Source organism: Rhodoferax sp. GW821-FHT07G04, assembly GCF_059418585.1.
On sequence record NZ_JBWKQD010000001.1, the window covers coordinates 1,428,558 to 1,538,063 of the forward strand.

General features: G+C 62.3%; 117 protein-coding genes (2 of these 117 running past the window's edge). 69 read left to right on the forward strand and 48 right to left on the reverse strand.

What is annotated here, in order from left to right:
* Positions 1–248, forward strand: partial view of an SDR family oxidoreductase gene (locus AC07OO_RS06555; protein ID WP_495081240.1) — the 3' end only. It extends 457 nt beyond the left edge of the window; only the last 248 of its 705 coding nucleotides appear in the window; its start codon lies off the left edge, out of view; it ends in the stop codon at positions 246–248.
* A gap of 109 nt (positions 249–357) precedes the next feature.
* Positions 358–873: an outer membrane beta-barrel protein gene (locus AC07OO_RS06560; RefSeq protein WP_495081241.1), complete on the forward strand. Its 516-nt coding sequence runs from the start codon at positions 358–360 to the stop codon at positions 871–873.
* Positions 874–949: 76 nt separating this feature from the next.
* Here the strand turns inward: AC07OO_RS06560 and AC07OO_RS06565 are convergent, their stop codons facing one another.
* Positions 950–1,603, reverse strand: a complete 654-nt coding sequence (locus AC07OO_RS06565) for a pyridoxamine 5'-phosphate oxidase family protein (protein WP_495081242.1) — start codon at positions 1,601–1,603, stop codon at positions 950–952.
* A gap of 105 nt (positions 1,604–1,708) precedes the next feature.
* On the opposite strand from AC07OO_RS06565, the gene pdxR reads away from it, so the two are divergent.
* The 3 genes from pdxR to AC07OO_RS06580 all read left to right on the forward strand — a co-directional run bounded on the left by pdxR (position 1,709) and on the right by AC07OO_RS06580 (position 6,237).
* A complete protein-coding gene (pdxR, locus tag AC07OO_RS06570; RefSeq protein WP_495081243.1) occupies positions 1,709–3,181 on the forward strand; it encodes a MocR-like pyridoxine biosynthesis transcription factor PdxR in 1,473 nt (490 codons plus the stop codon).
* A 111-nt stretch (positions 3,182–3,292) separates the two neighbouring features.
* Positions 3,293–5,140, forward strand: coding sequence for a DUF3857 domain-containing transglutaminase family protein (locus AC07OO_RS06575; RefSeq protein ID WP_495081244.1), 1,848 nt, complete (start codon positions 3,293–3,295; stop codon positions 5,138–5,140).
* Between the two features lie 176 nt (positions 5,141–5,316).
* On the forward strand, positions 5,317–6,237 hold the full coding sequence (locus tag AC07OO_RS06580; RefSeq protein ID WP_495081245.1) for a TraB/GumN family protein: 921 nt from the start codon (positions 5,317–5,319) through the stop codon (positions 6,235–6,237).
* Between the two features lie 60 nt (positions 6,238–6,297).
* Here AC07OO_RS06580 and AC07OO_RS06585 read toward each other — a convergent pair whose 3' ends face one another.
* Entirely contained in the window at positions 6,298–6,942 is a 645-nt protein-coding gene (locus AC07OO_RS06585; protein ID WP_495081246.1) for a TetR/AcrR family transcriptional regulator, read from the reverse strand.
* A gap of 134 nt (positions 6,943–7,076) precedes the next feature.
* Here AC07OO_RS06585 and AC07OO_RS06590 point away from each other — a divergent pair, with 134 nt between their 5' ends.
* From AC07OO_RS06590 to AC07OO_RS06615, 6 genes are all read left to right on the forward strand, one after another.
* The gene (locus AC07OO_RS06590; protein WP_495081247.1) at positions 7,077–7,526 is read left to right on the forward strand and encodes an SRPBCC family protein; all 450 of its coding nucleotides are present in this window, start codon (positions 7,077–7,079) and stop codon (positions 7,524–7,526) included.
* Positions 7,527–7,561: 35 nt separating this feature from the next.
* A complete protein-coding gene (locus AC07OO_RS06595) occupies positions 7,562–7,993 on the forward strand; it encodes a VOC family protein (protein ID WP_495081248.1) in 432 nt (143 codons plus the stop codon).
* Positions 7,990–8,367: a GFA family protein gene (locus AC07OO_RS06600; protein WP_495081249.1), complete on the forward strand. Its 378-nt coding sequence runs from the start codon at positions 7,990–7,992 to the stop codon at positions 8,365–8,367. Before AC07OO_RS06595 ends, AC07OO_RS06600 begins: the two co-directional genes overlap by 4 nt.
* Positions 8,368–8,673: 306 nt before the next feature.
* Positions 8,674–10,128: a PIN-like domain-containing protein gene (locus AC07OO_RS06605; RefSeq protein WP_495081250.1), complete on the forward strand. Its 1,455-nt coding sequence runs from the start codon at positions 8,674–8,676 to the stop codon at positions 10,126–10,128.
* A gap of 379 nt (positions 10,129–10,507) precedes the next feature.
* Complete coding sequence (locus AC07OO_RS06610) at positions 10,508–11,254, forward strand: sulfite exporter TauE/SafE family protein (RefSeq protein ID WP_495081251.1); 747 nt, start codon at positions 10,508–10,510, stop codon at positions 11,252–11,254.
* A 65-nt stretch (positions 11,255–11,319) separates the two neighbouring features.
* Positions 11,320–11,976 (forward strand): CDGSH iron-sulfur domain-containing protein, encoded by a 657-nt coding sequence (locus tag AC07OO_RS06615; protein WP_495081252.1) that lies wholly within the window; start codon positions 11,320–11,322, stop codon positions 11,974–11,976.
* On the opposite strand, the gene AC07OO_RS06620 is transcribed toward AC07OO_RS06615, so the two are convergent.
* Together AC07OO_RS06620 and AC07OO_RS06625 are read right to left on the reverse strand one after the other, a co-directional pair.
* Positions 11,977–12,921, reverse strand: a complete 945-nt coding sequence (locus tag AC07OO_RS06620; protein ID WP_495081253.1) for a response regulator — start codon at positions 12,919–12,921, stop codon at positions 11,977–11,979. It abuts the gene before it with no gap.
* Between the two features lie 114 nt (positions 12,922–13,035).
* Complete coding sequence (locus AC07OO_RS06625; protein ID WP_495081254.1) at positions 13,036–13,953, reverse strand: LysR family transcriptional regulator; 918 nt, start codon at positions 13,951–13,953, stop codon at positions 13,036–13,038.
* 97 nt (positions 13,954–14,050) lie between these two features.
* On the opposite strand from AC07OO_RS06625, the gene AC07OO_RS06630 reads away from it, so the two are divergent.
* Positions 14,051–15,034: a zinc-binding dehydrogenase gene (locus AC07OO_RS06630; protein WP_495081255.1), complete on the forward strand. Its 984-nt coding sequence runs from the start codon at positions 14,051–14,053 to the stop codon at positions 15,032–15,034.
* Positions 15,035–15,112: 78 nt separating this feature from the next.
* Here AC07OO_RS06630 and AC07OO_RS06635 read toward each other — a convergent pair whose 3' ends face one another.
* On the reverse strand, positions 15,113–16,918 hold the full coding sequence (locus AC07OO_RS06635) for an alkaline phosphatase D family protein (protein WP_495081256.1): 1,806 nt from the start codon (positions 16,916–16,918) through the stop codon (positions 15,113–15,115).
* A gap of 255 nt (positions 16,919–17,173) precedes the next feature.
* Between AC07OO_RS06635 and AC07OO_RS06640 the strand changes: the two genes are divergently transcribed.
* A complete protein-coding gene (locus AC07OO_RS06640) occupies positions 17,174–18,418 on the forward strand; it encodes a glycerophosphodiester phosphodiesterase family protein (protein ID WP_495081257.1) in 1,245 nt (414 codons plus the stop codon).
* Here AC07OO_RS06640 and AC07OO_RS06645 read toward each other — a convergent pair.
* Positions 18,415–19,194 carry a hypothetical protein gene (locus tag AC07OO_RS06645; RefSeq protein WP_495081258.1) on the reverse strand — a complete coding sequence of 260 codons (780 nt, stop codon included), beginning with the start codon at positions 19,192–19,194 and terminating at the stop codon, positions 18,415–18,417. The two genes, AC07OO_RS06640 and AC07OO_RS06645, sit on opposite strands and share 4 nt — an antisense overlap.
* 94 nt (positions 19,195–19,288) lie before the next feature.
* Between AC07OO_RS06645 and AC07OO_RS06650 the strand changes: the two genes are divergently transcribed.
* The 3 genes from AC07OO_RS06650 (at position 19,289) to AC07OO_RS06660 (ending at position 21,921) form a co-directional block, all read left to right on the forward strand.
* Positions 19,289–19,861 (forward strand): class I SAM-dependent methyltransferase, encoded by a 573-nt coding sequence (locus tag AC07OO_RS06650; RefSeq protein WP_495081259.1) that lies wholly within the window; start codon positions 19,289–19,291, stop codon positions 19,859–19,861.
* Positions 19,862–19,904: 43 nt separating this feature from the next.
* Positions 19,905–20,639, forward strand: a complete 735-nt coding sequence (locus AC07OO_RS06655) for a tRNA-uridine aminocarboxypropyltransferase (protein WP_495081260.1) — start codon at positions 19,905–19,907, stop codon at positions 20,637–20,639.
* A gap of 193 nt (positions 20,640–20,832) precedes the next feature.
* On the forward strand, positions 20,833–21,921 hold the full coding sequence (locus AC07OO_RS06660) for a hypothetical protein (protein ID WP_495081261.1): 1,089 nt from the start codon (positions 20,833–20,835) through the stop codon (positions 21,919–21,921).
* A 33-nt stretch (positions 21,922–21,954) separates the two neighbouring features.
* Here the strand turns inward: AC07OO_RS06660 and AC07OO_RS06665 are convergent, their stop codons facing one another.
* Entirely contained in the window at positions 21,955–22,188 is a 234-nt protein-coding gene (locus AC07OO_RS06665) for a hypothetical protein (protein WP_495081262.1), read from the reverse strand.
* Between the two features lie 229 nt (positions 22,189–22,417).
* Here AC07OO_RS06665 and AC07OO_RS06670 point away from each other — a divergent pair, with 229 nt between their 5' ends.
* Genes AC07OO_RS06670 through AC07OO_RS06680 form a run of 3 tightly spaced genes read left to right on the forward strand, consistent with a single transcriptional unit; the run spans position 22,418 to position 24,364 of the window.
* Complete coding sequence (locus tag AC07OO_RS06670; protein WP_495081263.1) at positions 22,418–22,828, forward strand: OsmC family protein; 411 nt, start codon at positions 22,418–22,420, stop codon at positions 22,826–22,828.
* Positions 22,825–23,721, forward strand: coding sequence for a pirin family protein (locus tag AC07OO_RS06675; protein WP_495081264.1), 897 nt, complete (start codon positions 22,825–22,827; stop codon positions 23,719–23,721). Before AC07OO_RS06670 ends, AC07OO_RS06675 begins: the two co-directional genes overlap by 4 nt.
* 34 nt (positions 23,722–23,755) lie before the next feature.
* Complete coding sequence (locus tag AC07OO_RS06680) at positions 23,756–24,364, forward strand: methyltransferase (RefSeq protein WP_495081265.1); 609 nt, start codon at positions 23,756–23,758, stop codon at positions 24,362–24,364.
* On the opposite strand, the gene AC07OO_RS06685 is transcribed toward AC07OO_RS06680, so the two are convergent.
* Entirely contained in the window at positions 24,282–25,538 is a 1,257-nt protein-coding gene (locus AC07OO_RS06685) for a hypothetical protein (RefSeq protein WP_495081266.1), read from the reverse strand. The genes AC07OO_RS06680 and AC07OO_RS06685 overlap by 83 nt on opposite strands.
* A 117-nt stretch (positions 25,539–25,655) precedes the next feature.
* Positions 25,656–26,330: a DNA oxidative demethylase AlkB gene (gene alkB / locus AC07OO_RS06690; protein WP_495081786.1), complete on the reverse strand. Its 675-nt coding sequence runs from the start codon at positions 26,328–26,330 to the stop codon at positions 25,656–25,658.
* Positions 26,331–26,592: 262 nt separating this feature from the next.
* On the opposite strand from alkB (AC07OO_RS06690), the gene AC07OO_RS06695 reads away from it, so the two are divergent.
* The 3 genes from AC07OO_RS06695 to AC07OO_RS06705 all read left to right on the forward strand — a co-directional run bounded on the left by AC07OO_RS06695 (position 26,593) and on the right by AC07OO_RS06705 (position 32,714).
* Entirely contained in the window at positions 26,593–28,614 is a 2,022-nt protein-coding gene (locus AC07OO_RS06695) for a hypothetical protein (protein WP_495081267.1), read from the forward strand.
* A 47-nt stretch (positions 28,615–28,661) separates the two neighbouring features.
* Entirely contained in the window at positions 28,662–30,662 is a 2,001-nt protein-coding gene (locus AC07OO_RS06700; RefSeq protein WP_495081268.1) for a hypothetical protein, read from the forward strand.
* Positions 30,663–30,854: 192 nt separating this feature from the next.
* Positions 30,855–32,714: a hypothetical protein gene (locus AC07OO_RS06705; protein ID WP_495081269.1), complete on the forward strand. Its 1,860-nt coding sequence runs from the start codon at positions 30,855–30,857 to the stop codon at positions 32,712–32,714.
* Between the two features lie 12 nt (positions 32,715–32,726).
* Here the strand turns inward: AC07OO_RS06705 and AC07OO_RS06710 are convergent, their stop codons facing one another.
* The 5 genes from AC07OO_RS06710 to AC07OO_RS06730 form a co-directional block, all read right to left on the reverse strand.
* On the reverse strand, positions 32,727–33,410 hold the full coding sequence (locus AC07OO_RS06710; RefSeq protein ID WP_495081270.1) for a response regulator: 684 nt from the start codon (positions 33,408–33,410) through the stop codon (positions 32,727–32,729).
* Positions 33,407–35,560 (reverse strand): 7TM diverse intracellular signaling domain-containing protein, encoded by a 2,154-nt coding sequence (locus AC07OO_RS06715; RefSeq protein WP_495081271.1) that lies wholly within the window; start codon positions 35,558–35,560, stop codon positions 33,407–33,409. Before AC07OO_RS06715 ends, AC07OO_RS06710 begins: the two co-directional genes overlap by 4 nt.
* A gap of 133 nt (positions 35,561–35,693) precedes the next feature.
* Complete coding sequence (locus AC07OO_RS06720) at positions 35,694–36,785, reverse strand: alkene reductase (protein WP_495081272.1); 1,092 nt, start codon at positions 36,783–36,785, stop codon at positions 35,694–35,696.
* Positions 36,786–36,905: 120 nt separating this feature from the next.
* Complete coding sequence (locus AC07OO_RS06725) at positions 36,906–37,748, reverse strand: pirin family protein (RefSeq protein ID WP_495081273.1); 843 nt, start codon at positions 37,746–37,748, stop codon at positions 36,906–36,908.
* Positions 37,745–38,125 (reverse strand): DoxX family protein, encoded by a 381-nt coding sequence (locus tag AC07OO_RS06730; protein ID WP_495081274.1) that lies wholly within the window; start codon positions 38,123–38,125, stop codon positions 37,745–37,747. The genes AC07OO_RS06725 and AC07OO_RS06730 overlap by 4 nt, the downstream gene beginning before the upstream one ends.
* A 99-nt stretch (positions 38,126–38,224) precedes the next feature.
* Between AC07OO_RS06730 and AC07OO_RS06735 the strand changes: the two genes are divergently transcribed.
* The 5 genes from AC07OO_RS06735 (at position 38,225) to AC07OO_RS06755 (ending at position 40,843) form a co-directional block, all read left to right on the forward strand.
* On the forward strand, positions 38,225–39,163 hold the full coding sequence (locus AC07OO_RS06735) for a LysR family transcriptional regulator (protein ID WP_495081275.1): 939 nt from the start codon (positions 38,225–38,227) through the stop codon (positions 39,161–39,163).
* Positions 39,164–39,311: 148 nt separating this feature from the next.
* Entirely contained in the window at positions 39,312–39,671 is a 360-nt protein-coding gene (locus tag AC07OO_RS06740; RefSeq protein WP_495081276.1) for an ArsR/SmtB family transcription factor, read from the forward strand.
* A gap of 1 nt (position 39,672) precedes the next feature.
* Positions 39,673–40,116: an SRPBCC family protein gene (locus tag AC07OO_RS06745; RefSeq protein ID WP_495081277.1), complete on the forward strand. Its 444-nt coding sequence runs from the start codon at positions 39,673–39,675 to the stop codon at positions 40,114–40,116.
* Complete coding sequence (locus tag AC07OO_RS06750; RefSeq protein ID WP_495081278.1) at positions 40,116–40,484, forward strand: nuclear transport factor 2 family protein; 369 nt, start codon at positions 40,116–40,118, stop codon at positions 40,482–40,484. Before AC07OO_RS06745 ends, AC07OO_RS06750 begins: the two co-directional genes overlap by 1 nt.
* Positions 40,481–40,843: a hypothetical protein gene (locus AC07OO_RS06755; protein ID WP_495081279.1), complete on the forward strand. Its 363-nt coding sequence runs from the start codon at positions 40,481–40,483 to the stop codon at positions 40,841–40,843. The genes AC07OO_RS06750 and AC07OO_RS06755 overlap by 4 nt, the downstream gene beginning before the upstream one ends.
* On the opposite strand, the gene AC07OO_RS06760 is transcribed toward AC07OO_RS06755, so the two are convergent.
* Positions 40,836–42,152, reverse strand: a complete 1,317-nt coding sequence (locus AC07OO_RS06760) for a homoserine dehydrogenase (RefSeq protein ID WP_495081787.1) — start codon at positions 42,150–42,152, stop codon at positions 40,836–40,838. The genes AC07OO_RS06755 and AC07OO_RS06760 overlap by 8 nt on opposite strands.
* Positions 42,153–42,501: 349 nt before the next feature.
* Between AC07OO_RS06760 and AC07OO_RS06765 the strand changes: the two genes are divergently transcribed.
* On the forward strand, positions 42,502–43,494 hold the full coding sequence (locus AC07OO_RS06765) for a PfkB family carbohydrate kinase (RefSeq protein ID WP_495081280.1): 993 nt from the start codon (positions 42,502–42,504) through the stop codon (positions 43,492–43,494).
* Positions 43,491–44,456 carry a pseudouridine-5'-phosphate glycosidase gene (locus AC07OO_RS06770; RefSeq protein WP_495081281.1) on the forward strand — a complete coding sequence of 322 codons (966 nt, stop codon included), beginning with the start codon at positions 43,491–43,493 and terminating at the stop codon, positions 44,454–44,456. Before AC07OO_RS06765 ends, AC07OO_RS06770 begins: the two co-directional genes overlap by 4 nt.
* A gap of 55 nt (positions 44,457–44,511) precedes the next feature.
* Here AC07OO_RS06770 and pepF read toward each other — a convergent pair whose 3' ends face one another.
* The 4 genes from pepF to AC07OO_RS06790 all read right to left on the reverse strand — a co-directional run bounded on the left by pepF (position 44,512) and on the right by AC07OO_RS06790 (position 49,114).
* Complete coding sequence (gene pepF / locus AC07OO_RS06775) at positions 44,512–46,317, reverse strand: oligoendopeptidase F (RefSeq protein ID WP_495081282.1); 1,806 nt, start codon at positions 46,315–46,317, stop codon at positions 44,512–44,514.
* A 72-nt stretch (positions 46,318–46,389) separates the two neighbouring features.
* Positions 46,390–47,061, reverse strand: coding sequence for a DNA oxidative demethylase AlkB (gene alkB, locus AC07OO_RS06780; RefSeq protein ID WP_495081283.1), 672 nt, complete (start codon positions 47,059–47,061; stop codon positions 46,390–46,392).
* A 9-nt stretch (positions 47,062–47,070) separates the two neighbouring features.
* Positions 47,071–48,669, reverse strand: coding sequence for a PAS domain-containing sensor histidine kinase (locus AC07OO_RS06785; protein ID WP_495081284.1), 1,599 nt, complete (start codon positions 48,667–48,669; stop codon positions 47,071–47,073).
* A 118-nt stretch (positions 48,670–48,787) separates the two neighbouring features.
* The gene (locus tag AC07OO_RS06790) at positions 48,788–49,114 is read right to left on the reverse strand and encodes a plasmid stabilization protein (protein WP_495081285.1); all 327 of its coding nucleotides are present in this window, start codon (positions 49,112–49,114) and stop codon (positions 48,788–48,790) included.
* A gap of 122 nt (positions 49,115–49,236) precedes the next feature.
* Here AC07OO_RS06790 and AC07OO_RS06795 point away from each other — a divergent pair, with 122 nt between their 5' ends.
* The 4 genes from AC07OO_RS06795 to AC07OO_RS06810 all read left to right on the forward strand — a co-directional run bounded on the left by AC07OO_RS06795 (position 49,237) and on the right by AC07OO_RS06810 (position 54,581).
* Positions 49,237–50,670, forward strand: coding sequence for an MFS transporter (locus AC07OO_RS06795; RefSeq protein WP_495081286.1), 1,434 nt, complete (start codon positions 49,237–49,239; stop codon positions 50,668–50,670).
* Entirely contained in the window at positions 50,667–51,263 is a 597-nt protein-coding gene (locus tag AC07OO_RS06800) for a DUF1439 domain-containing protein (RefSeq protein WP_495081287.1), read from the forward strand. The genes AC07OO_RS06795 and AC07OO_RS06800 overlap by 4 nt, the downstream gene beginning before the upstream one ends.
* Before the next feature lie 121 nt (positions 51,264–51,384).
* On the forward strand, positions 51,385–51,768 hold the full coding sequence (locus tag AC07OO_RS06805; RefSeq protein ID WP_495081288.1) for a VOC family protein: 384 nt from the start codon (positions 51,385–51,387) through the stop codon (positions 51,766–51,768).
* Between the two features lie 101 nt (positions 51,769–51,869).
* Positions 51,870–54,581 carry a tetratricopeptide repeat protein gene (locus tag AC07OO_RS06810; RefSeq protein WP_495081289.1) on the forward strand — a complete coding sequence of 904 codons (2,712 nt, stop codon included), beginning with the start codon at positions 51,870–51,872 and terminating at the stop codon, positions 54,579–54,581.
* Here the strand turns inward: AC07OO_RS06810 and AC07OO_RS06815 are convergent.
* A complete protein-coding gene (locus AC07OO_RS06815) occupies positions 54,578–55,240 on the reverse strand; it encodes an AraC family transcriptional regulator (protein WP_495081290.1) in 663 nt (220 codons plus the stop codon). The genes AC07OO_RS06810 and AC07OO_RS06815 overlap by 4 nt on opposite strands.
* A gap of 429 nt (positions 55,241–55,669) precedes the next feature.
* On the opposite strand from AC07OO_RS06815, the gene fusA reads away from it, so the two are divergent.
* Positions 55,670–57,673, forward strand: coding sequence for an elongation factor G (gene fusA, locus AC07OO_RS06820; protein ID WP_495081291.1), 2,004 nt, complete (start codon positions 55,670–55,672; stop codon positions 57,671–57,673).
* A 116-nt stretch (positions 57,674–57,789) separates the two neighbouring features.
* Here fusA and AC07OO_RS06825 read toward each other — a convergent pair whose 3' ends face one another.
* Positions 57,790–57,963 (reverse strand): hypothetical protein, encoded by a 174-nt coding sequence (locus tag AC07OO_RS06825; RefSeq protein WP_495081292.1) that lies wholly within the window; start codon positions 57,961–57,963, stop codon positions 57,790–57,792.
* A 209-nt stretch (positions 57,964–58,172) separates the two neighbouring features.
* Here AC07OO_RS06825 and AC07OO_RS06830 point away from each other — a divergent pair, with 209 nt between their 5' ends.
* Genes AC07OO_RS06830 through AC07OO_RS06845 form a run of 4 tightly spaced genes read left to right on the forward strand, consistent with a single transcriptional unit; the run spans position 58,173 to position 61,441 of the window.
* Positions 58,173–58,559 carry a nuclear transport factor 2 family protein gene (locus AC07OO_RS06830; protein WP_495081293.1) on the forward strand — a complete coding sequence of 129 codons (387 nt, stop codon included), beginning with the start codon at positions 58,173–58,175 and terminating at the stop codon, positions 58,557–58,559.
* 9 nt (positions 58,560–58,568) lie between these two features.
* Positions 58,569–58,844, forward strand: coding sequence for a hypothetical protein (locus AC07OO_RS06835; RefSeq protein ID WP_495081294.1), 276 nt, complete (start codon positions 58,569–58,571; stop codon positions 58,842–58,844).
* A gap of 20 nt (positions 58,845–58,864) precedes the next feature.
* Positions 58,865–60,625, forward strand: coding sequence for a hypothetical protein (locus AC07OO_RS06840; protein ID WP_495081295.1), 1,761 nt, complete (start codon positions 58,865–58,867; stop codon positions 60,623–60,625).
* Positions 60,626–60,637: 12 nt separating this feature from the next.
* Positions 60,638–61,441: a lipid II flippase Amj family protein gene (locus tag AC07OO_RS06845; RefSeq protein ID WP_495081296.1), complete on the forward strand. Its 804-nt coding sequence runs from the start codon at positions 60,638–60,640 to the stop codon at positions 61,439–61,441.
* Between the two features lie 18 nt (positions 61,442–61,459).
* Here the strand turns inward: AC07OO_RS06845 and AC07OO_RS06850 are convergent, their stop codons facing one another.
* A complete protein-coding gene (locus AC07OO_RS06850; RefSeq protein WP_495081297.1) occupies positions 61,460–61,969 on the reverse strand; it encodes a Crp/Fnr family transcriptional regulator in 510 nt (169 codons plus the stop codon).
* 11 nt (positions 61,970–61,980) lie between these two features.
* Positions 61,981–62,517 carry a DUF1993 domain-containing protein gene (locus tag AC07OO_RS06855; RefSeq protein WP_495081298.1) on the reverse strand — a complete coding sequence of 179 codons (537 nt, stop codon included), beginning with the start codon at positions 62,515–62,517 and terminating at the stop codon, positions 61,981–61,983.
* 78 nt (positions 62,518–62,595) lie between these two features.
* On the opposite strand from AC07OO_RS06855, the gene AC07OO_RS06860 reads away from it, so the two are divergent.
* Complete coding sequence (locus AC07OO_RS06860; RefSeq protein WP_495081299.1) at positions 62,596–63,072, forward strand: cell division protein; 477 nt, start codon at positions 62,596–62,598, stop codon at positions 63,070–63,072.
* 155 nt (positions 63,073–63,227) lie between these two features.
* Positions 63,228–63,938: a glutathione S-transferase N-terminal domain-containing protein gene (locus tag AC07OO_RS06865; protein ID WP_495081300.1), complete on the forward strand. Its 711-nt coding sequence runs from the start codon at positions 63,228–63,230 to the stop codon at positions 63,936–63,938.
* Between the two features lie 6 nt (positions 63,939–63,944).
* Here AC07OO_RS06865 and AC07OO_RS06870 read toward each other — a convergent pair whose 3' ends face one another.
* On the reverse strand, positions 63,945–64,394 hold the full coding sequence (locus tag AC07OO_RS06870) for an acyl-CoA thioesterase (protein WP_495081301.1): 450 nt from the start codon (positions 64,392–64,394) through the stop codon (positions 63,945–63,947).
* Between the two features lie 25 nt (positions 64,395–64,419).
* Positions 64,420–64,737, reverse strand: coding sequence for a putative quinol monooxygenase (locus AC07OO_RS06875; RefSeq protein ID WP_495081302.1), 318 nt, complete (start codon positions 64,735–64,737; stop codon positions 64,420–64,422).
* 124 nt (positions 64,738–64,861) lie between these two features.
* Here AC07OO_RS06875 and AC07OO_RS06880 point away from each other — a divergent pair, with 124 nt between their 5' ends.
* The 6 genes from AC07OO_RS06880 (at position 64,862) to AC07OO_RS06905 (ending at position 71,245) form a co-directional block, all read left to right on the forward strand.
* Positions 64,862–65,821 (forward strand): GlxA family transcriptional regulator, encoded by a 960-nt coding sequence (locus AC07OO_RS06880; protein ID WP_495081303.1) that lies wholly within the window; start codon positions 64,862–64,864, stop codon positions 65,819–65,821.
* Between the two features lie 94 nt (positions 65,822–65,915).
* Complete coding sequence (locus tag AC07OO_RS06885) at positions 65,916–66,839, forward strand: sensor domain-containing diguanylate cyclase (RefSeq protein WP_495081304.1); 924 nt, start codon at positions 65,916–65,918, stop codon at positions 66,837–66,839.
* A gap of 5 nt (positions 66,840–66,844) precedes the next feature.
* Positions 66,845–69,253, forward strand: coding sequence for a patatin-like phospholipase family protein (locus AC07OO_RS06890; protein WP_495081305.1), 2,409 nt, complete (start codon positions 66,845–66,847; stop codon positions 69,251–69,253).
* A gap of 10 nt (positions 69,254–69,263) precedes the next feature.
* On the forward strand, positions 69,264–70,091 hold the full coding sequence (locus tag AC07OO_RS06895; RefSeq protein WP_495081306.1) for an AraC family transcriptional regulator: 828 nt from the start codon (positions 69,264–69,266) through the stop codon (positions 70,089–70,091).
* A gap of 108 nt (positions 70,092–70,199) precedes the next feature.
* On the forward strand, positions 70,200–70,925 hold the full coding sequence (locus tag AC07OO_RS06900) for an AzlC family ABC transporter permease (RefSeq protein ID WP_495081307.1): 726 nt from the start codon (positions 70,200–70,202) through the stop codon (positions 70,923–70,925).
* Positions 70,922–71,245 carry an AzlD domain-containing protein gene (locus AC07OO_RS06905; protein WP_495081308.1) on the forward strand — a complete coding sequence of 108 codons (324 nt, stop codon included), beginning with the start codon at positions 70,922–70,924 and terminating at the stop codon, positions 71,243–71,245. The genes AC07OO_RS06900 and AC07OO_RS06905 overlap by 4 nt, the downstream gene beginning before the upstream one ends.
* On the opposite strand, the gene AC07OO_RS06910 is transcribed toward AC07OO_RS06905, so the two are convergent.
* Positions 71,193–71,933 carry an ArsR/SmtB family transcription factor gene (locus AC07OO_RS06910; protein WP_495081788.1) on the reverse strand — a complete coding sequence of 247 codons (741 nt, stop codon included), beginning with the start codon at positions 71,931–71,933 and terminating at the stop codon, positions 71,193–71,195. The genes AC07OO_RS06905 and AC07OO_RS06910 overlap by 53 nt on opposite strands.
* A 145-nt stretch (positions 71,934–72,078) precedes the next feature.
* On the opposite strand from AC07OO_RS06910, the gene AC07OO_RS06915 reads away from it, so the two are divergent.
* The 8 genes from AC07OO_RS06915 (at position 72,079) to AC07OO_RS06950 (ending at position 78,325) form a co-directional block, all read left to right on the forward strand.
* Positions 72,079–73,041: an alpha/beta fold hydrolase gene (locus AC07OO_RS06915; protein ID WP_495081309.1), complete on the forward strand. Its 963-nt coding sequence runs from the start codon at positions 72,079–72,081 to the stop codon at positions 73,039–73,041.
* On the forward strand, positions 73,038–73,388 hold the full coding sequence (locus AC07OO_RS06920) for an NIPSNAP family protein (RefSeq protein WP_495081310.1): 351 nt from the start codon (positions 73,038–73,040) through the stop codon (positions 73,386–73,388). The genes AC07OO_RS06915 and AC07OO_RS06920 overlap by 4 nt, the downstream gene beginning before the upstream one ends.
* Positions 73,385–73,741 (forward strand): antibiotic biosynthesis monooxygenase family protein, encoded by a 357-nt coding sequence (locus AC07OO_RS06925; RefSeq protein ID WP_495081311.1) that lies wholly within the window; start codon positions 73,385–73,387, stop codon positions 73,739–73,741. The genes AC07OO_RS06920 and AC07OO_RS06925 overlap by 4 nt, the downstream gene beginning before the upstream one ends.
* Before the next feature lie 124 nt (positions 73,742–73,865).
* Positions 73,866–75,020 carry an ABC transporter substrate-binding protein gene (locus AC07OO_RS06930; protein ID WP_495081312.1) on the forward strand — a complete coding sequence of 385 codons (1,155 nt, stop codon included), beginning with the start codon at positions 73,866–73,868 and terminating at the stop codon, positions 75,018–75,020.
* 56 nt (positions 75,021–75,076) lie between these two features.
* Positions 75,077–75,937, forward strand: a complete 861-nt coding sequence (locus AC07OO_RS06935; RefSeq protein WP_495081313.1) for a branched-chain amino acid ABC transporter permease — start codon at positions 75,077–75,079, stop codon at positions 75,935–75,937.
* A 12-nt stretch (positions 75,938–75,949) separates the two neighbouring features.
* Positions 75,950–76,801 carry a branched-chain amino acid ABC transporter permease gene (locus AC07OO_RS06940; protein WP_495081314.1) on the forward strand — a complete coding sequence of 284 codons (852 nt, stop codon included), beginning with the start codon at positions 75,950–75,952 and terminating at the stop codon, positions 76,799–76,801.
* Complete coding sequence (locus AC07OO_RS06945; RefSeq protein WP_495081315.1) at positions 76,798–77,628, forward strand: ABC transporter ATP-binding protein; 831 nt, start codon at positions 76,798–76,800, stop codon at positions 77,626–77,628. The genes AC07OO_RS06940 and AC07OO_RS06945 overlap by 4 nt, the downstream gene beginning before the upstream one ends.
* A complete protein-coding gene (locus AC07OO_RS06950; protein WP_495081316.1) occupies positions 77,621–78,325 on the forward strand; it encodes an ABC transporter ATP-binding protein in 705 nt (234 codons plus the stop codon). The genes AC07OO_RS06945 and AC07OO_RS06950 overlap by 8 nt, the downstream gene beginning before the upstream one ends.
* A gap of 255 nt (positions 78,326–78,580) precedes the next feature.
* Here AC07OO_RS06950 and AC07OO_RS06955 read toward each other — a convergent pair whose 3' ends face one another.
* The 6 genes from AC07OO_RS06955 to AC07OO_RS06980 all read right to left on the reverse strand — a co-directional run bounded on the left by AC07OO_RS06955 (position 78,581) and on the right by AC07OO_RS06980 (position 82,596).
* Positions 78,581–79,438, reverse strand: a complete 858-nt coding sequence (locus AC07OO_RS06955; RefSeq protein WP_495081317.1) for an alpha/beta hydrolase — start codon at positions 79,436–79,438, stop codon at positions 78,581–78,583.
* Positions 79,439–79,646: 208 nt separating this feature from the next.
* Positions 79,647–79,973, reverse strand: a complete 327-nt coding sequence (locus AC07OO_RS06960) for an EthD family reductase (RefSeq protein ID WP_495081318.1) — start codon at positions 79,971–79,973, stop codon at positions 79,647–79,649.
* Positions 79,974–80,471: 498 nt separating this feature from the next.
* Complete coding sequence (locus tag AC07OO_RS06965; RefSeq protein ID WP_495081319.1) at positions 80,472–81,011, reverse strand: hypothetical protein; 540 nt, start codon at positions 81,009–81,011, stop codon at positions 80,472–80,474.
* The gene (locus AC07OO_RS06970; protein WP_495081320.1) at positions 81,008–81,379 is read right to left on the reverse strand and encodes a hypothetical protein; all 372 of its coding nucleotides are present in this window, start codon (positions 81,377–81,379) and stop codon (positions 81,008–81,010) included. Before AC07OO_RS06970 ends, AC07OO_RS06965 begins: the two co-directional genes overlap by 4 nt.
* Positions 81,380–81,396: 17 nt before the next feature.
* Positions 81,397–81,975, reverse strand: a complete 579-nt coding sequence (locus tag AC07OO_RS06975) for a hypothetical protein (RefSeq protein ID WP_495081321.1) — start codon at positions 81,973–81,975, stop codon at positions 81,397–81,399.
* A gap of 144 nt (positions 81,976–82,119) precedes the next feature.
* On the reverse strand, positions 82,120–82,596 hold the full coding sequence (locus AC07OO_RS06980; RefSeq protein WP_495081322.1) for a YcxB family protein: 477 nt from the start codon (positions 82,594–82,596) through the stop codon (positions 82,120–82,122).
* A 535-nt stretch (positions 82,597–83,131) separates the two neighbouring features.
* On the opposite strand from AC07OO_RS06980, the gene AC07OO_RS06985 reads away from it, so the two are divergent.
* Positions 83,132–83,533 (forward strand): VOC family protein, encoded by a 402-nt coding sequence (locus tag AC07OO_RS06985; RefSeq protein ID WP_495081323.1) that lies wholly within the window; start codon positions 83,132–83,134, stop codon positions 83,531–83,533.
* 21 nt (positions 83,534–83,554) lie between these two features.
* Here the strand turns inward: AC07OO_RS06985 and AC07OO_RS06990 are convergent, their stop codons facing one another.
* Complete coding sequence (locus tag AC07OO_RS06990) at positions 83,555–84,484, reverse strand: AraC family transcriptional regulator (protein WP_495081324.1); 930 nt, start codon at positions 84,482–84,484, stop codon at positions 83,555–83,557.
* A gap of 96 nt (positions 84,485–84,580) precedes the next feature.
* Here AC07OO_RS06990 and AC07OO_RS06995 point away from each other — a divergent pair, with 96 nt between their 5' ends.
* Positions 84,581–85,327, forward strand: coding sequence for an SDR family oxidoreductase (locus AC07OO_RS06995; RefSeq protein WP_495081325.1), 747 nt, complete (start codon positions 84,581–84,583; stop codon positions 85,325–85,327).
* A gap of 102 nt (positions 85,328–85,429) precedes the next feature.
* Here AC07OO_RS06995 and AC07OO_RS07000 read toward each other — a convergent pair whose 3' ends face one another.
* The 5 genes from AC07OO_RS07000 to AC07OO_RS07020 form a co-directional block, all read right to left on the reverse strand.
* Complete coding sequence (locus AC07OO_RS07000) at positions 85,430–85,993, reverse strand: dihydrofolate reductase family protein (RefSeq protein ID WP_495081326.1); 564 nt, start codon at positions 85,991–85,993, stop codon at positions 85,430–85,432.
* Complete coding sequence (locus AC07OO_RS07005) at positions 85,981–86,862, reverse strand: AraC family transcriptional regulator (RefSeq protein ID WP_495081327.1); 882 nt, start codon at positions 86,860–86,862, stop codon at positions 85,981–85,983. The genes AC07OO_RS07000 and AC07OO_RS07005 overlap by 13 nt, the downstream gene beginning before the upstream one ends.
* Positions 86,863–86,880: 18 nt before the next feature.
* The gene (locus tag AC07OO_RS07010) at positions 86,881–87,411 is read right to left on the reverse strand and encodes a GyrI-like domain-containing protein (protein ID WP_495081328.1); all 531 of its coding nucleotides are present in this window, start codon (positions 87,409–87,411) and stop codon (positions 86,881–86,883) included.
* Positions 87,412–87,494: 83 nt separating this feature from the next.
* The gene (locus AC07OO_RS07015; RefSeq protein ID WP_495081329.1) at positions 87,495–88,421 is read right to left on the reverse strand and encodes a DMT family transporter; all 927 of its coding nucleotides are present in this window, start codon (positions 88,419–88,421) and stop codon (positions 87,495–87,497) included.
* 84 nt (positions 88,422–88,505) lie between these two features.
* Positions 88,506–89,345, reverse strand: a complete 840-nt coding sequence (locus AC07OO_RS07020) for an AraC family transcriptional regulator (RefSeq protein WP_495081789.1) — start codon at positions 89,343–89,345, stop codon at positions 88,506–88,508.
* A gap of 63 nt (positions 89,346–89,408) precedes the next feature.
* Between AC07OO_RS07020 and AC07OO_RS07025 the strand changes: the two genes are divergently transcribed.
* Genes AC07OO_RS07025 through AC07OO_RS07050 form a run of 6 tightly spaced genes read left to right on the forward strand, consistent with a single transcriptional unit; the run spans position 89,409 to position 93,136 of the window.
* The gene (locus tag AC07OO_RS07025; protein WP_495081330.1) at positions 89,409–89,825 is read left to right on the forward strand and encodes a VOC family protein; all 417 of its coding nucleotides are present in this window, start codon (positions 89,409–89,411) and stop codon (positions 89,823–89,825) included.
* Between the two features lie 53 nt (positions 89,826–89,878).
* Positions 89,879–90,286 (forward strand): hypothetical protein, encoded by a 408-nt coding sequence (locus tag AC07OO_RS07030; protein WP_495081331.1) that lies wholly within the window; start codon positions 89,879–89,881, stop codon positions 90,284–90,286.
* Positions 90,283–90,561: a hypothetical protein gene (locus AC07OO_RS07035; RefSeq protein WP_495081332.1), complete on the forward strand. Its 279-nt coding sequence runs from the start codon at positions 90,283–90,285 to the stop codon at positions 90,559–90,561. The genes AC07OO_RS07030 and AC07OO_RS07035 overlap by 4 nt, the downstream gene beginning before the upstream one ends.
* Positions 90,562–90,592: 31 nt before the next feature.
* Positions 90,593–91,132, forward strand: coding sequence for a DUF1697 domain-containing protein (locus AC07OO_RS07040; RefSeq protein ID WP_495081333.1), 540 nt, complete (start codon positions 90,593–90,595; stop codon positions 91,130–91,132).
* Positions 91,125–92,273: an aminopeptidase gene (locus AC07OO_RS07045; protein ID WP_495081334.1), complete on the forward strand. Its 1,149-nt coding sequence runs from the start codon at positions 91,125–91,127 to the stop codon at positions 92,271–92,273. Before AC07OO_RS07040 ends, AC07OO_RS07045 begins: the two co-directional genes overlap by 8 nt.
* A complete protein-coding gene (locus AC07OO_RS07050) occupies positions 92,270–93,136 on the forward strand; it encodes a methylglyoxal synthase (RefSeq protein WP_495081335.1) in 867 nt (288 codons plus the stop codon). The genes AC07OO_RS07045 and AC07OO_RS07050 overlap by 4 nt, the downstream gene beginning before the upstream one ends.
* A 17-nt stretch (positions 93,137–93,153) precedes the next feature.
* On the opposite strand, the gene AC07OO_RS07055 is transcribed toward AC07OO_RS07050, so the two are convergent.
* On the reverse strand, positions 93,154–93,567 hold the full coding sequence (locus tag AC07OO_RS07055) for a tautomerase family protein (protein WP_495081336.1): 414 nt from the start codon (positions 93,565–93,567) through the stop codon (positions 93,154–93,156).
* 105 nt (positions 93,568–93,672) lie between these two features.
* Here AC07OO_RS07055 and AC07OO_RS07060 point away from each other — a divergent pair, with 105 nt between their 5' ends.
* A complete protein-coding gene (locus AC07OO_RS07060; RefSeq protein WP_495081337.1) occupies positions 93,673–94,605 on the forward strand; it encodes a LysR substrate-binding domain-containing protein in 933 nt (310 codons plus the stop codon).
* A 63-nt stretch (positions 94,606–94,668) separates the two neighbouring features.
* Here AC07OO_RS07060 and AC07OO_RS07065 read toward each other — a convergent pair whose 3' ends face one another.
* Positions 94,669–95,253 (reverse strand): hypothetical protein, encoded by a 585-nt coding sequence (locus tag AC07OO_RS07065; RefSeq protein ID WP_495081338.1) that lies wholly within the window; start codon positions 95,251–95,253, stop codon positions 94,669–94,671.
* A gap of 234 nt (positions 95,254–95,487) precedes the next feature.
* On the opposite strand from AC07OO_RS07065, the gene AC07OO_RS07070 reads away from it, so the two are divergent.
* Complete coding sequence (locus tag AC07OO_RS07070; RefSeq protein WP_495081339.1) at positions 95,488–96,417, forward strand: NADP-dependent oxidoreductase; 930 nt, start codon at positions 95,488–95,490, stop codon at positions 96,415–96,417.
* On the opposite strand, the gene AC07OO_RS07075 is transcribed toward AC07OO_RS07070, so the two are convergent.
* Both AC07OO_RS07075 and AC07OO_RS07080 read right to left on the reverse strand, forming a co-directional pair.
* Positions 96,401–97,066 (reverse strand): histidine phosphatase family protein, encoded by a 666-nt coding sequence (locus AC07OO_RS07075; protein WP_495081340.1) that lies wholly within the window; start codon positions 97,064–97,066, stop codon positions 96,401–96,403. The genes AC07OO_RS07070 and AC07OO_RS07075 overlap by 17 nt on opposite strands.
* Before the next feature lie 6 nt (positions 97,067–97,072).
* Positions 97,073–97,726, reverse strand: coding sequence for an adenosylcobinamide amidohydrolase (locus tag AC07OO_RS07080; RefSeq protein WP_495081341.1), 654 nt, complete (start codon positions 97,724–97,726; stop codon positions 97,073–97,075).
* 184 nt (positions 97,727–97,910) lie between these two features.
* Here AC07OO_RS07080 and AC07OO_RS07085 point away from each other — a divergent pair, with 184 nt between their 5' ends.
* Genes AC07OO_RS07085 through AC07OO_RS07095 form a run of 3 tightly spaced genes read left to right on the forward strand, consistent with a single transcriptional unit; the run spans position 97,911 to position 101,645 of the window.
* Entirely contained in the window at positions 97,911–99,272 is a 1,362-nt protein-coding gene (locus AC07OO_RS07085; RefSeq protein ID WP_495081342.1) for a vWA domain-containing protein, read from the forward strand.
* A gap of 25 nt (positions 99,273–99,297) precedes the next feature.
* Positions 99,298–100,962, forward strand: a complete 1,665-nt coding sequence (locus AC07OO_RS07090) for a sensor histidine kinase (protein WP_495081343.1) — start codon at positions 99,298–99,300, stop codon at positions 100,960–100,962.
* Entirely contained in the window at positions 100,959–101,645 is a 687-nt protein-coding gene (locus AC07OO_RS07095) for a response regulator transcription factor (RefSeq protein WP_495081344.1), read from the forward strand. The genes AC07OO_RS07090 and AC07OO_RS07095 overlap by 4 nt, the downstream gene beginning before the upstream one ends.
* A gap of 118 nt (positions 101,646–101,763) precedes the next feature.
* Here the strand turns inward: AC07OO_RS07095 and AC07OO_RS07100 are convergent, their stop codons facing one another.
* The 6 genes from AC07OO_RS07100 to AC07OO_RS07125 form a co-directional block, all read right to left on the reverse strand.
* Positions 101,764–103,770, reverse strand: a complete 2,007-nt coding sequence (locus AC07OO_RS07100; RefSeq protein ID WP_495081345.1) for a sensor histidine kinase — start codon at positions 103,768–103,770, stop codon at positions 101,764–101,766.
* Between the two features lie 128 nt (positions 103,771–103,898).
* On the reverse strand, positions 103,899–104,402 hold the full coding sequence (locus AC07OO_RS07105) for a hypothetical protein (protein WP_495081346.1): 504 nt from the start codon (positions 104,400–104,402) through the stop codon (positions 103,899–103,901).
* A 156-nt stretch (positions 104,403–104,558) separates the two neighbouring features.
* Entirely contained in the window at positions 104,559–105,077 is a 519-nt protein-coding gene (locus AC07OO_RS07110; RefSeq protein WP_495081347.1) for an RNA polymerase sigma factor, read from the reverse strand.
* 5 nt (positions 105,078–105,082) lie between these two features.
* On the reverse strand, positions 105,083–105,301 hold the full coding sequence (locus AC07OO_RS07115) for a YgaP family membrane protein (RefSeq protein ID WP_495081348.1): 219 nt from the start codon (positions 105,299–105,301) through the stop codon (positions 105,083–105,085).
* 120 nt (positions 105,302–105,421) lie between these two features.
* Positions 105,422–105,826, reverse strand: a complete 405-nt coding sequence (locus AC07OO_RS07120) for a VOC family protein (protein ID WP_495081349.1) — start codon at positions 105,824–105,826, stop codon at positions 105,422–105,424.
* A gap of 6 nt (positions 105,827–105,832) precedes the next feature.
* A complete protein-coding gene (locus AC07OO_RS07125) occupies positions 105,833–107,524 on the reverse strand; it encodes a hypothetical protein (RefSeq protein ID WP_495081350.1) in 1,692 nt (563 codons plus the stop codon).
* Between the two features lie 117 nt (positions 107,525–107,641).
* On the opposite strand from AC07OO_RS07125, the gene AC07OO_RS07130 reads away from it, so the two are divergent.
* Together AC07OO_RS07130 and AC07OO_RS07135 are read left to right on the forward strand one after the other, a co-directional pair.
* A complete protein-coding gene (locus AC07OO_RS07130; protein ID WP_495081351.1) occupies positions 107,642–109,153 on the forward strand; it encodes a DUF4118 domain-containing protein in 1,512 nt (503 codons plus the stop codon).
* A protein-coding gene (locus AC07OO_RS07135) for a response regulator (protein WP_495081352.1) crosses the window boundary here: on the forward strand, positions 109,150–109,506 show its 5' portion. 330 nt of this gene lie beyond the right edge of the window; only the first 357 of its 687 coding nucleotides appear in the window; its start codon is at positions 109,150–109,152; its stop codon lies off the right edge, out of view. The genes AC07OO_RS07130 and AC07OO_RS07135 overlap by 4 nt, the downstream gene beginning before the upstream one ends.

Below are 109,506 nucleotides of genomic sequence, written 5' to 3' on the forward strand. Positions count from 1 at the left end.
TGACCAATGGCCTGCGCAATGAGCTGCGCGCACAGGGCACCCAGGTGGTGGGTGTGCATGTGGGCTTCATGGACACCGACATGGCCCGCAAAGTGCCCGGCCCCAAGGTTGACCCGCTGGACGTGGCGCGCCAAACACTGGCCGCGCTGGAGGCCGGACAAGACGAAGTACTGGCCGATGACTTGAGCCGCAATGTGAAGCGCGGGCTGTCCGCCCAGCCTGGGGCGTATCTGGGGCAGGTGGGCTAGAGCCAAGGGTTTACCCGCATGGCGGGGTACAATGTCGGCCGCCCCGTTGGTAAGCGTCAACTATAGACACGGCCTGCGGGGCTCATTTCTATACATCACAAGGGAAAACATGTTTCTGAAAAAATTGGTAGCAGTTGCCGCCGTTGCACTGGTCTCTACCGTCGCCTCCGCCCAGGCCACAAACGATGGTTACTTCGGAGAAATCGCCTACACAGCCACTACCTTCAAGGTTGACGGCCTGTCCGGCGACTGGAAGCCCTCCGCATTGCGCGGCACTTTCGGCAAGGGTCTGAACGACAACTTCGCCGTTGAAGCCATGTTCCTGCTCGGCACCAACGACGCTAGCAACCTGGGCCTGAACATCAAGCTGTCCAGCGGCGCTGGCATCTACATCAAGCCCCGCGTTCAAATCGGTGACCTCGAGCTGTTCGCCCGTCTGGGCTGGGCCAACATCAACTCCAAAGTTGGCAACACAGACGCACGTGACAACGGCGGTTCTTACGGTATCGGTGCAGGCTACAGCTTCACCAAGTCCGTCAGCCTGAACGTGGACTACATGTCGTTCAACAACAGCAACGGTTCCAAGATCGACGGCACTTCCGTTGGTATCGGCTTCAAGTTCTAAGCTGCGACATCGGTTTTTTCTCAAAAAAGAAAAAGGGGCCTTGTGCCCCTTTTTTCATGCCTGTTCGAAAGCGCTGTCAGGTCGCAGTGGCCCACTGGCGCACATAGGCCGGCGCGGGCTGCGTGCACTGCGGGTCCACCACGGGAACACCGTGTTGTTGGACCAGTGGCAGCACACCTGTCCAGGCAGCAACTTCCATGTCTTCTACGTCGTCTGTCGGGCCGCCGGTGCGCATCTTGCAGGCGGCTTCATCCAACGCGATGCGCATGACCGTGGTGGCGGCCAGTTCCTTGGCATTGCCGGGACGGGCCTCGTGTTCACGGCCCGGGGCAATGTGGCGCATGAATGCGTCCATCGCTGCGGCCTTGGCCTCCACCTTTTCAAACTGGCCATAGACCATGGCCGATCGGTAGTTCATGGAATGGCTGAACGCCGAGCGTGCCAGCACCAGTCCATCTATGTGTGTGACTGTCACACAGGCCTGTGTGCCCTTGGCCAACAGCTTGATCAGGCGTCCGCCGTTGGAGCCGTGGATATACAAATGTTCGCCCTCGCGCCAGCAAGCGGTGGGTATGCAGTGCGTGCCCTTGTCGTCGGCAAAAGCCACATGGCACACATAGGCGGCGTCCAATATGGCGTGCAGCGTGGCGCGGTCGTAGTGCGCGTTCTCGGCAATGCGGCGTATGCGCGTGCGGTCGGTGGGGGCGGTAGCGGGGTCAGTCTGGTTCATGGGATTCCGTTCAAATCAAGGAGGCAGAATGTAGGACTTTTATGGACCCTTAAAAAGGTCCACGAATGCACTATTTTTTAGGGCCACGAAAGAAGCCGAACCGCCATGGACTACCAACTGTTGTTCTCTCGCTTTGTAGCCAACGCCCCACACGCACATTGGCCACGCCAGCGCCAGTTGCACGAATGCCTGCGCCACAGCATCCGCAGCGGCCTGCTTGCTGCCGGCACGCGCCTACCTGCCACCCGCACGCTGGCACAAGAGCTGGGCGTGTCGCGCAACACCGTGCTCTATGCCTATGACCAGTTGTCCACCGAAGGCTTTGTGCTGCCCGACCGGCGCGGCACCCTGGTCGCCCCTCTGGCCGCACTGGCCACGCCCACAGGACGCACGGCACCGACGCTGCGCAGCCGCCTGTCGCGCCGCGCGCAAGGCGTGCCCCTGATGCTGCCGGACGCCGAGCTGTCTGCCGCCTTTGCGCCCGGCGTGCCGGCGCTGGGCAGCTTCCCCACCACGCTGTGGCGGCGCCTGCTGGACCGGGCCTGGGCCGGCATGCGCCCCGCGCAGTTGAACTATGCCGACCCGGCCGGCGACGCCACGCTGCGCAGTGCCATCGCCGAACACTTGCGCGTGGCCCGCGGCGCGCTGGTGGACGCCAGCCAGGTCTTCATCACCGACGGCACGCAGAGCAGCCTGGACCTCTGCGCCCGCGCCTTTGCCGACCCTGGCGACACCGTGTGGATGGAGAACCCAGGCTACCAGGGCGCGAAGGTTGCGTTCCAGGGCGCGCAACTGCGCCCCATCGGCATCGTGGTGGATGCCGACGGCATGGCACCCACTGCCAGGGACTGGCAACAGCACCCGCCCAAGCTGGTCTACGTAACCCCCTCACACCAATACCCCACCGGCAGCGTGCTGAGCCTGGAGCGGCGCCTGGCACTCATTGCACAGGCGCGCAAGGCCGGGGCATTGATCATTGAGGACGATTACGACAGCGAGTTCCGCCACGACGGCCCGCCGCTGGCTTGCCTGCAAGGCCTGGCTGTGGACGCGCCCGTGCTGTACCTGGGCACCTTCAGCAAGACCATGTTTCCGGGGCTGCGCACCGGCTTTGTCGTGGTGCCCGCCAGCCTGGCGCCGCCCATGGCCGCATTGCTGGCACGCAGTGCACCGCGTGGACGCACGGCCGACCAATTGGCCCTGGCCGACTTCATGCGCAGCGGCCAGTTCAGTCTGCACCTGCGCCGCATGCGCCGGCTCTACCGCCAGCGGCGCGACGCGCTGGTCGCCGCGCTGCGAGAGCAATTGGGCGATGTGGCCGACGTACACGGTGGCACCGCCGGTATGCACCTGGCCCTGCGTCTGCACGACCCGCTGGCCAACGATGCCGCCATGAGCCGCCAGCTGCTGGCCCAAGGCATCGTTGCACCGGCACTGAGCCTGCACACCGTGGGCATGCGCACCCAGCCCTGGCGCGGCTTCCTGCTGGGCTATGCGCAAGTGCCGGTGGAGCAGATGCCGGGCCTGGTGAAGAAGCTTGCAACGGTGGTGTTGCACAACGCTCGCCAAGCGGCTTAGGGCCTCGGCTATCATCCCCGCCCACCCCTCGGCGGGCCGTCCAATCAGAAAAATGGGAGCGAGAGTTTGACAACTATTCGGCACGCCATACTGGCATGTGCTCTGTGCACTTTGGCATTGCAAGGCGCGTGGGCAAGCGAGGCATCTACCGACAACGACGCGGTCCTCGTCAAGAAGTGGTACCTGTTGTACGACGTCGCCTCGGATGGGCGCGCCACGCAGACCTTCGAGTCACTGCATGAGGTTCGGCAAGCCAGCGCACTGGAGAACGTGAAGACCTACGCATTCTCTTTCAGCACCAGCATCCAGACAGGTGAAATCCTGGAGGCCTATACCTTGAAGAAGGACGGCCGCAAGATTGCGGTCCCCGCCACCAACTTCCAGACCACCACCAACCAAGGCCGCGGCGACGCAGCGCCCATGTTTTCTGACCGCACCAGCCTGTCGGTGGTTTTTCCTGACTTGGCCGTGGGTGATTCCGTGGGTATTCGCTACACCATCGCAGACAAAGAGCCCATCTTCCCGGGACATTTCTCCATGACGCAAACCTGGTCTGCCTATCGGGGCTACCAGGACGCGCGCATCACCGTGCGCGCACCCAAGACCTTAAAGCTGGCCGTTGAGTCCCATCAGGTCCAGGAAATGCCGGTTGCAGAAGATGGTGACATGCGCACACTGCAATGGCGCTACCAAAACACCGCGCCCCTGCACTGGGATGAGAGCGACGCAGGCATCTGGCGCCTGGAGGAGAGCCCATCCGTCGCCGCATCTACCTTTGACAGCTATGAGGCCATCGCCAAGGCTTATGGTGAGCGCGCAATGCCCAAGGCCGAGCCCACTGCCCGCGTACGCGAACTGATGCAGTCGATTGTGGGTGATGAGAAGAAGCCCGCCGAGCGTGCCCGCCTGCTCTACGAGTGGGTCTCTCGCCATATCACCTACGCGGGCAACGACATCGGCGTGGGCGCCGTGGTACCCCGCAACCTGGATGTGGTGCTGGACAACAAGCTGGGCGACTGCAAGGACCATGCAACCTTGCTGCAAGCCCTGCTGACGGCTGCCGGCATTCGCAGCGAGCAGGCATTGACCCAACTCGGCAGTATCTATGACCTGCCTCAAACCCCTGTGATGACTGCATTCAACCACGTCATCAACTACCTGCCCGACCTCAAACTCTACGCAGACGCCACGGCCAAAGACGTGCCGTTTGGATACCTGGCGGCCAATAGCTATGGCAAGCCTGTCGCGCACATCGGCGTGGCAACCAACGCCGTAGCCACCACGCCGAACCAGCCCTACGACAAAACCGAACAGCGCCTCAGCATGAAGCTGAAGATTGCCAAAGACGGCAGTGCCTCGGGTGAATTGCAAGTGGCCCTGCGCGGCCTGGATGCGGCCAACGCACGCGCCCGCATGCGCGACATGGACAAAGATGCCGAGCGGGACTTTGTGAAGCGCGCACTCAATGCCTACGGCTACAAGGGCCAAGGCGTGCTCACCAAGGGCAACACCGAGGGCCTGTCGGACCAATATGGCTACCGCATGCGCTTTGAGATTGCCAACTTCCTGGAAGGCGGCGCGACCGGCGGGCTGGTGTTTTGGCCGGTCGTGGAGACCGCGCTGCCCGTGTCCTTGTTTGCGGACATCAAAACCAAAGTGGAACCGAACCGGCGCCACGCCTGCAACGGCTTCTCCAGCTACGAGACCTACGACATCACGCTGACGGCCGGCATCAAGCTCCTCGCATTACCTCCTGACAGCAAGGTTCACTCCCCCATACTGGATTACTCGGCCAAGTACCACCGCACCAAGTCGGGCGTGCAAATTGAGCGCGCGCTGCAAGACAGAACGCCCGTCAGCGTGTGCACTGCGGAAATGGCCGCCGAACTGCACCGCCGCGCATTGCCGGTCGCTGAAAACCTGCGCACCCAAGCCCTGTACCAACGTCAGTTGCATTGAGTGCGCCCCAAGCGCTGCGCTTCGTCGCAGGTGTCCGCGCTTGGTGCCACCGTCTCTGCAAATCGTCACCGTGCTGTTCTCGTGGTGATCGGCCGTCTCTAGCATCCCCTTCACAACGCGCAATCGCCCGTTGCGAAAGCGGCCCTGCAAAGCCGCGCATTCCTCAGAGACACGCTATGACCCACAACAACTACGACAGCAAGCAATCCCTTCAACTATCGCGTCGGCAACTCCTGCTTGCCGGCATGGCAGCCGGCAGCCTGACAACCCACGCGGCATGGGCCGACACATCCTCCTCCACGCCCCACTGGCCCCTGTGGTCCGTGGAAGGCCATGGCGGCAAGGCCTATGTGCTGGGCGGCACGCCGGCACGCGCCCAGCCCTGGCAAGACAAGCGTATCGCGCAGTTGCTACCCACCTGCTCCACACTGTGGGTGGAGACCAACCGCGTCGTGCGCGGCAATATGCGCGAGCTGGTGATGCGCCATGGCATGGACGGACAGCAGACGCCGCTGCCCCAACGCATAGGCACCAAAGAGGCTGAGCGCCTGACCCAGGCCGCGCAAGCGGCGCAGATGAAGCCTGAAGAGCTGGCGCCCTTTCGCCCCTGGCTGGCTGCGCTGACGCTGGAGAACGCCTACCACGCACACATTGGCCACGCAGAGTCTGGCACCGCCGAGAAGGTGCTGACCGCCATGGCGCAGAAGGCGGGCCTGGCGCTGCAAAGCGAGTTCCCCGCGCAAGACGATGTGATGACTTACATGGGCGCCCTGGCCGCAGACGAAGACCAGCAGTTCCTCAGCTATACGCTGGACCAGATCTTGGCCGGCCCCGCTGCCAACGAACGCATCTACGCCGACTGGGCGCGGGGCGACAGTGCCCGCGCGGCGCAAGAGGTGCTGCGGCTCAAGGCCCAGTACCCGGCGATGTATGCCCGCATGGTGCTGGGCCGCAACCGCAATTGGGTGCCCCGCTTTGACGCCATGCTGCGTGCCGACAAACCGGCCCTGGCCGTGCTGGGCCTGTACCACATGGCCGGGCCCGATAGCGTCTTGGTGCAGTTGCAAGCGCAGGGGTGGGCGGTGCGGGCTGTGTGAAGAAGGATCACCCTAGTATCACTACTATTTTTGTAGCGCTATGGTCAATTGTGACGAGGGCTACAACCCCTTTTCAACCATGTCGAGTAGCCGCTGACCGAACACTTCATAGTACGGCCCCACCGGCGCGGCCAGGGGACCGTCCACCACCAGCATGGCCAGGCCGTGCACGGCGGACCAGGCCAGCATCTCGGAACCCGGCCGCTTGGCCGCGGGCATGACACCGGCCTGCACCAGCAGGTCTACCGCATCGCATAGCAGCTCGTACGGGTTGCGCCCGCCGGGGCCGGCAGTGGGCCATTCGGGCGTAGCCTGTATCAACTTGTCAGAAAGTGCAAACGCGGTACGAAACAAGCCCGGCTCGGCCTTGGCGTAGCGCAAGTAGCCCGTGCCCACAGCGCGTACGCTGGCGCGGGCGTGGTCAGCGGGCGACAGGCCGGCTGGCAACGCGGCCAATTGTTCTTCCATGGATTGGGCCACCCCCGACAGCGCGTGGGCCCGCACCGCCACCAGCAACACCTGCTGGCTGGCGAAGTGGCGGTAGGCCGCATTGGGCGCCACGCCCGCGCGGCGCGTGGCTTCGCGCAGCGTGACGGCGGGCACCCCTCCTTCGCGGGCCAGCGCAATGGCGGCCTCTAGCAAGGCACGGCGCAGGTCGCCATGGCGGTAGGTTTTGCGGGCGGCGGGGGCAGTTGTAACAGGCATAGCTAGCAATGTGGACACTGTCCATTATCTATGCTATTGTTCTTGTGTACGCTGTCCACAATCAAATGCGTGCCTTGTCGCAAGGCGTACACAACAAGGCATCACGATTCCGCAAACCAGGAGGAAAACACACCATGCCAAAACCCCACGCCGTCGAGCTGCACCGCGTCATCCGCGCCCAGCCTGACCGCATTTACAAGGCATTCTTGAATGCCGACGCCATGGCCAAGTGGCTGCCGCCCTATGGCTTTACCTGCACCGTGCACCACATGGAGGCCGTGGTTGGCGGCACGTTCAAGATGTCGTTCACCAACTTCGGCACCGGCAACGGCCACAGCTTTGGTGGCGAGTATCTGGAGCTGGTGCCCGCCAGCAAGATTTGCTACACCGACAAGTTTGACGACCCCAACATGCCCGGCACCATGAAGACCACCATCACCCTCACGCCCGTGCTCTGCGGCACCGAGCTAAGCGTGGTGCAAGAAGGCATTCCCCCAGCCATACCCGTGGAGATGTGCTACCTGGGCTGGCAAGAATCTTTGCTCCAACTGGCCACGCTGGTCGAGCCCAATATCCCCGGCTAACCCCACCCCCTCTCAACCCTCAAGGAGAAACCACCATGACACTAGAACCGTACCTGTTTTTCAACGGCCGCTGCGAAGAAGCCATGGCCTTCTACCAACAAGCCATTGGCGCGGAAGTGACTTTTCAAATGCGCATGAACGAAGCGCCCGAACCCCCACCACCCGGCGCCATACCCGCCGGCTTTGACAACAAGATCATGCACGCCAGCATGCGCGTGGGCGAGATGAATCTGATGGTGTCCGACGGCAACAGCAACATGCAGCCCAGCTTCAAAGGCTTCACGCTGAGCCTGGGCGTGGCCAATGCGGCCGAGGCCGACCGCAAGTTCACCGGGCTGCTGCAAGGCGGCGGCAAGGTGGTGATGCCACTGGGCAAGACATTCTGGTCGCCCTGCTTTGGCATGCTGGAAGACAAGTTTGGCGTGGGCTGGATGGTCATCGTGCCCGCACCGGAGGCCCCGCAATGAGCGCAACGAAAGACACAGCAACCATAACCACCTACAGCGGCAGCTGCCACTGCGGCCAGATCCAATTTGAAGTGGATGGCGAGCTGACCAGCGCCACCGACTGCAACTGCTCCATCTGCCAGCGCAAGGGCACGCTGATGTGGTTTGTGTCCCGCCCCCAGTTGCGCCTGTTGACCCCGCCCGACGCCATGCGCAGCTACACCTTCAACAAACACGCCATCCAGCACAACTTCTGCCCCACCTGTGGCATGCACCCCTTTGGCGTAGGCACAGACCCCAAAGGCAACGCCATGGCCGCGGTGAATATTCGCTGCCTGGAGGGGGTGGATGTGTATGCGATACCGGTGCACCACTATGACGGGCGGGCGTTGTAGATTGAAGGCGGCTGCACCGCTGCCACTTTCGTTCTAAAAGCCACTACGGTTTTGATAGCTGCTTCCACTCGCTGCATGCGGGCTGGCGGCTGATTCGTATCAAAGACCCCATACTGGGGCAAACACCACCTAGCCGCATGCCTACAAAGTAGGCATTATGGAATCAAGAGATTGCGTTCGCCGGACGGACAGACAACCCGTCATCCTTGTTTAGTTAGACCTCAATTAGAGAATCTCCATTTATACGCGGTTAGCGATGCTCTGAGTTTGCGTGGCAATGTCGCTCTCCCTTAGGGTGTAGTAAAAATGAAATCACTATTTCCCGGCTATTACCCGCCTACAGACGGGGAGTACCAACGCCTGTGGCAGGAGGCCACCGTTGTATTGGATACAAACGTCCTACTCAATCTCTATAGGCTTCCGACAACTACCCGAGACGAGTTGCTTACTGTTCTTGAAACAATGAAAGAGCGATTGTGGATACCTCACCAGGTTGCATTGGAGTTCCACAGGCGAAGACTAAACGTGATCGCTTCTGAGCGAAAGTCTATTGAAGAAGCTCTTCGTGCTGCCAGCGGCTTTGTTGTCGAGCTAAAACAAAAAGTGGATGCGTTGCAAATCGACAAACGAGGTATAGGTGTTGATCCACAACCGCTGCTAGAAGACATCGACAAAGCCAATCTAAAGCTGATTGATGCCATTCAAGCCGCTCATCAAGCCCAGCTTGACATCAGTGCTTCTGACCCTATCCGCGAAAGACTTGATCTACTTTTTTTGAATCGCGTGGGCAATGGCCCCACTTCCCAGAACGAGCTAAACGCCCTAATTGAAGGTGGAGACGCTCGATTTGCGGAACGCATCCCTCCAGGCTTTGCAGATTTGGAGAAGGACAAGAACCCAAACGAGGCTAGTTTTGTTCACGACCATCTCAAGTTTCCGCGGAAATTTGGAGATCTAATTCTTTGGCGCCAACTGATCCGTCACGCAGCCAATCATGGCGTGAAGGCCGTGCTTTTTATCACCGAAGATAAGAAAGAAGACTGGTGGTGGAAGGAACAAGGAAAAACAGTAGGACCGCATCCAGAACTCGTTCGTGAAATTATGAGGGATGGGAAAGTCGAACTCTACTGGATGTATTCGTCAGTGCAATTCGTTGAACATGCAAACAAATACGCTGCTGCGTCCGTCTCATCTGAAGCAGTTGACGAATTGAAGCAAGTTGCGCTTACCCCTGATAGTCGTTTCGGATTTGGTCGCAACCACACCGCACTCGAACTGGAGGACTCCGAAACGCCGTCTCACTCACTCTCGGAATACTTTCACTTCGAACACTCGTATCATCTAGAAGCCCAAAGGGCTGTTTTTGTCTGGCTTTCACAGCGGCATGAAACCATTCATCAAGGCAGGGGAGAGTTCCCGGACTTCATCTCAATGGAAATGGGTGGAATTCACGGCTTCTCCGTAAAAGCTACTGGCAACTTGGGAGACGGGTTATCGGTGTCCTCTCCCATCCACGGCGCTCTTCTTCGTGGGTACATGGAGATGCGAGACGGCCACATCTCACAATTCACATTGGTTATCGTCATCACTCTAGACGATTGGAAAAAGAGTCGTCCCACCGAACGAGCATTTGATATTGACACCCGTTTAGCTCGGCTGGTCAATAAGTATCCTCACACAAGCGTACTGGTCGGGGCTCTAGTTGACGGTCGGTTCGAAAAGCTCACCCACCAACAACACCACTCATTTGGAATCGGATAGAAACCTGTAGCCGGCAACCGAACCGCTGTAGTGAGGACCCAGCAGTTGCTGCAAAGAAGTCACTACGCATTGCGATATGCGTCTACTCACAAAACACCCGCCTATTACTCAATGACTGGAGCAGGCGCCGTTCGACGCGAATGCTGACACCCGCACTAAGCACCGGCCTTAGTCTTTTCGCAACACGACTGCTTCCGAGTGGCGCGACATCCTCTCGACGACCTTCAGCTTTTCATGAGACACTGCCACCGCGATAAGCACCGATGTTGCCGTCAGTGCCTCGGGCCGTCCTGACTATGATGAACCCCGAGGTACCTCATCTCAGCTCCCCACTCGCGGAACTTTCAATGTTCAACCACATGACGGCTGCTACACCCCCTTGATCACCGACCCCTACTTCTACGCAGTAACCATCCCCGCCGTCCTGCTGCTGGGCATCAGCAAAAGCGGCTTCGGCGCAGGCTTTGGCTCCTTGGCCGTGCCCATGATGGCGCTGGCCGTCACCGTGCCGCAGGCGGCGGCCATTCTGATGCCGGTGCTGCTGTTGATGGACATCCTGGGCATGGCCGCTTTTCGCAAGGACTTTGACCGCGCGCTGTTGCGCTTCATTCTGCCCTTCGGGGTGCTGGGCATCGTCGTGGGGGCGTTGCTGTTCAAGCTGCTGAATGCGCACACGGTGGCGGCTATCGTGGGGGTGTTCACGCTGCTGTTCCTGGCGCAGCGCCTGTTGTTTCCGCCCAAGCCCAACAGCCCGCTACCGCCCAAGTGGCTGGGTGCGGTGCTGACCACGCTGTCGGGCTTCACCAGTTTCGTGGCGCATGCGGGCGGCCCGCCCATCAATGCGTATGTGATCCCGCTCAAGCTGTCGCCGGTCAAGTTCACCGCCACGATGGCGTTTTTCTTCTTTGTGGTGAATCTGTGCAAGTGGATTCCCTATGCCTGGCTGGGCCTGCTGGACACGCGCAACATGACCACATCACTGGTGCTGCTGCCCCTTGCGCCCATTGGGGTGTGGATTGGCGTGCACTGGGCGCGCCGCATCAGCCAGGTGGTGTTCTACCGTTTCCTCTATGCGGGCATGCTGCTGACGGGGTTGAAGCTGGTGTGGGATGGCTTGCTGGCTTAGCGGCTGGGCGTCCATAATCTTCGTTACATCCGTTTCAGCACGACAGAAACAAAGGAGCACGCACCATGGCCCTGGAAGTTGTCACCGGCACTGAAGCCACCATCCACTTCGATGCGCAAAAGTGCATCCACTCGCGTGGCTGCGTGCTGTCGCACCCCGATGTGTTTGTGCCCAATGTGCAGGGTGCATGGATACACCCCGACGCGCAGTCGGTGGAGGAATTGATGCACGTGGCCAAGAACTGCCCCTCGGGCGCCATCCGCGTGGTGCGCAATGCGCCGCCGGCCGCAGGCCAGGCGGCCAATGCTGAGGGCGCGCCCATCGTCAACACGGTGCGGGTGCGAGAAAACGGCCCACTGGCCATTGAGGCCGAGTTGCTGATTGGCGGCGTGGCACAGGCATCGCCCCGCGCCACACTGTGCCGTTGTGGCCAGTCGCAGAACAAGCCGTTTTGCGACGGCAGCCATGGCGCGGCAGGCTTTATGGCCAGTGGTGAACCTGCGGCACAGGCGTTTGAGGCGCTGGCGGTGCGCAATGGCCCGGTGGATGTGCAGCCCCGACCCAACGGCCCGCTGCGTATCGTGGGCAACTTGGAAGTAGTAAGCGGCACCGGCCACACCTGCAACAAGGTGACCGAGACCTACCTGTGCCGCTGCGGCCAATCCAAAAACAAGCCCTATTGCGACGGCAGCCACAAGGCAGCGGGCTTTGTGGCCGCTTGATCACAGCAGGTCGGCGGGCCGCGACATGCGGTAGTCGTTTTTCCCAGAATGCTTGGCCTGGTACAGGGCAATATCAGCACTCTTCATCAGCGCCTCCGCATCTTCGCCATGGACGGGATAAACACTGAGACCAACGCTGGCAGTAAGGCCTACGTCGCGGTCTTGGATGCGGTAGGGTTGCGAGACGGCCTGTATCACCTTGGCCCCCAGCTCAGCAGCATCGTCGGCATGGCTCAATTCCGGTAACGCGATCATGAATTCATCGCCACCCAAACGCGCCACCGTGTCTACTTGGCGTACGGTAGCCACCAGACGACCAGCCACCTGGCGCAACAGATCGTCCCCCCCATCATGACCCAGGGTGTCGTTGATCTGTTTAAAACCGTCCAAATCGATAAACATCACTGCCATGGTGCCCTGGTTCCTGCGCGCATGGGCAATGGCCAAGGCGAGCCGGTCCATCAACAACCGTCTATTGGGTAGCCTGGTCAACTCGTCATGGAGCGCCAGGGATTTCAGTGCATGGTTTTGTTGATCGAGTCGTTTGTAAAGCAACCGCACCTCCAGCATGTTGCGGATGCGCATAGTGAGCTCGACCAAATCAAACGGTTTGGCGATAAAGTCCTTTGCACCGGCGGCAAGCGCCCGCAGCTTTTCGTTCGTATGCCCTGTGATCACCAGGATAGGAACGTAGCCAACGGTTTCAATCTCCCGCATGGACTCCATCACTTTATATCCGTCCATGCCTGGCATCTGCAGATCCAGCAGTATCAGGTCATATTGATTACCCTGGTGCAGTGCGCAGACGGCTTGGGGATCCGTCGTCGTGGCAATGCATTGAAAGCCGGCGCCACGCAAGAGCTCCTCCAGCAAGTCAACATTCGCTTTCTGATCGTCAACGATCAGAATACTGGCGCTCAAAATATCGGCAGTTGTGATGACCATGGATCTCTTGGCAACGCTATGCCTGTTTGTGTGCGCTTGGGGTGCCGTACTGAACATAGCGGCATCCACAGTGGGGTGTTTACAGGCATGTCCAGCAAACTGCACTATTGGCATCTAGCCGCCGGTCTTCTGTGCGCCTGCAGACATACGCCCTTCAGCAATGTATTGCCACAACTTGCTGGCAATAGGTCCATGACTCACATCGCGGCGGCGCGCGGCCACCACATCGACCGTGCCGCCGCGGAAGTGTTTGCCGGCAATGGACACCAGTTTGCCCAGCCGCAGGTCTTCTTCCACCAGGAAATGCGGCATGTGGCCCCAGCCCATGCCTTGCAGGATCAGCTCGCGCTTCATCAACTGGTCTGCCACGGTCCAGCGGCGGGCGCCTTCGATGAGGTAGTAGTCGCGGTCGCGCGGTTGCTTGGCCGTGTCGCGGATCACGCATTGCACGTAGTCGCGCATCTGCTCGGGGGTGATGGCATCGGTGATGCCGAATTGCAAAAACCCGGGCGCCACCACGGGCACCAGTTGCACGCCAAACAGGTCGACATAGTCCAGGCGCACATCGGCCTTGTCGATGTAGTGCAGGATCAAATCGGCATCGCCTTCAAACAGGCGCTCCCAGGGGCCAGAGATGGCGTCAAAGTGCAGGTGCAGGCGTGTGCTCGGGTAGCTGTCGAAGAAGCCGCGCAGCAGGCCCAGCGTGGATGCCAGCGGGCACAGGTCACCAATGACCACGCGCAGTTCGCTTTCTTCTCCGGCCGCCAGTTTGGCGGCGTGCGCCTTCAGGCCGCGCAGTTCGCCCAGGAACAACTGCGCCCGCGCGTGAAAGGCACGCCCTTCGTCGCTCAGCACCACGCGGTAGCCACTGCGGTTGAGCAGCTTCAGGCCCAGTTGGTTCTCCAGGTTTTTGACGGCCGAGAACACGGTGGGCTGTGCGCGCAGCAGTTGGTCCGCCGCCGCCTGAAAGCTGCCGGCGGTGACCACTGCGTCAAAGCACTGCAGCTGGTGCAGGGTGATGCCGTCAATCATTCAAAAACCTGATTGTCTTTATAGAAACTTAATTCTATTAATAAATCAACAGCCTACCTAGACTCGCCTTCCTCAACCAACTGAAAGCGAGCAAAACATGCAGGCAATAGTGATCAAGCAATACGGCGGCCCTGAGGTGCTGGTGGTAGAAGACCGCCCGACGCCCGCCGCCGCACCGGGCCAGGTGTTGATCGATGTGAAGGCCTTTGGGCTGAACCAGGCGGAGGTGTATTTCCGCTCCGGTGCCTGGGGCGATGTGGCCGAGGTCACGGGCATCGAGTGCGTGGGCACCGTGCGGGCCGACCCCAGCCAGCGCTTCGCGCCGGGCCAGAAGGTGCTGGCGGTGGTGGGCGGCATGGGGCGCAGCATCAACGGCAGCTATGCTGAGGTGGTGTCGGTGCCGCTGAGCAATGTGGTGGCGATTGATAGCGACTTGCCATGGGCCGAGCTGGCCGCCATTCCGGAAACCTATGCCACGGCCTGGTCCTGCCTGCACGGTGTGCTGGCCCTGCAAGAAGGGCAGACGGTGGTGGTACGCGGCGCCAGCTCTGCACTGGGCCAAGCGGCTATCAACATCGCCAAGCTGGCGGGTGCGCGCGTGGTGGCCACCACGCGCACGCTAGACCGCGCGCCCATGCTGCAGGCGCTGGGCGCGGGCGATGTGCTGGTGCACGAACTGGCGCTGGCCACGGCCGTGCGCGCATTGGTGCCCGGCGGCGTGGACGCGGTGCTGGACCTGATTGGCAACACCACGGTTCTGGATTCACTGGCCATGCTCAAGCGCGGCGGCACGGCGTGCCTGGCGGGCTTCTTGGGCGGCGGCGGGCCTTTGACGCTGGAGCCGGTGTTTCAGATTCCCAGCGGTGTGCGGCTCTGCGTGTTTGGCAGTGCCTTGGTGCTGGGGGGTGCTGAGTTTCCGCTGTCAGAGATTCCGTTTCAGACCATCGTGGACCACTGCGCGGCTGGCACTTTCAAAGCCAAGCCAGCCAAGGTCTTCGGCTTCATGCAGATCCAAGAGGCGCACCGCCTGCTGGAGTCGGGGCAGGCGGGCGGCAAGATCGTGGTGACGCTGCAAGGGTGAGTCAAGTGGCAAATGCTCTGCAATTAATAGCAATACAACCATATTTCACGGGGGCTATCGGCAGGCTCAGGCGTATGTTCACGCGTACGTGACAGCGCCCGTGGTGGCCACGGTGATGGTTTTATCCGTGGTAGCCACATATTTTTTGGACTTGACGGTGTCCACGAACACATACTCGCCCTGAACGGATGCCGCGGTGGCCGTCATCAGCAGGTAGCCGCGGCGCGTGGTTTCGGCATAGTTGAGGTTACTCATCAGCCCCATGCCGTTGCCATGCACTCCAGGGACGGCTGCAGTGCCGTCCATCGCACTGGACAGGGTGCCCAACCCCGCGACCTCCCACCCGGCGGAGGTGACCGACGCGCAAGCGAACTCAAAGCCCACCCTCTCACCGGCCAGCGTCGTGAGATTGGAGAACCACGCGTTGTGGGAGTCGCCCGACAACGTGATCAGTTTTTTGCCCTGTGCCTTGAAGGCTTGCAGAATGGTTTCTCGCTGGGTGGGATAGCCGTCCCATGCGTCCAGGTTGTAGGGAATGTACGGGTTAGTGGTGGCGCTGACCAGTGCCGCCTGCGCTGCCGTACGGGCTGTGGCGGGCATTACCTTGGCCGCCAGGTAGTCGGCGGCAGATTTCAGCGCGGCGTGCTGACTGGCCGCTGTGCGATCTATGGCGGCGGCAAAGCCGGCTTGGATCACTTTGGCGGGAAGCCACATGCGCGCCATGACGTCCTGGTTGCCCAGGATCTGCCAAGTCGCAGTAGAGGCGGCCATACCGCTGGTGAGCCAGTCTTGTTGGGTGGTGCTCATCATGTGGTGGCCGGCGTCGGCGCCGCTGCTCTGGGCGCTGGTGTAGCGCGCCAGCCCGCCGTCGGCATCACCATGGCCTTCGTACTGCTGATCGCGCCCTTCGATGCGGGTGTCCAGCATATGCAGCGTGAAGATGTTGCCAAAGTCGAAACGGCGGTAGATCTTCAGCAGGTTGTTCGCATCGGGCGTGCGGATAGGCATCCACTCGTGGTACACGCGGGCGGCTACGGCCTTGCGTGTGCTCCAGTTGCCCTGGGTCGTGGTGTTGTGGTTCCCGGCACCGCCCACCCACGCGTTGTTGGCGAATTCATGGTCGTCCCACACGGTGATCCATGGCATGGCGGCGTGCAGGGCCTGCAGGTCAGGGTCGGAGCGGTACAAAGCGTAGCGGGCGCGGTAGTCTTCCAGGCTGACGATGTCGTTGGCGGGAGCCATCACACGGATCGCTGCCGCCGCTTCGAGGTTGCCGGACGTGGCAGGGTCCGAGCCGTATTCGTAGATGTAGTCGCCCAGGTGGATAGCGTATTGCGCGCCCGATTGGGCGGCTGCTTCATACACGTTGAAGTAGCCCGCCGAATACATCGCGCATGAGAAGACGGCAAATTTCACGCTGGCCGCGTTGCTGGCAGGCAGCGTGCGTGTGGTGCCCACCGCCGACGCATTGCGCCCGGCGTCCATGAAGCGGTAGTAGTAGGTATTGCCCGCAGAGAGGCCGGTAGCGTCTACCTTGCTGGTGAACGCGGTGCTAGCGGTAGCGGTCACGCTGCCGGAAGCTACGATGGTGTCAAACGTGCTGCTGGTGCTGACCTGCCAGATCAGGGGCACGTTGGCATTCGAGTTGGGGATCTTGGCGTGGGTCCAGAGCATGACGCGGTCGGCCAGCGGATCTCCGCTAGCCACGCCATAGCGGTATTCAGCAGCCGGGTGTTCGGCCACCGCCGCGCCGGAGTTCGTGCCGGTTTCCCCACTGGTGCCGCCCCCGCACCCCACTAGGGCTACTCCACTGGTGCTGACGGCGGCTACGGCGCCCGCCGATTGGATGAGAAATTTGCGGCGGTCTGGGTGCTCTTGCGACATGGGGTTTGGGGCGTCCAGTGAGCAACCCCGCGTTGACAAAAATTTAATGTAGCCTGACTATCTCTTAGTTGTTACCAAATGTTTGTAAAGTTGAATTAGCTACTTCTTTTATAGCGTCATCGCCATATTTCACGTGGGATAGCGAAATATTTATGAAACATTAATCTGTTACATATTGTGCAACCCCAATCCCCGAGTTGGGCAGGCAACATCCGCCATGCTTTGGCTACCACCACCATCCATAGGTTTACCCACATGCACGACCCTCGACCCCTTCTCAAGATCTGCAGCTCTGCTGCGTTGCTGGCGTGTAGCCTTGCCGCCACCGCGCAAGACAGCCAAACCAGCAAGATCACCAACATCCAGGTCGGGCCACGCCCCTACTTTCTGGTGAACGACATGCTGGACAGCCCGCTGAAGACCAAGCTGCAGAGCTGCGGCAATGGCCCGTTCAAGCGCACCTATTTCTCCATAGGCCACCGCGGCGCGGCGATGATGTTCCCAGAGCACACCAAAGAGTCTTACGAAGCCGCAGCGCGCATGGGCGCGGGCATTGTGGAGTGCGATGTGACCTTTACCAAAGACAAAGAGCTGGTCTGCCGCCACGCGCAGAACGACCTGCACACTACCACCAACATCCTGGCGACGCCGCTGGCTGCCAAATGCACAAAACCTTTCACGCCCTACAACGCGGCCACCAACACGCCCGCATCGGCCGAGTGCCGCACCAGCGACATCACGCTGGCCGAGTTCAAGACGCTGCGCGGCAAGATGGACGCCTTCAACCCCAAGGCCACCACGGTGCAAGAGTTCCTGGGCGGCACCGCCAACTGGCGCACCGACCTGTATGCCGGCCCCACCAGCGGCACGCTGATGACGCACCAGGAGAGCATCGCGCTGTTCACCCGGTTAGGCGTCAAGATGACGCCCGAGCTGAAGGTACCCGTGGTGCCCATGCCGTTTGACGGCTTTAGCCAAGAGGCCTATGCGCAGAAGATGATCGACGCCTACAAAGACGCCAAGGTGCCGGCCAGCAATGTGTTTGCCCAGTCCTTCAGCAAGGACGACATCTTGTACTGGGTGAAGCACGAGCCCGCGTTTGGCAAGCAGGCCGTGTTTCTGGACGAGCCCCAAACGGCAGCCAACCTGCCCAGCCTGGAGAAGCTGCAGAGCTACAAGAAAGACGGCATCCAGATCGTGGCGCCGCCCATCTTTGCACTGCTGGATGTGGACAAGGACGGCAAGCTGATCCCATCCGCCTACGCCAAGAACGCCAAGGCCGCCGGCCTGAACATCATCACCTGGAGCCTGGAGCGATCCGGCGTCATGGCCAGCGGCCATGGCGGCTGGTACTACCAGACGGTCAACGCTGCGATGAACCGCGAAGGCGACATCCTGCAAGCGCTGGATGTGCTGGCCAAGGACGTGGGCATCATGGGCATCTTCTCGGACTGGCCGGCTACGGTGACGTATTACGCGAATTGCATGGGCTTGGATTAGGCCTCAAGCCCTTCAACCGTCTCCCAAAACCAAGCCTGTGCCTGTTCATGCTTGCGCTCCAGATCGGCCAGGTCGCTGACGAACATCAGCTGCCGGATGCGGACCACCACGTCGGCGGGTAAGTCGCGGTCCAGGTAACGCAGGCCGAAGTTGCGCAGGTGGGGGCAGTGGCGTATGCGCAGGGCCTCGACCAGGGGGCGCAGGGTCATGGCGTGGTAGAAGCTCAGCGCCTCCACCGCGCGGCCGCGCAGGCGCTCCTTGGTGGGGATGTGCTGAAACATGTCAAACGCCGAGCGCAGTGCGGGCAGGCGGGCCTTGGCTTGCGCCATGTCCGCTGAGGCGTCGATGTGTTTGGTCTGCAGCAGGTCGTAGCGGTCCAGCCACGTAGTGCCTTTGCCATGCAGCTCCACCTCACGGAACATCAAGGGGTCGCCGCGGCGCAGTATGACCAGGTCCACCACCAAAAATGGAGCCGCATCGCGCAGCCGGTAGAAGCGCTGCTGGTAGCCCACGGTGCCGGTGATGTCGTGGCGCAGGTCTATGGGGCTGAGCACTGACAGCGCGGCTTCGACGGCATCGAACACGGCGGCCACGGCGTCGTCGTCCACCACCAGCACGGCATCTACGTCGGACAGCTCGTCCATGTAGGTGAAGGCGGCGCTGCCGCCCTCCCACGCGGCGCAGACACTAGCGTTGTGCTCCAAGACCTGGCGCAGTGTGGTGATGAGGCGCGCGCGGGTGATGGTTGTTTCTGCTGCTGTTGTTTCGTTGGTCATGGTGCGGCACGATTCATGTTCTGCAGTTGCATCCGCTGGCTTGCAACGCGGGTAACATTTCCAGTGGAACAAATAAACATTAGTGAGGCATTCAATGAAATTGAATATGGGTTGTGGTCACCACAAAGTAGAGGGTTATCTCAACGTTGACCTGTCACCCGAATGTCAACCGGATTTGGTGTGCGATTTGGAAGTGCTTCCTTGGATTTGGGCCGACGATTCGGTTGAAGTAGTCCGATTTAATCATTGCCTAGAACATCTGGGGCAAGAATCAAAAGTGTTTCTTGGAATGATGAAAGAGTTGTACCGAATTTGCAAAAACGAAGCCACCATCGAAATCAATGTGCCACACCCCCGGCACGACAACTTCATCGGTGATCCGACGCATGTTCGGGTGATTACACCCCAGTTGCTTTCGTTGTTTGATCGGCGATTGAATGACGAGTGGAAAAAGTCAAATGCTGCCAGCACACCCCTTGCGCACTACCTGGGTGTTGACTTTGTGGTTACAAAAGCAATGACCGTACTGGCCGAACCCTACGGTCAGCTCTTTCATAGTGGGAAAATTTCTGCCCCTGATATGGAAACACTTGTTCGGGAGAGAAACAATATAGTTTCTGAATATCGAATAGAAATGGTTGCAAGAAAATTAGCGCCACGCAAGTGATTGCGCCGCATTTTTCAACGCGACTATGTTCACTGTCCGCTGCATGCCCCACGCCGTCTCGCGCCTGCGCACCGCCCGCTTGGCCCGCAGCTCCAAGCCCTTTCGCGCCCGCGGGGGGTCAGACCAGGCGCGCTGTACCGGTTGCCGCCTGGTGGTGAGCCACTGCCTGTGCGCCGTGCGCCCGGTGGTGGCCACCCAGGCCGGCGTGTGCCTGATCATGGCGGACATCGAGGCGCTGAAGCCCAGCAACACCGGCTGGCTGATTGCCGATGTGGTGGCCGACACCTTTGCCTTTGGCTGGGCACGCACCGAGGTAGACCCTGCGCTGCTGGCCCTGCTGGCCGATCCGCAGTGGCAGCCGTATGTGGTGTTTCCAGGGGAGTTTGTGGAAGCGGAGCGCGTCGTCTCGCAGGTACAGCCTGTTGAGGCGTCCAAAGACAAGCGACCACTCTTCATCCTACTAGACGCTACCTGGCCCGAGGCGCGCAAGATGTTCCGCAAGAGCCCATACCTGGACAGGTTCCCGGTGCTGAGCCTGGCCTCGGACCAGATCTCGCGCTACAAGCTACGCCGCTCCCGCCGCGACGACCATTTCTGCACCAGCGAGGTAGCCGCCTTGTGCCTGGACCTGGCGGGCGAATCCCACGCCGCGCAGACGCTAGACGCATATCTGGACGTATTCACCCACCACTACCTGCGGGCCAAGAACCAGCTTCCGGCGCAGTGGGATGGCGAAGCGCACGCGCGGTTACGCAGCCTGGTTCAGCCGCAAAGCTGAGAATACTATCAATTTGGTAGCACAATCATAATATGTGGCGTGGGCTAGAGGCCGATTTCTCACAAGCACATCTGGCACAAAGAGCCTTTGAAGGTACAAGGCAGTTACCAAACCCGAACCCCAGGTTTTCCCCCATAAGGGCGCAAAAAGCGGTGTTTTCAAATTAAGCTCTGCGTTGGGAGGAAATCTATCTATGTCAGCTAACTGGTTGTTTGAACACGTGCGGCGCACCAGCCGCAACCGCATCATCTTCGCAGGCCTTGTCGCCGCAGCGGCCATCGGCCTGGTGGCCTTCAACGCCACCTATCTGCGCAACGCGCACAACGGCCCGGTCACGGTGGAGCCCGCCGCACTGGCTGCAGCCACATCGCCACAGTCCCTACCCAGCCCCTGGATTCATGTGAAGGTGGGGGACTTGCTGGACACGGGCATAGAAGAAATCAGCGTGCGCAAAAAGCGCGGCGTAGAGCGTAGCCGCAGCGTATCGGCACGTTACTACATGGCACCGGTGAATGACCGCCTGCTGCTGGTCAAGGTACGTAGCAGCGATGAGCCCAACAAAGACCTGGTGGGTGAGCTGATGCCGCTGGAGCCCGGTGTGGCGAGTTCATTGTTCAGCGGCGACGGCGAGCGCCTGAAGGATGTGGTGCTGCCGCTGGAGCTGGACACCCATGACTACAGCACCGAGGCCGGCATGCTATGGTGGATCGTAGGGCTGTCGCTGTTGGGTGCCATCGTGTACGCGGCTATCGCCTGGATGCGCAGCAAGAACCCTGCAAGCCACCCAGCCCTAAAACGCGCCGCCCAGTGGGCCGGCGTGGATGAAGTGGCGCAATGGGTGAAGAAGGAGCAGGCCGGCGCGCAGACCGTGGGTGACTGGAAGCTGAGCGACCACTACCTGGTGCGCAACGGGATTCTGAACTTCGACCTGCACAACACCGACGAGCTGCTGTGGGCCTATGCACTGGTGACCAAGAAGAAGGTGTACTACGTGATACCGGCGGGTTCATCCCACTCGCTGATACTGAAGTGGGGCAAGGCCAACGTCAAGATTGACGCCAAAGAGCCCGTCGTCATCGCGGCCCTGCAACGCGTTGCCGAGAATCAACCCTGGGTCGCTCTGGGCTGGACCAAGGACACCGAAAAGCTGTTCAACAAACGCGGTGGCGGCTTTGCCAGCGAGATTGCACGTGCCAAGCAACAGTGGATCCAGTCCCAGGCCGCCAAGGCGCCTGTGGAGCGGGAGCACCTGCCGACAGAGCCCATGCCGTTGTCGGCCTAGGCTTCACACCCCCGCGTTAAAGGCGCTGGCGGCTTAGCGCCAGCCGCGGTGCCAACCGTAGCCCGGATGGCGCCAGCCCCAGCCATAGCGGGCGTGGTACTGCCATGCATAGCCCACGCCGGGCGCGGCATAGGTAGGCGCCACGTAGACCACGCCTGCTGGTGCAGCGTAGGCGGGTTCTACATAAGGGGGCGCAACCACGCAGCCGGTCAGGGCGGCCGCTGCACAGGCTGCAGCTACAAGGGTCAGGCTTCTGGAATATTTCATAACGGATGCTCCTGGTGGATGGGGCAAAAGTCTCTTTTGCTCACCCTTCCCCAACGCCGGCCAGGGCTCTGGTGTGGACCCTGTTACGTAAAGCTGGCGCAAACCTGCGCATGCAATCGTATCGCTCAGGTTACAACTGCCGGCCCGGCAGACTGCGACCACAGACCTCCGGCAGCACGGCTTACACTGGGCTCCAGCCCCACGCAACAACAAAGCCGACGCATCCGCCATGACCATTCAACTCCAACGCAAACCCAACGCAGCACTGGCTAGCACGCTGCAGATCCGCGACCACGCCCTCGTCACCGACGTGTCTGCTGCCGAAGGCGGTGCCGACGAGGGCCCCAGCCCGCATGACCTGTACGACGCAGCGCTGGGCGCATGCAAGGCCTTGACCGTGATGTGGTTTGCCAAGAAAAAAGGCTTTGCGGTGGATGACATCCGTACCGAGGTGGTCAGCGACAACAGCCAGGAGCGCGCGGGTGTCTACAAGCTCAGCACCAAACTGGTCATCAGCGGCGCGCTCAGCGATGCCGAGTTGGCCCAGCTGGCGGCAGTGGCCGAGAAATGCCCCGTGCACAAGCTGATGACGGCCGTGACCACCGAAATCTCTACCCACGTGGAGCGCGCAGCATCATGAGCGCCACCACCACGCCACAACTGCTCAGCGCCCACAGCAAAGACCTGGGCGGCGGCTTCATGGTGCGCCGCCTGTTGCCCGCCGCGCAGCGGCAGGCCGTGGGGCCTTTCATCTTCTTCGACCACTTTGGCCCGGTCACCATCACCCCGGCCGACAACCACGATGTGCGGCCCCACCCCCACATCGGCTTGGCCACGCTGACCTATCTGTTTGACGGCGTGATTCTGCACCGCGACAACCTTGGCTATACGCAGCGCATAGAACCCGGCGCCATCAACTGGATGACGGCGGGCAGCGGCATCGTGCACTCCGAGCGCAAACCCGAGGCCGAGCGCCATGTCAGCTACACCAACCACGGCCTGCAGCTGTGGCTGGCGTTGCCCGAGTCTGATCAAGAAGTGCAAGCCAGCTTCACGCACACACCTGCACATGCGATACCCGAGGTGCGCGATGGCGCGGCCACAGTGCGCGTGCTGGTGGGCCAGGCGCTGGGCGCAGAGTCCCCGGTGGCCACGCTATCCCCCACGCTGTATCTGGACGTGCAATTGCCCGCAGGCGCGAGTTGGACCTTGCCCCAGCTGGCCGAAGAACAGGCCGTGTACGCCGTGCAAGGCGATCTGCAGGTGGGTGCTGAGTTGCTTCCGCCTTACACGATGGCCGTGCTGGCCGATGCCATGGTGTTGACGGCCGGGCCGGATGGCGCGCGCTTTGTCGTGGTGGGCGGCCAGCCGCTGGGGCGGCGCTTTATCTGGTGGAATTTTGTATCCACCAGCAAGGAGCGCATCGAACAGGCCGGGCGCGACTGGACGGCCGGCAATGCCGACGCAGGCATGGGCCAGGTGCCCGGCGAGACCGAGCGCATTCCACTGCCCGAGCGCACGCGCCCGGCGTGATGTTCGGCGCCAATGATTGATTGAAGGACACTGCGTGCCATCTGCCGACAAGAGTTTGTTTGACGAGGCCTACTACCAGCGCTACTACTTCGACAAGAAGACCAGCGTGGCCGACCCCGAGCATGTGCAACGCCTGGGCGCCTTTGTCTGCAGCTACCTGCAATTCATCCGCGTGCCGGTGCGCCGCGTGCTGGACGTGGGCTGCGGCATAGGCCTGTGGCGCGATGTGGTCAAGCGCCACTACCCGCATGCGCAGTTCCACGGCGTGGAGTACAGCGAATACCTTTGCGGCCGCTTTGGCTGGGAGCGTGGCTCGGTGGTGGACTACACGGCCAGCGCGCCGTATGACCTGGTCATCTGCCAGGGTGTGCTGCCCTACCTGAGCGCGACGGACCTCAAACAGGCCATGCAGAACCTGGCGCGCCTGAGCTGCGGCGCGCTGTATGTGGAGGCCGTGGCGCGCGAAGATTTTGAAGAGGACATCGTCGACGAAACGCTGACCGACCCGCGCCTGTTCAAGCACCGCGCGCAGTTGTACCGCCAGGGCTTGGCGGAAGGCTTTATCGAGCTGGGCGGGGGCGTGTGGCTGAGCCGGAAGGCCGATCTGCCGGTGTTTGCGCTGGAGCGTGCAGCCGAGCGATAAAGCCCCAGCCGCCACCGAGCTCGCTGACAGCCAGCAACAATTCATTGCGGCCCTTCTTCAGCGGCAGGTAGACGGCATCGTTCTCCACATCCATGATGCCCAAAAAGCCGGCCGGGTCGCGGAAGTTCTGCGCGCTGCGGCCGCGGTACAGAATCTGTCCGTTCAGGAACACACTGACGTCGTCGCTATAGCCCAGGTTCAGCTTGCGCACACCGGCGCGGTCAGCGGTGATGGTGGTGCGGGCGTACACCACCTGCATGCCGGGTTGCGGATCCAGGCGCTTGCTCCAATCGTTAGCAAAGCTCACACGCGGGTGCGGCGCCTGGCGGTAGCGGTAGATGGGCACCAGGCCGGGGGCTTCGGCTTGCACGGCCTGCCACTGCATGGCCGCCTGCTCGTTGCTTGACAGTGGTTGCTCCAGATTGCGTGCCAACGCGTCCAAGGATGGGGACAGTTGCCAATCGCTCAGCGTGCCCGCGGGCATGGCAATGGCTTGCCGATGCCACGGCGTGTCGGGCGTGGCACGCACTTCAAAATTCGCAAAGCAGGTGGCTCCCGTCAGTGATGCCAGCGCCACCTGGCCGGTTTGCTGACCACTCTTCAAATCGGGCATCACCAGGGCGGGCTTGGCCATGTCTTTGACAAACAACTTGGCCTGCGCGCCCGTCAACTCCAGCCGCAGGTGGAACCATTCGTTGCGGGGCACGTCCACGGGACCGGTAAAGCCCGGGCCGCTGTAGAGCTGCCAGTTGAGCCCGGTGTTGAGCACCGGCGTGTACTGCATGGCATCGGCCAAGCCGGACTTGTGCTGGCGCAGGTAGACCCATTCGCCATTCGCACCCTCGCCTGCAATGCGGAACTGGATGCCGAAGAAGCCGCGGCTGGCGGGGGTGAACACGTCCACGTCGACCACACCATCGCGCAAGGCCAGGTCTTTGACGGATGCGGCGCCGCCGTCCAGCGCCAGGCAGGGGCGGCCACCGTATTCAGCGGGCTTGGCATTGCCTTCCAATTCCCAACGCGGGGAGTCGGTGGGCAAAGCCAGGGTTGTGCCCGGTGGCAGGGGTGGTAGCGGCGATGGTGGTGTCGCGGCCTGGGCCGCGAGCGTGAACATGCAAGCCACGATGACCAGCGTGGACAAGATCAACAGGTCGGAGCGGTGCAGTTTTTTCATAGGGCCACAGTAGCGGCCGACGCGCGTGGCAGCAAGAGGACCTACGCCGCTGCGTGGATGAACGGCGGTTTTGCGGGTGTGAATGCGGGTAGGGCTGCCCGCGCCACCTCGACCGGGCTACCGGCCAATCTTGCGAAACGTCACGTTCAAGCGTCGACGCCCGACCAGCGCATGCGTGCCATCGGCCACCGGCAACACCCCGTGGAAGCGCAGCCGCGACGGCCCGCCCCACACGACCACATCGCCATGCACCAGCCGGTAGCGCTGCGTGGGGGCGTTGCGCGCAAAGCCTCCGAACAGAAACACCGCAGGCAGCCCCAGCGACAGCGACACGATGGGCGCGCGCAGGTCAGTCTCGTACTTGTCCTGGTGCAGGCCCAGCTTGGCGCCGGGCGCGTAGTGGTTGATCAGGCAAGAGTCAGGCACAAACTGCGGGTAACCGGCCTCGTTGGCGGCGCACAGCGCAAAGTCCATCAGGCATTCCGGCATGGCAGGCCAGGGCTGACCGGTCCGCGGATGCAGGGCCGCGTAGTGACCACCGTCGCCACCCCCATTCGATCCATCCGACACCCAGCCCACCGGCCCGCAGCGCGTGGTGGCCACCGACATCGTTCCGCCCCCCGGCGTCTGCCAGTGCCGCGGTGGTGCCTGGGCCAGGACCGACTCCACGGCCTGCAACAACTCCACATCCCCGTCCAGCGCAAAGCCACGCATCAGCACCGCGCCGGGGGCCAGTTGCTCCCGCAGGTTGTCGGGCTCGGGGGGTGGGTCGTCAAAGAGCTCCAGGGGGATCATGGATTACGCTGGTTATTGCCTGGGGGTGGCAAATTGATACTGTATTTTTACACAGTATTTAGAGCTGCCAGCCCACTCCAAACTCATAATTTCCTCACAATTTCCCCGTACTCTCCCCACGCAAGAAGTGGCCTGCGGGGCAACCCCCTTTGCCTGGGCCTAAGGCGTGCCGGACACATGGCCCCTTTGGGTCGCCGCTTGCCTGCTTGTTGCGGCCATGCCGCCCGCCCAGATCCCATGCTGAATTAAGACGATGAATTTGAACGCGATACCCTTTGCCAGCAATACAAAAAATGCACTGACCACATGCGCGCCGCCACGGTTGCAAGCCCACTTTGTGGCACTACTGGCGCTGGTGCTGAGTCTGTTCAGCCCATTGGCCTATGCAGCGCCCGCAACCGTTGTGTCGATTGCGGCCAGTCAAAACCCGGTTGCCGCGGGCGACACCTTGTCGCTAACGGTGACCTACAGCAAGGCGATGGACACCACGGTCAACCCGGTCTTCTCGTTCCCAACCACAGGTGAAGACGCAAGCCCTTTTCTGTCGGCCACCACCGCCACCTGGATCAACGCCACGACGTTCCGGCAGACCTACCTGGCGCAGAACTATGCGTTGAACACCACTACCGTCGACGTTGCTGTGGACGGGGCAAAGGATACGTTGGGTGTGGCGCAGCAGGCCGGCTTCCAGGCCGACGTCTTCGATGTGCGCCTCTATACCGGCGTTCCACCCACACACGTTCTGGACATACAGGGCACGCTGTTGCCGGACAACGTGCCGGTCACATTCGCGGGTGCCGGCCACGTCATCACAGCGGCAGATGTGGGGAAAACCGTCAAATTTATTGTTCGCTACACCATCCCCACCGACGACAACGGATGCTTCGGCCAGCTCAACTACATGTGCCCCGAGCTGGTCTTCACCAATGCCGGCGGAGTGCCCCGCTCGTTGACCAATGTCACCGCTATTTGGTTGACCCGGTCGCGCTACAGCGTCACCTGGACGATTGCGGATGGCGATGAGCAGTTCGACAGTATCGACATCAAGGTCGCCGGTGGTGTTGGTCGTGCGGACGACCCCAGCAACAAGAACACGGACACCCAACTCACCGCTGTGTTCAGCATTGACACCAAGCACCCAACCGTGACCGCGGTGACCAGCAGCAACGCGGCCATCACGGCCACAAGCCCCGCCAGCGGCTTGATGACACTGACCGTTGCCTTCAGCCATGCCATGGACACGACGAGCACCCCCTCCTTGAGCTTTCCTAACCAGTCACTGGGTTCTGCCCTGACGCCCACCACCGGCTCGTGGACCGATAGCACCCACTACGCGCAGACTTTCCGCGTGAGCGGCGTGGGCATCAACTTCGCCAGCGTGGATGTCAAAGTCAGCGGTGCCCGCAAGGCCACCAGCGGCAATCTGCAGCGCGAAGGCACCATAGCGGGCGTGTTCGGCATCAACCTGCCGGCCGCCGCGCCAACCCTGGCTTCGCTGACGCCCTTGATTCTCAACATCCCCGGCGTGACCATCGTGCCCGGCTCCGTGCTGGATGCCAACTGCTGTGACGACATCTTTGTGCGTGTGCTGTCGAAGGCCCTGAACACTCCGCTCTCGCTGGTCGGCCATAGCACCAGCGGCACCGTGGTGCTGGACGGCTTCCAGGGTGGGCGATTGGCATTCCTGGTCACCGCAATGACCACGGGTGATGTGCGCGACGAGGGCCTTTATGTCGTGGGTGACGGGCGGTACCAGGTTGTCAGCGGTGGAACCGTAGCAACCATCGTTCCCGCCCTGGTGGACATAGGCCAACTCGCAGGTTTGATGCCGCAAGGCAGCACCATCCAGATGGCGGCAAACGGAGTTCTGTCTGCCACTATCGATGGGCTCACGTACGTGGTCCAGCCCGGCGTTGCGGTGCAGCGGCTGGTAAACGCCAACGCCAACGCCAACATTGCCAAGGGCAACGACGGATACTTGCATTTCATGGATGCCGCTGGCAACCGCCAGACTCTGTATCCCGCTTTCCTGGAACCCCAGACTTTGCGCAACTACCTGCGCGCCATTGACGACAAGGCCAGTCTGGCCATACAGCTCGACGGCACCGCGAAGGTCGTTTTGCAGGGCCAGCCCTATGACGTGGTGCCCGACATCACGCTGAGTGCCCTCCCCTCCAATCTCCCCGGCCAGGGCTGGTTGCAAAACGGAACACAGCACTTCCTGTTCCTCAACCAACAGCGCACCAATACCACCCAAGGACTGGGCTTGACCACAAAGTAGCCAGGCCACACCGGTTGGCAAATTCCCTACAAAGAAAATCAATGGAAATGAAATTTACGTCTTTTGCCGCACAAGCGCCGGCCTGGTTGCAACGTCACGTAGTGCGGTTGGCGTTATGTGTGGGTTTGGGCTTGATGGCGCCGTGCGCTTTCGCCGCCGGTGCTGTGGTGCTGTCGATTGCGGCGGACCTCTCCCCGGTAGCAGGTGGTGACACCTTGTCGCTAACCGTGACCTATGACACGGCAATGGACACCACCGTCAACCCCGTGTTCTCGTTCCCCACAGCGGGCGAGGACGCGTCGGCGTACCTGACTGCCACCACGTCTGTGTGGCAGAACAACACAACGTTCACACAAAGCTACACCGCGCAAAGCACTCCCTCAAATCAGGTCAATGTGGATGTCGCGGTTAACGGCGCCAAGGATACGCTGGGCGTGGCGCAGCAGGCTGGATTTCAGGCCAATGTGTTCGAATTCTTGTACATCCCGCCACCGCACGTCATAGACATGAAAGGCTCGATTACGGATGGAGATCCCACCCTGTTGGGCCCGACCGGTGTGGGCCGCACCATCACCGCCGCCGATGTTGGAAAAACGGTGGAATTTATCATCCGGTATGACATTCCCACCGACTACGGCGGATGCGGCGCCAATGTCGTGCACAACAGTCTGTGCACCAATATCACGTTCACCAACACCGGCGGCACGCCGCTTTCGCTGACCAATGTTGTCTCTGAGTGGCTGACCCGCAATCGCTACAAGGTGACCTGGACCGTTGCCGACGGTGATGAACAATTCGACAGCATCAATGTGATCATCGCCGGTGGCTTGGGTCGGAAAGACGACAACAACAACAAGAACACGGACTACCAAATCACTGGTGTGTTCAGCATAGACACCAAGCACCCCACCGTGACCGGTATCACGACCGGTACAGCGGCCATCACCAGCACCACGCCAGCCAACGGCCTGATCACGCTGACCGTAGCCTTCAGCCATGCAATGGACACGACAAGCACTCCGACACTCAGCTTCCCCAACCAAGCCATAGGCTCGGCGTTGACACCGACCACCGGCGCCTGGACCGACAGCACCCACTACGCGCAGACCTTCAGGGTCAGCGGCGTGGGCATCACTTTTTCCAGCGTGGATGTGAAGGTCAGCGGCGCGCGCAAGGCCACCAGTGGCAATCTGCAGCGCGAAGGCACGATAGCGGGCGTGTTCGGCATCAATCTGCCAGCCGCCGCACCAACCCTGGCATCGCTGACCCCTTTGATTCTCAACATCCCAGGCGTGACCATCGTGCCCGGCTCCGTGCTGGATGCCAACTGCTGTGGCGACATCTTTGTGCGTGTGCTGTCGCGTGCCCTGAACACTCCGCTCTCGCTGGTCGGCCATAGCACCAGCGGCACCGTGGTGCTGGACGGCTTCCAGGGTGGACGATTGGCGTTCCTGGTCACCGCCGTGGCTACGGGTGATGTGCGCGACGAAGGGGTGTACGCCGTGGGCGACGGCCAGTACCAGGTCGTCAGCGGTGGCGTGGCGGCCACCATCGTCCCCGCGGTGGTGGACATCGGCCAACTGGCTAGCCTGCTGCCACAAGGCAGCACGATCCAGATGGCCACGAACGGTGTTCTGACTGCCACCATCGACGGGCTCACCTATGTGGTCCAACCCGGCGTTGCGGTGCAACGGCTGGTGAACTCTGAGGGCAAGCCCAGCATCGCCAAAGGCAATGACGGTTACCTACGTTTCATGGACACCGCCGGCAACAGCCAGATTCTGTACCCCGCCTTCCTGGAACCCCAGACCCTGCGCAACTACCTGCGCACCATCGATCGCGCGGCTACCCTCGCCATACAACTCGATGGCACAGGAAAGGCCGTATTGCAGGGCCGGGGCTATGACTTGGTGCCCGACATCACGCTGAGTGGGCTGCCTTCTAATCTGCCAAGCCAGGGTTGGCTGCAGGAAGCCGCCCAGCACTACCTGTTTCTCAATCAACAACGCGTCAATACCACCCAAGGACTTGGTCTGACAACGAAGTAACCGGGCTTTGCTGCCCACGCAACACTCTGACCAAGTTGCATCACGGAACTGAAAATGACGCCTATTACCGCATATCCGCCGGCTCGGCCGCACGGTCACATAACGCGACTGCTACTGTCTTTGAGCCTATGCCTCATTGCTCCATGGGCTATAGCAGCGCCGGCGACGGTGTTGTCCGTGGTCCCGGACCACATGTCAGTGCAAGCGGGTGAAGCCTTCTATCTGACAGTGACCTATGACACCGCGATGGACACTTCCATCAACCCGGCGATCTCGTTCCCAACCTCCGGCGAAAACGCCGCGCCCTTTCTGAGCGCGAGCACGGCTAGCTGGCTCAATGCCAGCACCTTCAGGCAAACCTACCAGGCGCAATATGTTTCACTGAGTCTGACCACAGTGGACGTGGCGATTGACGGCGCGAAAGATACCCTCGGCGTTGCGCAGCAGGCTGGCTTTCAGGCTGATGTGTTTGATGTCGCGATGTACATCCCGGCACCACAGGTTGTCGACATGATCGGCTTTGTTCAGCCAGATGGCATCCTCGTGACCCCGGCTGGCGGCGGCCACGTCATCACCGCTGCGGATGTCGGAAAGACCGTGGAGTTTTCCGTCCGCTATACCATCGCCACCGACTACGGCGGTTGCGGTACCGCCGTTCATAACTACCTGTGCCCGAATCTTGTTTTCACCAACACCGGCGGCACACCGCTGTCACTGACCAATGTGTCCACGCAATGGCTTTCTCGTACCCTGTACAAGGTGAAGTGGACCATTGCCGATGGTGATGAACAGTTGGACAACATTGCTATCAAGATCGCAGGCGGCGTGGGCCGCAGGGACGATTCGAACATCAAGAGTACCGACTTCGCTCTCTCCAGCTTGTTCAGCATAGACACCAAGCACCCCACTGTGACTGGCGTCACGACCGGAACCACCGCCATCACCAGCAGTACGCCTGCCAGCGGCCTGGTGACACTGACCGTGGCTTTCAGCCATGCAATGGACACCACGAGCACACCAACGCTGAGTTTTCCTAACCAGGCCATAGGCTCAGCACTGACGCCGACCACGGGCGCCTGGACGGACAGCACCCACTACGCTCAGACTTTTCGCGTCAGCGGCACGGGCGTCAGTTTCGCGAGCGTTGACGTGAAGGTCAGCGGTGGGCGCAAGGCCACCAGCGGCAACCTGCAGCGCGAAGGCACGGTCGCCGGGGGGTTCGGCATCAATCTGCCAGCCGCCGCACCAACCCTGGCATCGCTGACCCCTTTGATTCTCAACATCCCAGGCGTGACCATCGTGCCCGGCTCCGTGCTGGATGCCAACTGCTGTGGCGACATCTTTGTGCGCGTGCTGTCGAAGGCCCTCAACACGCCCCTCACGCTGGTCGGTCATAGCACCAGCGGCACCGTGGTGCTGGATGGTTACCAAGGAGGGCGTTTGGCCTTTTTGGTCACCACAGTGGCTACCGGTGATGTACGCGATGAAGGCGTCTATGCAGTGGGTGACGGCCAGTACCAGGTCGTCAGCGGCGGCTTTGCAGCCACCATCGTCCCCGCGTTGGTAGACATAGGCCAACTTGCAAGCCTACTGTCGCAAGGCAGCGGTAGCGCCATCCAGATGGCGGCGAACGGCGTTTTGTACGCAACCATCGATGGGCTCACCTATGTGGTCCAGCCCGGCGTTGCGGTGCAACGGCTGGTGAATGCAGCAGGCAAGCCTGGCATCGCCAAAGGTAGCGATGGCTACCTGCGCTTCATGGACAGCGCCGGAAACAGCCAGATTCTGTACCCCGCCTTTCTGGAGCCGCAAACCCTGCGCAACTACCTGCGCGCCATCGACGCGGCAGCCACACTGGCCATTCAGTTGGATGGCACTGGCAAGGCGGTGCTGCAGGGCCAAGCCTATAACCTCGTGCCCGACCGCACACTCAGTGGACTGCCGTCCAACCTGTCGGGCCAAGGATGGCTGCAGGATTCTGCGCGGCACTTCATGTTCCTCAACCAGTTGCGCGGCAACACCACCCAGGGGCTGGGTGTGGTCACCCAATGAAATAAGCTGCCGCTACTCCTCAAAGTAGTAGCCGACGCCATACATCGCATGAATGAACTCTTTGTCCGCCACAAGCTGTTTCAATTTGCGCCGCAGATTTTTGATATGGGTGTCAATGGCGCGATCCCCGATGTCACGGAACTCGTCATGGAGGATATTGAGCAAGGCTTCGCGGGTGAATACACGGCGTGGCTGGGAGGCCATGGTCCGCAGCAGGCGCTCTTCAACCTTGGTCAAAGGAATGATTTCTCCACCCCAACGGATACGCTCGCCCGCCTCACCGAAGGCAAACCCGGTGGAGGGGACGGCGCCTGAAAGACTGGCATTGGCCCGGCGCACCAAGCCCCGTACCCGGGCCACAATCTCACGCGGACTGAAGGGCTTGCAGACATAGTCGTCCGCCCCCGAGTCGAGTCCGACCAGCCGGTCCTCTTCATCGGATTTGGCCGTCAGCATCAGGATCGGAAGCTGAGAGAACTGCCGCACGGCTTGGCATACCGCAATGCCATCCATGCCCGGCAGCATGATGTCGAGGATCAGCACCGCGGGCATGCTTTGGCGAACCGCATGGAGCGCATCATCCCCATCGGCCACTCGGTGGGTGTCGAAGCCTGCCTGTTGCAAGTAGTCGACCAGCACCGCGGCGATTTGGTCGTCATCTTCAGCGATCAATACCTGGGGCTTTGGGTGTGTCATGCTGCCTCGCGCTCAAAAGGCAGGTCCACGCGGACCCGTACGCCGCCCAGGCGAGACGGCTGAACGTCGATCTGGGCGTGGTGGGCGTCTACTATCACCTTGGAAATTTTCAAGCCCAAGCCACTGCCACCTGTGCGACGGCTGCGCGCTGCATCGGCACGGTAAAGCGGCTCGAACAAATGCGCAACATCATGCGGCGTCAGACCGGGGGCACTGTCCTCGACTTCGAGCCGTAAATGACCGTCCAACGCGGTCACGGTAACGCAGATCTCTCCGGGTGCGTCGGTATAGCTGATGCTGTTGTCTATCAGATTGATCACCAACTGGTTGATGCGCCCGTAATCCCACATGCCGGTGCGCATCGGTGTGTCCATACTCAGGGACAAACGCAATCCTTTCTTTTGTGCCTTCGCTTCGAAATGGGGCATCAAGTCCGACAGCAGTAAGGGAAAGTCCACGGCGGCAAATTTGCAGGCCATGGGTCGCACATAACTCATCGCCAATTCGTGCAAATCGTCCACCAGGCGCGCCAATCGCAATGCGGTTCTGTGCAGTGATTCGACCTGGTCCTGATCCAGCTCCCGTATGCCGTCTTGTATGGCTTCGATATCGGCAATGAGCGCCGACAGGGGCGTGCGCAGTTCGTGGCTGATCTCCGCGATCCAGCGGCGCCTTGCACCATCGAGTTTCGCCAGCGACTCGGACATCGTATTCACGCTGGTCGCCAGTTGGTCCATGTCGGCGTCTTCCGCATGGGGCAGGCGTGCGGAGAATTCGCCGCTGGCCACCCGTTTGGTAACGGCCTGGACCTCTGTCACAAATGCCGCTCGCCGGTCCATCTCGTCCAGCCGCTTGCTGCGCTCCAGCACTTCTGCTTCGAGGTAGCTGTTGCGCTCCGCCAGGGCCAGTTCATGGGCACGCTCCAGTTGCTTCTGCTTGTCTTGCAAGAGTCGCACCCGGTCATGCTGGGCCACGGCCAACAAGATCAGCTCTGCAAAGTACACCGCCTGGTAGTTCATGAATCCGTCATAGGCATAGATTCCCAAACGAACACCGACGATACCGATCAGCACGGGCACTGTGCTGAAAAGCTGTGCCACCAAATACCAGCGCGCATAAACCATGCCCTGGCGCATGGCCCGCCACCCGGCGAATGCGGTGATGACCGACATACTGGCCAATAACAGGGTGAGCTGCGTGACCAGCGTGTAAACACCCAGCAAGCGCAGAAGAATCGCGATGACAGCCGCCCACGCCATGCCCTGCAATACCCGATCCAGCCGCGGCTGGTGTGCGCGGGTCTGCAAGAACTCGCGGGCAAACAGCGACGAAAAGATGGACTGCAGCAGTGCGCAAACATGCAGCATGCTGTTCCAAAGATCTGGAGCGTCGAAGTGGAAGAAATGGGGCAAGTGCCCGTTGAAACTGGCCCATGACGCCAGAGTGGCCAGCGCATACAAAGCGTAGATGAAAAGCCGGCGATCACGCGCGATGGCCACCCCCACCAGGGACGAAAACAGCAGTGCCAGCGGCACGCCATACAAAATGCCCAGGAGGCGCTCGTCCCTTTCGGTATTGGCTACGAAGCTGGCAAGTGTTTCGAGCCGAAACGACAACTGGACATCGGCCGCGTAGGCATTGCTGATGCGTACGACCACTTGTGCCGTTTCACCAGGCGCGGAGAGAAATTGGAAGCTGGGCAGCCGCAACGGCATTTGCCGCTGTGAGAGGGTGGTGCGGTCCCCCGCGATGCTGTGGCTTTTCACCGCACCGTCCACCAGTATCCAGGTCTCCACAAAGTCGGTAAGACTCAAGCGGTGCTGCAGCACCCAGTCAACCGGCATCGCGCTGGTATTGGTCACGTTGAAGCGCAGCCAATACGTGGAGGCCGTGAACCCTTTGCCAAAATTACTGCGCTGCAGGGTGGTGAAGCGCTCCGCGGGCAGTGCACGGACCTGGGCCAGCGTAAGCGCCCCTGTAGAGTCCTCGACGTATTCCATGTTGCCGTGCATGGAGGCCAGCGGAAGGCTGGCCGGCACGGAAACCACAGGCGTCGCGTCGGCAGTGGAGATCAGCAGCCAGCTGGCCAGCCACAGCAGGCTGGTGACCCAGAACACGCGCGCCAGAGCCTTAGGCGCGCATGCCTTCACTAGCATTTCCTCGATTGGCCCCCGCATCCACGGACAGAAAATTCAGCTGCATGCGGGCAAGTATGGCATGCCTTGTTGGGCGTCCTCGGCCCCCTCCCGCGGGAAGGGGCGGCGCGCCATACGTGACAGGATGCTAGGCGGCAGCCAACGCGTAGTCCGTATAACCCTTGGCGCCGGGCGTGAACAGGGTGGTCATGTCGGGCGCGTTCAGTGCCAGGCCCTTTTGCAGGCGTTGCACCAGATCCGGGTTGGCCAGGAAAGCGCGGCCGATACCGACCAGGTCCACCAGTCCATCGTTCACCGCATGCTGGCCCGAAGCTTGGTCAAAGCTGCCACCGATGAAGAAGGTGCGGGGCCAGGCCTTGCGCAGCGCCTGCTTGAAAGCGAGCGGCACGACCGGGGCGCCCATGGCGGCGTGGTCGGCGATGTGCACATAGACCAGACCCGCGTCGGCCAACTGGGCCAGCAGCTTGAAGTAGGTTTCTTCGACCTCGGGGTAGGCGGCCATGCCGGAGTTGGTGCCGTAGGGCGACAGGCGGATGCCGACCTTGTCACCACCGATGGCGGCTGCGGTTTCGCGGGCCACGTCCACCACAAACTGGATGCGCTTTTCCACACTGCCACCCCAGGCGTCGGTGCGCTGGTTGGTCGTGGGGCTCAGGAATTGTTCCAGCAGGTAGCCGTTGGCCGCGTGCAGTTCGACACCGTCAAAACCGGCGGCGATGGCGTTCTTGGCGGCCGACACAAATTCGGCCTTGGCCTGGGCGATGTCGGCCTCGGTCATTTCGTGCGGCACGGGGTAGTCTTGCGGGCCGGCGGCGTCGGTGTACATCTGGCCGGCCAGTGCCACGGCGCTGGGCGCGACGATTTTTGTGCCGGCTGCCATGTTGGCGGCGTGGCTGACGCGACCGGTGTGCATCAACTGCGCAAAAATCTTGCCGCCCTTGGCATGCACGGTGTTGGTGACCGGCTTCCAGGCTTGGACCTGTTCATCGCTCCACAGGCCGGGGATGCGGGCATAGCCCTTGCCGTTGGCCGAGGGCGCAATGCCTTCGGTCACGATCAGGCCGGCCGTGGCGCGCTGGCCGTAGTACTCGGCCATCAGCGGCTGCGGGGTGCCGGTGGCGTCGGCGCGGCTGCGTGTCATGGGGTTCATCACAAAGCGATTGGCCAGCGTGGTGTTGCCCAGGCGGTAGGGTTCGAAGAGATTGGTAGCAGTGGTCAAGGGAAGCTCCAGGTTACGGGGTTAGGAAAGAACACGTTGCGCTGCGGTGCAGGATTGCAAGTGCAGCGCGGCGCGCTCATCGATTGAAAAAAACTCTCGGCGCCATAGCCATGGCAATCGTCACAGTCGGCCCTGCTGGCGCAGTGCGTGGGCGCGCTGGCGGATGCCCAGCTGGCCCTTTTGCAGCGCGTCGGCACTGGTGTGCACCGAATACGACCCCATGAACAAATCATGCGGGTGCTGCACGCCGGAGCCCAGCACAAAGGCCGTATCCGTCTGCGCTTCAAATGTGACAGCACTGTCGGACTCATCAAACGCAATCAGGTCGCCGGTGGTTAGCGTGGTGGGTGCGCTCAACGCGCCCTCACCCACCGCCACCCAGGCCACGGTGTGGCCCGCCGGCGGCTCGAAGCGCCAGGTCTCACCGGCCTTCAGGTGCACGCCCAGATACGTGATGTCGGACGGCGCAGGGATGGGGCTGTCTTGCCCGCCATAACTGCCCAGTAGCACGCGCGCGGCGCCGACCTGCGGCACACTTTCCGGCCCCAGGTAGATGCTGTGGGCCGTGGCCAGCTCCAGCTCCGGCGGCATGGCCACCCACAGCTGGAAGCCCAGCACGCGCTCGGTGTTGATGGGTGTGCCGGTGTGCCAGACGCCGCCACCGGCCATCATCCACTCCACGCCGCCGGTGGGCAAGGTGCCGCGTGCGCCGTGTTCGCCCGTGGTGTCCTCGTACCCGGTCTGGCCGCTGATCAGGTAGGTCAGCGTGGCGATGCCCGAGTGCGGGTGCATGCCAAATGCAGGCGGCTGGCCGCCGGCCGGGGCTTCGAACCGGTCCAGAAAGATGAAGGGCTTCAAGACCTGGCCCAGGTCCGACGGGCTGACCAGTCGGGTGATGGGGCCGTGGGTGCTGCCGCGGGTGCGCTGGACGATGCTGCGGTGCAAAGGGGTACGGGCGTTCATGCAAAACTCCTGGTCGGTTGCGGGATGGTGGGGCGCAGGGCGTAGACCACGACGGCACACAGGGCACCCAACACCATGGCGGGTACGGGCGAGCCGCCGGTCAAAAACAGGTGTGAGGCCACGGCCCCCACCATGGTGCCGCCCAGCCACAGGCCGCCCAAGAAGCCGGTGCGCGGTACCAGCAACAGCACCACGCCGATCCACTCCACGGTGCCCGTCAGGTAGCGGAACCACTGGCCAAAGCCAATGGCCTCGAAGTTGGCCACCATCATCGGCACGCCCGCCAGCTTGGCGGTGCCGGCCGCGGCAAAGGCCAGTGCCAACAGGATGCGGATGCCCCAGACGGTGCGGTTTTTTGCGGTGGTGGACAGTGCCATGGTGAGCTCCTTAGGTGGTGAATCAAATGATGGCATTAGCGTAAGGTCGCAGGCATTACTTGACTAGATGCCACAATCGGGATTCACTATCCCACTTTTGTGAGTAATGCCGTGTTGGACCTGAACCAGATGTCCCTTTTTGTGCAGGTGGTGCAGGCCGGCAGCTTTGCCGAGGCCTCGCGCCGGCTGGCCATGCCGCCCACCACGCTGAGCCGTCAGGTGGCGCAGTTGGAAGACGCGCTGCAGGCCCGGCTGCTACAGCGCACGACCCGCAAGCTGACGCTGACCGACGCCGGCCGCACGCTGTTTGACCAGTGTGCCGGGCAAATTGACGCGCTGCGCGACGCCGCCTGCCAGCTGGCCGGCGAGAGCCAGACGCCCAAGGGCACGGTGCGCGTGGCGGCACCGGCGGGGTTTCTGGAGTTCTTCGAGATGGAATGGATCGCCGAGTTTCTGGACCTGTACCCCGGCGTGCAGCTGGAGTTTGTGCTGGCCGATGCCATGGCGGACTTCATTGGCGAGGGCATTGACGTGGCTTTCCGCGGCAGCCGCGAGCTGCCCGACTCCAGCCTGGTGGCCCGCAAGGTGGCCAGCGGCTACCTGGCCCTGGCCGCCAGCCCGGCCTACCTGGCAGCGCATGGCACACCGCGCAATGTGGAAGACCTGGCGGCACACGATTGCATACGCGCCATCGGCCCAGGCGCGCCCACCACCTGGCGGCTGAACGGGCCGGACCGCAGCACCGAGATCACGGTGACCGGGCGCTTCAGCGCCAATTCGGGCCCGGCGCAGAAAAAGGCGGCCATCGGCGGCCTGGGCATCTGCCTGCTGCCCATTGGCTCGCTGCAACCCAGCTTCCGATCCGGCGAACTGGTGGAGGTGTTGCCGGGCATTGCCAGCAGCGTGGGCAACCTCTACGTGGTTTACCCCAGCCGCCGCTACGTGCCGCCCGCCGTGACGGCCTTTGTGGAGATGACGGTGCAACGTCTGGCGCCGCTGATACAGCCGCCATTTGCGGATACACCGCCAGTCGGCTGAAAATGCTATCAAACTAGTAGCAACTTATGCCCTTCCGACGAGGGCTACAGCCTGATTTGGCAAGCAAACAAGCTTGGAATCGTCGCTGGAGCCCAATTAATCAACCATATGGTTGACAATTGCAGATTACAACCCTACCATCAACCACATGGTTAACAATGAATCGTTGTCGCTGGATCTGGTCTTTCGTGCGCTCGCCAGCGGCCCACGTCGCGACATCCTGCGGTACACCGCGGCGCAGCCCTGCACGGTGACCCAGTTGTCCGCGTATTTCGACATGAGCCTGGCCGCAGTGTCCAAACACGTCGGCGTGTTGGCCAAGGCCGGGCTGATTTCGCTGTCGCGCGAAGGCCGCTTGCAGTGGTGCAGGCTCAAGCCCGAAGCCCTGACGCCCGCCCGCACATCCATAGCCGCGCTCTACGCCTTCTGGGACGCGCGGCTGGACGCACTGGAAGCCGTTCTCACCGAAGACGCTCCAGCGCAACCGCCCTCGCCCAGTGAAACCTGACATGCCACAACCCGACACCGTGACCCTGACCCGGCTGCTGCACGCGCCGATAGAGCGGGTGTTTGCCGCCTGCAGCCGGCCCGAGCTGATCGCCCGCTGGCTGATCTGCTGCGATGCGGACAACGGCACCGCGACGGCCACCAACACGCTGGAGGTCGGCGGCCGCTACCGCGTGCAAATGGCGCGCGACGGGAAGGTGTTTGCAGAGGTCGATGGTGAATACACCGACATCGCCGCGCCACACCGCCTGGCCTTCACCTGGCGTTCGGCCAATGTGGGTGTGCAAGACAGCATCGTCCGCATCGAGCTGCGCGACACCGGCGCCCACACCACCGAATTGCGGCTTACCCACGCGGTGGACCCCGCATCCCTGGACGGCCAGCGCTTCGCCGTGGGCTGGACCCAGGCCCTTGCCAACCTGCTCACGCTCATGGAGGAACTCTGATGAAAAACGATGCCACAACACTCTCTGTCGTACAAGCCTACTTTCGCGGCTGGACGACACGGGACTATGCCACCGCAGCCCACCAGTTGCTGCCCGCCCTGGCGGTGGAGGTGCCCGTCAACCACTACCCCGATGCCGCCAGCTTTGTGCAGGCCCTGACCCAGTTTGGCAACATAGTGGAACGCGTTGATTTGCTGGCCGAGCTGGCTTCCGACAACCAGGCCATGCTGCTGTACGACATGGATGTGCAGGGCATGGGCACGATACGGGTGGCCGAGCACTTCACGGTGCAGGACGGCAAGATCACCCGGCTGCGCCAGGTGCACGACACCCACGCCATCCGCGCGGCGGGCCTGGTGGCTGCGTGAGCCCGAGCAGCAGTGACAGCAGCGAAGGCGCCAACGATTTCCAGGCGATTGCGGATGCATTGGCCAGCGTGCCCGGTGTCAGCTGCAGTGCCGGCTGGGCCAAGGGCAATACGGTGCTCAAAATCCACGGCAGCATCTTCGCCATGATGGCGCACGGCCATCTGGTCGTGAAGCTTCCCGCGGCTTCCGTGGACGCGCTGGTGCAGGACGGCACGGGAACGCGCTTCGATCCCAAGGGCACCGGCAAAGGCATGCGCGAATGGTGCGAGGTCACCGTGGGCCGCGGCAACTGGCCCGCCCTGGCGCAACAGGCCTATGCCTTTGTCGCCAAACTCCCGCGCCAAGCCCGCATCAGCTGAGGCGCTCCATGCGCAGCGTCTTCGCAAAGCCCATGACGGTGGGCAGTTGCTCCAGCGCGGCCGTGGCCTCACGCAGCAAGCGCTGTTGCGTGGGCTCGGTCTGGACGACGATGGCATTGAGCTCCGGGTCATGGGGGTGGTCCAGCACATCCAACTGCTGCACGCGCACGCCGGCCTCGGCCAGATGTGCCAGCACCAGGGGGAGCGTGCGCGACAGCTTGGCCACATCCAGCCGCAGGTAGTAAGCGGTCTCCACGTCCGCAATGTCGGCCACCGGCAATGCGACGATGGCGTTGTGCTGGAAGGCCAGGCTGGGTACGCGGCGCGCATGCACTACGTCGCTGGAGCGGGCCAGGTCCACCAGGTCGGCAATGACGGCCGATGCGGTCTGCTCCGAGCCGGCTCCCGCGCCGTAGTACATGGTCACGCCGGCCGCATCGCTCTTGACCATCACTGCATTCATGGACCCATTCACCTGGGCCAGCAGGTGGTTCGCCGCCACCAGCGTGGGGTGCACCCGCAGCTCCAGCCCCTGGGCGTTGCGTTTGGCAATGCCCAAGAGCTTGACGCAGTAGCCCAGGCGTTCGGCAAAGGCCACATCGGCCGCATCCAGTTGCGTGATGCCTTCTACATGCACCTTGTCGAACTGGATGGGCACACCAAAGGCGTTGGAGGCCAGCAGCGTCAGCTTGTGCGCGGCGTCCACGCCTTCCACATCAAACGCGGGGTCAGCTTCGGCGTAACCCTTGGCTTGCGCGTCCGCCAGCGCGTCGGCAAAGCTGGCGCCCTTGTCCTTCATCTCGGACAGGATGTAGTTGGTCGTACCATTGATGATGCCAGCGATCCATTCGATGCGGTTGGCGGTCAGCCCCTCGCGCAGCGCCTTGATGATGGGGATGCTGACGGCCACCGCGCCTTCATACGCGACGACCACGCCCTGCGCCTGTGCGGCGGCAAAGATCTCGCTGCCGTGTTCAGCCAGCAGGGCCTTGTTGGCGGTGACCACGTGTTTGCCATTGGCAATGGCCTGCAGCACCAGATCGCGCGCAGTGGTGGTGCCACCCATCACTTCGACCACAACGTCAATGTCCGGGTGGTTGACGACGCGGAACGGGTCATCGACCAGCTCCACATCCTCATCGTCGTTCAGCAGGCGGCTGGCGCGTGCGAGGTTGCGCACGGCCACCATGGCAATCTCGATCGGTCTGCCAGTTCGCCCCGCAATCAGCTCCGCATTGCGTCGCAGCACCGTGTAGGTACCCATGCCCACCGTACCCAGGCCCAGCATGCCCACGCGCAGCGGTGCAATGGCCTGCAAAGGCGCAATGGCGCGCAGGGACGCGACAGCATGGAATGGGCTTTGGACAGCAAGACTGGCTTGACGATTCTGGTACATAAACTCTCTCCGACGAACAGTTGCTAACCCAGCTGCCTGTGCTGGGTATGTTCTATCGGGGGGAGAGACACCAGTAGGCAGCCGGAACGGCCACCTGAACGACGCTCAGGCGGCCGTGTTCATAATGGTGGTAATCATGTTGTGGGCCATCACGGACGCACCGCCACATGCCGTTTGCACGGCGCGGAGGGGGTGGAGCTGAGATGGGCACAACATGGGTTTGAGCATACCACGCGCCTCCCTTTGCCCTCCCCTTGTCTTCATGCCATCGCCAAACAGCAAGCCTCCCACCGCCAAAACCGCAGCCCCGGCACGCACCGACAGCCGCGTCGTGCTGGTGCTCGGCGGCGCCAACATGGACATCTCGGGCAGCACCCCACGACCCTTGGTACTGTCCGACTCCAATCCTGGCCGGATCCGCTGCGCACCCGGCGGCGTGGCCCGCAATGTGGCCGAAAACCTGGCACGGTTGGGTAGCACCACCCGCCTGCTGACCGCCGTGGGGGACGATCTTTACGGCCACAGCCTGCTGAACGCCACGCGCCACACGGGCGTGGATGTCAGCAGCAGCTGGGTGCTGGCGGACGAAGCTACATCCACCTATCTGTCGCTGCATGGGCCGGACGGCGACATGGCGGTGGCGGTGAATGACATGGGCATTCTGGAATCCATCACGCCCGAGCGTCTGGCAGGTTGCGCGCCGGGGGTGCAGCAGGCCGTGGCCGTGGTTGTGGACTGCAATATCGGCGCCGCGGCACTGGACTGGTTGTTTGCCCACCGCGGCACCACACCCGTTTTTGTAGAGGCGGTGTCGGCCTTCAAATGCGTGCGCATACGGCCCTGGCTGGACCAGATCCATCTGCTGAAGGTCAATCGGTTGGAAGCCGAGGCGCTGTGCGCATTCGCCATCCACACCGACGCCGACATCGAACGCGCTGCGCAACACCTGCACGCGCTAGGCGTGCAGCAGCTGGTACTGAGCCTGGGCGAGCGCGGCGTGTACTGGAGTGCGGGTGGGACCGCAGGCCAGGGCTGGCACGCCGCAGTGCCAACCACCGTGGTCAACGCCACCGGCGCGGGCGATGCACTGATGGCCGGCCTGGTCCACGCTTTTGTAGACCAACAGGATTTGCGCCAAGCCATACCCTTTGCGCTGGGCTGCGCGGCGCTGACGCTCATGTCCGAACACGCCAACCATCCGGGGCTGTCGGTAGCAGCCGTGACCCAGTGCATGCACAATGCCAACCCACTATGACGAACACAGCAAATACCTACCTCGACATCCACCCCGAAGTGGCCCATGCACTGGCACACAACAAACCCGTTGTGGCCCTGGAGTCCACCATCATTTCGCACGGCATGCCCTACCCGCAGAACGTGGCGACTGCCTTGGAAGTGGAGGCTGAAGTGCGCAAGCACGGTGCCGTGCCCGCCACCATCGCCATCATCAATGGGCGGCTGAAAGCAGGGCTGACACCGGCCGAGATCGAAGTGCTGGGCACCACGGGGCGCAGCGTGACCAAGGTCAGCCGGCGCGATATCCCCTTCATCGTGGCGACGGGTGCAACCGGCGCAACCACTGTGGCGTCCACGATGGTGATTGCCGCCATGGCGGGCATCCGCGTGTTTGCAACAGGCGGCATTGGTGGTGTGCACCGGGGTGCGGAAACCAGCTTCGATGTGTCGGCCGACTTGCAAGAGTTGGCACAGACGCCGGTGGCTGTGGTCTGCGCGGGGGCCAAGTCCATCCTCGATCTGCGGTTGACGCTGGAATACCTGGAGACCCACGGTGTGCCGGTCGTCGGCTACCAAACACCGTGGTTGCCCGCCTTCTTCACCCGCGAAAGCGCGTTCAAGGTGGACTACCAGCTCGACACGCCGCAGGCCATTGCCGAAGTCATGCATGCCAAGTGGGCCATGGGCCTGCGGGGTGGCATGGTTGTGGCCAACCCCATACCCGAGGCCTTTGCGATGCCCCGCGCCGCCATCGACGCGGCTGTGGAGCAGGCCCTGCAAGAGGCACAGGCGCAGCGCATTGGCGGCAAGGAATCGACACCGTTCCTGCTGGCCCGGGTCTGCGAGCTGACGGGTGGCGACAGCCTGGCGGCCAACATCCAGCTGGTGCTCAACAACGCCAGGCTGGCGTCGGCGGTAGCCCAAGCCTATGGATCGTTAGACAACCAGGAGCCTGGGCAGCAGGGCGTTCTGCGCAGGTAAAGGAGGAGGCCGACGGCCGGGGGACACGGAGCAGAGCGCTCTGCTGTCCAGGATCCTAGCTCGCGAACGAGTGTTCCAGCTCATCCACCAGCTTGCCCACATAGGCCACGGCCTGGTGGATGGGCGCAGGCGTGGACAGGTCGATGCCCGCAGCCTGCATCAGCTCCAGCGGCTTCATCGTGCCGCCAGCTTTCAAGACGCCGAGCCAGCGCTGCACGGCGGGCGCGCCCTCTTCGGCGACCAAGGCCGCCATGGCGGTCGAGGCTACCAGTCCCACTGAATAGGTGTAGGGGTACAGGCCCATGTAGTAATGGGGTTGGCGCATCCAGGTCATGCGGGCGCCGTCGTCTATCTCCACGGTGTCGCCCCAGAACGCATTCAAGATATTGCCCTTGCACTGGTTGAGCACCGCCGCGGTGACGGACTGTCCACTCTCGGCCAAGGCATAGACCTGGCGCTGCAATTCGGCCTCCAGCAGGTGGGTCACAAAATTGTGGTGGAAGGTACCCAGCACCTGCATGATGACGGAGCGGCGCATGCGCAGGTCGCTGTTCTTGCTCAGGATGTGCTGCGCCAGCAGCATCTCGTTCATGATGGAAGGTGCCTCCACAAAGGGCATGGCCGGGCGCGTGTTCACATAGCGCTGATGGCGCATGGCCAGGCCAAAGTGGCCGCCGTGGCCCAGCTCATGCGCCAGCGTGAACACATTGCGCATGGTGTCAGCCCAGGTGATCAGGATGTAGGGGTGCACGCCGTAAGGCGATGCACAGAATGCGCCCGACGATTTTCCGATGTTGTCGCTGCGGTCCACCCAGCGCTGCGTCATGGTCTTGCGGGCAAAGTCGCAATACTCGGGGCCCATCACGGCCAGTGATTCAAGGATCAGCGCGCAACCTTCGTCATAACTGATGCGCGGATTGAACTCCGGGTCCAGCGGCGCCTTGATGTCGCAGTACAGCAGCTTGTCCAGCCCCAGCACGCGGCGGCGCAAGCGGGCGTAGCGCTGCATGTGCGGCGCCAGTTCGGCCTGGATGATTTGCACGATGTTGGTGTAGACAGCTCGCGGAATCTTGTGGGGCTGCAGTAAATAGTCTTCGGTGCTGGCGTAGTTGCGCAGGCGGGCCATGACCACGTTTTTGTTGACCTCGGTGGCAAAGGTGGCCGCATAGGTGTGGTTGTAGGCCTTGAGCCCGGCACTGAACGACTGCCAGGCATTGCGCCGCACGCTCACATCGCTGTGCGATTCGAAGTTGGACTCGAAACCATTCACCGAGTTGGCATAGGTAGTGCCTGCCGCATCGGTGAACGGCGCAAACTGCATGTCGCTGCTCTTGGAGCGGCTGTACACCATATAGGGTGCATTAAGCACCTGACCCAGTGAGGCTAGCACGCGCTCGGTGTCGGCGCCTAGACGGTGGGGCTTGATGTCCAACAAATCCTGCAAACGGATGCGGTGTACCGCCAGTTCGGGCTCGCTAGCGAGGTATTGCTCCAGCACACCCTCGGGTAGCTGCAAGATTTCGGAATCGACAAAGGCGATGCTGGCGCTGAGCCGCGCTTCCAATGCGGCCACGCGCGCCATCGCGCTTTGGGATTGCGGGTTACTACCGTCCTGCGCGTTGCGCAAATGGGCAAAGGTGACGACGCGCACAAAGCGCTGCTGCAAAACCTCGACCGCGTTGAGGCAGGCCAGCAGCGTTGCGGCACCCTCACCCAGGCGGCCTTGGTATTGGCTGACGCCGTCGCGCGCGGCATCCACGGCGTCGTGCTCGGCCGCCCAATCGGCATCGGAAACAAACAGGTCGTCCAGGTTCCAGGTCTGTTCAATGGGGACTTCGGCGCGGGAAAGGCGGTTGTGCATGCGGAGTCTCAGCAGATAAAAAAGGGATTGAAAAGACGAAAACAGCCATCGTAGCGGCAATCGCAAAGGGGCTTACGGTGGGGGCGTGACCCGCGGGCTGCGGAACGTCAAGTTGATGCGCCGACGCCCCAGCAAGGCATGTGTGCCATCGGCCAAGGGCATCACGCCATGGTAGGCCAGGCGCGATGGCCCGCCCCACACCACGACATCACCATGCAGCAGCCGGTAGCGCTGGGTCTTGTCGTTGCGTTTGGTCCCACCGAACAGGAACACGGCCGGCAAGCCCAGTGACACCGACACGATGGGCGCGCGCAAGTCTTTCTCATCCTTGTCCTGGTGCAGAGACAACTTGGCGCCCGGCAAGTAGCTGTTGACCAAACAGGACTCGGGCGCGAAGTTGTCGTAGCCGGCTTGTGCGGCAGCTCGCTGAGCCAGATCCAAGAAACATGCAGGCATGGCAGGCCAGGGCTTGCCGCTCAAGGGGTCCACCGCGATATAGCGATAGCCGTGGGGATCGGACACCCACCCCAGGCTTCCGCAACTGGTGGTGGCCACCGACATGGTGTAGCCGCCAGGTGTCTGCATGTGGCGCAGCGGCGCTTGGGCGACGACGGACTCAATGGCCTGCAACAACGCCACGTCCATGCCGTGGGCAAAACCATGCAGCAGCATGGCACCCGCCGCCAGCGGAGTTGGAGCGGCGTCGACAGAAGCTTGCAAGTCGTCAAAGAGATCCACGGTCACTCTCGGCGTTCAGGTGTCTGACGGCGGCGGCGCAATGGCGGGAAAGCGCAGGGTAAACGTGGAGCCCGCACCCACCTGGGATTGCACTTCTATTTCGCCACCCAGCACAGCCGTGGCCAGATTGCGCGCAATGGCCAGCCCCAGCCCCGAACGCCCCTGGCCCAGCCGGGTCGTGAAGAAAGGATCAAAAATCAAGGCCATGGTGCGGGCATCCATGCCTACGCCGTTGTCTGCAAAACGCAGCGCAATCCACCCATCGGCCGCCGTAGCTTCCACGCGCAAAACCCCTTGATCACGCCCCACAAAGGCATGGGTATGGGTGTTTTCCACCAGCGCGCTGATCACACGGATCAGGGGGTGTAGATAGCCCTCGTATACCAAGTCGGCTGCAATGGCGTAGTGCACCTGCCAGGCCGCACCGCCCGCCTTGGCCTGCTCCGCGGCCACGACCTCTTGTACCAACGGCAGTAGCAGGCTATTCCCACGGCGCTCGGCGGTGCGACCCACGGCCAACTGCTTGAAGCCGCTGATCAATTGGGCCGCCCGATCGCAGGAGCGGGTCACCAGCTCGGCAATGTCGGACAGGTCCCCCATGAAGCCATCCAGTTGCGAGCGCTGCAGCTTGCCGCTGGCGACGGCCAGGCGTAGCTCTTGGCTGCGCTGTTGCAAGGTGGACGCAGCCGTCAACGCATTGCCCACCGGGGTATTGAGCTCATGCGCGACACCGGCCACCAGCGAGCCCAGCGCGGCCAGCTTTTCGGCCAGCACCAACTCGGCCTGCGTTTTGCGCAGATGCTCCAGCGTGGTGGCCAATTCATCGTGCGCCTGGCGCAGCGCCAACTGGTCGTGCTTGCGCGCGGTGATGTCTTCCATGATCCAGATCACATCGCCGCTGTCCAGCGGCGCGCCAGCCACCAGGCAACCGGTGGCACGCACCCACACCTCGTGGCCATCACGGTGACGCATCGGTATTTCGATGTCAAAGGTGCGGCCTTCCTTCAGCACCTGGTAGCCGTCGCGGCCCAGTTGCTTGTACTGCTCGTCGCTATCGTAGAAGACGCGGGTAGAACCGCCTAGCAACTCGTGCACGCCAAACCCCAGGATTTGGGCTAGACGTTCGTTACAGCGGGTGATGACACGCTTGTGCACATGCATGATGCCCACGCCGGCATTGTCGAAAATGGTGCGCTGCTCATCCAGCGAGCGGCGCATGGTGTCCTCCATGGCGTGCTCGGCACTCATGTCCTGCACCCACCACACCACACCGTCTTGCATGCGTGCGGGGTTCAGCATGCTGCCGCTGACACGCAACCATACGGTCTGGCCATCGACGCGCTGGGCCTGCTGTTCTTGGTGGTAGACACCGCCATCGGCAAACGCAGTCTCAATCGCCTGCACGGCTTGCAGATGCTCGACCGGAGTTTTGTAAAACTGCCGAGTGCCTTTCCCAGTCAACGCCCCTGGCTCTGCGGCCAGGATTTCCTCCAACCGCCGATTGCAACGCACGATGGCGTCGTCTACAACAATGGCTATGCCTATAGCATCCGTATCAAATATGGCCGACAGTTCCCGTGTGGTCTGGTCCAACGCCCCGCTGGTTTGCGTCATCTATCGCCGTCCTCATGCATTCTGGTTGCCTGCGCTGCATACACCTTGCCCCATCATATCTGCGGGTACAGGTTTCAGCACGGCACCCCATAAAGCGGGCACGGCGACAGGTTGGAAATCAGCGCTTCAGCGCATGCTCCAGTTGGGCCTTGTTCATGCTGGAGCGGCCTTTGAGGCCACGCTGGCTGGCTTCATTGCGCAATTGCGCCAAGGTTCGTCCAACTGCGCCGCTATGGGAGCGCAGCCCACCCCGCCGCCCCGCGGGCATGTCGTTCAGCGACGAGGCACTGGCTGTTTGCGACTCGCCATGCTGTGCGCGCTCCTTGTTGACAACACGGGCCGCAATTTCCTGCGCCAAATCCTTGGGTTTGCCGCGTTCCATCAGACTGTCTTTGATATGCGTGTATTGGCGCTCACGCTTGGCGCTCCAGGCGTTGCTGGGCATGGTGTTTTCCTTTCTGGGAGTGGTGCACCATCGTGTGAGCTCCCAGCGCCATACTCTGTTCGGTATCACACCATAGTGGCGCAGCCCACAGACGGAACCGATGCCTGGGTTAAATTCACGCCATGCACCACCAAATCGAAGCCCATAAGCGCTGGCCCGCCCTGATCTTGTTGTGCCTGGGTGAATTGATGATCGTGTTGGACACCACTATCGTCAACGTTGCTCTGCCCTCCATACAGGCCGATCTGCGCTTTTCTGAAACGGCTCTGGTCTGGGTGGTCAATGCCTACATGCTGACCTTCGGCGGTTTTCTGCTGCTGGGTGGGCGACTGGGGGACTTGTATGGGCACCGTCGCCTCTTTCTGGCCGGTATCGTGCTGTTCACGCTGGCATCGCTGGCCTGCGGCCTGGCCAATACGCAAGCGTTGCTGATTGCTGCGCGTGCTGTGCAAGGCATGGGCGGGGCTGTGGTGTCGGCCGTGGCGCTGTCGCTGATCATGGCCCTGTTCACCGAGCCGGCGGAACGCGCCAAGGCCATGGGCGTCTATGGCTTTGTCTGCGCCGGCGGTGGCAGCGTGGGCGTGCTGCTGGGCGGCCTGCTGACCAGCACGCTGAACTGGCACTGGGTGTTCCTGGTCAACCTGCCGCTGGGCGTGGTCATTTACGCCGCCTGCCTGCGCCTGTTGCCCGATGGCCGCGGCCAGGCCCACGGTCAGCGCCTGGATGTGGCGGGCGCCTTCACCGTCACCCTATCCCTGATGCTGGCCGTCTATGCCATCGTCAACGGCAATGGCGTGGGCTGGACATCCACACAAACGCTGGCGCTGCTAGGCGCGGCTGTCGCGCTGTTTGTGGTATTCCTGGCTATCGAGTCGCGTGTCGCCGCGCCGCTGGTGCCGCTAGGCCTGTTCCGCTCGCGCAACCTCAGCCTATCCAACGGCGTGGGCGTGCTGTGGTCGGCCGCCATGTTTGCGTGGTTCTTTGTGTCGGCGCTGTACATGCAGTTGGTGTTGGGCTATAGCGCCATGCAGGTGGGCCTGGCCTTCTTGCCGTCCAACATCATCATGGCGACGTTTTCGCTGGGCCTGTCGGCCAAGATGGTGATGCGCTGGGGCATACGCATGCCCTTGGCGGGCGGCTTGATGCTGGCCGCCATAGGCCTGGCGCTGTTTGCCCGCGCACCGGTGGGTGGCGACATCTGGATTGATGTGCTGCCCGGCATGGTGCTGTTGGGCCTGGGCGCCGGCATGGCGCTGAACCCATTGCTACTGGTGGCGATGGACGGGGTCCGCCCCGCGGATTCGGGCCTGGCTTCAGGCGTAGTCAACACGGCCTTCATGATGGGCGGCGCGCTGGGTCTGGCCGTGCTGGCCAGCCTGGCCGATGCCCGCACCGATGCGCTGCGCGCCAGCGGCGCACAGGCGGTCTTGGCCCTGAACAGCGGCTACCAATTGGCCTTTGGGGTGGGCGCCGCGTTCGCGGTGATGGCCGCGGCACTGGGCCTATACCTGCGCCCCTCCCAGGCATCGGCTGCCACGCCTGTCCACGCGACATGAACCTGCTGCGCAGATCTGTGCTGGCCATCCTGGCGCTGGGCGTAGGCATGTCAAGTTGGGCTCAAGCGGCGACACCACCCGAAGAGGCAGCAGACGCCGCCCCCCAGGGCAAGCCGCACTACACCGTAACGATGGAGCAGTTGCAGCGCTCCATGGCACAACGCTTTCCGATGCGCTATCCGCTGCCCGGCGTGTTGAATCTGGATCTGCAAGTGCCCCAGCTGCATCTGTGGCCCGAGCAAAACCGCGTCAGCGCCGACATGGCGGTAGAAGCCGCAGGCCCCGCGTTGCAGCGCAACCACCAAGGGCGCTTCGAAGTGAGCTTTGCACTGCGTTACGAGGCCAGCGACCGCACGATCCGCGCCAACCAGTTGCGCTTCAAGCGCCTGCAGTTTCCCAGCCTGCAGCCCAGCGTAGTGGAGATGCTTAATGCCTACGGACCGGCATTGGCGCAACAATCGCTGCAGGAAGTGGTGTTGCACCAACTGCGCCCTCAGGATTTGGCTCTGGCCGATGTCATGGGCATGCAACCGGGAAGCATCACAGTAACCGAAGCCGGTCTGGAGATTGGCTTTGTACTGAAGCCTCGGTAGACGCCGCTGTCGCCCGCCACCCCAGCGCGTAGTGGCGGGTTTATTCAAGACAAGGCGCCCAGATTGCCCTATCGTCGCTGCGTTTCATCCGTAATCACTATGACTGAAAGAGACATACACCATGCAATTGGGATACACCATCATTTACGTTGAAGACGTCAAACGCAGCCTCGCCTTCTACGAAAAGGCCTTCGGCATGCAGACCAAATTTCTGCACGACAGCGGCGACTATGGCGAACTGGCCACCGGCACCACCACGTTGGCCTTTTCATCCCGCCAGCTAATGCGCCAATTGGGCAAGAACCCCAGCGCACCCAACGCCCACGCGCCCTGCTTTGAGATCGCACTGCTGGCATCCGACGTTGCCGCGGCCGTGCAGCAGGCCGTGAAAGCAGGCGCAGAGTTGGTGCAGCCACCGAAAGAGATGCCCTGGGGCCAGACCGTGGCCTACGTGGCAGACCAGGACAGCGTGCTGGTGGAGATTTGTACGCCCATGGGCGGCTAGCTTTTGCGCTTGGCCTTTGACCAGTCCTTAGCACGGAGGTTTGGACCGTATACTTTCTCCGCCTCTGTGGGAGGAGCCTCTAAACCAAAAAGGAACAACAAATGGCAGGTAGGACTGGCAAGGCGAAAATCATTGCGGGAGCGGTCATCTCTGTGGCCGCCATCGGATTCGGAGGATGGCAGTATTACCAGTCCCCCAATCAGGTCGCAACTCGACAACTGAAGCAGGCCACGCAAGCCGTTGCGGCCGGACAAGTACGCCAAGCGGCCGAGCTCTTCGTCGGCGTTGCACAGTCCCGCTCCGAACTCGCAGCGCAAGGGGCCGCCGGTCTGCGCACCCTGCTGGTTCCAACGGTATTGCAACCACTGCCGGCCACCGATGCGGCCAGTGTGCTGGCACAAGCGCAGCGTGCACGTGCCGCTGGGCAATCTCCTATGCCTGCCAAAGACATGCTCGCACTCGGCTGGACATTGGCCGCTGCCTATAGCGACAAAGATCCCATCGGGGCGAGAGCCGTCTTGGACGCGATTGCGCCCCTGGAGACTGACAAAGCCAAGTTGGCTACAGCGCTGGAGCCCCTGTTGGAGCGCATAGTGGCTGCAAACCCCGGCAATGCCGACGCTGCTATTGAGTACGCAACACTACTTGATCGCCGACGTGACTGCACGCGGTGCGAGGCATTGCTCGTGCCGCATGTCGGCGCGCTGAGCCGTGGAGAAGGCGCACGCATCCTCGGTCAAATTTATGCCGGCAAAGGCCTGCTAGACGAGAGCTATGGGCTATTGCAGCCCTATATGGAAGAGAAGCTAAAGATCTTTGTGAAACGGGAGACCGAATACAACGAGGCCTTCACCGCCACAGAGAAAGCTGCGTTGGATACGCTGCGCTCTGGAAAAGCTGAGCCGACTTTCTACGACCGCTACAAAGCAGCCGACGAGTCAGGCAAACGGGATTTGGTCGCGAACTACATCAACGAGCAGCTCGCGCAGAATGCAAACTTGAAGTCCCTGGCGCAAGCATTGCGCGAGTCTGCCGCCATCGTTCCGGCCGCCTTGGATCTGGGCATTGTGACTGTGCAGCGCGCCCAAAAGCTCACCGACCCGGCTGCCCGAAACGTGCAATTTGAAGCAGCCGAAAAAGTGTTTCTGTCCATTCGGGGTGTGGCCGGCGACACCGACGGTTACAGGCTGTACTTAGGGCAAGTGGACTATTGGCTGGGCAAGCAAAGTGAAGGCAAGAAGCTGTTCGATGAATTGCTGGCTGCCCACAAGCGCGAGTATGGTGTTCTGCTCAACGTCGCCGGCATCTTGCGTTCGGTCGGGGCTTTGCAGGATGCACAGACCCTGACGGAGGAGGCTTACCGCGTCGCCAAAGACAATGATCAGCGCTGGGCCGCCGCGCAACAACGCTCGGTCATGACAATCGATATTGAAGATGAAATTGTCTGGTTGGAACGTGCAGACAAGTCAAACGGCATGATCCGAGCTGCACTGCACAGAAACCGCGCACAACTCGCTCAACGAAAAGGCCAATTAGTAAATGCCAAGCGTGAGTATGAATTGGCGGTTGCGGAGTACACAAAACTGCCGGAGAGCGCAGCACAGCTCAACAACTCGGCGCTGGTGCATTTGTCTCTCTACGCGATGGAAGGAGATCCACAGCACCGCGACCGAGGACTTGCATTGCTGGATCAGGCACTCGCCATGATGCCCACCGACAGCACGCTGCTACTCAACAATATCTCCGCAGTCAGTTCCGCTGCTGTGGCGGCAATCATTGGCGACAAAGTCAACCTCCAACTACTGAGAACTGGCGGCGACCTTCAGATGCTGGAGTACCTCCACAATGACGAAGCCTCACGTGATCGTTTGCGCCTAGCCGTGCGCGCCAATGAGGCGGTGAAGAAAGCACTGAGCTATAGCGAGAAGGCAACACTGCTTGCCCCCCGCAACCCGGAGTCCTACGGCTTTCAAGTAAGCCTCTTCAGCATGATCGAAGACGCGTCCGCCATGAAGGCTGTCGCAGCGCGTGCTCAAGCCTCCCAATTGGACCTGGCCAGCGCACAGAAACGCATGCAGAAGATAGTCGATGGCGTAGACCCGAAACAACTTGAAGCGATGGTTGCCAATAGCAAGCAGCTGGCGACCGTGTTGCAGCAGCCAAATCTCGAGCGTCAACCCGTAACCTCGGCGGTTGCGGCAGGGCAATGGGTTGAATCGCAAATCACATTGGCACGCTGGGGGCAGCCCGTTGATGCCGATGCGCTTGTCAAAATCGCACGTAAGGCGCGCGCAGGCCACCCCAGCTCCGCAACACAGTCCATATTGATGCAAGCATTGGAAACACGTGCAACCTTGCGCTTGATGAAAGCCAACGCCATATTTGCCGACGCTGTATCCAAGCACGCTCGGACGATCGATTTGTCGACTTTACTGGTCCTGCATATTGACGAAGACCCCGCGTTCCGTCGGATCGCGTTGGCTGATGCAGACCTCATGGAGGTAATGAACCTGATTCATGACCGTGACCGCAGATACCCTTCCAAGTCAAGCACTTGGGCTTGGCTTATCTTCCGCCATGCCGACGCACAGTACGCTGAGACACTCGCAACGCGCATGCGCAACGACACTTCTTACGCTGGCTACTTCCAACTCAGCACGGCATTCACACCGCCCAATGCAGAAACGGCGATTCATCAATACCATTACACCCTCGCTACCGGGAGCCGGGCAGAAGCCCAGCAGGTTATAGATCAAGCGCGCAAATCAGGGATCGCACTCCCCAACGTTCTCGGAGCACAACCAAAGGTCTAGCCGTAGCCCGAAGCGCTAACCAACTCGCGCAACGCGGGAGATGCCAGCAGCACGCTGGGCGAGCATCCCAGCCAACGACGAAAGGCCCGACTCATGTGGGCCTGGTCGGCATAGCCATGGTCAGCGGCCAGTTGCACCAAGGGTGGCAGATCATCGGACGGCTGCGCCAAGACCCGCGCCGCGCGACGCACGCGGGCCAACCCTCGCCAGTAGGCCGGCGCGCGACCAGTGCCGGTCGTGACCAGGCGCTGCAGGCTGCGCTGCGACACACCCAACTGGCGAGCGGCAGCGTCCACACTGCCGCTGTGTTGCAGACTGTGGAGTGCATCGGCAATGCGCGTGTCGACGCGCACCTGCATATCGACCAGTGCCAGCACGTCCTCTGCATCACGGGGCGAGCGATCAGCAATGGTCTGCAGCAGTGCAGCGGCATTCACCAGGGCGCCGGGGTGCAGGCGATAGCCCTGGAAGCACTGCCCCGCCACGCGGTCTATCGTCCGCGCCGTGTCGTCCAGGTCGCTGACCATCCAACGCGGCGCCTGGCCTGGCGTGGTTATGACGATCAGATCACGGCAACCGTCGGGCAGGATCACGCCTTGCGAGTCGGCCGCAACGGCGTAGTCCCAAGACTCCAGAACAGCGGATGGAAGGCTCTGCATAAACCTGCATTAGAACGCCAATCCTTGTCTAGCCAACCAAGACCCTGCAAGCAAAAAAATCCAAGTCGTCTTACAATAGAGCCATGTTCAGTATCAAAGCATTAATCCTCATCTAGCCTTACCGCATTGGCGGCAAGGCTTCGCGTCTTGCCGGACTTTGATCCCCCAAACCCCGGCAGTTCACTGTGCGGGGTTTTTGTTTTCGTAACGAGTATTTCTTATGCGTACCTATGACAAGCAGATCGCCACAATTCATCCGCACCAGTGGATGGTGGGCTTGCGCTCGTCCATTGGTGCTGCAGCTTCAGCGCAAGACTTGAGCCCCTAGTTTTCGGGTTTTCTCAACAAGCCGGTTGCAATGCAACGGGCCTGGAAAACCCTGGCCCAACCCAAACAACGGCCGGGGTTTTGTCTTTTAGGAATAAGAATATGAACAAGCGACAACTTCGCAACATCGGCATCATTGCGCACGTGGATGCCGGCAAAACAACCGTCAGTGAACGGATTCTGTATGTGACGGGCGCCATCCACCGCACCGGTGAAGTGCATGAAGGCAATACCGTCATGGACTACGACCCGCAAGAACGCGCGCGCGGCATCACCATCAACAGTGCTGCCACGACCGTCACTTGGCGCGAGCACCAGATCAACCTGATCGATACGCCAGGGCACATTGACTTCAACATCGAGGTCAATCGCTCCCTGCGCGTGCTCGACGGGGCCGTCGTGGTGTTCGACGGCGTGGCAGGTGTAGAGCCGCAGACCGAAACCAATTGGCGTTTGGCCGACCAGTACGGCGTGCCACGCATTGCCCTGGTCAACAAGCTCGATCGCACGGGCGCGGACTTTTCACGCGTCGTAGCCATGATGGCTGAGCGCTTGGGCACTCGGCCCCTGGTCATGCAACTGCCATGGGGCCAGGAGTCCGAGTTCGAAGGCGTCATCGATCTGTTGACGATGCAGGCCCTGCGTTGGCCGCTGGATGAACACGGCCATGCCGTCTTGCTGCACGAGCCCATACCTGCGCACCTGCTGTCCGCCGCGCAAACGGCGCGCCGGGCGCTGGTAGAGGCTGCCGTGGAGCAGGACGATGCAGCGCTGGCCGCCTACCTGGACGACGGGGAGATATCCGTCGCGCAGTTGCGCGCCGCCATCCGCCAAGGCACGCTCAAGCGCGCCTTCGTGCCCGTGTTCGCCGGTTCTGCACTGAAGAACAAGGGCGTGGAGCCGCTGCTGGATGCGGTGGTCGACTACCTGCCTGCGCCCGAAGACCGCGAGCAGGCATTGGGTGCCGGTGATGGCTTTGTCGCCTTGGTATTCAAGGTGGTGCATGACGAGCATGGCGCCCTGAACTACTTGCGGGTTTACCGTGGGGAGGCGCATGCCGGCAGCGTGGTGCTCAATAGCAGCACGGGGCAACGCGAGCGGCTGTCACGGATTGTGCAAATGCACGCTGACAAGCGCGAAGAGTTGGCCCATGCGACGGCCGGTGACATCGTGGCCGTGACCGGGCTCAAAGGCAGCAAGACGGGGCAAACGCTGTGCGCCCCGGAGCAAGTGCTGGTGCTGGAAGAAATCCACGCACCCGAGCCCGTCATCACGATGGCGGTGGAGCCCGTATCGCGCGAAGACCAGGCCAGCTTTTCACGCGGGCTGCACACGCTGGTGGACGAAGACCCCAGCCTGCGCCTGAGCCAGGACAGTGAATCAGGGCAGACCCTGCTGTCGGGCGTGGGCGAGTTGCAGCTGGAGGTGACGCTGGAGAAGCTGCGCAGCCGCTTTGGCGTATCGGTGCATACAGGGCAGCCCCAGGTTGCGCTGCGGGAAACCGTGCGCCACCCCGCCCATGTGCGTTATGTGCACAAGAAGCAGTCCGGTGGACCTGGGCAATTTGCGGACGTGGCCTTGCGCGTGGAACCGTTGCCGCGGGGTGAGGGCCTGCGCTTTGAGAGTGAAATTGCTGGGGGCGCAATCCCCCGTGAATTCATTCCCAGCGTAGAGACCGGTGTGCGCCGTGCAGCACGCGCCGGTGTGCTGGCCGGCTATCCGGTGGTGGATGCCCTGGTGGTGCTGGAAGACGGCAGCTTCCACGAGCGTGACTCGTCAACGCTGGCATTTGAACTGGCAGGCAGCGCGGCTTTCATGCAAGCTCAAAAGGCCGCAGGCGCCGTGATGCTGGAGCCCGTAATGGCGGTGCAGGTGACGACGCCGCAAAACTATGTGGGCGACTGTATTGGCGACCTGAACCGGCGACGGGGCATGGTGCGCCAGCAAGAACAGGTGGGTAATGCAGCGGTCATCCATGCCATGGTTCCGTTGCAGAATCTGTTTGGCTATATCGGTAGTTTGCGCGCCCTGACCTCGGGCCGCGCCAGCTATTCGATGCAGTTTGACCACTACGCGCTGGCACCCACAGCCGCCGCGCTGGTCTGAAGCCGGCACAAATAGAAAGGGCGAATCCGAATGGGTTCGCCCTTTTTTCTTTTGCGCGTATTCTGCTGGTGGAGCCTGCGCTACGCTCCCTGTCGACCGTGCCATGTGCCAAGCGCTTACGAGCGGCGGGCAACGATGGTCACGGTTTCCAGCACCACGGTGGTGGGTTGAGACTGGGCTTGCTGCTGTGCCAACTGGTCAAACTTCAACAGCATGCCGCCGTTGATAGTGATAGCCACAATGGCGGCGGCTACAAAGCCGAAGAATTTGGTAGTGCGCGATGTGTTCATGTTTCTCTCCTGTAAGGGGGGCCGACGTGGCCCGTTGAAGAGAATGTAAAACCCGCCCTCGCCCATTGCACGGGCTTTGTGATGAGCGGCACCTGGGCGCGATGATCAGGGTAAATACCGAGATGAGCGGTGCCCCCATTTCGGGTGCCCGGCGCAAAGGAAGTCCACGACGGCCAGTTGCGCCAGGAAATATGCGATAAACGCGGCACATGCCAAGCCCTACACCCGATCTATTGGAAACCCTCCAGAAGCTGGAGGCCGAGCTCCACCACCCCGGCGTGCGCTGCTCCCGTGAGCGACTGGAACGTCTGCTACACCCCGATTTTCATGAAGTGGGTCGCTCCGGGCGGCGGTATGACCGCGACACCATCGTGCGGTATCTGGCAAGCTTGGAAACGCAGCCGTCCGTGGAATCGGGCGGCTATGCGGTCACCGCCTTGGCAGAGGGCTGTGCACTGTTGACCTACCACTCAGCGCACCGGCTGGGCGATGGACAGACCGCCGACCATGCCCTGCGCTCATCGGTCTGGCGCCAGGGCGACCAGGGATGGCAACTGTATTACCACCAGGGAACGCCCACGACACCACCGGTGTGAAAGCTATCTATGTTCAAAATCTACTGGACCGACAACAACGACCAGGCCCACGGGCAGGAGACCGCAGATCTCACGCACGCACTGCAGATCACCAAAGAAAAACGCGACACCGGCCACCGCTTCGTCACCATGGTCAGCGAGAACCCCCAGCACGTGGGCAAACAGGGGGTAGACACCATCGTCGATGGCAAGACCCCCGACGGCCACGACTATGACTGGTCCAAGGCGGGCCGTGCGGGCAAGCCCCGCAAGAACGACCGCATCATCACCAACAAAGACCATTGATGGACGCTGGACGTCCCACCATGAGCACATCGACCTGGAACACCGCAGCCGACACCGGCCTTTGGAATACCGCATCCAACTGGACCCCCGAAGGTGTGCCTGCCGATGTCGCCAGCTTTGGCGCATCGTCCCAAACGGCCATCAGCTTCTCGCCCAACAGCGCGACAGTCATCAACAGCATCGTATTTTCTGCGGGCGCCCCCGCCTACAGCTTTGCATTCGGTCCAGGTTCCGCTCCGGCCCTGACCATCGCAGGCCAAGGCGTGAGCAATAGCTCTGGCCAGCAGCAGAACTTTGTCGTGGCGGCCACCAGTAGCGGCTACCAAAACCCGCAACTAACTTTCACCAACGCAGCCACGGCAGGTGGCGCGAATCTCTTCTACTGCGCCGGGCCGGTGGCGGCCGATGGTGCGGGCGGGGGTGTCATCAGCTTTTGCGACACCGCCAATGCCGGCTCGGCGGTGTTCAAGGTGTGGACCGGCTCCGCACAACCGGTGGAGCCCAGCACGGTGGGTGGCGAGGTGAGTTTCGACAACGCCGCCAGCGCCAGCACGGCTACCTTCACCATCTACGGCAGCACGGGTAGCGATGGCGATACCTTTGGCAATGTGGTGTTCCACGACACCTCCACCGCCGACCACGCCACGTTCACCAACATCGGCGGCACGGTATCGGGCGGCGATGGCGGTAATACGCAGTTCTACGGCACGTCCACTGCGGCCAATGGCGTGTTCAACAATCTGGGCGGCACCACTGCCAAGGCCAACGGCGGTGACGTAGCCTTTGACGCCAACGCGACCGGCGGCAATGGCACGTTTTACAACCGCGTCGCCACTGTGGCCGGCGCCTACGGCGGCGTCACCAGCTTCAACAACAACCCGCCTACGATGACGAGCCTAGGTGCAACGGCTGGCAATGGCACGTTCCACAACTATGGCGCGCAGCAAAGCGGCCAGGGTGGCGGTGGCCACACTGAATTCACCGCCAAATACGGATCGCCAACGGCCGGCAATGGCAGCTTCATCAACTACAGCAGCGCTATAGCCGGTAGCTCCACAGCAGGCCACACGATCTTCTCGATCAGCCTTCCCTGCAGCTTCTTCCCCACGGCGGGCAAGGCCACGTTCAGGAACCAGGGCGCCGCGGTCGCGGGCGCTGCGGCCGGCTATACGCAGTTTGCGGTGTATGACGATTCCTCTTCGGCAAGCAGCAGCGGCGGTGGAACGCCCGCGCCGGCCGGTGACAACGTGCCCACCGCAGGCAGCGGCAGCTTCATCAACGAAGGCGGTGTCGCTGCTGGCGCGGCCGGCGGCTATACCGTGTTCTCCGGCACATCCAGCGCCGGCAACGCCAAGCTGGTAGCGGAAGCCGGCGTCAACGGCGGTAGCGGCGGGCAAGTGGTGTTCTACGACCAGTCCTCGGGCGGCGCAGCCAGCGTCGTGCTCATCGGCAATGGCGAACTCAACACCAGCGACCACACCGGCCCCGTGAATCTGGGCACACTCGACCTGACCGGTGGCAGCATCCGCATCCAGCTCGGCACCAACACAACGGGCATCGTCTTGTCTGGCCAATTGACGCTGCAGTCGGCCCCGGTGAATTTCTCATTCTTTGCCAAGAGCGGCGGCGGGTTCGCCCTCAATACGCCCTACCCCATCCTCACGGCTACCAATCTTTCCGGCTTCGTTACATCCCAATTCGTGGGAAACCGCATGCAGGACGTGGCGCCGACTTTCAGCATTGTGGGTAATACTCTGCAAGTCTCTTTTTTGCAGGCCTGAAAGACAGCCCCCTTGGACCGACAACTCCTCTTTCTCTGCTTCCTCACGTTGGTCATTCACCTGATAGGCACATTGGCTTATTCGGTGCGCATTGCCGGTGTTCGCACGCGGCGGATTGCAGTGTCGTTTGCGCTGTTCAGCATACTGGTCCTGGTCTCGCGGACGTCCAACTCCTTCCTCGGCCCGTTCTTGGCCAAGCGTGTGGAGTCCAATCTGACCGGCCCCAGCGCCGCGGCGCTGCTGGTCGACTTCAGATGGCTGCTGGTGTCTGCCAGCGTGGCCACGGTCTTGGGCGCGTTGCTAATCCCGACTTTTCAACGCGTGTTCTGCCGCGCCGTGCTGCACTTTCAGGTGCACCGGTCTGTGCCCAAGCTGATACTCCACGGTTTCTTCAAAGGTGGGCTGTCCTTTGTCAAAGACGCCGCCAGCGTTCCCGCGGCAGCCAACGTTTCCCGCCTGCACAAAGGGCACGGGGTCTCAGCCTGGATCACCGTGCTCAACATCAGCGCAACGGCCCTGTGGACGGTCGCTGTGTTCGCGCCGCTGTACGCCGGCGCACTCGACGCCTCCGTGCGCCTGACCTCCAGCACACTGTCGTCCATCATCAACGGTGGCGCCACGGTCATGCTGGCCATCTTCATCGACCCCTATATGTCGGGCATGACCGATGATGTCGTGGAGGGCAAGGTGAGCGAGGGGCAATTCCGCAAAGCGGTGGTGTGGCTGGTGGGCAGCCGGCTTGCGGGCACGCTATTGGCGCAGGCGCTGTTGGTTCCGGCGGCGATACTGATTGTTCATGTGGCGCGGGTGATTTAGGGACTAGCGGCTACACACTTACCCCGCATCCTTGCTCAAAAAGTCCACCAGCACATCGTTCACATCGCGCAAACGCTGGCTCAGCAGCCGTGTGACGCGCAACAGCAGCTTGATACCCAAGGCCTCATTCACCGACAAGATGCGTTGAAACTGGGTCTTGGGAAGCAGGGCCAGCACACAGTCTTCCGTCGCCACACAAGTGGCGGAACGGCGTTCGCCGTCTATGGCCGCCATTTCGCCAAAGGTGCGGCCGGCCACGATGGGGGTGACGAATTGGGGAACGCCGGCTGTGTCTTTCTTGCGCACCTCGATTTGGCCTGACAGCAGCAGGCCCATGGAGTCACCGACATCGCCTTCCTCGAACAGCAGATCGCCGGTCTTGGCGCGGTAGCCCACCATGTAGGTGCTGAGCGTATCCAACTCCTCCCAAGACCAGTCCTTGAACAAGGGAGACCGGGACAGGGATTCACAAACCTCGATGCGAAACGCACGGGACTTGGGGATGGCTTCAAGCGTATCGGTGTGCATGGCGGGGCAGTTTATCTGATGCCGACGTACTGGTGGTAGCCATCAAAGTCCGCCTTGCCGATGGGAACCCCCACATGGCGCAGGATGGTATAGGCCGCGCTGGTGTGGAAAAAGAAATTGGGCAAGGCATAGAGCAACAGGTAGTCGCTGGCCGGCATGGCGTGGATGGCCTGCCCGGCTTCGGCCTGTATGGTCAAAGCGGCGCTTTCAGCAAAGGCAGCAGGACTCAACGCAGTCAACAGGTCGGTGGCGTGCGCCATGCGCTGCTGCAAGCCCGCAAAGGAGCGTGGGTATTCGCCATAGGGCGGTATGGGCAGGCCCGCCACAGGAAAGCTCGCGCGCAACGTGAAGTTGCACGCGATCTCGACCTGGGCGGCAAAGGGCAGCATATCGGGTGCCAGCCGGGCATCCAGCAGCATCTGCTCCGGCATGTCCACCCGCGCGGCGTACTGCTGCGCCAGCGCCACCAAGCGCTCCAGTTGGCCTAGGTAGTGCAAGAACACGGGCACCGAGGCCTGAAAGAGTGCGGGAGCTTGGGTTGGGAGCATGGCTGTGGGTTGATGCTGAGGTCTTTGTGGTGGCCCACATAGTATTCTCGCCACTGCTTCTTCACCGCGCCCTGCACCATGCCAACCCACCCAGCCCCCGCTTCTTCTTCACCCCTTCGCCTCTGGTTGGTGCGCTGGCTGTATGCCGTGGCGGCCGGCCATCTGCTGGTGGGACTGGTCCTGGCCTGGGCCGGCAGTGCGGATGTGTTTGAAGCCTACCACCGCGGTGTGGAGCGCGTCTTTTGGCCAGACGGCGCGGCGCCATCGGCATCGCGTGCGGTGCAAGTCTGGTGGATTGCACTGTTTGGCGCCACGGTGCAGAGCACCGCGCTGTGGATGGCGGCCCTGGTGTACCTGGGTGATCGGCACCGCAGCGCGGCCGCCTGGGCTTGGCTGCTAGCCGGGCTGGCGCTGTGGGCGCCACAGGACATGGCCTTGTCCATCCATGCCCAAGTCTGGATCCATGTGTGGGTGGACTGTTTTGCATTGTTGGTGCTGGTTCCGCCCCTGTTGTGGCTATGGCGGCATGACCGGGCTAGAGCCAATAACTCCTGATTTGATAGCAATACACACATATTGCACGAGGGCTAGCGGTCAATTTTCCATACAGCACTTCTGCAAAAGCCCTGCTTGCGCAGGCCCATTGCCTTGTAGACAGAATGGCTGCTTCGCCTGCGCACAGGCGTGGCTACTGTCACCCAAGGAACCCCATGACCAACCACACGCTCTCCGACTTTCCCATCCACGTCAAATGGCCCGCCCAGCACCCCGAGCGCCTGCAGTTGTATTCGCTGCCCACGCCCAATGGCGTCAAGGTGTCCATCATGCTGGAAGAGACTGGCCTGGCCTACGAGCCACATCTGGTCAGCTTCGAGACCAACGACCAGATGTCGCCCGCCTTCCTGTCACTGAACCCCAACAACAAGATCCCCGCCATCATCGACCCCAATGGCCCGGGCGGCCAGCCGCTGGCGCTGTTTGAATCCGGAGCCATCTTGCTGTACCTGGCCGAGAAGACCGGCCAGTGCATCCCCCAGGACGCGGCTGGCCGCTACGAGACCATCCAATGGGTGATGTGGCAGATGGGCGGAGTGGGGCCGATGTTTGGCCAAGTAGGCTTCTTCCACAAGTTTGCCGGCAAGGAATTTGAGGACAAGCGCCCGCGCGACCGCTATATCGACGAGGCCAAACGCCTGCTGGCCGTGCTCGAGCAGCGCCTGACCGGCCGCACCTGGATCATGGGTGATACCTACACGATTGCCGACATCGCCACCTTCCCCTGGGTACGCAACCTGGTCGGCTTCTACGGCGCCGGTGAACTGGTGGGCATTCAAAACTTTCCCCAAGTGAACCGGGCGCTGGCCGCGTTTGTGGCGCGGCCAGCGGTGGTGCGGGGGCTGACGATTCCGGCTCGCGGCTAGTTTCAATCAAACACTATTGGGCAGCGATCGGAAGTCTTCGCTGCGCGCCATATCACGCAAAGCCTGCAACAGCTTCGGCGGCGGGCAAATCAACTTGCGCTGGTTCAGATCGAACCAGCCCGCCGTGGTGGTGACGCGCGCCGACAACTTTCCTTTGCGAAAGAAGTCGTTGCGGTACAGCGTGCGGCTGCCATCCTCCGACAGGCCGGCCAGGGACAACGTGACCTGCACTTCGTCCAGTAGGTGGATCTCACGGAAGTATTCCACCTCGTCCTTCATGACGACCGGCCCCAGCCGCAATGCCATGAATTCCGACTGGGCAAAGCCGCAGTCGGCAAAGTACATGAGGCGCACGTCGGCCGATTTGTCCAAATAGGCGGTATTGCGCATATGGGAGTTGAAGTCCATATCGCCCCAACCGGCGACCAGCGTGCGTTCAAAGGCTTGTGTGTTCATGGCGGTTGCGTCTTGTGGCAAGGGCTCAGGCTGCCGCGCGCATCTGGTTCTTCAAGCCCAGCACGGTGATGGGCTCGATGCTGGGGGGGCTGGACAGCAGTTCACCGGCCTTGGCCATCAGTGCCTGGGCAATCGGCCCGTTCAGATGGCCCTGGCGGCCGGCCTCGTTCTCAAAGGCGTCGAACACGCCGAAGCTGGTGGGCGAGAACTGCAGCGCAAACCAGATCGGCGTGGTGGCTTCCTGGTTGGCCAGCGCCAGGCCGGTTTCCAGAAATTGGGCGACTTCTTTTTCTTTGCCGGGCTTGGCTTCCAGGCGGGCGAAGAGTGCGAGTTGGACGGTCATGAAAGTTCTCCTGAGTGGTTGAGTCAATTGCATCGAGCGGTTGCGCGATGGGGTGAACTTTACGGATCGCCGGGCGTCTGGCATAGTGGCACGATTGACAACTTTGGTATCAATTGAGCCAATCATGAACATCACCATCCTGGTCCTGGACAGCGTCTTCGACACCGGCTTGGCCACTATCCTGGACGCCTTCACCACGGCCAATGAGTTGTCGGCGCTGTATGCATGCCCCGGCCCGCAGTACCAAGTGACACTGGCCGGTGTGAGACGCACTGTGCGCAGCGCGCAGCGCATGGGCGTGCCGGTGGTGGCCGTACAAGACTGCCCCAAGCCCGACTGGGTGGTGGTGCCCGCCATGGGCCACAAAATGCCGGAGCCGCTGCAACAGGCCTTGGGGCGCGGCGATGTGGCCGATGCCATGGCCGCACTGCGCATCTGGTCCGCGGCCGGCATTCCGATTGCGGCCGCCTGCATAGGCACCTTTGTGTTGGCCGAGAGCGGCCTGCTGGATGAACACGAAGCCACCACCACCTGGTGGTTGACGCCGTTCTTCCGCCAGCGCTACCCCGCCATCAAGCTGGACGCCAGCCGCATGATCGTGCGCAGCGGCCCCTTTGTCACCGCTGGCGCGGCGCTCAGCCACCTGGATATGGCGCTGTGGCTGATACGCCAGTCCAGCCCCGAACTGGCTGCACTGGTGGCCAAATACTTGATTGTGGATGCACGGCCCTCGCAATCCGCCTATGTGATAGCCGACCACCTGGCCCATGCCGACCCGCTGGTGGAGCGCTTTGACCGCTGGGTGCGTGCGAACCTGGACCAGGCCGTCAACCTGGACCGAGCGGCCAGTGAGCTGGCCACCAGCAAACGCACGCTGGCCCGGCGCATCCACGACGTATTGGGCAAGACGCCGGTGAGCTACATCCAGGACCTGCGCATCGAGCGTGCCGTGCACCTGCTCAAGACCAGCAGCCACAACATCGATGCCATTGCCGGCATGGTGGGCTATGCCGACGGTGTGACGCTGCGCACGCTGTTGCGCCGCAAGTTGGGCAAGGGCCTGCGCGAGCTGAAGGCGACGTGACCCACAGGCGATTGCAACGGCATGCAACCCCGCTTGTTGCGGGCGCCAAAGCCCGCTATCCTGGGCGACCCGACTGCAGAAAGACTGGCCCTATATGCAGACTCCGTTGACCGTGTCCGATTTGCTGATGCAATACGCCGACCTGAGCGACAACGGCATCGCACTGCTGGACGCCGATAACCGCTTCCTCTACTACAACGCCACCCTGGCGCAGATGTTTGGTTTTACCGACCAATCCATGCATTGCAAGACCCACCAGGAGTTGATGGCATGGATGTACACCCAAGGGCGCGGCGCCTCCATCAATACCAACTGGGCCAGCCTGCAAGATTGGCTGGACTATGTGCGCGGGCGGCACCGCTCGTCCGAGTTCCGCAGCTTCGAGGTTGATCTGGTGGATGGCCGTTGGATCCTGATGACTGAGCAAATCTGCCCGGGTGGCGAACTGGTGATGTTCTGCTCGGACATTACGCGCCAGAAGGAAACAGAGATCGCGCTGCGCAAAGCCCGTGACGACATCGAACGCCTGGCCCTGATGGACGATTTGACCGGCGTGCCCAACCGGCGCAATTTCATGCAGCAACTGGAGCAAGAGCTGTCCAAATCCGCCCGCAGCGCGCGCCCGTTGTGCCTGGCCATGTTGGACCTGGACCATTTCAAACGCATCAACGACCGCTTCGGTCACGCCGCGGGTGATGCCGTGCTGCAGCACTTTGCACACTTTCTGCGGCAGCAGTTGCGCATCGGCGATGTCGTAGGCCGCCTGGGCGGCGAAGAGTTCGCCGTCATGCTGCCAGATACCGACAAAGCGGACGCACTACATGTATTGAACCGGGTGGTGGCCTTGCTGCGGCTGGAGCGATTGGAGTATGTGGCGCCAGACTTCAGCTATGCGTTCTCCGGCGGCCTGGCACAGGCAGATACCCACCCCATGCCGTCCAGCGCCTTGCTAGCGAAGGCGGACAAGGCCCTCTACCACGCCAAGGGCGAAGGGCGCGACCGCATGGTGGCCGTCTGACACGCATGGCAAGCTCCGCCCCCCATACCGAAGACGCGTTGATCGCAGCGCGCCGCGCGCAAGCGGGTGTGGACAGCGATGCGCCCCGCAATGGCTTGGCGCTGTCCGGCGGCGGCTTGCGCAGCGCCACGTTCTGTTTAGGCCTGCTGCGCGGCCTGGCCCGCGAAAGACTGCTGACCAGCTTTGACTACCTGTCCACGGTCTCCGGCGGAGGCTATATAGGCTCCGCCTTGGGTCGTCTGTACCAGGCCGATACCACGGCTGCACAGGTGCAGCAGCGCCTGGGCCAGGGCGACACGCTGCTGCTGTGGTGGCTGCGCAGCAATGGCCGCTACCTGATGCCAGCCGGTGCGCGGGACAAAGGGCAGGCTGCGGCTTCCGTGTTACGCAACATCCTGTTCTCGCAGTTCGAACTGGCCGTCTTGTTGCTGCTATGCGCTACCGCCATTCTGCTGCCCTACGTGCTGATGGGTGTGACCGGCATGACCGAAGGCTCTATCTGGTGGTGCCTGATGGTGCTGCCCCTGTTCGCAGGCACGCATAGCATCTTTCGATACTGGTTGCGCCGCACGTGGCCCAGTTGGCAAACTCAATGGGCCAATCAGGGGGGCGCATTGCTGGCCGGAGCACTGGCCGCGTGGCTGGCCAGCCGCCTGATTGCGCCATGGCAAAGCGCCGGCGCAGAAGGTGCCAGCGCGCAGTTGGCGGTGCAAACACTGGGGGTGTTTCTGCTGTTCGCCCCATGCACGGCGGCTCTGCTGTCCCTGCGGCCATCGGCACCTGCGGAACTGGCCGCACAGCGCCTGGCCCACACCAAGCGCTTGGGCGCGGCGTTGTGGGGGCTGCTGACCCTGGCCTGTGTCGGCCTGCTGGACTGGGCCGCCGCGCAGGTCCTGGACGCCTTCGCCGCCATGGGCAGGCCACACGCCGCCACCGTGGGTGGTTGGGCCACCACCATAGCGCTGCTGCGCGGCAGCCTGCCCACACTGCAGAGCTGGATGGCGGCCTCCCATGTCAAACCCATCAAGACCGAAAGCTTGTTGAATGGGCTGGGCCTGGCCTTGTTGCTGCTTTTGGCACTGGCCTGGCTGACGGCATTGCGTGCGCTGATGCAGGCGCAGGGCTCCTGGATCTGGTGGGGGGTAGCAGCGGCAACACTGGCCTATGTCGCCCTGACACGCGCGGACATCGAGGTGCTCAACCTGTCGTCACTGCACAACTTCTACCGCGCCCGCATTGAGCGGGCCTATGTATCGGTGGGCAACTACGCAAAGGCCGACAACCCGTCTGCCGAAGCGCGCTTTCCTGACGGCTCGCCGCTGGGGGCCACCACCCACACGGCTACCGAGCGGGTTGCCCACTTGGTGGAGACCGTGGCCGGCGATGACATCGCTTTGGCCGACTACCAACCCCATGCGTACGGTGGCCCAATTCACCTGATGGGCTGTTGCATCAACCAATCGGTGGACGACCGCACCGGCAATTACAACGCCGACCGCCTGGGCATTGCCTTGACCATCAGCGCGCTGGGCGTAGAGACTGGCACCGCGGCGCCCACGCCATTGGCCCAACTGCCGGCGGTGGGCACGCTGTCACGCTGGGCGGCCATTTCGGGTGCAGCGGCCGGCAGCGGCATGGGGTCGCAAACCTCACCGGGTCTGGCGGCGCTGATGTTCCTGTCGGGCCTGCGCCTGGGCTATTGGACACCCAATCTGCTGCCCCCACCCGATCCAACGGCCAAGCCCCCGGCGCCATCACTCGCCACACGCTGGCCCAAGCCTGCACTGTTGCTGGCCGAGTGCCTGGCCCGCTTTCCCGGCCTGCGCAGCGACGCCTGGTATGTGTCCGACGGCGGGCACTTTGACAACACCAGCGTCTATGCCCTGCTCAAGCGTCGGCTTGATGTCATCGTGCTGGCTGACTGCGGCGCCGACCCGCTGTACACCTTTGCCGACCTGGAAAACATGGCGCGCAAGGCCGAGATCGACTACGGTGCCAGCATCACCTTCGTAGACCCGGCCAGCCTGGTGGCGCGCACAGCCGAAGAGACAGCCCTGTTTGCCCTGGTGGGTAGCGTCAAGACCATCGGCGCGGCCGCGGGACCGCAGTGCCTGCTGCTGGCCCGCATACTCTACGACCGCGGTGCACCGCCCGGTCTGCTCATCGTCATCAAGCCACGCCTGTTGGAGGGCCTGCCACTGGAGATTGCGGGCTATGCGGCGCGTAACGCGGCCTTCCCGCAGCAAACCACGTCGGACCAATTCTTCGACGAGGCCCAGTGGGAGGCCTACCACCAGTTGGGGTTGCGCCAAGGGCAGTTGCTGACGGCACAGGCGATCGCCACATTCCGCGCACACTTAGGTCTGGCCGGTGACCAACTGCACGCCGAGCAGGGGCTTGTGCAACGTGCTTGAATGCAGGCCCATGGCCAACATAAACCCATTGCGCGACCACGCCCGCTTCTGGCGCAGCCCTTTGCTGCCCAACGCGGAAATGCTGACGGCCCAGTATTACGCCCAGGAGTTCTCACCCCACTGGCATGAGAGCTTCTCCATTCCCGTCATACAGACCGGTGCGCAGAGCTACCGCTACCGCGGCGCCAGGTGCATTGCGGGCGTGGGCAGCATTGCGGCCATCAACCCCGGCGAGGTCCACACCGGCGAGCGGGCCACCGACGACGGCTGGACCTACCGCGCCTTCTACCCCTCAGTGGAATGGATGCAGGGCCTGGCATCTGACATAGCCGGCCGGCCCATGGACGTGCCCTGGCTACCCGACAACAGCATCACCGATACCGAGGTCGCTAGCAAGCTGGGCATGGCCCACCGCCTGCTGGAGGGCGGTGCAGACCCCTTGCAGGCCGAGGCAGCCCTGACCGAGGGCTTTGCACTGCTGCTGCACCGCTACGCGCGCAACCGCGTGCAAGCCCAGGCACTGCACCCGGACGCGGTTCGCGTGGAGCGCATGAAGGCCCTGCTGGTTGAAGACATGACGGCACCGCTGGCACTGTCCACATTGGCCCACGCGGTAGATCTGTCGCCGTTCTACGCCGCGCGGCTGTTCTCGCGCACCGTGGGCATGCCGCCCCACGCCTGGCGCAACCAGGTGCGGCTGAACCGAGCCCAGGGCCTGTTGCGCCAGGGCCTGTCGGTAACCGAAGTGGCGGCAGCCCAGGGCTTTGCTGACCAGAGCCATTTCACACGCCACTTCAAAAGGGCCTTTGGCGTGGCGCCGGGGCGCTGGCAAATGTAGCGCAGAGCGAATGCCGCAAAAAGCGCAAGAACATACAAGCGCGGCGGCAGGTGGTTCCCTAAGATGCCGTGCATGTCTGTGACACATAGCACCGCACTCTTCCCCCCAATGACGGAACCTTCTGCACGCACCCTGTTCTGGGCCGGTGCCCGCGACAGCATTCCCATGCTGGTGGGCGCTGCCCCTTTTGGCATGATCTTCGGCGCCCTGGTGGGCACTGCGCAACTGGCGCCCTGGCAGGGGCAACTGATGTCGCTCGCCGTGTTTGCCGGCTCCAGCCAGTTCATTGCCGTGGGCCTGATGGCTGGCCTCGCCAGCACGCTGGTCATCTGGCTGGCCACCGTCATCGTCAACCTGCGCCATATGCTGTACGCGGCTGCCCTGCTGCCCCATGTGCAGCACCTGCCGGCACGCTGGCGCTGGGCGCTGGGTTTCTTGTTGACCGATGAAACCTACGCCGTGGTCGATAGCTACTACCGCCAACACCCCAACACCCAGCGAGGCCATTGGTATTTCCTCGGCTCGGGCCTGGCCATGTATGCCAACTGGCAATGCTGGACGGTGGTGGGGCTGCTGTTTGGTGCCGCATTTCCAGAGTTGCAGACGCTGGGTCTGGACTTTGCAATGGTGGTCACCTTCATCGCCATCGTCGTGCCGCAGTTGGTACGTGTACCGCACTTTGCGGCGGCAGTTGCGGCTGGGGGTGTGGCCTATTTGCTCAAGGACCTGCCCTACAAGCTGGGGCTGATGGCCGCAGTAGCCGCGGGGGTTGGAGTGGGGTTGTTGCTGACCCGCTTGCGAGGGCAGACTGTGGCACAAGGGAGTGCCGCATGAGCGCGACGCTGACCATACTGGGCATGGCCGTTCTGACCTTTGGCATCAAGGCCCTGGTCTTCATCTTGGGCGATCGCATTGCGTTCTCGCCCACCGCCAAACAGGCCCTGGGTTTTGTACCGGTGACCGTGCTGACCGCCATCATTGTTCCCATGGTGCTGGCGCCGCATGGCCAGGGCCTGGAGCTGAGCTGGCGCAACCCACAACTGGTGGCGGCCTTGTTTGCCATCGCAGTGTGCATCGCCACGCGCCACCAGTTGCTGACCATCATGCTGGGTCTCGTAGCGTTTTTCGGCTGGCAGTTTGCCTGGGGGTTGTAGGGACAGTATTCAGAAAGAGTTGACGGAACGCGTATTCACCGGGCTCGGTGAATTGCACCACACGCGAATCCTTGGCGCGCCGCGCCCAGCCCAGTGCGTACACACGGCCGAGTAAAGCGGCACCCAGCGCGCCCGCCAGATGGCTGCGGCGTTCGCCCCAATCCAGACAGGGGCGGCAAAAGCACCGGCGCTGCGCAGACAAGGCCACTGCATCCACACCCAGGGCCTGGAACCAGGTCTGGCCCGCTTCGGTCAGCGTCAGTTCCCGGTGCGGTGCTTCGTCAAACGCACCCCGCTGCTGAAGCCCATCAAAGGCCAGCACCCCCAACTCACCCGCCAGGTGGTCGTAGCACACACGGGCCTTGCGCAGCGCCGGCTCGCGGGGGCTGCCGCGCAGGCGCACCGCGCCGCTGCGAAAGGCCACACCCATCAGGCTCTCCAGCAGGTGTGCCACATCGTGGTTGGCCAGGCGGAAGTAGCGATGCCGCCCCTGGGGCTCCACCGCAATCAAGTTGGCATCGAGCAGCTTGGCCAGGTGGGCACTGATCGTCGCCTTGCTGACGCCGGCAACGTCAGCCAACTCGGTGGCCGTCATCGCACGGTCGGCCAGTAGTGCCGTCAGCACCTCGGCGCGGGCGTGGTCGCCTATCAGCGCAGCAATGCGCGCGATATGGGGGCCGTCTTTCAGGGTGGTAATGGGTGTTGCCATGCCTGCATCGTAGACGAGTTGGTGGCGTGGATGGTTCGTTCTGCAACGAAGCATCCAGAGGGTCTGCCTACCTACCATTTGACCCATTGCGATACCCCACCACACGACAGCAAAGGAACCCATTGTGCAAAGCACCTTTCCCACCCGGCCCCGCATCCCGCTAAGTGCATCCGGGCAGCCAACCCTGGCCCTGCAAGTTCAGCATCCGTCTCGGCGCAGTGACGACAACATCGACTTGCTTTATGTACACGGCTCTACGTTTGGCGCCGATATGTCCATCTTTTACCGTTTCGATGGGCGCTCCTGGGCCGATGCGTTAAACGACGTCGGCCATACGGTATGGGGCCTTGACTGGGCCGGCTACGGCCATTCCGACCGCTACCCCCAAGGCGTCACCACACCGGTAGGACGCATGACTGATGTGCTGCCCCAGTTGCAGCGCGCCATCGCCGCCATCCGCGTACACAATGGCGGCCGGCCCGTGGCGCTGGTGGCCCACTCCTGGGGCGGCAGCGTGGCCGCGGCCTATGCGTCACTGCACCCCCAAGACGTGCAGGCGCTGGTGCTATTTGGCCCCATAGCTCCGCGCACACCCACCAGCAACACAATGCCTGCGGCACCCATGGCCAGCCACTACCCAGTGTCGCTGTGGGCGCAGTACCGCCGCTTTGTGGAAGACGTGCCGCGCGGACAGCCGCAGGTGCTGAGCGAAGCGCATTTCCAGGCCTGGGGTGAAGCCTACCTGGCGACTGACCCCACGGCCCCAACACGCACGCCACCCTCGGTGTGGACACCCGCCGGCCCCAGCGCAGACGTGCAAGCCTGGTGGTCTGGCGACTGGATGTATGACCCCTCCTGTGTGGAAGCGCCCACGCTCATAGTGCGCGGCGAATGGGATTCACTATGCACCGATGCGGATGCCGCGACGCTGCTGAATGCTTTGGGCAGCGCCCACAAGCGCGACTGCAAGATTGCACGCGCCACCCATTTGATGCACCTGGAGGCCCAGCGCGAAGTGCTCTACCGCCATACCAATGAATTCTTGCAACACATCATCACAACCACCGCGACTGAGGAATCTGTATGACCACCACCATCACCTGCTTTATCCGCTACCAGATCGACCCGTTCCAGCGCGAGGCCTTCAAGGCCTATGCGCAAAACTGGGGCCGCATCATCCCGCGCTGCGGTGGCCATTTGCTGGGCTACTTTCTGCCGTACGAAGGCACGAACGACATAGCCTGGGGCCTGATCGCCTTTGACAGCCTAGCCGCATATGAGGCCTACCGGGCCCGCCTACGCACCGACGCCGAGGGCCGCGCCAACTTCGAGCTGGCCCAGGCCAAGCGTTTCATCCTGCGTGAAGAGCGCACGTTCACAGAAGTAGTGGACGGCACGTTCTGCCTACCATCCACGTGGAATCCGACAGCATGATCGCCGTGATCTTTGAGGTGCTGCCCCATGCCGAGCACCGCCAGGCCTACCTGGACACCGCGGCCAGCCTGCGGCCGCATCTGGAACGCATAGATGGCTTCTTGTCCATCGAGCGGTTTGAGAGCCTGAGCCAACCCGGCAAGATCTTGTCGCTATCCTTCTGGCGCGATGAGGCCGCCGTGCAGCAGTGGCGCACCTTGGAGGTGCATCGCAACGCGCAGGCGGCCGGCCGCGACCACATCTTTGCCGATTACCGGCTGCGCGTGGCCGAGGTGCGGCGCGACTACGGCTTACGCGAGCGAGAGCAGGCCCCGCAGGATTCACAACGGGCGCACGGAAACCACGTCACCTAGGGTTTGTACCAGTCAAATCGGCGACAGGCCGTATAGACAAGTTTGGCAATGCTCGCTAAAGTTGTCTATACAAGCTATATGATGTGATCGACTGAACCTTCCAACACCCCTACGGAGCTCCGCCATGAAACTCATCCCCGCCTTTCCATTTGCGCTGACCGCCCTTGGCCTGGCCTTGTTGTCGAGTACAGCCCATGCCGACATCAAGATTGGCATTACCGTGCCGCTGACTGGTTTTGCGGCAGCAGACGGCAAGTCCGCACTGGACGGCGCCAAGCTGGCCGTGGCCCAGGCCAATGCCAAGGGCGGCATCAATGGCGAGAAGATCGACATGGTGGTCTACGACGACCAGGCCTCGCCCAAGGAAGCCGTGCCCGCTGCCACCAAGCTGATCGAGAAGGACAAGGTGGTGGGCGCCGTGTCGGGCTCTTACTCCGGCTCCACCCGCGCCGCATCGGCCGTGTTCCAGGCGGCGCAGGTGCCCTATGTGGTGTCCTACGCCATCCACCCCGACATCACCCGTTCGGGCGACTTCATGTTCCGCGTGTCGGCCATGGGTGAGGTGCAAGGCCGTGGCGGCGCCAAGCTGGTGGCCAACCTGGGCAAGAAGAAGGTGGTGCTGGTCACGCTGAAGAACGACTTCGGCCAGTCGCTGGCGGCCGGCTTCAAGGAAGGCGCTGCCAAGTTTGGGCTGAACATTGCCGGTGAACACGAATACAGCATCCAGGACCGCCAGTTCGGCGCACTGGTCTCCGCCGTGAAGGCGCAAGAGCCCGAAGTGATCTACGCCAGCGGCTACTTCTACACCGCGGGCCCGCTGGTCAACCAACTGCGTGCTGCCGGTGTGACCGCCACCATCATTGGCCAGGAAGGGTATGACTCCGAGAAGTTCATGGAGATTGCCGGCGCCGCATCCGAAGGCGTGCTGATCACCACATCGCTGGACCGTGACTCCGCCAACCCGGCCACCAAGGCATTCCTGGCCGATTTCAAAGCCGCCAACAGCACCGGCGCCGACATGGTGGCCGCATCCACCTACACCGCCACACAGGTGCTGATCGATGGCCTGCGCAAGAGCGGTGGCAAGGGTGGCGCGGCATTGCGCGATGCGATTGCGGCCGGTATCTACGACAGCGCCATTGGCAAGCTGACGTTCAACGACCTGCACGAGGTCAACAAGGACCTGCAGGTGCAGGTGGTCAAGGACAAGGCCTTCCGCCGCCACTCGGTGATCTCGGACGCCGCGCTCTTGGCCGCACCGACCAAAGCCTCCAAATAAGTAAGTACCCCGCTGCGCAAGCACCTTGCACGCACAGCCTAGGGACAGGCACGCCCATGTTTTTTGTTGAACTCATCGCCCAAAGCCTGGTGCAGGGCAGCATCTATGCGCTGATCGCGCTGGGGCTGACCCTGGTCTACGGTCTGTTGCGCATACTGCACGTGGCACATGCCAGCCTGTTCACGCTGGGTGCGTACGTCGGCGTCCTGACCTACAACGCCACCGGCAGCATGACTCTCACGCTGCTGGCGGCGATGGCGGTGTCCGGCTTGTCGGGTGTCGCCATGTTCCGCCTGGCCTACCAGCCCATCCTGAAGCAGCCGCCGCATGTGGCGCTGATCGCGTCCATCGGCCTCTTCATCGCGGCCGAAGAAATCTTCCGCATTGCGTTTGGCGCATCGGGCCTGTCGTTTTCCAACCCACCGTTGCAAGGTCAGGTGGCAGTTGGTGGCTTGCAATTCAAACAGGCCGAGCTGGCCGTGATGCTGGGCACGGCGCTGATCATCGGCCTGCTGGCCTGGTTGCAAAGCCGCACCCGCATTGGTGTGGCCTGCCAGGCTACGGTGTCGGACCCTCAGATGGCCGAGTCCTTTGGCATACGGCTCAACACCGTGCGCGACCTGAACTTCTTGATCGGCTCGGCGCTGGCCGGTTTTGCCGGTGTGTGGGTGGCGCTGTTGAACAACCTGGTGGAGCCGACGATGGGCAGCGTGCCCTCGTACAAGGCGCTGGCCATCATCGTGCTGGGAGGCTTGGGTTCGGTGCCCGGCACGCTGATGGCGGCGCTGGTGCTGGGCCTGGTGGAATCGTTTGGCACGGTCTACCTGGGCAAGGTGCTGGACCGCAATGCGATTGCCTTTACCTTTTTGATTGTGGTGCTGATGGTGCGGCCGCAGGGCCTGTTCGCCAAGCGTTAGGACGGAACCACTATGGACTACGAAATTTCCCTGCTCACGACGATTGGCATCACCGTGATGTTTGCGCTGTCGCTGAACCTGATCACCGGCTTCTGCGGCCAGATCAGCCTGGGCCATGCCGCCTTTCTGGGCCTGGGCGCCTACGCCTCGGCCCTGCTGTGCAAAGCGGGCGTGCCTTTTCTGCTGACACTGCCCCTTTCCATGCTGGTGGCGGGGCTGCTGGGCGCAGTCGTGGGCCTGGCCAGCCTGCGCGTGCGGGCCGACTTTCTGGCCATCACGACCATGGGCGTGGGCTTCATCTTCATCGGTGTGGTGCGCCAACAGGAGTGGATGGGCGGCGAGATGGGTGTCACCGGCTTCCCCGGCTCGGGCCTGGGCAAGCCGGGCTTCATGGCGCTGGCGCTGGCACTGGCCGCACTGACCGCGGGTGTCAGCCTCTACATCCAGCGCGCGTGGATGGGCCGTGTGTTCCAGGGCATTGCCGAAGACGAGGACACGATGCGTGTGCTGGGCATCGACGTGCCGCGCTACAAGCTGGCGGCCTTTGCGATTGGCACGGCGCTGGCCGGTGCGGCCGGTGGCCTGTATGCGCAAAACCTGAAGTTCATCGGGCCGGACAGCTTTGGTTTTGTGGAGTCTGTCACCGTGTTGTCCATGGTCGTGGTCGGCGGCATTGGCTCGGTGTTCTGGGTCATCGTGGCGGCGGCCGTGCTGTCCGCCCTGCCCGGCTGGTTCCAATTCATTGGGGACTACAAGCTGCTGGTGTATGGCGGCTTGCTGTTCACGATGATGCGTTTCTCACCCCACGGCCTGGCCGGCATTGCAGCACGCTTTACCAAGCGCAAGGGAGCCACAACACCATGACAACCGCACACGCGACTTCTGGCGAAGCCCTGCTGCGCGTGGACCATGTGTCGGTGCGTTTTGGCGGATTGACCGCCGTCGACAACGTGTCGTTTACTGTCAACGAGGGCGAACTGCTGGGCTTGATTGGCCCCAACGGTGCGGGCAAGACGACGATGCTGCGCGCCATCACCGGCGTGGTGACGGCCAGCGCTGGCAATGTGTACCTGCGCGGCGAGCCACTGGCCCACCTGGGCATCAACCAGCGCGTGCGGCGTGGTCTGTCGTTGTCACAACAACTGGTCAAGCCGCTGCGCACGATGACACTGGTGGAAAACGTGGCCCTGGCCGCCGGTTTTGCCAAAACCAGTTCGCCCACCCGTTCCCTTCTGCATGTGGACTGCGGTGCGGAAGTGGCCGTGGGCATGGAGATGCTGGCCCGTGTCGGCATTGCCGAGCGCGCCCACCAGTTGCCGGGTACCCAACCGCTGGGCGTGCTCAAACGCCTGGAGCTGGCCCGCGCACTGGCACTGCAACCCAAGCTTTTTCTGCTGGACGAACCGCTGGCCGGGCTCAACTCGCAAGAGGCGCGCGCCTTTGCCAACACCATTGCCGACATCCACCGGGGCGGCATGACCGTGGTGCTGATCGAGCACAACCTGGGCGAAGTCATGCGCCTGTGCCAGCGCTTGGTGGTACTGGACAACGGCAAGAAAATTGGCGATGGCGCGCCCCGCACCGTGATGAACGATCCTGTGGTGCAGGCCGCCTACCTGGGTGGCGACACGCTGGCCAAGAGTCAAGGCGACGAAGCACAGGGTCATCAAGAGGCCACAACCCATGCTTGAACTGCACAATCTGTCCTGCGGCTACGGCCCCTTCAATGCGGTGCACGAACTGTCGTTGACATTGCGCCCCGGCACCATCACCGCGCTCTTGGGCGCCAACGGCGCGGGCAAGTCATCCACGTTGATGTGCATCGCCGGCCATGGCGAACTGCAAGGCGGCCGTATTGTGTTTGATGGCGAAGACATCAGCGGCCTGCCGCCCACGCAACGCGTGCGCAACGGCATCGCTATCTCGCCCGAGGGACGGCGCCTGTTCAAGGACTTGTCGGTGGAAGACAACCTGCGCGTAGGCGGCATGGTGCAGCCGGTCAAACACTACGCCCAAGACCGGGAGAAGGTTCTGGGCCTGTTCCCCCGCCTGGGTGAACGGCTGACTTCGCTGGCCGGCAACCTGTCCGGCGGCGAACAACAAATGCTGGCCATAGGCCGCGCGCTGATGACACGGCCCAAACTGATCATGATCGACGAGCTGTCGCTAGGCCTGATGCCCAAAGTGATTGACCAGTGCTACCAAGCGCTGAAGCTACTGCGCAGCGAGGGCATGACGGTGCTACTGGTGGAGCAGAACACCGAACGTGCGCTGGCCGCGGCGGATGATGTGTGTGTGCTGGAATCGGGAGCCACTGTTTGGCGTGGTTCGGCTGCGGATGCGCGCAAAGACCCCAACCTGGCGGCGGCGTATTTGGGCTTGCATTAGCCATCACGGCACATCAGCGAACCTCAAACTCGCCTGAACTTATGCCCCCCCAAGCAGACATTGCATGCTGCTGCGGAACAAGCCGAACTGCCAACCGTATTGGTTAATCCCTGCGTAACACCGAGCGCCTTGGACCACTACTCATACCTTGGATGGCACATATTTCCGGAGAAATTCTGTCACCCGGCCACAACCACGCTGGTCTGGCCGAACGGAGCTGTTCAAGTTCAGCATCGGGAGGCCATCACTTGTAACTCACCGTGGAGGCGGCCCGAAAACGAATTGAAGCGCATTGCCAAATTCCGGTTCATCCATCTCGGTATGTCCCGAGAGATAGCTGGTAAATTGGGCGCTCAGCCCCTGATAACCGTGTTGGGTGATGCGCTGGAAGACATCTGTGGCGCGCTGAAAGTTGGCTTGCACAGAGCCCGACATGACCAACTTCGCTGGCAGACTTTGGCTGCGTTCAAACATCGCCTGTTCCATGTTGATGGGAACATCCCATTGCGGCGCCAGCGAAAAGTCATCCTTGGACCAGCAGGTGCAATCTGCAGACAAGAACGCCGTGAAAAAGCGCTTCTCCGGCAACTCCTGGTACAACGCAAACAATGCGAACTCGGCGCTGAGGGAGTGGCCTGACAGCGTGCGGTTCTTGGGGTCGGTGCGGTACTGCGCGTCGATCATGGGAATCAACTCCGATGTCAAGAAGGCGTAATAGGCTTGGGCGCCTGGCATCGTGAAATCGACAACGCGCCGCCTGGTTGAAACAGAGTTCAATGCCACCAGAATGACATTGTTATAGCCTCGCAGGCTCAAAGTGTCGCGCAGCATATTGAAACGCGAATAGCTGTCAGGGACCGTGCCGTCCATGGCGTAGATGACCGGGTATCGCTTCGCGCCAGTTTGGTAGCCCTTCGGCAAATATATCTGCACGCCGTAGTTTTGCCCTGTCTTTACGGAAACAATGGACGAGGTAACGGTTTGTGCAGAGTCTGGAGTTGTGGGAGAGCTATCACCTCCGCCACACGCACAAAGGCTAGAAACCAGCAGCAAGACTGCGGCAATTCTCAATAGTTGTCTGCCGGGTGTTAGCAAAGATTGAAGCGTTCGCATGGTGTACTAGGTGAATGCTGAGAATGGCGACTGTAGGCAGCGCCGCCCCAAACACCACGAGGGTTTACCTGTGTTTTGACAATAGTGCGGGACCATTAGTGCGGCTTATGCGGCACCAAAACCTAGCCTCTGGGGACCGGTCATTCGAGAGCGGCGGCAACTGGCCCATGCCAGGCGTCTGGGAATCGTCAGACTCGATCCGGCGCCTTCAACGATCCGACCGTTCAACAACGACTTCACTGAACTGAATCACCGGCACGATGTCGGTGTAGTTGGCGATGTCGCCCCGAATTTCGGCGCGGTGCTCCAGCGAGGCGGCCTGGTAACTCTCAAGCGAATCACAGAAGAACGCGCACATCGCCACGAAGGCGGGCGGAGAATCTGGCGCTGCGCCGGCCAGGCCTTTTTCGACTGTGTAGTAGGTGCAGGCACTGCCCAGCCTGGTTTTCACCATCGGCATGTGCTGGTCTCGGTAGTAGGCGTGGTCGAAGCGCGCGCCTTCTGTATACGGATACATCACGCTGACCTTGATCATGCGGTTTTCCTTACTTGTACTTGTGGGGGCGTCCATATACAGATGTTAGTGGCGTTAAGCCAAAGTTTGTTCCTACGGATTCCTCAGAGCATACACAACCGCACCTTCCTTAGGCCTCTGCGTGCAAGCGAGCACTGGACCGCCGATGCCACTAATTGCTGGTGTAAAGCTACAGAGCTTACCCATTCTCTTGCTCTACCCGGTAGTGCTACTTGTGACCTCGCGTTTCATACACTTTTGGGTGGTAGTCTGCGACGCATCGACTTTCGTATGTGCGCAACAGGACCGTATTTCCGTTGTCATCTAGATTCGGCCAAATATGCCAGATAGCGGTCGTACGCGAAGGACCGCAACTGGCCGCAAACCGGCGGTCGCTACGGCGTGGGCATCGCAATCGCTTAAGCACCACCTATTTCCATAGACGCCCCAAAGGCCAAGCTATCGGACAGTTTCTCTAACTTGCGGGTGAGTCCATATAGGTAGAGTTAGAAGCCATGCCTAGTTGCCTGCCCACACACCAGAGTCATACATAAGCCGCATTGTGTAATTGACTTGAAGCGTCTGATTGCCTCCACATCCTATTTCGGTCTGCTTTCCAGACGGAGCAGGGGCCACTACAAATATGGATGAATTTTCTCTAAGCGGATCAAGGAGGGTATAACTGTACCCATTGCTCTTGAACTCGACAGATGCATTGCCGTTTCCAAAGGACGTGTAGACAAACGAACCCAGCGGCGGCTTTTTCTCATTCGGGAAAGCAAATACGGCCTTGCCTTGGCTTGAAGCGCGGTACTGTATGTAACCTGACGTGCGGGTCACGGTACGCGATGAGCAAAGCGAATAAACGCGCTTGCCGTTTTCGCAGCTCCACAAAGTGATCTCGTCCATAGTGCAGAGCGGGCTTTGTTGATACATGTTTCGGTACTGTGCCCATGTGGCATTTGTAATCGGTGAAACCACGGTGTGCTTTTGCGCAAGCACAGGCGCAGCAGCCAAGGCAAGGACAACACATAGCGGAGTCTGAGTCAGGCTTCTCATGGTGGCGGATGTTTGAATTCGGCGGCGCCGTTAGGCGTTCGCTGGGATAACGGGTTGTCTGTAGTTGGTGCTTTGGCCGGCTTCCACACCCATACCCAAAATACTAACGAGATGACCGCGATTTCGGCTGCTCGCCAGATTAACCCAACTGCAAGAAACACGGGCGCACAGACAGTTAGCAAAACAGAAACCGCAATTAAGTCTTTTCGTCGAATCTGCAGGTTGAATAGTTTCATGTCTTCCCTTTGATTGATGCCCCCACTTCGTTCTTTGAGCGAAACTTGCTCCTCCAGAAAGCGGTCATAGTCCATTGTCCGCAACTGGCCGCCATCCTGCTCTGAGCTCCAAATATGTTGACAGCCGATCAAGCGCTAGTCTCGGAACGCTAACGCTTTGTCTCAATGGGATGAAGTTTTACTCCCTCAGCGAAGTTCGTTGCATCTGCTTCGAAAGTTGCCGACTTCGAGAATGAAGAATGGGAGTACATAGCCATGAAACCCAAGGGTATCGCCCCCTTTTGTCGGCAGGCCAACATGTACATGTCCGTTGGAACTGAAACGCGACCTCCTTCGGACTCAAGTACAACCGTAGTTTCAGCAACCGCTCTTGCCGATACACAGGGATAGCCCCGCTTTCGATCTCCGTTGTACTTGGCCTCTAGCACCGTAACCTCTGTACTGGGAAACACCGTAGCGACTTGCTGCTTCAGCTCAGTTTCCATTGCCGCGAGGTCGTCCGGGGCGTGAAAGCGCATTACGCTTGCATAGGCACTCGTCTGGTACCTTTCAATTTTATTGGTCCGCTGAAACGCGACCACATATTCGCTCTTCTTCGCCAGTTGCCATCCTCCACCTTGAGGTGGAATCACTGACATGGGGGGTATAGAAATAGGCGACACATCCGCTGCACTTGTGACCTCGCAGACGATGGCCACCATGATGACAATAATTTGCCTTGCTAGCATGGCGCGGGACCTTATGGACAAGTCAGTTCGGGGGTTCCTGCACCATAGCCCGGGCCCCGACGGACGCCTTACTCAGCTCCACCGATGTTCACCCATAGAGAGCTGGCAGCATGGGCAATAAACATTCACCTTCACGGCCGCTGCCTACCCATTTACATCAAAGCGAGATGCAATGAAGGTTCGGGCCTCCTCGCTCAGGTCTGCCAGTGGAAGGGTCATGAACTGGCCCTTTCCAATGATGAGAAGCCAGAAGTCGGAGAACTTCCAAAGATCGGCGAATGTGGCCCAGGGTGCAGTGAAAGAGCCGGCTTGAGAGGATACGGTGAGCTCTAGCTCGGTGAGCCGCAGGGTCCCTTGGGGCTGCTGCATGCGTGCGAGCTTTGCCATGCCCTGGCGATAGTGGATGAAGTAGAGACCGATGAGCAAAAGGGTGACGGCAGCAACTGCACCCGAGACTGCCCCTGACAGCCACGAACCGGGCTCAGTTGCAACGAGAAAAATGGCGCCCGCTACTAAACAGGCAAAAGCGACGAATGTGCCCGTTCCGAGGCCGCGGCGAAGGTAGGCGAAGACCGAACGCCTAACGAGCTTGGGTGAATAGTACAGCGTGGCTTTTAGCATGGCGGGGAGATTTGCCTGCGGGAAGGTAATGGATACGACATCACAGCCATTATCCGATCCACGTTGTGGAAGTTCAGCTGTCTAAGTACCGGACGTTGCGCAGCGTCTGGAAGTGGCCCCAACCAGCGGCCGCCTCTGACACGGAAGCGCCGAATTCACTGAGAGGATTGTTGCGCCACATAGGCACGCTCGGTGGTCGAAATGACGCCCTGCGCAGTTGCGGCTACACCGCCATTTTGGCGATTCACTGCCCCAACTGGAAACGGCCATTGTGGGTTCCTACGAACCGTTGCCAATGGTGCCGCTGGCCGGGCTGGTGTACGGGTCGGTGAAGTTTCTGAAGCTTGCATGTTTGACGTCCTCTTCTTGTTCGTGGGCTGATTCGGTGTGCGTAGTATGCGAACCTGACGTATCACGCCTGTATCACGACGGGGCGGCTTTGTATCGCTTGTAGCTTGTCCAAACGAGCCCGATTCCCGGGCAGGATTTACGCTACAGTGGCGCGGTTCTTCAAAGCGCAAAACCGGAGTGCCGCATGCCCATCCCCGTCACCACAGGCGCGTTCGCCATTGTGCCGAGCAACGATTTGGCTGCCGCCCTGCCGTTCTGGGAGCGCTTGGGCTTTCAGCGTACAGGTGGCGACGCTGGCTACATCATCATGACTGGCTGGGATTGCGAAGTGCACCTGACGCAGGCGGGGAGCGGCCCTTGGGTGGTGCCAGAAGAGCACAACCCTTTCGGCGTATTTATCCGCACACCGGAGGTGGATGCCATCGCCGCGCGGGTGGACGATCTCATCATCCGTCCAGGGGGTGTCTTGCGCCACCGCGAGTGGGGCCTCTACGAGGTTGGGGTGTGCGGGCCTGATGGCCTGCTGGTCCGCATCGGTTGGCCCTCCCGCCTCATGCAGAGCGGTTCGGCTAACGGCTGCGTGTGATTACTACTGCGGCATCGCCAATCAGCTTCGCACCGCATCCGCCTCGCCTCTGGCATAGCGCCCGGGTGGGACCCCCACATGGCGTGTGAAGGCTACCCCAAAGGCGCTGACAGAGCTGTACCCAGCGCGCTCCGCGATCTCAGCGATGGCGAGCTCGCGTTGTCGCAGCAGTTGTTTTGCCATGGCCATTCGCCACGTCTGCAAGTAGTCCATGGGCGTGACCCCGACCGTGCGGCTGAAACGGTCGAAGAAGGCAGAGCGCGACATGGCGGCTTCGCGGGCCAGTTGTGCAATGCTCCAGGGGGCCGCGGGCTGCGCATGCATGCGCCGCAGAGCCAGCGCAAGCTTGGGGTCGGACAAGCCCCTCACCAGGCCCGGTGATGCTGCCGTGTTGGCGCCGGATCGAAAGGCTTCTATCAGCAGCACTTCCAGCAAGCGGGTCATCACGATCTCGCGCGCGGGCCGGTCGGTGCGGCTCTCTTCGGCCAACAACTGGACGAGTGTGGACAAACGCTGCTCGCCACGCACATGCACCCATTGTGGTAGGAGTGGCACCAACAACGCAGCATCTGAAGAGCCCAGTACACAATTCCCTACCAGCATGCGCACATCCACCGCTCCTTTGGGATCTCCCACGCGCGCACCGCCTGGCATGGCTTCAATGGCAGTAGTGACCGCTTCGCCCGCGCGGGGCGGCAACCTGTCAAGGCTGGAGGTTGCAAAACTGCGCGCTGCCGGAATGAGCGCGAAGTCACCCGCATTCAAGGTGATGCTGTCACTGTGTGCCGGACCGTCTACCGTCAACTGGCAGCCGCCTTCCAACACCACGAAGTAGAACGGCCGGCCCATCTCGGTGCGGCGCACCGCCCAGGGAGCAGATGCCACGACCACCTTGGAGAAGGGTGCACTTGGCTGCAAGAGCGAAACAACTTCTGCGAGCGGATCAACCATATTGGACTATTTCAACAAATAAGTGGATATTTAAGCATATTCAGTCTTGCTCTTGGCACGTATCGTACGCACCTTGCTAACCAAGGAGTTTTTTTGATGCCTACCATTTCCACTGTTCTTATTACCGGTTGTTCGTCGGGCTTTGGACTAGAGACCGCTCGTCTCTTCCTCGACAAAGGCTGGCGCGTGGTTGCAACCATGCGCACCCCGCGCGAGGACTTGTTGCCGCAATCGGACCGGCTTCATCTCCTCGCGCTAGACGTGACCGATGCGGACAGCATCCGTCGTTGCGTAGAGGAAGCCGGGCCGATTGATGCCCTGGTCAACAACGCGGGGGTGGGCCTGCTGGCGCCTCTGGAAGGCAGTGCGCTGTCCGGCATCCGCGAGATATTCGAGACCAACACGTTTGGCACCATGGCGATGACGCAGGCACTGCTGCCGCAGTTCCGGCAACGGCGTGCAGGTGTTGTGGTGAACGTCACATCGAGTGTGACGCTCAAACCGCTGCCGCTCCTGGCGGTCTATACCAGCAGCAAGGCGGCAGTCAACGCCTTTACCGAATGCCTGGCGCTGGAATTGGCGTCTTTCAATGTGCGCGCCAGGATTGTGCTACCTGGGCGTGCGCCGAGCACCAGCTTTGGTGACAACGCCCGCCCGCGCATGGCAGGCAGCTCACACGAAGCCTACAACGATTTCACGCAACAAGTGTTTGCGGCCATAGGAGACACCGCCACACCGGTTACCTATTCTCAGGATGTTGCTGAGGCAATATGGCGTGCAGTGACTGATCCCACCACCCCTATGCGCACACCGGCGGGCGCCGATGCGGTGGCGCTGGCTTGACCGACAAGTTCCAATGGACTGGCGGGGCAATTGGGTTGCTGATAGCAGTCATTGGGCTCAGTCCGCAACTGGCCCGCAGTCGTGCTCACTAAGGCTCTGCGGTTAGCCAGGCACACGCCGGTAGTGCATGGCGACCACGCCATTGCCGAGCGGCTTCGCTGAAACCAGCTCGAGCCGTCGCGTGCTGGGCAGCCCGCTCTGGTACAGGGTCGGGCCGTGGCCGGTGATCCTGGGGTGGACGAGGAACTTGTACTCGTCGATCAGATCCAGCCGGTCCAGCTCGGTCGCGAGCTTGCCGCTACCGAGGAGCAGGCCGGCCGGGGTCGCGTCCTTCAGCTTCTGCACACCCGTACGCAGGTCGTCGCCGGCGATGTGGTGGCTATTGGTCCAAGGGAAGTCTCTTCGCATCGACGACACCACGTACTTCGGCTTGGCCTCCAGCTTGACCGCCCACTCGCGTATCGCCGGCGGTGCCTCCGCGTCGCCGCGCGCGACGGCAGGCCAGTAGCTCTCCATCATCTCGTAGGTGACGCGGCCCCACAGCATCGCTCCACTTTCATCCATGAGGTGGGTGAAGAAGGCGTGTGTCTCGTCGTCGGCGATTCCCTCCCGGTGGTCGATGCAGCCGTCCAGTGTTACGTTGATACTGAAGGTCAAGAGTCCCATGGGTTCCTCCATACCAGTGGCAAATAGATATCCGACAGCAACTGATCCGGCACCGTATCACGCGGGTTGTTCAAATAGTCCTCAAACACCGGGCTATCAGCCGCCTCATGCCCGGACTTGACCAGCCAGTAGCCATAGAGCCACTGGTAGGCCGCGCGCATCGTTGCATACGGCCCCTGATGCCGCAGCACGGCGCACCAGCAGCCGCCCAGCGCGAACGATTCCAGCGGCGGTTGTGCCACCGCATCGGGCGGCAGGCTCAAGCCTGCGCGGGATTGCAACTGCGACTCCGGCACCGCAAACGGGTCGTCGTAATAGACGGCCATCCAGCGCATGTCGGGCCGCGCAAGGCCCTGCGCGGCCATGCGGGTGTAGGCCTGCTCAAAGGCTTTGCCGACCTGCATATACGGCCCGCGGTGTGCAAAGCCCGCCATGGGCACGGCCGGCACCCAGCGCACCTCCACCGGATAGCCGCCCGTGTCGGCTTGCTGGCCTTGGGCCAGGGCCTGGCGGAATGCGACATGGGCGCCCTCGGTGCGGTAGCGCGTGGGGCTCAGGCCATACAGCGTGGTGAAAGCCCGCGTGAACGACTGCGCATTGGGGTAGCCGCACTTGCGCGCGATCTGCTCCACCGGCAGCGTGGTGTTGGCCAGGTAACCGGTGCCGCGCGACAGCCGCAGGCGCCGCACGGTGTTGGCAATGCTCTCGCCATTGAGCGCCTGGTAAACGCGGTGCCAGTGGAAGGGCGACAGGTGCGCCACTTCCGCCAGCTTGTTCAGGTCCAGCTCCTCGGCCAAGTGGTCGTGGATGTAGGCGGTGACGCGGCTCAGGCGTTCCTGGTAGTCGGTCCAGGTGTGGCTTTTGTTCATTCAATCAGGTGTTGGGGACTAGCTACTGAGGCCAATCGAAACGGTGATGTCACCGCTAGGGTGGTACTGCTCGTATTCTGCAATGAAAGTCTTGGCCAGATCGCTGCGCTGCCAGATGGTCTGCCAGGCTGGGCCTACCAAGTCAAAGCGCCCCTTCTCCACACCCCACACGGCACGCCGTGATGCGGGCACCACGACGCGCACCATGCCCGCGGGCACAGGTGCGTCCGGCGCCACGGCTGCGCCTATGACCAGCGAATACAGGCCGGTGTTGTTGCTGCCGGCATGTTCGAAGTGGGTGTAGACGGCAAACACGTCTTCGCCACGCTTGCCGGCAATGGCGGCCAGCACGTTCTCCTGGCCGAAGCGCTGCCACAGCGGCGGGATCGTGTGCATGGCCTCGGTGTTGGACGTGCGCAGCTCGATGCCGACCACAGTGATGGCATCGGCCAGGGTAGCGAAGGTTTGGGGGAACTGGGGAGTGATGGTCATGATGGTGCTGTTTCTCAGACTGGGGTTGGACATGGCGCCCAGTCTAGAAGCAGCCATATGACAAATCTTGCGGAGTTGCATGTGCTATGCATTACATAGCGCAACACGACCATTTGACGAGGGCTAGAGCCGAATTTTTCTCAAGACACCTTCGTCAAACGATGATTTCTACCCATTTTTGGGTTTTTGTCGCCCGTACGGAACGCAACCACAATGGCCAACACCACGCAGCCAAAGCCCAGCCACTGCCAGACGTGGATGGGTTCCCCCAGCAGCAACGCCGACAGCAGCAAAGCGGAGACTGGCAACCACACGGTGGACAAGGACGCTCGCGCACCGCTGGTTCGGGCGCTGCCGGCGTACCACAGCAGGAAGCCGACGACTGTGGGTACCCAGGCGTAGTAGGCGATGCCCAGCATTGCAGGCGTGCTCAGCGTGGGCATGGATCCGGGCGCGACAAGCCCTGCCGCCGCAGCCGACATCACCAAGCCCCCCGCACACATCAGCGTAGACAGCGCCAGGGCCGGCACCGGCCGCGACAGGCCCTTGTTGGCCAGGATGAATACGGCCTCGCAGGCAATGGCGGCCAGCACCAGCGCAATGCCCTGCAAGCGCGTGCTGGCCTGTATGCCACTTTCTGGCGACAAGGCCACGGCCATCACACCTGCCGTGGCCAGACCGATGGCGAGCACCATCCGCGCCCCTGGGCGTTCACCGAGGAAGAGCACCGCAAACAGCGCAGACACCGCCGGCAGCGTGCCGGCCACCACGCTGGCATCGGCTGCGCTGGCCAGGTGCACGCCGTGTATCAGCAGCACGGAATAGCCCACGCTGCCGGCGGCAGCCTGTACCAGCAGCAAGGCCGCATCGCGCAGGCCGACGCGCACAAAGCGCGCGCCGGTGCGCCACATCAGCAGCAGAAAGACGGGCAGCGCCGCGGCGTGGCGCAGGGCGGTTGCCAAAAAGGGCTCGGTATCTTGGCCAATGATTTTGCTGACGACGACCGTGCTGCCCACCAGCACCATGGCCAGGCTGCACAGCAACTGGCCTTTGAGCGATTCCGACATAGAGAGAAACCTGCGAAGAGTTGAACAGGCTTGCAGTCTCGGGCGGCAGCCGCCCGCCGTCTTGAACGCCATTGCAGCGCGGTCTCATTGGCCCGATGCTTGCCGCAGCGCACCCGGCGTGAAGCCAAACTGGCGCGTGAAGATGCGCGTCATATGGCTCTGGTCGGCAAAGCCGCTCGCTGCGGCGGCATCGGCCAGGCTCGCCCCGGTGCGGATATGGCGGCGGGCCAGCTCGGCGCGCTGTTGCAGCAACCAGGCGTAGGGTGTCAGGCCATAGGCTTTCTCAAAGCGGCGCAACAGTTGGAACTTGCTGACGCCGGCCAGCGCCGCCAGTTCGCCCAGCGTAGGTGGCTGCAGCGGGGCATCGGCCAGGCGCTCCCATGCATGGCGAACATCGGCCTGCGCCGCTGCGGCAGGTGCGCGATTGGCGTGCTGCGCCAGCAGACTGCCGCATACGGCAGCCAGAGACTCTTCGCAAGCCAGTGCGTCAGCCGTGCTGGTGTGTCGGCCCGCATCCCACTGCTCCACCTGGGTGAACAGCCGTTGCAGCAAAGGGCGCAACTGCGGATCGTGCAACACCGGGCGGGTCAGCTCCACTCCACACGAGTCCACAGACAGCGGATGCCCCACCATGGAAGCTATCACCGCCGGTTCAATGTAGACCATGCGCCAGCGGCGCGACGGCCCGCCCAGCGGTTGCCCGTCGTGTACCTCGCCGGGGTTAGTGGTGATCACATCCCCGGCAAAGGCCTCTACCGTGCCACGCCCGCTGGCCGAACGCTGCGCACCGTCCTCCAACAAGCCTACGCCAAACACCGCATGCCAATGCCGGCCAAAATGGCGGTCACTGTCCAGGTGCGTGCCATACACGCCGGCCCAGGGCGAGCCAAAGACTTTTGCGCGGTGATGGGGGGCCTGCTTCATCATGTCGCATGATTATGGCCACAGGCTCATTCGCCATAGAAACCACGCTTCAAAGGTACTGACATGCCCTCTTCCATCTTTCACCTTGCCTTCCATGTACACGACCTGGAGGCATCGCGCCAGTTCTACGGCACGGTACTGGGCTGCCGCGAAGGGCGCAGCACCGACACCTGGGTCGATTTCGATTTCTTCGGCCACCAGATCTCGCTGCACCTGGGCACACCCTTCGCCACCACCAACACGGGCAAGGTGGGCGCGCACCTGGTGCCCATGCCCCACCTGGGCATCATCCTGCAAATGGCCGAATGGCAGGCACTGGCCGACCGGCTGACGGCCCAGGGCGTAGCCTTTGTGATGCCACCGGGCATACGCTTTGCGGGCCAGCCGGGCGAGCAGGCCACGATGTTCTTTCTGGACCCATCCGGCAACCCGATCGAGGTCAAGGGTTTTGCCGACCTGGACGGCGTGTTTGCGAGCTAGGCACGCCAGGGGCACAATCTGCACAACACTTACAACCCTGGGAGGTCTTCATCATGTTTCCATGGCTTTGGTTTTGGGCACCGCAAATTCACTTCCCTTGGAGCGGAAGCGTTGCACAGCAGATTGAACCCAATCTGGGCTGGTTTTTCGGCGCGATTCGCCCCGAGTCGGGCAACGGTACGATAGAGCGCGAGGCCTTTGACGTTGCAAGCTATGGCAAACAACTCGGCCTGATCAACGAAGCCTTGCTCGGTCTTTCAGGCCGTGGAGCGGTGACGCCTGAGCAAGCCAACCTGGCGCTGGATAGACTGGAAGAGATTCGAGTGAAGATTGAATCCCTGAAGAGCATGAAGGCCGCGACCCTTATCGACTCGCTGTCATTGCAACTGGAAGCGCTGCGCCTGAACCAGCCCGACGTATTCGAGCAACTAGCCCAAAAATTCCAATTGAACGCCCCATGAGCAAATCCACTACTGTTTCCGTTGTCGTTGCCTGCATCGCTGTGGCCCTGGCCTTCGCGCTCAATCCGTCGGCCGAGCAGCACCGGGCCAAGATCAAGGCGTCCATCGCCGAGCGCAGCCCCGTGGCCGGCATGCTGGGCGTGGGTGCGTTGGCGGCGTTTGCATCGACCTACCATCCGCTGGGCGTGGCCTCGTACACCACGGTGGGTGACAAGACCGTGTCCTGGGGTGCGTTTGGCATGGTCTTCTTCATCCAGCCCTCGCTCGACAAATAAGACTGGCTTCGGCACGGGAAGCGCAGCCACCATGCAATACGCGGTCTTCTTCCGCAACCTCAACCTGGGGCGGCCTCTTGCGCCCACCAAGGCCCAGTTGGAGCAGTCCTTTCTGGATGCCGGTGCCGTCAATGCCCAATCGTTTCTGACCAATGGCACGATTGCATTCTCGGCCAAGCCGCGCGCCAACCCGCACAAGCTGCTGGAGCGGGCCGCCAAGCAGTTGCACGCCGTGTGTGGCCTGGTGGAACCGGGCTTTTTGCGCACCATGGATGCCCTGCGGGAGTTGGTGGCCCTGCAGCCCTTTGCCGGCGTGGATGCCGCATCGGTCTACCAGTGTTGCGCGACCTTTCTGCATGCCGACGTGACGGAATTCCCGGCCGTGCCCTGGGTATCCAAGCGCGCCGATGTGGAGGTGCTGTGCTTCACCGCGGGCGAGGCGCTGAGCATCAGCCGCACCGTGGGCAACACACCGGGCAGTCCCAATGCTTTGCTGGAGAAGCACTTTGCCCTACCCGCCACCACGCGCAACTGGAACACCGTGGTACGGCTGGTGCAAAAGCATGGCTGAGCCACGGCGCAGGCCCATGCTGTGGGCCGCGGCAATGGCACTGCTGCTGGCGCTGGCCCTGGTAGCCGGCTGTGCGGACCTGGCCTACTTGGCGCAGTCGGCCAATGGCCACCTCAAGATCATGCGGGCGGCCCGGCCCGTGGAAGAGTGGCTGGCCGAAGACAGCACCCCCGCAAAACTGAAGCAGCGCCTGCAACTGTCGCAGCAGATGCGGCGCTTTGCAGTCGACACTCTACACCTGCCCGACAACGCCAGCTACCGGCGCTATGCACAGCTGGACCGTCGCGCCGTGGTGTGGAATGTGGTGGCAGCGCCGGTCTATTCACTGCGGCTGGAGACCTGGTGCTTCCCCGTGACCGGCTGCGTGGGCTACCACGGCTACTTCGACGAGGCAGACGCCCAGGCCCAAGCCACCACCTTGCGCGCCCAGGGACTGGAGGCCAGTGTCTACGGCGTACCGGCCTACTCCACACTGGGCTGGACCAATTGGCTGGGCGGCGACCCGCTGCTGAGCACCTTTATCCACTACCCCGAGGGCGAGTTGGCGCGGATGATCTTCCACGAGCTGTCGCACCAGGTGCTCTACATCCAGGACGACACGGCCTTCAACGAATCCTTTGCCACCGCAGTGGAGCGGCTGGGCAGCAACGCCTGGCTGGCCACACACGCCGACGGCGCAGCGCAGGCCGAATACACCGCCTTTGACCGGCGGCGCCAAGCGTTTCGCAGCTTGACTGCCCACACCCGCCAGCAGTTGATCGCCCTGTACGCAGCCGATGCCAACGCCCCCCTGAACGACACCGAGCGCAAGGCCCACAAGGCGGCTGCCTATGCCGAGTTCCGGCAGTCGTACGCAGTGCTCAAGCAACAGTGGGGCGGTTACGCCGGCTACGACAACTGGGTGGCCGAGGCTAACAACGCAGCCTTTGGCGCAATGGGTGCATACGACGATTGGGTGGGGGCTTTCGAGGCGCTGTTCCGCCAGGAACACGGCGAATGGCTGGCCTTCTACGCGGCGGCCAAGCAACTCTCCAAGTTACCACGCGATAACAGGATTGGGCGTTTGCAGCAGCTCAAAGAGAGGGACAATGAACATCGGACTGCAACGACCGTCTTGCAGCAGCGTACGGATACACCATGAACTTCGGACTCGCCGCCCACCGCCTGCACCGCCTCGGCCCCGACAGCAGCCTGCTGCGCTGGGCACGCGCCTGCGAGCCCGGCCTGCGGGCCTTGGGCCTAGGCCTGCACGCCACGGGCGGCGCCTTTGACGCGCTGAGCAAACACAAGCTGCTGGACGGCCAACTCATCGACGTGGGCAATGGGCGCGATGGCGGGTTGATGCGCCTGGTCTCACGCATGGCCGGAGGCCTGCAACCGCAAGACGCACTGGAGGGCGTGTTTTTCCTCGTCGACCCGGTGGACCCCACATCCATCTACCCCGAGGCCCTGGCCCTCAAGCGCCAGTGCGTGACCCACGGCAAGCCCTTTGTATCCACACGGGCCGGTGCGTTGGAATGGGTGGCCGTGGAGCTGGCCAATGCCGAGCTGGACACCGGCCTGGTGCCCGACGCCGCGCCGCTGTTCGCGCTGGAAAACCAGGTGGCGGCGCTGATCGCCCACGATGCATTGAAGGACACCATGGTGGCCTTTGCCGCCGAGCACTTCGACACGCTGTCGCGCTTTGCCGAGCGCGTGGCTACCGGCACCACCGGTAGCCGGCTGAACGCCATGGCCTGGTCACGCGGCTGGCCGGCACTGCAACCCTGGGTCAACTGCTACCAGAGCGGCCCGCTGGGCGGCGACGCGCAGATCGCCGAGTTGGTGCTGGACCAGCGCTGCCACAAAGTCATCTTTTTCGAAGACCCCCACGTAGCCCGCCAGCACGAAGCCGACATCCAGTTGATGGAACGCGCCGTCTGCAGCACCCAGCACGCCACCACCTGCTACAACACACCGGCCATGGCCCAGCAATGGGCTCGGGCAGCGGCGATCTTGCGTTAGGCCGCGACGGGGGGCGGCTATGCCTTGGCCGCGGAGCCAGGCTGCTGCACCAGATTCATTGCAAATTGGCCTTCACCCGAAGACCAGTCAGAGTAGTCGTTCTCGTGCATGAAGATGTACACATCCTGCGGCGCCACGCCGGCGCGCGCGTGCAGGTTGCGGACAATGGCCGCGTAGAGTGCACGCTTCATCGCGTCGCTGCGACCGCGGCGCATGGTGATCTCCACCACCACAGAGCGCTCTGAGCGCGCACCGCCATTGAAGGTGCGGCTGTACCAGAACTGCCCCGGCGCATAGGGCGCCACCATGTTGAACAGCTCGTCTTGCGGCATGCCGATGCTGTCGACCAGGGCTTGGTGTATGCCTTCCACAATGCCTTGCTGCTGGGCCGGGCTGGTGTCGTGCGGGAGGTTGGTGCGTATGAATGGCATGTGATTTTTTCTCAATGTGTAGTGGCAACGGTTGAGATTTTCAAGAAGAAACAAACCAAAGAAAAGCGACTTTTGCGGCCTTTCAATGTGACTTAAACTCAATTCATGAAACGCCGCCTGCCACCACTCAACGCACTGCGCGCCTTTGAGGCGGCGGCCCGCCTGGGCCGGATGACGGCGGCGGCCGAAGAGCTGTCGGTCACGCCCGGCGCCATCAGCCGCCAGGTGCAACTGCTGGAGCAGCATCTGGGGCAGCGCCTGTTTGAGGGCTCCAAAAACAAGCCCCAGCTCACCCAGGCCGGGCACAGCCTGCTGCCCGCCCTGTCGGCCGCGCTGGACAGCATGGAGGCCGCGGTGCGTGCGGTCAGCGACGACGCCAGCGGCACCCTGGATGTGGCCTGCTTCAGCACCTTCACCGTCAAGTGGCTGATACCCCGGCTGTTTGACTTCAATGCCCGCTACCCCGACATCGAAGTGCGCCTGCGCACGGGTGGGCCATTGGGCGAATTGGAGCGTTCGCGCTGCGATCTGGCCATCGCTGTGGAGACGCCGGAGCAGCAACAGCAGCGCACCGTTTCATCGGCCGATACGACAGCAGCCAGCACATTGGATCTGTTCCCCGAATACCTGGGGCCGGTGCTGGCGCCCTCTCTGGCGGCGCGCCTGCCCCTGCACGCACCCGCCGATCTGGGCGCGCACCTGCTGCTGCAGGCCAAGACCCGCCTCAACGCCTGGCCGATGTGGGCAGCCGCGCGGGGCTGCGCATTGCCAACGCCGGGCGGCACGGCATTTGAGCACTACTACTTCACGCTGCAGGCGGCCGTGGCCGGCTTGGGTGTGTGCGTGGCGCCCTGGCATCTGGTGGCGGACGATGTGCAAGCGGGGCGCTTGCTGGCGCCGATGGGTTTTTGCAACAGCGGTTACCGCTATGTTGCGAAGCGGCGGCCCGAGCGCAGCCACAAGCTGGACCTGTTTTGTACGTGGCTACAGGCCCAGGCGGCAGAGTTTCAACAGCCGGCTTCTATGCCGAACTCCTGAATTTGTAGCGCATTGTGCTTATTTCACGGGGGCTAGCGCCCAGAATGGCAAAAGGCGCTTGGCCTACAGCGTGGTGTTGGGGTTGGCCCGCTCGAACGCCCGGGCAAAGCGGTCCACATTGAAGCGGATGGTGACCGCGTCGTCTTCCAGCCGGGTGAAGCGCAGCGGCACCTTCAGGTAGGAGCGCACCACCAGGGCCACGGCCACCAGGGGCAGCACCATCATCACGATGCCGTTGAGCATGGAGCCCCAATTGGTGGTGGTGGGCTGCGGCGCGGCCACTTTGGCGCCGGTCTTGTGCATCAGCACGGCCTGAATGACCAGAACCACGGCGATCAGCGTGGTGCTGGCAAAGAAGTACGCCACCCAGCGCAGCGTGCGAGGCAAGCCGCCGTTTTGCGTGATCCATCGCTCGAACGATTTCCATCCCGAAGCATGGGCGCGGCACACGGGGTAGCCCAGTTCCAGCGTATGGGTCTGGGTGTGGATGCGGCCCAGCAGCAGCATCCAGGGTTTGACCACCTTGGTGTCGGTCACCTTGGCAGACACCAGGCTCAGGTCGTCCTTGGCGCCGCACTGCGCGCAGTAATTGGGCCAGCGCACCGGGTTTTGCTCGTCCGACGTCACCACCTTCACCGTTTTTGCCATGCACTGCCTCCTGGAAAAAACCCGACTCTACCCGACTGCGCAGTCGCAAAACAAACGCTCCCAAAAAGATAGCGCTATGCACAGCATTGACGAGGGCTATCGGCTATTTTGATCAAACGTGACTCTCAATAGTTGCTCAATAGACAACAATCAAATGCCATATAAGGCACTTCCAAAGCAACAAAGTGATGCCTAAACTGCAGGCATTCGCAACCACAACAGGAGTTCAAGACCATGAAAGCAGCCATCGTTAAAACCTACGGAAGCAAAGTAGAAGTCGCCGACATCGCCCAGCCCACGCTGCGCGACGACAGCCTGATGATCGCCGTGCACGCCACCAGCGTGAACCCGGTGGACAACCTCATCCGCGCCGGCTACCTGCAGGCCATGCTGCCACTGCCCCTGCCCTACACCGTGGGCAACGATGTGTCCGGCGTGGTGACCGCGGTTGGCAAAGACGTGAGCGGCTTCAAAGTGGGTGACGCCGTGTTCGCACGACCCCAAAGCATGCAATCGGGCACCTTTGCCGAGTTTGTCGTCGTCAAGGCGGCCGATGTGGCGCGTAAGCCCGCCAACGTCAGCCACGAACAAGCCGCCTCGCTGCCACTGGTGGCGCTGACCGCCCTGCAAGGTCTGGTGAGCAAAGGCAAGCTGCAGCCCGGCCAGAAGGTGCTGATCCACGCCGGCTCCGGCGGCGTAGGCTCCATCGCCATCCAGATCGCCAAGCACCTGGGCGCCACCGTGGCCGCCACCACCAGTACCGACAACGTGGACCTGGTGCGCAAGCTGGGCGCCGACACCGTCATCGACTACCGCACACAAAAATTCGAGGACATCGTCAAGGACTACGACCTCGTGCTCGACACCCTGGGCGGCGCTACCCGCGAGAAGTCGTATGGCGTGCTGAAGAAGGGCGGCCGCCTGGTCTCCATCATCGCCCCGGCCGACACCAGCGGCACCGCCGACAAGCTGGGCGTCACATCCGAAGTGTTCTTCATGTGGCCCAGCGGCGAGCAGTTGGCACAGATCGCCCAATGGGTCGAGCAAGGCGCCGTCAAGCCGCTGGTCGACAAGACCTATACGCTGGACCAGGCGCAGGCAGCGTTTGACTACAGCCAGTCGGGCCGCGCCAAGGGCAAGATTGTGGTCACGGTGCAGCAGTAGTCAGCAAGACCACCGGCGCTACGGCGGCAACAGCCCCGTCCGCACGTGCCACGGTCCAGCCACCGTGCTGGTGGTGCACCTCGATCTTGTCGCCGTTCAAAACCGGGTGCAGGCTGTTGAAAGACCAGAAGTGCGCCATCGTCTGGTGCGCGGTCCAGGCAGGGTAGAGCAACGACACACGCAGGGCCTGCATGAACTGCCCATGGCTGAAGGCGTACACCAGCGACTGGGGTGGTAGCGCGGCCAGCCGCGCCAGCGTGGCATCCACCCGCCCCAGCATGCATGCGAAGCTCTCGGCACCCGGCCCATCGCAATAAGCAGGGTCACCGCGCTCCCAATAGGCCTCAATGAACGGCAGCCGCTGCTCCCGCGCACTGCCATTCCAACGACTGGGCTCCAGGTAGGTGAACTCTTCCATCGGCAACACCTCCACCGGCACCTCCGGATAGCGGTCCATCGTGGGCTGCGCCGTGCGTTGAGCCCGCACATAGGGCGAGGTGGCAATCAGAGTGGGCGCTTCCTGCCACGACGCCGCAACAGCATCCGCCTGCGCACGCCCAGTGTCGGTCAACTCTATCTTGGACAGGTCGAAGGACGGGATGCCGATATTGCCGGTGCTTTCGCCGTGGCGAATGAAGATTACGCGCATCAGTTCTTATACCGCCAACAGCGAATCCTGCACCGCCTGCCGCACCGCCCCGGCCATCAACCACCCAACCAGGGTTGCGGGGCCCGCATAGGGCTGTGCGGGCCCGCGCCCCGTCGTGGCCACGGTGACCGTATCCGTAGAGGTGCCTGTGGCAAGCGTGCCATCCGGTGTGCGGACGTCCATCGCATGGAGAACGGCCGACTTGGCTTCTGTCACGGTGATGATGGCGTTCAACAGGGCCGCCCGGGAGAGCTTGGCGTCCAGCAATACCATGACGTTGATCGTGCCGGGCTTGGACGCATAAGGCGGCGAGATGCCGGCGCTGGTGGCGTTGCCTACCCCGGCAGTCGTGGCCACACCCACACGCAGGCCCCCTTCCTCAACGAACACCACGCGGGCCTTGCGCAGGGGCACGGCGGTCAACAGCCCGACGAATGAATCATGGACACCACAACGCGCCGCTATGGCCCGCAAGTCGGTCGCGGGGGTGTCCGAGCTGTAGTCTTTGCCCACATGGGCGTTGAGGATGTGGCGCACCCGCCGGAACCCGCCGCCGAAGAAGGAAGACGAAACCGTCGTCAACAGCTCCGAACTTTGAATGTGGATGGCCTCGGGTTTATGGTGGATGGTGATGCCTGGAATGCAAGTCGGTGCGGACATGGAAATGAGTCTAACGGGTCGGCTGAGGTGGAACCTTGCAGCACGTGCCCATGCGCGCGCCGCGCCCATACAAATTTCTCACAAATTTCTCAACTTTGATTCACCACCGGAAAGGGAGAATCCGAAACACTGGCCTTGCAATGACCCTTCATCACTGCGACACCCTTCATTCCAGGAGCCTCCCATGAAAATCTCTCTTCGCCTTCTCCCACGCTGGCGCCATCTGCTACAGGTATTGACCGCCGGCCTGCTCGCCGCGCATGGTGCGCAGGCCAAGACCATTGACTTCAGTGCCAGCCTGGCAACCCCCGTGGTGCAAGCGGGCAAGGCGCAAACCGCCTTTCTGAAAGTGGCGCTGACGGGCTTTGAGCTGGCGAGCCAGGGCGACCGGCCGCTGGCCAATGTGGCGATCGTGATTGACAAGTCCGGCTCCATGTCGGGCGAGCGCATCGAGCGCGCCAAGGAGGCCGCCACCATGGCCGTCAACGGGTTGGGGAGCAACGACATCGTCGCCGTCCTGGCGTTTGACAACACGGTCGATGTCGTGGTGCCCGCGACCAAGGTGTCCGACAAGTCCCGCATCGCGCAGGCCATCGCCAACATCCGCGTGGCCGGTGGCACGGGCTTGTTTGCTGGCGTCAGCAAGGGCGCCGCCGAGGTGCACAAGTTCTTGGACAAGACCCGCGTCAACCGCGTCATCTTGCTGTCGGATGGCCAGGCCAATATCGGCCCGAGCTCTCCGGCCGAGCTGGGGCAACTGGGCGCCATGCTGGCGCGCCAGGGTATCAGCGTCACCACCATAGGGCTGGGCACGGACTACAACGAAGACCTGATGACGCAACTGGCCGCCAATAGCGATGGCAACCATGCGTTTGTGGAGAATTCGCGCGATCTGGCGCGCATCTTCCAGCGCGAATTTGGCGATGTGGGCTCGGTCGTTGCGCAAGAGGTGGTGGTGACGATCCGCCTCAAGCAGGGCATCCGCCCGCTGCGCATACTGGGGCGTGAAGGCGAAATCACCGACGGCGTGGTGCGCCTGCGCATGAACCAGTTGTACAGCCAGCAAGAGAAGTATGTGGTGCTGGAAGTGGAAGTGCCCGCAGGCAAGGCCGGGGGCCAGATGGATCTGGCAGCAGTCGATGTTTCTTACCTGAACATGCACAGCAAGAGCAAGGACAACCTGAGCCGCGCGGTGGCGGTCAGCTTCAGCGCATCGACCGAGGCAGTTGCCAAAGCCACTGACAAGAAGGTCATGGAATCGGCGGTGCAACAAGTGTCCAACGAGATGAGCAAGGAAGCCCTGCGGCTGCGGGACAGCGGCAAGGTCGAACAGGCCAAGCAAGTCATGGAAGCCAACACGACTTACTTGGCGGATAAGGCTGCCGCGCTGGGCAGCGCCGCGGCCCCCGCACCGGCCCTGGCTGCGATGGAAGCGGAGTCGCGCAAGCAGTCCGTCCAACTGGATTCCAAAGACAATGCGCAGTGGAATGTGTCCCGCAAGAAAATGAAGGAAGACCAGTTCAAGCTGGAAAAGCAACAGCGCTGAATCGCGCCACACCCAGGAACCTGTTTTGCACAAGAAGATTGCTATCGCCCTGCTACTGATCGTGCTGCTGCCCGTGGCCGGTTTGACGTGGCTGGGTTTGCGCATGGCACACAACGAGCAGCAGGTGGTGGCAGCGCAGGTGCAGGCACTCGTCCACGCCCAATTGCAGGGGGTGGACGATGCCATTCAGGGCTATTTCCTGGAGCTGCAAGACAGCTTGCAGGCGCAGTGGGCGCAAGGTCCACTGGACAACCGCAGCCTCAAACAGATGGCACGGGAGTCCGCACAGGTGCAGCAAGTGCTGGTGATCGCTGCAGACGGTAGCCGGGTTCTGCCAGCCCCCGGAGCGGCGCTGAGCGAGGCAGAGAAACAGTTCATGCAGCGCACGTCTGCGTTATGGGACAACCCCAGCCTGCTGACCCAGGGCGGTCCCCTGCCATTGGCCCCCACCAGCACGCCAGGCTTGGGTAGCTCCGCAAAGAAGATGCGTTTGTCGCCTGTGGGCAAAGGCATGGACAAGATGGACGCTGGCCCCGCGCAATCGGGTTGGTATGCCTGGCATTGGAATGCACAACTGCACCATCTGCTCTGGTGGCGTGACCCACAAAACCGGATCGTTGCACTGGAGCTGGCGCCCGTAGCCCTGCTGTCGGACGTGATCAGCCGCCTACCCAACACCGGCGCGGATGCAAACCCGGGCCAGACCCGCACACGGCTGGTCAATGCCAGTGGCCAAACGGTCTACGAGTGGGGCGCTTACCAACCCGCGGATAAGGAACGCAGCCTGGCCATGCTGCCGCTGAGCCACCCCTTGGCGAGCTGGAAGCTGGAGTACTTTGCACCCGCTTTGCAGGGCCGCCCCGCGGCCAACACATTTGGAATCGTGGCCGCAGTGCTCAGCATAGCCCTGGCCTTGGCCGGCCTGGCGCTGTATCTGTACCGGGAACAGCAGCGCGAGCTGCGAACGGCCCAGCAGCGGGTAAATTTTGTGAACCAGGTGTCGCACGAGTTGAAGACGCCGTTGACCAATATCCGCATGTATGCCGAGCTGCTGGAGGCCGAAGTGGCCGATGGCTTTGCCGACGCACCCGCGCAGGATGGCGCCAAGGCACACCAGTACATCGGCGTCATCACCACCGAGAGTCAGCGCCTGTCGCGCCTGATTGCGAACGTGCTGAGCCTGGGCCAATCGCAGAAATCACAGCTCCGCCTGGCGCTGCAGCCAACCCGTGTGGATGACGTGGTGGCGCGGTGTGTGGCCGCCTTCCAGCCCGCGCTGGACGCCAAAGGCATTGCCGTGCAGGTGGACGCGCACGCAAGCGCGCAGGTGATGCTGGACCCGGAGGCACTGGAGCAGATTCTGAACAACCTGGTCAGCAATGTCGAAAAATACGCCGCAGCAGGCGGTGCCATCCACATCAGCAGCCAGCAAGACCAGGACATCACCATGGTGGATGTGCGCGACTTCGGCCCCGGCATTGCGCCGCAAAACCGCGGCCGCATTTTTGAACCGTTTTACCGGGTCAGCTCCCGGTTGACCGATGGCGTCAGCGGCACCGGTATTGGACTGGGCATAGCCCGCGAACTGGCGCGCTTGCACGGCGGCGACCTGGTGGCGCTGGACGTGGCCAAGGGCGCGTGTTTCCGGCTCACGCTGCACGCCCCGCAGGCACAGGAGAACACCCCATGAAGATTCTGATTGCCGAGGATGACCCGCACATTGGCGATGGCCTGTGCGCCGTGGTCGAGGCCGAAGGCTATACGCCGATGCTGGCCCGCGATGGCGAACAGGCCTTGCAGCTGTTCCACAGCCATGCCCCGCAGTTGATACTGCTGGACATCATGATGCCCAAACGTGATGGCTATGCCGTGTGCCGGGAGATTCGCCGTGTGGACACCCAGGTGCCGGTGATTTTCATCAGCGCCAAATCGGAAGAGATTGACCGGGTCGTGGGCCTGGAGTTGGGCGCCGACGACTACATCGTCAAACCCTTTGGTGTGCGCGAAGTCATTGCGCGCATCCGTGCCGTCACGCGGCGCACGCTGGCACAAAGCCCCGCCAAAGAGTTGTCCGCGGAATCCCTGCGCCTAGGCGACCTGGAGGTGTTCCCCACCCAATTGCGCGCGCGCCGGGGCGCGCAGCAAATGGACCTGAGTTTGCGTGACGTCAAAATTCTGCAATGCCTGTTCGAGCAACGTGGCCAGGTGGTGGACCGTGACACGCTGTTCAATACCTGCTGGGGCCGTGACTATTTTCCCAATAGCCGCACACTGGACCAGCACATCTCCAAACTACGCAAACTGGTGGAGCGGGATGCCAAGCACCCTGAGATCATCTGCACTGTGCATGGGGTGGGGTACCGCTTCGACTAGACCAGCAGCGACCCGCGCAGCGGTGGAGCGTGAGGGCCGCAAATCCGCGCCGGGCCGCCCCAAGCGGATTTAGCCCCCTCGGGGGGCAGCGACCCGCACAGCGGCGGAGCGTGGGGGCCTACTGTCCCCCCGGGGCCACCAACGGTATCTCCAGGGTAAATGCCGTGCCCTGCCCCAGTTGGGTCTCCACTTTCAGGCTGCCGCCCAAGGTGTCGCGAACCAGGCGTTGGGCGTAGGTCAGGCCTACACCTGACCCACCTTGATCGGGCTTGGTTGTAAAAAAAGGGGCGAATACATTGGCGGCCGTCTCCGGTGCCATGCCACACCCGTTGTCGCTGACAACGAGACGCAGACGCTCGCCGTCCATCTTGCACGCCTCGAAGGAAAGGACGCCGCTGGCGTCGTTAGCGGCGAAGGCGTGTACGGCGGCGTTCTGCACCAGATTGAGCAAGACCTGGCCCAAGGGGCCGGGGTAGCTGTCGAGCTCCAAGCCGGTTGGTACCTGGCGGGCTATACGCCAAGAGACTCCGCGCAACGTCGGCGCCATCGTGCTCAGCACCTCGTCCAACAGGCGATCCAGCGTGAACTTGCGCCGCCGCCCAGATGCCTGGTGCACCGCAAAGTCCTTCAGATGCACAGCCAAGTCACCGGCCCGCATGCCAGCGTTTTCGATGATGTTGATGCCCTCTGCCATGGCGGCGAGGAATTCGCTCAAGTCACTGCGTTTCACCGCGCCGCCAGCGACGGCATCTTGAAACTTCTTCAACCGCTCGGCCAACGCCGTGGCGCCCAGGTTGATATTGCCAATCGGCGTGTTGAGATCATGGGCAATGGCGGGGACGACTGCAGCCATCACTGCCAGTGAATGGTCTTTGTCATACTCCGCCTGCACCTGCAGCAAGGTGGCGCCGGTCTGGTGCAACTGGTCGGTGCGTTGGCTGAGCTGCGCGCCCATGTGGTTGAAGCTGGCCGCCACACGCAATAACTCGTCACGGGTTTCCAGCACGATGGGCGTGGCCAGGTCGCCTCCAGCCATACGATCGGCGCCTTCTTGCAGGGTTCGGATGGATGACATCACGGCCAGGTAGACACCAGCCGCCAGGTAGCTGAACACCAACACCGACACCAGGACCCACACGGCACCTCGCCACATCTGTTGCCGGAAACCATCGATGCGCGCCAGCAGCAGTTCTTCCAGCAAGGGCAGCAGCGGTTCATGCACATATTCAAAACCCAGGTCTATGGCAGCCGTGGTCTTGGCCACGTAGAGTGCCGGCGGCGTGGAGAACTTTGCATTCAGGATGTCTTCACGCACGATCTGCAGCGTGGCATCGGTCACACTGCGAAACTGGGCCGTAAAGTCGTAGACACGGTCCGCCACCTGCGGGCTGGTGGCCTCGATCTTGTTGAGCGTCGCCTCCAGCTCCTCGCGTTTCGCATAGAGCACCGCGACTTCACCGGCGAAACTGGTGCGTCCGGCATCATCGATGGACTGGGTCGCCAGCACGCCGGTGCCGTGGGCGCGCAACTGCCCCAGCAGCTCCAGTGTGCCGGGCAGATGGTTGGTTACCGCGGCCATCAGGTAGTAGCTATTCGCGTCCGGGTCCAGAATCAGCAAACTGGTGTCACCAACCTGGGTGACCATCAGCAGCAGCTCCTTGATGAGGTCGGTATGCGCCACGCGATTGGCGTCCACGGTCATCTGCATGCCATCGTTGCGCAGGCTGGTCCAGTGCTCTTTGATCTTGTGCCAGCGTGCCACGATGTTCAGGCGTACGCCATGTTCCGCGACCGCCACATCGACCGCGGCCATAGCCGTCTGTACCTCAGCCTGCTTGGATGTGCGTTCGGCGTCCAGTTGTGACACACCGCCCACCACGGCAGCGGACAAACCCCGGTGTTGCTGAACCTTCTGTACCAGTACCAGCAGGGGTCTGTCCACCGCCAGGCCCGCCAGCTCCTGGCGCGCGGTGTCAATGTCCCTTTGCAGGTTGGCCGCAAAGGGATAAAACAGATAGAGGATTTCAGCGAGAGCAAGGACGCCGATGGTGGCGAATTTGTACGGATACTTCAGACGAAGCATCAGCTTGACGGCAGGGGCAAACAACACTTTCAGTTTGCGCATGCGTTTCTTTCTGTTGCGCCTGTTGAAGCGGAGACCCGCTAGCAAAACGCATCATATTCCGCTGCAACGGGGCCGACAAGCGCCGCTTACCTTCCCCGCAACTGGCATCTCAGCCAGGCGTGTGCGCGTCAGCCCACAGCCTGCATACGCCCGCGGTGGGATGCGCCCAGGCTCACAACCCGCGTGGTGTCGACGCCGGCCGAAAGACTGGCCTTGGGCGTGAAGGCAGGTGACGACAGCAGCGCCGTGCACAACTCCAACACCAGTTGGTCCTTGATGGCCGGGTCGTCGTAGGCGTGAAAGGCTTGCTGGCCCAGCAGGTCCCGGGTGAACTGGCCATCGGCCTGCAGGTACAGGCGTAGCAGGGGCTGGTCGCTGCCCTCCCAACTGTGGGTGAAGTCAAACTCCAATGCCTGGATACGGCCATGCAGCGCCACCGGGCGGGGCTTTGCCTCCACCTTGCACCCCAGGCCGTAGCACGTGATGCCCGTGCTGGCAGCCGCGATGTTGCCCAGTTCCGGTTTCCAATTGGGCGACGGTGCCTTGGCGCATTGCACAAATTTGGCATACAGGGCTTCAAGCTCTTTGATGGCGACAGCGGCTGCGCGGGCAGCTTGACTCAGGTCTTGCATAGGTGGGCTCCAATGGAAGGCTTAGCGGCCTGATCACGCGCCGGGCGCATGTCGCCCTGCGCGTCAGGTGGCCCATTGTGTGGGTGGCTCGGCGGCACCAAACGCGTCAAAGTGTGTGAGTTGTAACGTGCCGTAAGGCCACGCACCGCACGGGGTTCAGGCCAGCAGGTACTCCCGCGTCAGCGTGCGGGCGCGGTGCAAGCGGCTCTTGACCGCCGCTGCTGTGAGTTGCAATTGGGCTGCAATTTCGGCGATGGACAACTCCTCAAAGTCGCGCAGCAGGATGACCTCCAGGTACTGCGGGGGCAGTGACTGCAAGGCCGCCGCCAAGTCCACCCGCAATTCATCGGCGGAGTGTTGCGCCGCCCACTGCTCGACCGCCGCCTCGTCATAGGGGTCGTAGCGCAGGGTCAGACGGCCCAGGCGCCGGCACTCGCGCTTGACGACCTGGAACAGCCAACCCGAGAATGCCGCTAGCGTACGTACCGATCGCAACTGGCGCGACAGGATCAGCAGCGCCTCTTGCACTGCGTCGTCCACGTCGCTGATCAGGCAATGGCGCTGGGCATAGCGGCGCACGTCGGGACGGCACAGACGCAGCAGGGTTTCCAATGCCCCCAGATCCCCCCCGTGGGCCGACTCCAGAACCAGGGTTTGCTGCGCGTCGAGTGCCATGGCAGTCAGGCCTTTCTACGACTGTCCAGACGGCGGCCCACCAGGGCACACATGGGGCAAAAGCCAACGAGGCCCGTCAGTGCAATGCCCACCGCGCTACCCGCGAGCAACCAACCCGTGGTACCGGCAAAGCTGTACAGCGCGAAAGCTGCGGCCACAAGCCCCAGCACAAGGCGCAGCGTGCGCTCCCAACCGGGAACGTTTTTGACATAAAAAGCAGACATGGTGTGTAACCTCATTCAAGCACAGGGGAACATTCCCTGAAGCTAAGAGGCGGCTAGATGGCAAATGGATTCGCGGCCTGAAAAATATTTCTCGTGCGGCGCACGCACCATGCTTTGCTGTCACGGAGCATGGGGCTTTGGCGTGTGACAGGCGACGCACAGCTTGTTGCCATCGGGATCGCGAAAGTAGGCGCCGTAATAGTGCGCGTGGTACTGGGGCCTGGGGCCGGGCGGCCCCTCACAGCGGCCACCATGGTCCAACGCCGTCTGGTAGACGCGGCGCACCGTCGCCTGGTCGGCCGCCAGGAAAGCCACCATCTGCCCATTGCCAGGGTTGTGCGGTTGACCGTCGAAGGGCTTGCCGATGACCAGCAGGGGGCGGGTACCGTCCACGCTGTGCCAGCCAGCCCAGCCCTTGTCGTGGTCACAGAAGCGCTGACCAATGCCCAGGCCGCCCATGACGGCGGCGTAAAAGGCGTGGGCGCGGTCAAAGTCCGTCACCCCGATGAACATATGCGAAAACATGCTGACTCAATCCTCTCTGTTCGCTGAGCGTGCAGCCCCGGTTTTGCCACCTCCCCAGACCACGGCCAAACCGGCACGGACCTTGGCGCGTAGCGTGGTGCGCTCATCCGCCAGCGCTTCCAGAAAGTCAGACAGGCTTCTGGAGCGAACGATGGCAAACAGCACCATGCCCACAAACACCAGGGTTGCCAGCACGCCATGCACCAGCCGCTCCAGCGGCGGGCCCTCGCCAAACGCAATGATATTCATGCCAAAGTAGCCCGTGGTGACCGTGGTGATGAGCCCCAATATGGTGATCACCGTCAGCCGCACCACGGTATTGGACTGGCGGCGTTGCGAGTCACTGTCCAGGTAATGGCTCATCTCCTTGATTTCGTCGCGCACCTCGCCATACAGCGCATCGTTGCGCAGGTGGTCGGAGCACATGCGAAAAGCGGCCTGCACGTGGGGCCGCTCCGACAGCTCGTGGAACCAGTAGCGGTGGGTGAAGCGCAAAAAGGTCTCGAAGTTGGCGCGGATGCGGCGCTTGAAAGCGCGCACTGAGTCATCATCGTCGATCTTCAGTGCGTTGACGGCGCCCACCAGAATGTCGGAGAACACCAGCAGGGCGGCCCGGTGCAGGTGGGCCAAGAGGAACACCAAGAAATACTGGTGGCGGAACTGCGCCAGCACGCCCCGTTCGCCGTCGGCAAAGAAGGGCGCCGCGCTGTCCCCTACCACCATCATCGAACTGCCGGTGCAGATGAAGCGGGTGTTGGGCCCATGGTCGGTATCCACCCAGAACCGGTCCTGGCAGTACAGCCTTTCGAAATCCATGACCGTGGGCTCGTTGACCGGCAGCGGCTCGTCCGGGTGCAGCTTGGATGCCAGCCCCAGGCGCACCCACTCCTGGGGTGTCAGGCTGCGGGGGTCTTCCAGGGCCAGAAAGGCGGTCAACGGCATGCGGTGGTATTCGATCAACCGAAAGCGCAGGGCACCGGGCTCATCGGAATCCGCCAGCACCAGGGGGCGCAGCACGCTGGCCCAATGCTCCGAGATGCAGGGGCTGCGGTGCTGGCAGACGAACTTCAAAAACTTCTCACGGTTGCCCGTGTCGGAGCGTGCCAGCACCTGGCCATCGTGGCCCAGCCATTCGGCCGAGTAGGCGCTGTGCAGGCCACCACCCTCCTCATCCCAGCCTGAGGGATAGGCACGGCCGAAGCGGAACAGGATGTTGCGCGCCATGTCCAGCGAGATGTTGCGGGCCCGCACCTCCAGGTTCAGTTGCACTACATCCAGGTCGTCGAAGAAATACAGGTCGGTGTGCACCACCTCCAGTTCGATCGGTGTATGGCCTTCGCGCAGCACGACGCGCAGCTTGGCAATGTCCTTGCGGCGAAACACGTGGATGGGCGAGTCCTTGGCGGCGTCGTTGCCATTGCGGCGGTCACAACGCCCCTCGCCATACAGGAAGCGCTGCACATAGGGCAGGAAGGACACGAACTCGCGGTAGTGCCGCTCGCGGAACTGGCTGGGGTCCTCGGTGAACTCGTCGTCTATGCTCTTCCAGGGGTGGGTGCCGGCGGTGCGCTCCAGCTCCTCCCAATGGCGCACCCGGCCCATCTCCAGCGACAGCGGCTCGATCTGCAAAGGCCACACCAGGCTGGCGTGGAACAAACGAACCCGGCCGTTCGAGGTGGCGGTGTCGGAGGTGGGCACGTTGGTATCCCGCGGTGGAGGTAACAAAATTCTAGTCCTCTCACACCCAACAAGCTAGCGGTGTCCAACAACGTCCTAATGCAATCCTGATGCCCGTGGTGGTACGCTGGCTGCACCATGCAAGAAGAAGCCGCCACCGCACCTGCCAAGCCCCCTGCCCCCGCCCAGTGGTCCAACTGGATCGTGCTCGTCGCCCTGTTGGCCGCCGCCACCCTGTGCGGCTTTGCGATGGACCGCCATGTCTCTCTGACCAGCCAGGCCATGGTCTATGTCTTGGCCGTGGTCGTAGCCGCCTACCTGCTGAACTGGAAGGAGTCGATTGCCGCCGCACTGGGTGCAGTCACGGCCTTCAACTTCTTCTTCGTGCCGCCCCGCTGGACGCTAGAGGTGGAAAGCCAGGAGCACCTGATCACGCTGTTCACGATGTTGCTGCTGGCCCTGGTCATCAGCCACCTGGTCGCCGGCCTGCGGCGCGAAACCGAGGTGGCCAAGCTCCACGCCCGCCGGTCGCGCCAACTGCAGGAGCTGGCCAGCGCGCTGTCGGCCTCCAGCCCCGAGCAGGACATACTGGCCCTGGGCCAGGCCGCCCTGGACAGTGCCTTTGCCGGCCCCAATGTGCTGGCGTTGGCCCACGACCAGGCGGAGCTGGATCTGCCCCCCGCCCTGCAAGCCTCGGTGGGTGACGGCCTGCGCTGCTGCATGCGCGAGGCCGCCGTGCTGGGCCCGGGCACGGGCCGCTGGCCCGGGCTCAATGCCTGGTACCTGCCGCTGCTGGTCTCGGGCCAGCGCTGCGGCGCGGCCTGCGTGCAACCGGCCAACGCGGCAGACCATGCGGGGCGCGAACACGCCCAAGCCCTGTGCACCCTGCTGGCCCAGGCCCTGCTGCGCCAGCGCCTGTCGGTATCCATGCAAGAGGCCCGGCACGAGGCCCAGCGCCAGCAGGTGCAAAGCACGTTTCTGGCGGCCATCTCGCACGACTTCCGCACGCCACTGGCGGCCGTGGTCGGGGCGGCATCGGCGTTGCAAACTCAGCGAGACAAGCTCAGCACCGCCGAGCAGGAACGCCTGCTGGGCAGCATCGTCAGCGAAGCCACCTACCTGGCCACCGTCACCGAAAACACCTTGCAGTTGGTGCGCCTGTCCAATGCCACCCAAGACATCACGCTGGACTGGGAATCGGTGGAGGAGATGGTGGGCGCGGTGCTGGCCCGCCTGCGCCAGCGCGACCCCACGCGGCGCATCAAGTCCCGCGTGCCGGAGGGGCTGCCCCTGGTCAAGGCCGATCCGGTGCTGATGACGCAGCTGCTGGCCAATCTGCTGGACAACGCCCTGAAGTACAGCAGCGAAGCGATTGACCTGGTGGTCACGGAGGCCGAGGGATGCCTGCGGGTGTCGGTCAAGGACCGCGGCCCCGGCATCCCCGAGGCTCTGCAGTCCTCCATCTTCGAGCCCTACTCCCGCAACGACCACTCGGGCCAGCGCGGCGCGGGTCTGGGCCTGGCGGTGTGCCGGGCCATTGCCACCGCCCACGGGGGCACGCTGGTCTTGCGCCGGCGCAGCGGTGGCGGCAGCAGCTTCACGCTGTCCCTGCCGCTGCACGCCCAACAGCCGGTATCGGAGGCCGCATGAGCCTGCGCGTGCTGGTGGTGGAAGACGACCGCGAAATCCGGGCGCTGATCCAGTCCTCGCTGTCGGTGGAAGGTTTTGTCGTGCAGACGGCGGTCTCGCTGCGCGAAGCCCAGGCCCTGCTGGCACATGCCCCACCCGATCTCATCGTGCTGGACCTGGGCCTGCCCGATGGCGATGGCGTGGAGCTGGTGCAAAGGGTGCGCCGCCAGCACAGTACGCCCATACTGGTGGTGTCGGCCCGCCACCAGGAGGCACAAAAGATCGCCTTGCTGGACGCCGGAGCCGACGACTACCTGACCAAGCCCTTCAGCGTGGGCGAGTTGCTGGCCCGCATGCGCGTGGCCCTGCGCCAC

What these genes read in the sequence shown, in the direction of transcription:
- AC07OO_RS07025 (WP_495081330.1), top strand. Translation starts at nt 89,409, where the DNA reads ATGCCCTCTTCCATCTTTCACCTTGCCTTCCATGTACACGACCTGGAG.
- AC07OO_RS06975 (WP_495081321.1), bottom strand. Translation starts at nt 81,975, where the DNA reads ATGCTAGCAAGGCAAATTATTGTCATCATGGTGGCCATCGTCTGCGAG.
- AC07OO_RS07120 (WP_495081349.1), bottom strand. Translation starts at nt 105,826, where the DNA reads ATGTTTTCGCATATGTTCATCGGGGTGACGGACTTTGACCGCGCCCAC.
- AC07OO_RS07095 (WP_495081344.1), top strand. Translation starts at nt 100,959, where the DNA reads ATGAAGATTCTGATTGCCGAGGATGACCCGCACATTGGCGATGGCCTG.
- AC07OO_RS06885 (WP_495081304.1), top strand. Translation starts at nt 65,916, where the DNA reads ATGCAGACTCCGTTGACCGTGTCCGATTTGCTGATGCAATACGCCGAC.
- AC07OO_RS06640 (WP_495081257.1), top strand. Translation starts at nt 17,174, where the DNA reads ATGCACGACCCTCGACCCCTTCTCAAGATCTGCAGCTCTGCTGCGTTG.
- AC07OO_RS07000 (WP_495081326.1), bottom strand. Translation starts at nt 85,993, where the DNA reads ATGGGACTCTTGACCTTCAGTATCAACGTAACACTGGACGGCTGCATC.
- AC07OO_RS06870 (WP_495081301.1), bottom strand. Translation starts at nt 64,394, where the DNA reads ATGAACACACAAGCCTTTGAACGCACGCTGGTCGCCGGTTGGGGCGAT.
- AC07OO_RS07050 (WP_495081335.1), top strand. Translation starts at nt 92,270, where the DNA reads ATGAACTTCGGACTCGCCGCCCACCGCCTGCACCGCCTCGGCCCCGAC.
- AC07OO_RS07015 (WP_495081329.1), bottom strand. Translation starts at nt 88,421, where the DNA reads ATGTCGGAATCGCTCAAAGGCCAGTTGCTGTGCAGCCTGGCCATGGTG.
- AC07OO_RS06635 (WP_495081256.1), bottom strand. Translation starts at nt 16,918, where the DNA reads ATGTCGCAAGAGCACCCAGACCGCCGCAAATTTCTCATCCAATCGGCG.
- AC07OO_RS06615 (WP_495081252.1), top strand. Translation starts at nt 11,320, where the DNA reads ATGGCCCTGGAAGTTGTCACCGGCACTGAAGCCACCATCCACTTCGAT.
- AC07OO_RS06925 (WP_495081311.1), top strand. Translation starts at nt 73,385, where the DNA reads ATGATCGCCGTGATCTTTGAGGTGCTGCCCCATGCCGAGCACCGCCAG.
- AC07OO_RS06585 (WP_495081246.1), bottom strand. Translation starts at nt 6,942, where the DNA reads ATGCCTGTTACAACTGCCCCCGCCGCCCGCAAAACCTACCGCCATGGC.
- AC07OO_RS06835 (WP_495081294.1), top strand. Translation starts at nt 58,569, where the DNA reads ATGTTCAAAATCTACTGGACCGACAACAACGACCAGGCCCACGGGCAG.
- AC07OO_RS06980 (WP_495081322.1), bottom strand. Translation starts at nt 82,596, where the DNA reads ATGCTAAAAGCCACGCTGTACTATTCACCCAAGCTCGTTAGGCGTTCG.
- AC07OO_RS06790 (WP_495081285.1), bottom strand. Translation starts at nt 49,114, where the DNA reads ATGCCCAGCAACGCCTGGAGCGCCAAGCGTGAGCGCCAATACACGCAT.
- AC07OO_RS06745 (WP_495081277.1), top strand. Translation starts at nt 39,673, where the DNA reads ATGCCACAACCCGACACCGTGACCCTGACCCGGCTGCTGCACGCGCCG.
- AC07OO_RS06810 (WP_495081289.1), top strand. Translation starts at nt 51,870, where the DNA reads ATGGCAGGTAGGACTGGCAAGGCGAAAATCATTGCGGGAGCGGTCATC.
- AC07OO_RS06830 (WP_495081293.1), top strand. Translation starts at nt 58,173, where the DNA reads ATGCCAAGCCCTACACCCGATCTATTGGAAACCCTCCAGAAGCTGGAG.
- AC07OO_RS06685 (WP_495081266.1), bottom strand. Translation starts at nt 25,538, where the DNA reads ATGAAAAAACTGCACCGCTCCGACCTGTTGATCTTGTCCACGCTGGTC.
- pdxR (WP_495081243.1), top strand. Translation starts at nt 1,709, where the DNA reads ATGGACTACCAACTGTTGTTCTCTCGCTTTGTAGCCAACGCCCCACAC.
- AC07OO_RS07005 (WP_495081327.1), bottom strand. Translation starts at nt 86,862, where the DNA reads ATGAACAAAAGCCACACCTGGACCGACTACCAGGAACGCCTGAGCCGC.
- AC07OO_RS06800 (WP_495081287.1), top strand. Translation starts at nt 50,667, where the DNA reads ATGAACCTGCTGCGCAGATCTGTGCTGGCCATCCTGGCGCTGGGCGTA.
- AC07OO_RS07100 (WP_495081345.1), bottom strand. Translation starts at nt 103,770, where the DNA reads ATGCGCAAACTGAAAGTGTTGTTTGCCCCTGCCGTCAAGCTGATGCTT.
- AC07OO_RS07040 (WP_495081333.1), top strand. Translation starts at nt 90,593, where the DNA reads ATGCAATACGCGGTCTTCTTCCGCAACCTCAACCTGGGGCGGCCTCTT.
- AC07OO_RS06670 (WP_495081263.1), top strand. Translation starts at nt 22,418, where the DNA reads ATGACCATTCAACTCCAACGCAAACCCAACGCAGCACTGGCTAGCACG.
- pepF (WP_495081282.1), bottom strand. Translation starts at nt 46,317, where the DNA reads ATGCACAACCGCCTTTCCCGCGCCGAAGTCCCCATTGAACAGACCTGG.
- AC07OO_RS06590 (WP_495081247.1), top strand. Translation starts at nt 7,077, where the DNA reads ATGCCAAAACCCCACGCCGTCGAGCTGCACCGCGTCATCCGCGCCCAG.
- AC07OO_RS07020 (WP_495081789.1), bottom strand. Translation starts at nt 89,345, where the DNA reads ATGAAGCAGGCCCCCCATCACCGCGCAAAAGTCTTTGGCTCGCCCTGG.
- AC07OO_RS06805 (WP_495081288.1), top strand. Translation starts at nt 51,385, where the DNA reads ATGCAATTGGGATACACCATCATTTACGTTGAAGACGTCAAACGCAGC.
- AC07OO_RS06580 (WP_495081245.1), top strand. Translation starts at nt 5,317, where the DNA reads ATGACCCACAACAACTACGACAGCAAGCAATCCCTTCAACTATCGCGT.
- AC07OO_RS06860 (WP_495081299.1), top strand. Translation starts at nt 62,596, where the DNA reads ATGCCAACCCACCCAGCCCCCGCTTCTTCTTCACCCCTTCGCCTCTGG.
- AC07OO_RS06880 (WP_495081303.1), top strand. Translation starts at nt 64,862, where the DNA reads ATGAACATCACCATCCTGGTCCTGGACAGCGTCTTCGACACCGGCTTG.
- AC07OO_RS07055 (WP_495081336.1), bottom strand. Translation starts at nt 93,567, where the DNA reads ATGCCATTCATACGCACCAACCTCCCGCACGACACCAGCCCGGCCCAG.
- AC07OO_RS06965 (WP_495081319.1), bottom strand. Translation starts at nt 81,011, where the DNA reads ATGAGAAGCCTGACTCAGACTCCGCTATGTGTTGTCCTTGCCTTGGCT.
- AC07OO_RS06855 (WP_495081298.1), bottom strand. Translation starts at nt 62,517, where the DNA reads ATGCTCCCAACCCAAGCTCCCGCACTCTTTCAGGCCTCGGTGCCCGTG.
- AC07OO_RS06595 (WP_495081248.1), top strand. Translation starts at nt 7,562, where the DNA reads ATGACACTAGAACCGTACCTGTTTTTCAACGGCCGCTGCGAAGAAGCC.
- AC07OO_RS06750 (WP_495081278.1), top strand. Translation starts at nt 40,116, where the DNA reads ATGAAAAACGATGCCACAACACTCTCTGTCGTACAAGCCTACTTTCGC.
- AC07OO_RS06990 (WP_495081324.1), bottom strand. Translation starts at nt 84,484, where the DNA reads ATGGTTGATCCGCTCGCAGAAGTTGTTTCGCTCTTGCAGCCAAGTGCA.
- AC07OO_RS06895 (WP_495081306.1), top strand. Translation starts at nt 69,264, where the DNA reads ATGGCCAACATAAACCCATTGCGCGACCACGCCCGCTTCTGGCGCAGC.
- AC07OO_RS07075 (WP_495081340.1), bottom strand. Translation starts at nt 97,066, where the DNA reads ATGCGCGTAATCTTCATTCGCCACGGCGAAAGCACCGGCAATATCGGC.
- AC07OO_RS06765 (WP_495081280.1), top strand. Translation starts at nt 42,502, where the DNA reads ATGCCATCGCCAAACAGCAAGCCTCCCACCGCCAAAACCGCAGCCCCG.
- AC07OO_RS07030 (WP_495081331.1), top strand. Translation starts at nt 89,879, where the DNA reads ATGTTTCCATGGCTTTGGTTTTGGGCACCGCAAATTCACTTCCCTTGG.
- AC07OO_RS06770 (WP_495081281.1), top strand. Translation starts at nt 43,491, where the DNA reads ATGACGAACACAGCAAATACCTACCTCGACATCCACCCCGAAGTGGCC.
- AC07OO_RS06850 (WP_495081297.1), bottom strand. Translation starts at nt 61,969, where the DNA reads ATGCACACCGATACGCTTGAAGCCATCCCCAAGTCCCGTGCGTTTCGC.
- AC07OO_RS06875 (WP_495081302.1), bottom strand. Translation starts at nt 64,737, where the DNA reads ATGACCGTCCAACTCGCACTCTTCGCCCGCCTGGAAGCCAAGCCCGGC.
- AC07OO_RS07045 (WP_495081334.1), top strand. Translation starts at nt 91,125, where the DNA reads ATGGCTGAGCCACGGCGCAGGCCCATGCTGTGGGCCGCGGCAATGGCA.
- AC07OO_RS06655 (WP_495081260.1), top strand. Translation starts at nt 19,905, where the DNA reads ATGCCCCACGCCGTCTCGCGCCTGCGCACCGCCCGCTTGGCCCGCAGC.
- AC07OO_RS06815 (WP_495081290.1), bottom strand. Translation starts at nt 55,240, where the DNA reads ATGCAGAGCCTTCCATCCGCTGTTCTGGAGTCTTGGGACTACGCCGTT.
- AC07OO_RS07110 (WP_495081347.1), bottom strand. Translation starts at nt 105,077, where the DNA reads ATGGCACTCGACGCGCAGCAAACCCTGGTTCTGGAGTCGGCCCACGGG.
- AC07OO_RS06940 (WP_495081314.1), top strand. Translation starts at nt 75,950, where the DNA reads ATGGACTACGAAATTTCCCTGCTCACGACGATTGGCATCACCGTGATG.
- AC07OO_RS06645 (WP_495081258.1), bottom strand. Translation starts at nt 19,194, where the DNA reads ATGACCAACGAAACAACAGCAGCAGAAACAACCATCACCCGCGCGCGC.
- AC07OO_RS07065 (WP_495081338.1), bottom strand. Translation starts at nt 95,253, where the DNA reads ATGGCAAAAACGGTGAAGGTGGTGACGTCGGACGAGCAAAACCCGGTG.
- AC07OO_RS06665 (WP_495081262.1), bottom strand. Translation starts at nt 22,188, where the DNA reads ATGAAATATTCCAGAAGCCTGACCCTTGTAGCTGCAGCCTGTGCAGCG.
- AC07OO_RS06705 (WP_495081269.1), top strand. Translation starts at nt 30,855, where the DNA reads ATGTCAGTGCAAGCGGGTGAAGCCTTCTATCTGACAGTGACCTATGAC.
- AC07OO_RS06710 (WP_495081270.1), bottom strand. Translation starts at nt 33,410, where the DNA reads ATGACACACCCAAAGCCCCAGGTATTGATCGCTGAAGATGACGACCAA.
- AC07OO_RS06630 (WP_495081255.1), top strand. Translation starts at nt 14,051, where the DNA reads ATGCAGGCAATAGTGATCAAGCAATACGGCGGCCCTGAGGTGCTGGTG.
- AC07OO_RS06660 (WP_495081261.1), top strand. Translation starts at nt 20,833, where the DNA reads ATGTCAGCTAACTGGTTGTTTGAACACGTGCGGCGCACCAGCCGCAAC.
- AC07OO_RS07010 (WP_495081328.1), bottom strand. Translation starts at nt 87,411, where the DNA reads ATGGCTGCTTCTAGACTGGGCGCCATGTCCAACCCCAGTCTGAGAAAC.
- AC07OO_RS06905 (WP_495081308.1), top strand. Translation starts at nt 70,922, where the DNA reads ATGAGCGCGACGCTGACCATACTGGGCATGGCCGTTCTGACCTTTGGC.
- AC07OO_RS06995 (WP_495081325.1), top strand. Translation starts at nt 84,581, where the DNA reads ATGCCTACCATTTCCACTGTTCTTATTACCGGTTGTTCGTCGGGCTTT.
- AC07OO_RS07080 (WP_495081341.1), bottom strand. Translation starts at nt 97,726, where the DNA reads ATGTCCGCACCGACTTGCATTCCAGGCATCACCATCCACCATAAACCC.
- AC07OO_RS07130 (WP_495081351.1), top strand. Translation starts at nt 107,642, where the DNA reads ATGCAAGAAGAAGCCGCCACCGCACCTGCCAAGCCCCCTGCCCCCGCC.
- AC07OO_RS06675 (WP_495081264.1), top strand. Translation starts at nt 22,825, where the DNA reads ATGAGCGCCACCACCACGCCACAACTGCTCAGCGCCCACAGCAAAGAC.
- AC07OO_RS06620 (WP_495081253.1), bottom strand. Translation starts at nt 12,921, where the DNA reads ATGGTCATCACAACTGCCGATATTTTGAGCGCCAGTATTCTGATCGTT.
- AC07OO_RS07035 (WP_495081332.1), top strand. Translation starts at nt 90,283, where the DNA reads ATGAGCAAATCCACTACTGTTTCCGTTGTCGTTGCCTGCATCGCTGTG.
- AC07OO_RS06625 (WP_495081254.1), bottom strand. Translation starts at nt 13,953, where the DNA reads ATGATTGACGGCATCACCCTGCACCAGCTGCAGTGCTTTGACGCAGTG.
- AC07OO_RS06650 (WP_495081259.1), top strand. Translation starts at nt 19,289, where the DNA reads ATGAAATTGAATATGGGTTGTGGTCACCACAAAGTAGAGGGTTATCTC.
- AC07OO_RS06725 (WP_495081273.1), bottom strand. Translation starts at nt 37,748, where the DNA reads ATGAACGCCCGTACCCCTTTGCACCGCAGCATCGTCCAGCGCACCCGC.
- AC07OO_RS06945 (WP_495081315.1), top strand. Translation starts at nt 76,798, where the DNA reads ATGACAACCGCACACGCGACTTCTGGCGAAGCCCTGCTGCGCGTGGAC.
- AC07OO_RS06600 (WP_495081249.1), top strand. Translation starts at nt 7,990, where the DNA reads ATGAGCGCAACGAAAGACACAGCAACCATAACCACCTACAGCGGCAGC.
- AC07OO_RS06900 (WP_495081307.1), top strand. Translation starts at nt 70,200, where the DNA reads ATGACGGAACCTTCTGCACGCACCCTGTTCTGGGCCGGTGCCCGCGAC.
- AC07OO_RS06930 (WP_495081312.1), top strand. Translation starts at nt 73,866, where the DNA reads ATGAAACTCATCCCCGCCTTTCCATTTGCGCTGACCGCCCTTGGCCTG.
- AC07OO_RS07070 (WP_495081339.1), top strand. Translation starts at nt 95,488, where the DNA reads ATGAAAGCAGCCATCGTTAAAACCTACGGAAGCAAAGTAGAAGTCGCC.
- AC07OO_RS06935 (WP_495081313.1), top strand. Translation starts at nt 75,077, where the DNA reads ATGTTTTTTGTTGAACTCATCGCCCAAAGCCTGGTGCAGGGCAGCATC.
- AC07OO_RS06985 (WP_495081323.1), top strand. Translation starts at nt 83,132, where the DNA reads ATGCCCATCCCCGTCACCACAGGCGCGTTCGCCATTGTGCCGAGCAAC.
- AC07OO_RS06950 (WP_495081316.1), top strand. Translation starts at nt 77,621, where the DNA reads ATGCTTGAACTGCACAATCTGTCCTGCGGCTACGGCCCCTTCAATGCG.
- AC07OO_RS06840 (WP_495081295.1), top strand. Translation starts at nt 58,865, where the DNA reads ATGAGCACATCGACCTGGAACACCGCAGCCGACACCGGCCTTTGGAAT.
- AC07OO_RS06730 (WP_495081274.1), bottom strand. Translation starts at nt 38,125, where the DNA reads ATGGCACTGTCCACCACCGCAAAAAACCGCACCGTCTGGGGCATCCGC.
- AC07OO_RS07115 (WP_495081348.1), bottom strand. Translation starts at nt 105,301, where the DNA reads ATGTCTGCTTTTTATGTCAAAAACGTTCCCGGTTGGGAGCGCACGCTG.
- AC07OO_RS07060 (WP_495081337.1), top strand. Translation starts at nt 93,673, where the DNA reads ATGAAACGCCGCCTGCCACCACTCAACGCACTGCGCGCCTTTGAGGCG.
- AC07OO_RS06920 (WP_495081310.1), top strand. Translation starts at nt 73,038, where the DNA reads ATGACCACCACCATCACCTGCTTTATCCGCTACCAGATCGACCCGTTC.
- AC07OO_RS07085 (WP_495081342.1), top strand. Translation starts at nt 97,911, where the DNA reads ATGAAAATCTCTCTTCGCCTTCTCCCACGCTGGCGCCATCTGCTACAG.
- AC07OO_RS06605 (WP_495081250.1), top strand. Translation starts at nt 8,674, where the DNA reads ATGAAATCACTATTTCCCGGCTATTACCCGCCTACAGACGGGGAGTAC.
- AC07OO_RS06825 (WP_495081292.1), bottom strand. Translation starts at nt 57,963, where the DNA reads ATGAACACATCGCGCACTACCAAATTCTTCGGCTTTGTAGCCGCCGCC.
- AC07OO_RS07105 (WP_495081346.1), bottom strand. Translation starts at nt 104,402, where the DNA reads ATGCAAGACCTGAGTCAAGCTGCCCGCGCAGCCGCTGTCGCCATCAAA.
- AC07OO_RS06795 (WP_495081286.1), top strand. Translation starts at nt 49,237, where the DNA reads ATGCACCACCAAATCGAAGCCCATAAGCGCTGGCCCGCCCTGATCTTG.
- AC07OO_RS06700 (WP_495081268.1), top strand. Translation starts at nt 28,662, where the DNA reads ATGAAATTTACGTCTTTTGCCGCACAAGCGCCGGCCTGGTTGCAACGT.
- AC07OO_RS06955 (WP_495081317.1), bottom strand. Translation starts at nt 79,438, where the DNA reads ATGCGAACGCTTCAATCTTTGCTAACACCCGGCAGACAACTATTGAGA.
- AC07OO_RS06740 (WP_495081276.1), top strand. Translation starts at nt 39,312, where the DNA reads ATGGTTAACAATGAATCGTTGTCGCTGGATCTGGTCTTTCGTGCGCTC.
- AC07OO_RS06560 (WP_495081241.1), top strand. Translation starts at nt 358, where the DNA reads ATGTTTCTGAAAAAATTGGTAGCAGTTGCCGCCGTTGCACTGGTCTCT.
- AC07OO_RS06785 (WP_495081284.1), bottom strand. Translation starts at nt 48,669, where the DNA reads ATGACGCAAACCAGCGGGGCGTTGGACCAGACCACACGGGAACTGTCG.
- AC07OO_RS06865 (WP_495081300.1), top strand. Translation starts at nt 63,228, where the DNA reads ATGACCAACCACACGCTCTCCGACTTTCCCATCCACGTCAAATGGCCC.
- AC07OO_RS06890 (WP_495081305.1), top strand. Translation starts at nt 66,845, where the DNA reads ATGGCAAGCTCCGCCCCCCATACCGAAGACGCGTTGATCGCAGCGCGC.
- AC07OO_RS06960 (WP_495081318.1), bottom strand. Translation starts at nt 79,973, where the DNA reads ATGATCAAGGTCAGCGTGATGTATCCGTATACAGAAGGCGCGCGCTTC.
- fusA (WP_495081291.1), top strand. Translation starts at nt 55,670, where the DNA reads ATGAACAAGCGACAACTTCGCAACATCGGCATCATTGCGCACGTGGAT.
- AC07OO_RS06565 (WP_495081242.1), bottom strand. Translation starts at nt 1,603, where the DNA reads ATGAACCAGACTGACCCCGCTACCGCCCCCACCGACCGCACGCGCATA.